96 protein-coding genes, 2 pseudogenes and 2 riboswitches (1 of these 100 cut by a window edge) are annotated in these 115,343 nt (G+C 49.7%); of the genes and pseudogenes, 20 read left to right on the forward strand and 78 right to left on the reverse strand.

The genetic code is table 11. From position 1 onward, the window contains the following. From AC50Y3_RS23000 to AC50Y3_RS23025, 6 genes are all read right to left on the reverse strand, one after another. Positions 1 to 608 carry the 5' portion of an OmpA/MotB family protein gene (locus AC50Y3_RS23000; RefSeq protein WP_494821062.1) on the reverse strand. Its footprint begins 139 nt before the window's first position, so only the first 608 of its 747 coding nucleotides appear in the window; the start codon lies at positions 606 to 608; its stop codon lies beyond the left edge, outside the window. Beyond that, positions 605 to 1,954: a MotA/TolQ/ExbB proton channel family protein gene (locus AC50Y3_RS23005; protein WP_494821063.1), complete on the reverse strand. Its 1,350-nt coding sequence runs from the start codon at positions 1,952 to 1,954 to the stop codon at positions 605 to 607. The genes AC50Y3_RS23000 and AC50Y3_RS23005 overlap by 4 nt, the downstream gene beginning before the upstream one ends. 293 nt (positions 1,955 to 2,247) lie before the next feature. After that, positions 2,248 to 6,612, reverse strand: a complete 4,365-nt coding sequence (locus AC50Y3_RS23010) for a sigma factor-like helix-turn-helix DNA-binding protein (RefSeq protein ID WP_494821064.1) — start codon at positions 6,610 to 6,612, stop codon at positions 2,248 to 2,250. 39 nt (positions 6,613 to 6,651) lie between these two features. Beyond that, positions 6,652 to 8,814 carry a Z1 domain-containing protein gene (locus AC50Y3_RS23015; RefSeq protein WP_494821065.1) on the reverse strand — a complete coding sequence of 721 codons (2,163 nt, stop codon included), beginning with the start codon at positions 8,812 to 8,814 and terminating at the stop codon, positions 6,652 to 6,654. 274 nt (positions 8,815 to 9,088) lie between these two features. Further along, positions 9,089 to 9,952 carry a hypothetical protein gene (locus AC50Y3_RS23020; protein ID WP_494821066.1) on the reverse strand — a complete coding sequence of 288 codons (864 nt, stop codon included), beginning with the start codon at positions 9,950 to 9,952 and terminating at the stop codon, positions 9,089 to 9,091. A 644-nt stretch (positions 9,953 to 10,596) separates the two neighbouring features. Further along, positions 10,597 to 10,923: a helix-turn-helix domain-containing protein gene (locus tag AC50Y3_RS23025; protein WP_494821067.1), complete on the reverse strand. Its 327-nt coding sequence runs from the start codon at positions 10,921 to 10,923 to the stop codon at positions 10,597 to 10,599. Between the two features lie 738 nt (positions 10,924 to 11,661). On the opposite strand from AC50Y3_RS23025, the gene AC50Y3_RS23030 reads away from it, so the two are divergent. From AC50Y3_RS23030 to AC50Y3_RS23050, 5 genes and pseudogenes are all read left to right on the forward strand, one after another. Continuing rightward, positions 11,662 to 12,459 carry a hypothetical protein gene (locus AC50Y3_RS23030; RefSeq protein WP_494821068.1) on the forward strand — a complete coding sequence of 266 codons (798 nt, stop codon included), beginning with the start codon at positions 11,662 to 11,664 and terminating at the stop codon, positions 12,457 to 12,459. Positions 12,460 to 12,574: 115 nt separating this feature from the next. After that, positions 12,575 to 14,071 carry a tyrosine-type recombinase/integrase gene (locus tag AC50Y3_RS23035; RefSeq protein WP_494821069.1) on the forward strand — a complete coding sequence of 499 codons (1,497 nt, stop codon included), beginning with the start codon at positions 12,575 to 12,577 and terminating at the stop codon, positions 14,069 to 14,071. A 14-nt stretch (positions 14,072 to 14,085) separates the two neighbouring features. After that, complete coding sequence (locus AC50Y3_RS23040) at positions 14,086 to 15,186, forward strand: tyrosine-type recombinase/integrase (protein WP_494821070.1); 1,101 nt, start codon at positions 14,086 to 14,088, stop codon at positions 15,184 to 15,186. A 17-nt stretch (positions 15,187 to 15,203) separates the two neighbouring features. After that, a pseudogene (locus tag AC50Y3_RS23045) lies at positions 15,204 to 16,130 on the forward strand (tyrosine-type recombinase/integrase). Positions 16,131 to 16,189: 59 nt separating this feature from the next. Beyond that, positions 16,190 to 16,300 (forward strand): annotated as a pseudogene (locus AC50Y3_RS23050) (excalibur calcium-binding domain-containing protein); the annotation flags it as partial. Between the two features lie 310 nt (positions 16,301 to 16,610). Here AC50Y3_RS23050 and AC50Y3_RS23055 read toward each other — a convergent pair. From AC50Y3_RS23055 to AC50Y3_RS23095, 9 genes are all read right to left on the reverse strand, one after another. After that, on the reverse strand, positions 16,611 to 16,871 hold the full coding sequence (locus AC50Y3_RS23055; RefSeq protein WP_494821071.1) for a hypothetical protein: 261 nt from the start codon (positions 16,869 to 16,871) through the stop codon (positions 16,611 to 16,613). 37 nt (positions 16,872 to 16,908) lie between these two features. Beyond that, the gene (locus AC50Y3_RS23060; protein ID WP_494821072.1) at positions 16,909 to 17,730 is read right to left on the reverse strand and encodes a uracil-DNA glycosylase; all 822 of its coding nucleotides are present in this window, start codon (positions 17,728 to 17,730) and stop codon (positions 16,909 to 16,911) included. A gap of 130 nt (positions 17,731 to 17,860) precedes the next feature. Then, positions 17,861 to 18,316 carry a hypothetical protein gene (locus AC50Y3_RS23065; RefSeq protein ID WP_494821073.1) on the reverse strand — a complete coding sequence of 152 codons (456 nt, stop codon included), beginning with the start codon at positions 18,314 to 18,316 and terminating at the stop codon, positions 17,861 to 17,863. A gap of 121 nt (positions 18,317 to 18,437) precedes the next feature. Next, a complete protein-coding gene (locus tag AC50Y3_RS23070) occupies positions 18,438 to 19,097 on the reverse strand; it encodes a GIY-YIG nuclease family protein (RefSeq protein ID WP_494821074.1) in 660 nt (219 codons plus the stop codon). 348 nt (positions 19,098 to 19,445) lie between these two features. Next, the gene (locus tag AC50Y3_RS23075; protein ID WP_494821075.1) at positions 19,446 to 20,009 is read right to left on the reverse strand and encodes a hypothetical protein; all 564 of its coding nucleotides are present in this window, start codon (positions 20,007 to 20,009) and stop codon (positions 19,446 to 19,448) included. 156 nt (positions 20,010 to 20,165) lie between these two features. Then, complete coding sequence (locus AC50Y3_RS23080; protein ID WP_494821076.1) at positions 20,166 to 23,219, reverse strand: type I restriction endonuclease subunit R; 3,054 nt, start codon at positions 23,217 to 23,219, stop codon at positions 20,166 to 20,168. A gap of 3 nt (positions 23,220 to 23,222) precedes the next feature. After that, positions 23,223 to 24,473 (reverse strand): restriction endonuclease subunit S, encoded by a 1,251-nt coding sequence (locus AC50Y3_RS23085; protein WP_494821077.1) that lies wholly within the window; start codon positions 24,471 to 24,473, stop codon positions 23,223 to 23,225. Continuing rightward, positions 24,470 to 26,245 carry a type I restriction-modification system subunit M gene (locus tag AC50Y3_RS23090; RefSeq protein WP_494821078.1) on the reverse strand — a complete coding sequence of 592 codons (1,776 nt, stop codon included), beginning with the start codon at positions 26,243 to 26,245 and terminating at the stop codon, positions 24,470 to 24,472. The genes AC50Y3_RS23085 and AC50Y3_RS23090 overlap by 4 nt, the downstream gene beginning before the upstream one ends. Positions 26,246 to 26,338: 93 nt before the next feature. Continuing rightward, positions 26,339 to 26,782, reverse strand: coding sequence for a hypothetical protein (locus AC50Y3_RS23095; protein ID WP_494821079.1), 444 nt, complete (start codon positions 26,780 to 26,782; stop codon positions 26,339 to 26,341). Positions 26,783 to 27,478: 696 nt separating this feature from the next. Here AC50Y3_RS23095 and AC50Y3_RS23100 point away from each other — a divergent pair. Further along, complete coding sequence (locus tag AC50Y3_RS23100) at positions 27,479 to 28,654, forward strand: site-specific integrase (protein WP_494821080.1); 1,176 nt, start codon at positions 27,479 to 27,481, stop codon at positions 28,652 to 28,654. A gap of 212 nt (positions 28,655 to 28,866) precedes the next feature. On the opposite strand, the gene rlmD is transcribed toward AC50Y3_RS23100, so the two are convergent. From rlmD to AC50Y3_RS23120, 4 genes are all read right to left on the reverse strand, one after another. After that, positions 28,867 to 30,366: a 23S rRNA (uracil(1939)-C(5))-methyltransferase RlmD gene (rlmD, locus tag AC50Y3_RS23105; protein ID WP_494821081.1), complete on the reverse strand. Its 1,500-nt coding sequence runs from the start codon at positions 30,364 to 30,366 to the stop codon at positions 28,867 to 28,869. Positions 30,367 to 30,439: 73 nt separating this feature from the next. Next, positions 30,440 to 31,348, reverse strand: a complete 909-nt coding sequence (locus tag AC50Y3_RS23110; protein ID WP_494821246.1) for a diacylglycerol kinase — start codon at positions 31,346 to 31,348, stop codon at positions 30,440 to 30,442. A 194-nt stretch (positions 31,349 to 31,542) separates the two neighbouring features. Next, complete coding sequence (locus AC50Y3_RS23115) at positions 31,543 to 32,382, reverse strand: sirohydrochlorin chelatase (protein WP_494821082.1); 840 nt, start codon at positions 32,380 to 32,382, stop codon at positions 31,543 to 31,545. A 4-nt stretch (positions 32,383 to 32,386) separates the two neighbouring features. Then, complete coding sequence (locus AC50Y3_RS23120) at positions 32,387 to 32,677, reverse strand: YerC/YecD family TrpR-related protein (protein WP_090978952.1); 291 nt, start codon at positions 32,675 to 32,677, stop codon at positions 32,387 to 32,389. A 236-nt stretch (positions 32,678 to 32,913) separates the two neighbouring features. Between AC50Y3_RS23120 and AC50Y3_RS23125 the strand changes: the two genes are divergently transcribed. Beyond that, positions 32,914 to 33,537, forward strand: a complete 624-nt coding sequence (locus AC50Y3_RS23125; RefSeq protein ID WP_494821083.1) for a hypothetical protein — start codon at positions 32,914 to 32,916, stop codon at positions 33,535 to 33,537. Positions 33,538 to 33,615: 78 nt separating this feature from the next. On the opposite strand, the gene AC50Y3_RS23130 is transcribed toward AC50Y3_RS23125, so the two are convergent. The 21 genes from AC50Y3_RS23130 to purE form a co-directional block, all read right to left on the reverse strand. Next, positions 33,616 to 34,614, reverse strand: a complete 999-nt coding sequence (locus tag AC50Y3_RS23130; protein WP_494821084.1) for an inorganic phosphate transporter — start codon at positions 34,612 to 34,614, stop codon at positions 33,616 to 33,618. An 18-nt stretch (positions 34,615 to 34,632) separates the two neighbouring features. After that, a complete protein-coding gene (locus AC50Y3_RS23135) occupies positions 34,633 to 35,247 on the reverse strand; it encodes a DUF47 domain-containing protein (protein WP_494821085.1) in 615 nt (204 codons plus the stop codon). 253 nt (positions 35,248 to 35,500) lie between these two features. Next, entirely contained in the window at positions 35,501 to 36,277 is a 777-nt protein-coding gene (locus AC50Y3_RS23140) for a class I SAM-dependent methyltransferase (RefSeq protein ID WP_494821247.1), read from the reverse strand. 54 nt (positions 36,278 to 36,331) lie between these two features. Beyond that, positions 36,332 to 37,438, reverse strand: a complete 1,107-nt coding sequence (locus tag AC50Y3_RS23145) for a DUF3048 domain-containing protein (protein ID WP_494821086.1) — start codon at positions 37,436 to 37,438, stop codon at positions 36,332 to 36,334. Between the two features lie 1,016 nt (positions 37,439 to 38,454). Then, positions 38,455 to 39,897: a sensor histidine kinase gene (locus AC50Y3_RS23150; protein WP_494821087.1), complete on the reverse strand. Its 1,443-nt coding sequence runs from the start codon at positions 39,895 to 39,897 to the stop codon at positions 38,455 to 38,457. After that, positions 39,894 to 40,715 (reverse strand): response regulator transcription factor, encoded by an 822-nt coding sequence (locus tag AC50Y3_RS23155; protein WP_494821088.1) that lies wholly within the window; start codon positions 40,713 to 40,715, stop codon positions 39,894 to 39,896. The genes AC50Y3_RS23150 and AC50Y3_RS23155 overlap by 4 nt, the downstream gene beginning before the upstream one ends. 32 nt (positions 40,716 to 40,747) lie before the next feature. Further along, positions 40,748 to 42,139, reverse strand: coding sequence for a hypothetical protein (locus AC50Y3_RS23160; protein ID WP_494821089.1), 1,392 nt, complete (start codon positions 42,137 to 42,139; stop codon positions 40,748 to 40,750). A gap of 22 nt (positions 42,140 to 42,161) precedes the next feature. Further along, a complete protein-coding gene (locus tag AC50Y3_RS23165; RefSeq protein WP_494821090.1) occupies positions 42,162 to 43,157 on the reverse strand; it encodes a polysaccharide deacetylase family protein in 996 nt (331 codons plus the stop codon). Between the two features lie 386 nt (positions 43,158 to 43,543). Further along, positions 43,544 to 45,910, reverse strand: a complete 2,367-nt coding sequence (galA, locus tag AC50Y3_RS23170) for a beta-galactosidase GalA (RefSeq protein ID WP_494821091.1) — start codon at positions 45,908 to 45,910, stop codon at positions 43,544 to 43,546. A 135-nt stretch (positions 45,911 to 46,045) separates the two neighbouring features. Next, positions 46,046 to 47,314: a phosphoribosylamine--glycine ligase gene (gene purD, locus AC50Y3_RS23175; RefSeq protein WP_494821092.1), complete on the reverse strand. Its 1,269-nt coding sequence runs from the start codon at positions 47,312 to 47,314 to the stop codon at positions 46,046 to 46,048. A 30-nt stretch (positions 47,315 to 47,344) separates the two neighbouring features. Beyond that, entirely contained in the window at positions 47,345 to 48,892 is a 1,548-nt protein-coding gene (purH, locus tag AC50Y3_RS23180) for a bifunctional phosphoribosylaminoimidazolecarboxamide formyltransferase/IMP cyclohydrolase (RefSeq protein ID WP_494821093.1), read from the reverse strand. Positions 48,893 to 49,285: 393 nt separating this feature from the next. Continuing rightward, positions 49,286 to 49,897 carry a phosphoribosylglycinamide formyltransferase gene (gene purN / locus AC50Y3_RS23185; protein WP_494821094.1) on the reverse strand — a complete coding sequence of 204 codons (612 nt, stop codon included), beginning with the start codon at positions 49,895 to 49,897 and terminating at the stop codon, positions 49,286 to 49,288. Then, the gene (gene purM / locus AC50Y3_RS23190) at positions 49,897 to 50,940 is read right to left on the reverse strand and encodes a phosphoribosylformylglycinamidine cyclo-ligase (protein WP_494821095.1); all 1,044 of its coding nucleotides are present in this window, start codon (positions 50,938 to 50,940) and stop codon (positions 49,897 to 49,899) included. Before purM ends, purN begins: the two co-directional genes overlap by 1 nt. 232 nt (positions 50,941 to 51,172) lie before the next feature. Next, a complete protein-coding gene (gene purF, locus AC50Y3_RS23195; protein ID WP_494821096.1) occupies positions 51,173 to 52,651 on the reverse strand; it encodes an amidophosphoribosyltransferase in 1,479 nt (492 codons plus the stop codon). Then, a complete protein-coding gene (gene purL, locus AC50Y3_RS23200) occupies positions 52,636 to 54,879 on the reverse strand; it encodes a phosphoribosylformylglycinamidine synthase subunit PurL (RefSeq protein WP_494821097.1) in 2,244 nt (747 codons plus the stop codon). Before purL ends, purF begins: the two co-directional genes overlap by 16 nt. Next, complete coding sequence (gene purQ, locus AC50Y3_RS23205) at positions 54,857 to 55,552, reverse strand: phosphoribosylformylglycinamidine synthase subunit PurQ (protein WP_494821098.1); 696 nt, start codon at positions 55,550 to 55,552, stop codon at positions 54,857 to 54,859. Before purQ ends, purL begins: the two co-directional genes overlap by 23 nt. Positions 55,553 to 55,555: 3 nt before the next feature. Beyond that, on the reverse strand, positions 55,556 to 55,798 hold the full coding sequence (gene purS, locus AC50Y3_RS23210) for a phosphoribosylformylglycinamidine synthase subunit PurS (RefSeq protein WP_494821099.1): 243 nt from the start codon (positions 55,796 to 55,798) through the stop codon (positions 55,556 to 55,558). Positions 55,799 to 56,117: 319 nt separating this feature from the next. Continuing rightward, positions 56,118 to 57,008, reverse strand: coding sequence for a phosphoribosylaminoimidazolesuccinocarboxamide synthase (locus tag AC50Y3_RS23215; protein ID WP_494821100.1), 891 nt, complete (start codon positions 57,006 to 57,008; stop codon positions 56,118 to 56,120). A gap of 189 nt (positions 57,009 to 57,197) precedes the next feature. Further along, positions 57,198 to 58,493 (reverse strand): adenylosuccinate lyase, encoded by a 1,296-nt coding sequence (purB, locus tag AC50Y3_RS23220; protein WP_494821101.1) that lies wholly within the window; start codon positions 58,491 to 58,493, stop codon positions 57,198 to 57,200. A 6-nt stretch (positions 58,494 to 58,499) separates the two neighbouring features. Continuing rightward, positions 58,500 to 59,672: a 5-(carboxyamino)imidazole ribonucleotide synthase gene (purK, locus tag AC50Y3_RS23225; RefSeq protein ID WP_494821102.1), complete on the reverse strand. Its 1,173-nt coding sequence runs from the start codon at positions 59,670 to 59,672 to the stop codon at positions 58,500 to 58,502. Further along, positions 59,669 to 60,154 (reverse strand): 5-(carboxyamino)imidazole ribonucleotide mutase, encoded by a 486-nt coding sequence (gene purE, locus AC50Y3_RS23230; protein ID WP_090978892.1) that lies wholly within the window; start codon positions 60,152 to 60,154, stop codon positions 59,669 to 59,671. Before purE ends, purK begins: the two co-directional genes overlap by 4 nt. Before the next feature lie 205 nt (positions 60,155 to 60,359). Then, a riboswitch (purine riboswitch) is annotated at positions 60,360 to 60,460 on the reverse strand. Positions 60,461 to 60,829: 369 nt separating this feature from the next. On the opposite strand from purE, the gene AC50Y3_RS23235 reads away from it, so the two are divergent. The 3 genes from AC50Y3_RS23235 to AC50Y3_RS23245 are packed head-to-tail and all read left to right on the forward strand — an operon-like array spanning position 60,830 to position 63,215. Next, positions 60,830 to 61,714, forward strand: coding sequence for an ABC transporter ATP-binding protein (locus tag AC50Y3_RS23235; RefSeq protein ID WP_494821103.1), 885 nt, complete (start codon positions 60,830 to 60,832; stop codon positions 61,712 to 61,714). 12 nt (positions 61,715 to 61,726) lie between these two features. Beyond that, a complete protein-coding gene (locus AC50Y3_RS23240) occupies positions 61,727 to 62,524 on the forward strand; it encodes a DUF2705 family protein (RefSeq protein WP_494821104.1) in 798 nt (265 codons plus the stop codon). A gap of 31 nt (positions 62,525 to 62,555) precedes the next feature. Next, the gene (locus AC50Y3_RS23245; protein WP_494821105.1) at positions 62,556 to 63,215 is read left to right on the forward strand and encodes a TetR/AcrR family transcriptional regulator; all 660 of its coding nucleotides are present in this window, start codon (positions 62,556 to 62,558) and stop codon (positions 63,213 to 63,215) included. A 54-nt stretch (positions 63,216 to 63,269) separates the two neighbouring features. Here the strand turns inward: AC50Y3_RS23245 and AC50Y3_RS23250 are convergent, their stop codons facing one another. From AC50Y3_RS23250 to AC50Y3_RS23270, 5 genes are all read right to left on the reverse strand, one after another. Then, a complete protein-coding gene (locus tag AC50Y3_RS23250) occupies positions 63,270 to 64,664 on the reverse strand; it encodes an NCS2 family permease (RefSeq protein WP_494821106.1) in 1,395 nt (464 codons plus the stop codon). Between the two features lie 133 nt (positions 64,665 to 64,797). Then, positions 64,798 to 64,898: riboswitch (purine riboswitch) on the reverse strand. A gap of 143 nt (positions 64,899 to 65,041) precedes the next feature. Then, positions 65,042 to 65,212 carry a hypothetical protein gene (locus AC50Y3_RS23255; RefSeq protein ID WP_494821107.1) on the reverse strand — a complete coding sequence of 57 codons (171 nt, stop codon included), beginning with the start codon at positions 65,210 to 65,212 and terminating at the stop codon, positions 65,042 to 65,044. Positions 65,213 to 65,242: 30 nt separating this feature from the next. Next, complete coding sequence (locus AC50Y3_RS23260; RefSeq protein ID WP_494821108.1) at positions 65,243 to 65,389, reverse strand: hypothetical protein; 147 nt, start codon at positions 65,387 to 65,389, stop codon at positions 65,243 to 65,245. A gap of 97 nt (positions 65,390 to 65,486) precedes the next feature. Continuing rightward, entirely contained in the window at positions 65,487 to 66,494 is a 1,008-nt protein-coding gene (locus AC50Y3_RS23265; RefSeq protein WP_494821109.1) for a Gfo/Idh/MocA family protein, read from the reverse strand. Beyond that, positions 66,491 to 67,525, reverse strand: a complete 1,035-nt coding sequence (locus AC50Y3_RS23270; protein ID WP_494821110.1) for an alcohol dehydrogenase catalytic domain-containing protein — start codon at positions 67,523 to 67,525, stop codon at positions 66,491 to 66,493. Before AC50Y3_RS23270 ends, AC50Y3_RS23265 begins: the two co-directional genes overlap by 4 nt. 198 nt (positions 67,526 to 67,723) lie before the next feature. Between AC50Y3_RS23270 and AC50Y3_RS23275 the strand changes: the two genes are divergently transcribed. After that, complete coding sequence (locus AC50Y3_RS23275; RefSeq protein WP_494821111.1) at positions 67,724 to 68,608, forward strand: helix-turn-helix domain-containing protein; 885 nt, start codon at positions 67,724 to 67,726, stop codon at positions 68,606 to 68,608. 382 nt (positions 68,609 to 68,990) lie between these two features. Here the strand turns inward: AC50Y3_RS23275 and AC50Y3_RS23280 are convergent, their stop codons facing one another. The 4 genes from AC50Y3_RS23280 to AC50Y3_RS23295 all read right to left on the reverse strand — a co-directional run bounded on the left by AC50Y3_RS23280 (position 68,991) and on the right by AC50Y3_RS23295 (position 73,763). Beyond that, the gene (locus AC50Y3_RS23280; protein WP_494821112.1) at positions 68,991 to 69,605 is read right to left on the reverse strand and encodes a hypothetical protein; all 615 of its coding nucleotides are present in this window, start codon (positions 69,603 to 69,605) and stop codon (positions 68,991 to 68,993) included. Positions 69,606 to 69,661: 56 nt separating this feature from the next. Further along, positions 69,662 to 70,744: a peptidylprolyl isomerase gene (locus AC50Y3_RS23285; protein WP_494821113.1), complete on the reverse strand. Its 1,083-nt coding sequence runs from the start codon at positions 70,742 to 70,744 to the stop codon at positions 69,662 to 69,664. A 180-nt stretch (positions 70,745 to 70,924) separates the two neighbouring features. After that, entirely contained in the window at positions 70,925 to 72,463 is a 1,539-nt protein-coding gene (gene guaA, locus AC50Y3_RS23290) for a glutamine-hydrolyzing GMP synthase (RefSeq protein ID WP_494821114.1), read from the reverse strand. Between the two features lie 172 nt (positions 72,464 to 72,635). Continuing rightward, positions 72,636 to 73,763 carry a ParM/StbA family protein gene (locus AC50Y3_RS23295; protein ID WP_494821115.1) on the reverse strand — a complete coding sequence of 376 codons (1,128 nt, stop codon included), beginning with the start codon at positions 73,761 to 73,763 and terminating at the stop codon, positions 72,636 to 72,638. 214 nt (positions 73,764 to 73,977) lie between these two features. On the opposite strand from AC50Y3_RS23295, the gene AC50Y3_RS23300 reads away from it, so the two are divergent. Continuing rightward, positions 73,978 to 74,982, forward strand: coding sequence for a peptidoglycan DD-metalloendopeptidase family protein (locus AC50Y3_RS23300; protein ID WP_494821116.1), 1,005 nt, complete (start codon positions 73,978 to 73,980; stop codon positions 74,980 to 74,982). Beyond that, positions 74,954 to 76,426: a bactofilin family protein gene (locus AC50Y3_RS23305; protein WP_494821117.1), complete on the forward strand. Its 1,473-nt coding sequence runs from the start codon at positions 74,954 to 74,956 to the stop codon at positions 76,424 to 76,426. The genes AC50Y3_RS23300 and AC50Y3_RS23305 overlap by 29 nt, the downstream gene beginning before the upstream one ends. A 55-nt stretch (positions 76,427 to 76,481) precedes the next feature. Here AC50Y3_RS23305 and AC50Y3_RS23310 read toward each other — a convergent pair whose 3' ends face one another. Genes AC50Y3_RS23310 through AC50Y3_RS23320 form a run of 3 tightly spaced genes read right to left on the reverse strand, consistent with a single transcriptional unit; the run spans position 76,482 to position 81,653 of the window. Further along, positions 76,482 to 79,112 (reverse strand): transglutaminase-like domain-containing protein, encoded by a 2,631-nt coding sequence (locus AC50Y3_RS23310; protein ID WP_494821118.1) that lies wholly within the window; start codon positions 79,110 to 79,112, stop codon positions 76,482 to 76,484. Then, entirely contained in the window at positions 79,090 to 80,607 is a 1,518-nt protein-coding gene (locus tag AC50Y3_RS23315; protein ID WP_494821119.1) for a DUF58 domain-containing protein, read from the reverse strand. The genes AC50Y3_RS23310 and AC50Y3_RS23315 overlap by 23 nt, the downstream gene beginning before the upstream one ends. Further along, positions 80,604 to 81,653 carry an AAA family ATPase gene (locus AC50Y3_RS23320; protein ID WP_494821120.1) on the reverse strand — a complete coding sequence of 350 codons (1,050 nt, stop codon included), beginning with the start codon at positions 81,651 to 81,653 and terminating at the stop codon, positions 80,604 to 80,606. The genes AC50Y3_RS23315 and AC50Y3_RS23320 overlap by 4 nt, the downstream gene beginning before the upstream one ends. A 180-nt stretch (positions 81,654 to 81,833) precedes the next feature. Here AC50Y3_RS23320 and AC50Y3_RS23325 point away from each other — a divergent pair, with 180 nt between their 5' ends. After that, a complete protein-coding gene (locus AC50Y3_RS23325; protein WP_494821121.1) occupies positions 81,834 to 82,394 on the forward strand; it encodes a GNAT family N-acetyltransferase in 561 nt (186 codons plus the stop codon). Between the two features lie 376 nt (positions 82,395 to 82,770). Here AC50Y3_RS23325 and bcp read toward each other — a convergent pair whose 3' ends face one another. The 4 genes from bcp to AC50Y3_RS23345 are packed head-to-tail and all read right to left on the reverse strand — an operon-like array spanning position 82,771 to position 85,978. Beyond that, entirely contained in the window at positions 82,771 to 83,253 is a 483-nt protein-coding gene (gene bcp / locus AC50Y3_RS23330; RefSeq protein WP_494821122.1) for a thioredoxin-dependent thiol peroxidase, read from the reverse strand. 19 nt (positions 83,254 to 83,272) lie between these two features. Beyond that, on the reverse strand, positions 83,273 to 84,064 hold the full coding sequence (locus AC50Y3_RS23335; protein WP_494821123.1) for an ABC transporter permease: 792 nt from the start codon (positions 84,062 to 84,064) through the stop codon (positions 83,273 to 83,275). 4 nt (positions 84,065 to 84,068) lie between these two features. After that, positions 84,069 to 84,863 (reverse strand): ABC transporter permease, encoded by a 795-nt coding sequence (locus AC50Y3_RS23340; protein ID WP_494821124.1) that lies wholly within the window; start codon positions 84,861 to 84,863, stop codon positions 84,069 to 84,071. Then, the gene (locus AC50Y3_RS23345) at positions 84,860 to 85,978 is read right to left on the reverse strand and encodes an ABC transporter ATP-binding protein (protein ID WP_494821125.1); all 1,119 of its coding nucleotides are present in this window, start codon (positions 85,976 to 85,978) and stop codon (positions 84,860 to 84,862) included. Before AC50Y3_RS23345 ends, AC50Y3_RS23340 begins: the two co-directional genes overlap by 4 nt. Before the next feature lie 260 nt (positions 85,979 to 86,238). Between AC50Y3_RS23345 and AC50Y3_RS23350 the strand changes: the two genes are divergently transcribed. Together AC50Y3_RS23350 and AC50Y3_RS23355 are read left to right on the forward strand one after the other, a co-directional pair. Continuing rightward, positions 86,239 to 87,318, forward strand: a complete 1,080-nt coding sequence (locus AC50Y3_RS23350; protein ID WP_494821126.1) for an LCP family protein — start codon at positions 86,239 to 86,241, stop codon at positions 87,316 to 87,318. A gap of 124 nt (positions 87,319 to 87,442) precedes the next feature. Beyond that, entirely contained in the window at positions 87,443 to 88,759 is a 1,317-nt protein-coding gene (locus tag AC50Y3_RS23355; RefSeq protein WP_494821127.1) for a glutamate-1-semialdehyde 2,1-aminomutase, read from the forward strand. A 558-nt stretch (positions 88,760 to 89,317) separates the two neighbouring features. Here the strand turns inward: AC50Y3_RS23355 and AC50Y3_RS23360 are convergent. The 8 genes from AC50Y3_RS23360 to AC50Y3_RS23395 form a co-directional block, all read right to left on the reverse strand. Further along, positions 89,318 to 90,013, reverse strand: a complete 696-nt coding sequence (locus AC50Y3_RS23360; protein ID WP_494821128.1) for a DUF5808 domain-containing protein — start codon at positions 90,011 to 90,013, stop codon at positions 89,318 to 89,320. Then, positions 90,010 to 90,420 carry a GntR family transcriptional regulator gene (locus AC50Y3_RS23365; protein ID WP_494821129.1) on the reverse strand — a complete coding sequence of 137 codons (411 nt, stop codon included), beginning with the start codon at positions 90,418 to 90,420 and terminating at the stop codon, positions 90,010 to 90,012. The genes AC50Y3_RS23360 and AC50Y3_RS23365 overlap by 4 nt, the downstream gene beginning before the upstream one ends. 99 nt (positions 90,421 to 90,519) lie before the next feature. Then, positions 90,520 to 91,362 (reverse strand): inositol monophosphatase family protein, encoded by an 843-nt coding sequence (locus AC50Y3_RS23370; protein WP_494821130.1) that lies wholly within the window; start codon positions 91,360 to 91,362, stop codon positions 90,520 to 90,522. 278 nt (positions 91,363 to 91,640) lie between these two features. Next, positions 91,641 to 92,411 carry an enoyl-ACP reductase FabI gene (gene fabI, locus AC50Y3_RS23375; protein WP_494821131.1) on the reverse strand — a complete coding sequence of 257 codons (771 nt, stop codon included), beginning with the start codon at positions 92,409 to 92,411 and terminating at the stop codon, positions 91,641 to 91,643. A gap of 144 nt (positions 92,412 to 92,555) precedes the next feature. Continuing rightward, positions 92,556 to 93,557, reverse strand: coding sequence for a UV DNA damage repair endonuclease UvsE (gene uvsE, locus AC50Y3_RS23380; RefSeq protein ID WP_494821132.1), 1,002 nt, complete (start codon positions 93,555 to 93,557; stop codon positions 92,556 to 92,558). After that, positions 93,554 to 93,871, reverse strand: a complete 318-nt coding sequence (locus tag AC50Y3_RS23385; RefSeq protein WP_475782587.1) for a hypothetical protein — start codon at positions 93,869 to 93,871, stop codon at positions 93,554 to 93,556. Before AC50Y3_RS23385 ends, uvsE begins: the two co-directional genes overlap by 4 nt. A 90-nt stretch (positions 93,872 to 93,961) precedes the next feature. After that, complete coding sequence (locus tag AC50Y3_RS23390) at positions 93,962 to 95,152, reverse strand: D-alanine--D-alanine ligase (RefSeq protein ID WP_494821133.1); 1,191 nt, start codon at positions 95,150 to 95,152, stop codon at positions 93,962 to 93,964. A gap of 71 nt (positions 95,153 to 95,223) precedes the next feature. Then, entirely contained in the window at positions 95,224 to 96,432 is a 1,209-nt protein-coding gene (locus tag AC50Y3_RS23395) for an amidase domain-containing protein (protein ID WP_494821134.1), read from the reverse strand. 304 nt (positions 96,433 to 96,736) lie between these two features. On the opposite strand from AC50Y3_RS23395, the gene acnA reads away from it, so the two are divergent. Then, complete coding sequence (gene acnA, locus AC50Y3_RS23400; RefSeq protein WP_494821135.1) at positions 96,737 to 99,457, forward strand: aconitate hydratase AcnA; 2,721 nt, start codon at positions 96,737 to 96,739, stop codon at positions 99,455 to 99,457. A 73-nt stretch (positions 99,458 to 99,530) separates the two neighbouring features. On the opposite strand, the gene AC50Y3_RS23405 is transcribed toward acnA, so the two are convergent. From AC50Y3_RS23405 to AC50Y3_RS23415, 3 genes are all read right to left on the reverse strand, one after another. Further along, the gene (locus AC50Y3_RS23405) at positions 99,531 to 100,613 is read right to left on the reverse strand and encodes a glycosyltransferase family 4 protein (protein WP_494821136.1); all 1,083 of its coding nucleotides are present in this window, start codon (positions 100,611 to 100,613) and stop codon (positions 99,531 to 99,533) included. Continuing rightward, a complete protein-coding gene (locus AC50Y3_RS23410) occupies positions 100,610 to 101,836 on the reverse strand; it encodes a glycosyltransferase family 2 protein (RefSeq protein ID WP_494821137.1) in 1,227 nt (408 codons plus the stop codon). Before AC50Y3_RS23410 ends, AC50Y3_RS23405 begins: the two co-directional genes overlap by 4 nt. 154 nt (positions 101,837 to 101,990) lie before the next feature. Further along, positions 101,991 to 102,359: a hypothetical protein gene (locus AC50Y3_RS23415; protein WP_494821138.1), complete on the reverse strand. Its 369-nt coding sequence runs from the start codon at positions 102,357 to 102,359 to the stop codon at positions 101,991 to 101,993. 185 nt (positions 102,360 to 102,544) lie between these two features. Here AC50Y3_RS23415 and AC50Y3_RS23420 point away from each other — a divergent pair, with 185 nt between their 5' ends. Continuing rightward, positions 102,545 to 103,789, forward strand: a complete 1,245-nt coding sequence (locus AC50Y3_RS23420) for a sialidase family protein (protein ID WP_494821139.1) — start codon at positions 102,545 to 102,547, stop codon at positions 103,787 to 103,789. Between the two features lie 64 nt (positions 103,790 to 103,853). Here AC50Y3_RS23420 and AC50Y3_RS23425 read toward each other — a convergent pair whose 3' ends face one another. After that, complete coding sequence (locus AC50Y3_RS23425) at positions 103,854 to 104,600, reverse strand: IclR family transcriptional regulator (RefSeq protein WP_494821140.1); 747 nt, start codon at positions 104,598 to 104,600, stop codon at positions 103,854 to 103,856. 261 nt (positions 104,601 to 104,861) lie between these two features. Between AC50Y3_RS23425 and AC50Y3_RS23430 the strand changes: the two genes are divergently transcribed. Beyond that, the gene (locus AC50Y3_RS23430) at positions 104,862 to 105,929 is read left to right on the forward strand and encodes an alpha/beta hydrolase (protein WP_494821141.1); all 1,068 of its coding nucleotides are present in this window, start codon (positions 104,862 to 104,864) and stop codon (positions 105,927 to 105,929) included. Positions 105,930 to 106,000: 71 nt separating this feature from the next. On the opposite strand, the gene folE is transcribed toward AC50Y3_RS23430, so the two are convergent. The 10 genes from folE to rfbC form a co-directional block, all read right to left on the reverse strand. Beyond that, positions 106,001 to 106,594 carry a GTP cyclohydrolase I FolE gene (gene folE / locus AC50Y3_RS23435; protein ID WP_494821142.1) on the reverse strand — a complete coding sequence of 198 codons (594 nt, stop codon included), beginning with the start codon at positions 106,592 to 106,594 and terminating at the stop codon, positions 106,001 to 106,003. 43 nt (positions 106,595 to 106,637) lie between these two features. Continuing rightward, positions 106,638 to 106,883 carry a YneF family protein gene (locus AC50Y3_RS23440; protein ID WP_494821248.1) on the reverse strand — a complete coding sequence of 82 codons (246 nt, stop codon included), beginning with the start codon at positions 106,881 to 106,883 and terminating at the stop codon, positions 106,638 to 106,640. Positions 106,884 to 107,638: 755 nt separating this feature from the next. Continuing rightward, positions 107,639 to 108,673, reverse strand: a complete 1,035-nt coding sequence (locus AC50Y3_RS23445; RefSeq protein ID WP_494821143.1) for an HD-GYP domain-containing protein — start codon at positions 108,671 to 108,673, stop codon at positions 107,639 to 107,641. Between the two features lie 24 nt (positions 108,674 to 108,697). Continuing rightward, positions 108,698 to 109,846: a tRNA epoxyqueuosine(34) reductase QueG gene (gene queG, locus AC50Y3_RS23450; protein WP_494821249.1), complete on the reverse strand. Its 1,149-nt coding sequence runs from the start codon at positions 109,844 to 109,846 to the stop codon at positions 108,698 to 108,700. Between the two features lie 34 nt (positions 109,847 to 109,880). Further along, entirely contained in the window at positions 109,881 to 110,561 is a 681-nt protein-coding gene (gene lepB, locus AC50Y3_RS23455; protein WP_494821144.1) for a signal peptidase I, read from the reverse strand. Between the two features lie 5 nt (positions 110,562 to 110,566). Next, positions 110,567 to 111,118 (reverse strand): DUF402 domain-containing protein, encoded by a 552-nt coding sequence (locus AC50Y3_RS23460; protein ID WP_494821145.1) that lies wholly within the window; start codon positions 111,116 to 111,118, stop codon positions 110,567 to 110,569. Positions 111,119 to 111,246: 128 nt separating this feature from the next. Beyond that, complete coding sequence (locus AC50Y3_RS23465) at positions 111,247 to 111,669, reverse strand: GNAT family N-acetyltransferase (RefSeq protein WP_494821146.1); 423 nt, start codon at positions 111,667 to 111,669, stop codon at positions 111,247 to 111,249. 279 nt (positions 111,670 to 111,948) lie between these two features. Beyond that, positions 111,949 to 112,794: a dTDP-4-dehydrorhamnose reductase gene (rfbD, locus tag AC50Y3_RS23470; protein ID WP_494821250.1), complete on the reverse strand. Its 846-nt coding sequence runs from the start codon at positions 112,792 to 112,794 to the stop codon at positions 111,949 to 111,951. Positions 112,795 to 112,814: 20 nt separating this feature from the next. Continuing rightward, a complete protein-coding gene (gene rfbB, locus AC50Y3_RS23475) occupies positions 112,815 to 113,804 on the reverse strand; it encodes a dTDP-glucose 4,6-dehydratase (protein ID WP_494821147.1) in 990 nt (329 codons plus the stop codon). Positions 113,805 to 113,813: 9 nt separating this feature from the next. Next, a complete protein-coding gene (gene rfbC / locus AC50Y3_RS23480; RefSeq protein ID WP_494821148.1) occupies positions 113,814 to 114,371 on the reverse strand; it encodes a dTDP-4-dehydrorhamnose 3,5-epimerase in 558 nt (185 codons plus the stop codon). A 293-nt stretch (positions 114,372 to 114,664) separates the two neighbouring features. On the opposite strand from rfbC, the gene AC50Y3_RS23485 reads away from it, so the two are divergent. Then, positions 114,665 to 115,276, forward strand: coding sequence for a superoxide dismutase (locus AC50Y3_RS23485; protein WP_090978782.1), 612 nt, complete (start codon positions 114,665 to 114,667; stop codon positions 115,274 to 115,276). Positions 115,277 to 115,343 lie beyond the last annotated feature (67 nt).

The raw sequence follows: 115,343 nt of genomic DNA on the forward strand, positions 1-115,343 counted from the left end.
TTACATGTAACGAACTTTTGACTGTAGGCTCGCTGCGCGAAGTTAGGGAAATCATCACTATACATGTATTTCAACACTGAAAATGCTCTGTTTTGTGATAGCTCCATATTATACATATAGGTCCCATTGTCATCTGTATGACCTTCAATCATAATCGTAGCGATTTTACTTTTAAATTTATCTTGAAGTAAGATTCCCATGTATTTGGGAACAAAGTCCTTCAAAAATGCTTTACCATTGTCCGAGATCGTATACGACTTGGGCTCAAAGAGAATACTCCCCGGAAATCGAATCGCTCCCGTCTGTTGATCAATCTCAATTTGTAAATTGGACTTCCGGAAGAACGCCATTAATTCCTTAATAATCTCAGTTTTAAGACCAATGGCTTGTTCGATCTCTTTTGTCTTCTGTTCCGCCATTTCCCGCAACTCATTAGCCTGCTCTTGCGACTCTTTAGCCTTTTGCTCTGCAGCTACCCTTTTCTCAGAGCTGTCTTGGACATCTAGAACAACGACAACCATAATAAGTGCAAATACCATAAGCATAACGCTCATTAAATCTGCATAAGACATCCACCAATTTACATTTTCTTTTTTATTACTTTTCATGATGCAGATACCACTTCATCTTTTTGGTTCGTTAGAATCTCTCCAAGTTCCTCAAATACTTCGATCAACTCTTCCTGCAGTTCATGCATTCGGTTAACTGAACCAGCCATACTTTGCATCGCTCTAGTTAATGTATTATCGAAATGATTGTATGTCTTACTCAGTCCACTATCTATATTGTCTGCAAAATCCTTGACAGAAACGTTGAGCACTTCTCTTGTAGCCTTCATATCTTCACTTGCACTCTGCCAATGAGTCTGCATTTGCCCAATCTGATGCTCAACGCGGTTTAAATAGTGCTCAGACTTCTCAAGCGTATCCATGGCAATATCATTTGTTTTCGAACGTAGCTCTGTTAGCTCGGGCAATAGTTTCGTCTGGATACCTTGCATCTCGACTAGCTGATCTTGTATTACTCCAACGTTCAAGGCAATATGGTTAATATTTTCGCTAAATCGTTGTGAATCGTCTACGATTTTACGGAATTGTCCAGACATCTGTGCAAATTGTTCTAGCGATTCAGCATGTTGACGTTCTGTCTCCTTGTATCGATTGACGATGTCATTCATCGTCTCTAGCATATTTGATTGCATTTTTTGAGTCTGCTCAATTAAATCACTAAACGATTGGACAGTTTTATCCGTTCCACCTGTAATCTGGTCAACCAAGTTCTTCGTGATATCTTGTGACTGATGCTGAGAGATATGTACTTGTTGCTGCATAAGATCAGCTATTGGACGCATCGCATTCTCTAATGCATCAGTAAGCAGTGTTTTGAGATGGTCAGCTTGATTTCTTGAAACCTTCTCTAGTCGATTCAAGAATAACTCTTCGTCATCCGCATTAAGCAGAAAGTTTAGACGCTCAGCGTGCCAATCAACCTGGGATTCAAAGCGGGCACTAGTAAAACGATCAATGACTGTCCACAAAATAGAAAGTCCAATACCCATAATTGAAGTGTAGAACGCGGACTCCATGCCGGAGAGGAGCTGACGGATACTCGTTTTCAGTGTATCGGTTGTTCCGAGATCAAGATGCGCCAAACCAAATACGAGACCGATAAAAGTCCCTAGAACGCCGAGACTTACGAAGATACCACCCATTACATCAACCCAAGCGCGATAGCCCATGTGATGATTTAATGTCTCCGCTCCTAGGTAAGGTTCAATTCGAATCCGCTCATCTGCATTCCTTTGGGAGACGCGGTCGAAGTATCTTTTCCATTGCTGTGCGTATTTTATTTTGGAAGCGTCTGCTTCACTAAAAATTCCATTGATCTGCCGATCAAGTTCTGCCGAAGAATCCCCTTTATGTAATGCATCTAAGCTCATTTTGATTTTGCTCATCAATCTCGACTCCCGGAAGATAAATATTCCTAGATGAATGAGAGCCCATAGAAACACCAATATTTGAAGAGAAATCCAAAATTCTTTATAAAGCTCCACTCGCAGCCGCTCCCTCAGAATGTTTCGTATTATTACATTTATGCTCTTCTTCACAACTCATACTATACAAAATAGTACTATACTCCCAGTTTTTTGTCTGTAACAATAACAGTGGTTTACTGTGGTTTGTTGTATATTTTAAAGTAAAAAAACAAGCTGACACCGGTGCAATCGGAAGTCAGCTTGTTTACCATTTAATACTTCTCTACATATGTTGAGTTCGATACAACGTAAGTGGAGTCTAATTTAAATGGAGCAGTTCCATCTTCCAGCCTTGTTACTGTCTCAAATAGAAACCGTCCATCTTTTGAGTATCTGAATTGCATAAGTTTATCTTGGAGCTCTCTAAGATATGCTTTACCATTAAACTCCCTCATCAGAACATGAGCGATCCAATTCGTTTCATTCTGGATACGGGCATCATCAATCCGAACGATAATACAATCTACTGAGCCAAGAAGTCTGAACTTGCCGTTCTTCCTGAGACAATCCAAGAATAGATCCTCTGTCCATTCCAAGCCGTTATCTAAGGCTGGAAAAAGCGCTGGATTCCAGACACTGTCTAAGGTAACAAAATACCGACCGTTTTCTTCCTCGCTGTCTAAATACCTTGTTACATACTCAACAAGAGTTTGCTCCTTATATTCGGTCCAGCCGAAGCGATTCCGATGGATATACTCACCGAATTGCCCGCTTCGATAGTAATAGATATTACGACTATTCGCTAAGGCTATGTCTAGAGTCGCATCCTTAGCCCCTACTTCCTCGGTTACCCAATGATAAACAAGTTCCCGTGGAACCTCAGCATCCTGCTCCTCGATGTACTGTTCCACCATGGAGAGAAGCGTCAAATCTTCTAGCGGATGATCTTCACTAGCAATAAGCGGGTAACGGGCAAAGCGTACCTTGGACAAGTCCAAGCCTTGCAGCAGATCATACAGCAGATAGGATGATGAAATTCCCATTTGCGCGCAATCACTATTGGTAAGTTCAAATAATCTGTTAACATGAATAATACCTGTTTCAGACAGCAGTGCCTGCAGTTGTTTAATAATTAGCGTAAAATCATGCTCAAAGTACGGATAAAATTCTCTGAGCGCAACTACCCCTAAGTCAGCGCTAACGAAGTCACTATCTACGCTAATGGAGAACTCCAAGGTAAACCGCTTCCAACCACGCTTTTGTACGAACTCGTCTCTAAGCTGCTCCAATGTCTGCGGTTCCCGATGCTCACGAATAAAGACTTTGATTTGTTCGGCATTGCTAAGTTGAAAAGCGTCATCCTTATGCCAGATGTGCGGAAACTTATTAGGAGCAAGCTGCTCGGATCCATATTTGCGAAGCATGGTGTATAGTGCATATTCATTCGGGACATTTCCTCGAATGAGCTTCTCTTCGAATAATTGGAACAGTCGCCCCACAGAAATCGGACTTCTACGTTCTAGTAGCTGCAGCGCTTGCTCCGACACTTCCTGAATGAGATCCCGATCTACACTGACGAAAGAATGATGAATATACGTTCCACGTCCCCATAGATATGCAGTTTCACTGAATTCATCCCGTTGGATAACAGAAGTGAAATCTCGATCCCGCGTAAACTCACCAGGTCGAATCCCGTTAGCTCGCTCACACAACTCGCTTGCTCGTTTGTATATCTCCACTCCTTCGGGATAAGTCCGCATGACCATTTCAACAATTTCGTATTTCATTGTCTTGGTTAGAATATATTGGCCATCTGTCGTCTCCACGAGCTCTGGCTTTATTATTTGGAGCCCTAGCTCAGACGGAAGACCCGTATCTACGAGTTCAGCTACGACGGACGTAACTTGATCAAGGGGCTCAATTCTACCTCTCAATGCTGTACGAAACCGCTGACGAAGCTCCTCTGCCTTAAGTTCAAACTCTTCTTGCGATCGAACCGTCCACCAACCGTATTGTTCGAGATAAACTAATCCCTCATATTCCTCCACAACTTGCTCGATTATGCCATGCGTGAAACTTGTAATAATGTCAATGGGATAACAATAATAACTTCCATTCGTTTCACAAGCCTCTTTAAGCGCTTTTTCCAATAACTGCACATCAGGATGAAACTTCTTCAGCATATTGCTAATGATTTGCCTAACTCGCTCACGTGTTAATTCATACCGTTGGCCCAGCCATTCCAGCGTAGCCTTACGCCCTTCTCTTCGCTCCACCCAACGTAAATGTAGAATTTGCAGATTCCTGTTTTGACCAATTTCACTTTCTGAGAGCTTCACCGAAATAACTGATTCCACGTGCTGCATGCTGAATGTAATTCGATCCTCAATCGACATACCTTGCCACTCTTGCGCCTGCTTGCGTGCAATTCGAGTATCACTTAATAGAGAATTAAGATGCCCCGCAAATTTAGTAATAACAGTACTTCCTGCTCCTCGAATATTTAAGAGTGTTTCGAGCCCCGTAGGCAGATCTCCTACTTTCACAATTTGCTGATCTTTTAACTTCTGAATAATTAGGGGTACGGTCGGAAAGTATGCAGGGACTAGCTCAATACCGAAATCTTCCTCCTGCAGCTCTATGACCGTATTGTTCCATACGAGTTTACCGCTCTGATATGCCGATTGATTAACATACTGAAGAGATACAGATTCAGCATCAATCACTGGTTCAACCACTAGTTCTTCTTTATCAGTTGGTCCATGAATATACTCCTTCAACTGATTGAACAACTTCTCAACGTTTCCTACACCGGCACCTTTAATTTCGGCTACCAGATCGTTTAAATCCATCGGGAGCTCTCTTAAACGTATGATATTACGCGGTGATCTCATTTTACCAAGAAGTGCAGTGCATCCATAGATCGGTATACTGCTTATTTCCACATCCAGCATACGATCAGGAATGACTAGATGGCGTCCATGAAAATACAGCGTGAACGCTTCGTTATTTACACTTTCCAGGTGAGGCCGCGTATCATCGTCGATAGATTCAGGTTCAACTGACGTTACCTTAAATTTGTCCAAAGTCTGAATCGCATCCACGTACCGGCCCCTAAGCAGCCACTCTAAGGAAGGAAGAGGAACTCCATCTAACTGATCGGTTACACGAATACCGAAGCGTTCCAACATTCGAGAGATATCAAGGGCCAGAACATCCTGAAGAACAATACCTGGCTTCAGCCCACTCATAATGGATGCGTTTGCTGAACGTTCCAATTTAATGAACCGGCTCAATTCCCCTCGAAATTCAACGCCAAAGAACCATAACTGAACAAGCACATCATGAAGAACTTTCGGCTGCTTACGATAAAGTTCCTTCAGTTTGTCCTCCGTCCAATCTTTAAAACAATCGATGCCAAACTCGGTGGAAATTTCACTTAATCGGCTTGACTCATACACATCAATGCGATTAAATCTAATAGCTGTCGGAACAAACACACCATTCTCTATCTCATCAGATTGATGTAACTCATCGATTCCCGTTACTACGTCAGAATCGGAGTCAGTTTCTTTTTCAAGACTTGACACTGAAACAGCGGATGAAGAAGTAGGACTAACTTCTTCCCCTGACTCCACCTGCTCAACTTCGGTCGCATCTTGTTCACTGTGAAGGTCACCTTCGCTCAATATCTGTGGAACAACCCAGTGCTGTACCGAAGGGTCCTTCCCCATGAGAAACCAAGCTGGCTTACGTTTTGTAGATTGACTACCGTTGCGAGCAAAGCGAAAAGATAGACCATAAAGTTTGAGCGAGAACAAAACATCCTTATGTTCCCATCCACCAATTACCCATAGTGCTCCACCGTTACCTCTCTTATCTAATACTTCTAGTGAGATACTGGCTAGGTAATCCGCGATTTCAATCTCTTGCTGTGTCTCCGTCGTCTCATCCGTTACTGCAACTTCTCGATCTACAGCGTGCTCTGTGTTGTCCTTCAGATCCGTCGAATCCACACTGCGCTCTTTCGCTAACTCATTACTTTTACGTGCCCATTCGTCCATGCCGCCTGCAAACTTATTCAGCATGTTTTGAATTTCGATAAACTTCTCATCAATAGAAGATAGAAGTTTCCCAGAGAGTTGGTCTTCAATAAGTTTTTGGAGCCTCTCGCTAAGCTCATTGGAAGACGAGTTCTCTTGATCCTGTTTATCCACTGCCGCTGGAATAGGCATTGAATATACCGGAATTTCCATGGTTACCGGCCCATAAGTCTCAACATACCAAGCACTCAGCTCAAATAATTGACGGTGCGCGGTTAAGGCGATATCTATTGGAACCTCTCTACTATCATGAGCAGCGGAATTGCCATTCATCCGCAGCCATTCGAAACTGGATCTTACCTCTGGAGAGATAAGATCCTTTCGTTCGAGCAATTGGAGTCGGTCAATTTGCTTAATTGCATATACCGGCTCTACCTTTTCTTGACGAGCTACAATGGTTGCTAGCTGCTCCCCGAACAACCGGCCCTGCATAAGCATCGAACGCGGATTTGTCCAGAGCGAGTTTTCTGCTTCTTTAACAATTGAAGCCAACTCGGGTTGAATGTCTTTCAGCAGTAGATATGAAGAAGACATGTGTCTGCCTCCTGATTAAGTATTTTCGTGTTGCACTAATTAATCTGCGAATAAGTGATTGGCAAACACGACCGTCTGCATTTGTTTTGGAGCTACAAGTACCGGCCAGTAGAAAGGGTTCCCTTGCCAACCTTCTGCGTTACCATTTTGCCTGAGTAGAATAACCGCAGGAATATCGGTAGCTAGATTCTTCGCATGACCTTTCTCTTGATACGAATCCGGCGAGTTCTCAAGACGGCCATCCTGTTTCATTCTTGCAACATCACGATTACGCCTTACAATCACCCAGACCTGACCTCGCCGATCTTCATCCTTACTTATTGCCGTTAGATATTCGAGACTTGATATAAAGGCGTCCTTATTCCAGCTATGACCTTCTTTAAATGTCTCCTCAATATGATGGACGATACGCACTATGTCATCGACATCCATCATAAACTCTGCCGGCGTGTTGCTGCTGTCAGTACAACAAGTTGAAATTAGCTTATCAATTGCTTCAACATGCTTTGTAGTATGAGTTTTAGCCTTCTGTTCGAATCCCACTGGTAGAAGCCTCGATAAAGGTTTCAATGTTGTAGTATCGGCAAGCATGATTTTATTAGGGGAACAAGGAATGATCTGACTTGAAGAATCCTTCTGAACAAAGATAACCCCTTTATCATGGCTTCCCTTCTCGAAAGCATCTCGTAGGGCAGTATCAAACTCGTGAATACGCTGCATAACCGTATAAATATCAGCTGTCGTATAGAAGCGTGTTACGGACAAATCCTCAACTGGTCTAGCTCCGTACATGCGAGAATGCTGCAATACGGTATCTTGTTGGAACGTCTTCGGACGGCGTCCATAATAGAATCCGATTAAGTTGCCAATCGTAATACCGCGGTCTAGAATCTGACCGCCAATAAAGATATTAAGAGGCGTACGCAGCTTTAATTGCCCAGAGGCATCCAGTAGTTCGTTAACATCCTTCTCCGAGTTCACTTTCGTAATCATAATGTGGCCGCCATCGAGAGCCTGCTTCACTTCATCTTGAATCGCTTTAAAACTAGGTAGTTCTGATTCAGAGAGGTCAATAGATAGCTTTAGATTGGCGTATGCCACCTCAAGTAAATGCTTGAACAGTGAAGTGTTATTCCGCGATTCTTCCGTCAACTTCTCCGCAATGGCGTCGATGATGCTTTCCTGCCAACCATGGGCTGCCTTGTTTTGTTCTGTATGAATAATAAAACTGAATTTCTTCGGCGTATTATTCTCTTGCCGATCTTGAATACGTCTGATGCAACCACCAACGATAAAATTAACAATAGCATTTCGCAATGAATTAATTTTACCGCTAATAAGGCACTCTTCGATCTTGAAGACACGGCGATCTTGTTTCTTCAGAACATCGAGTTCAGCTGCCGGTACTTCCTCGTACAGGCGATAAGCGACAGTATCTGCCTCTACACTTTCATGAAAGTAGAAGTCACCGCCAATATACTTATCATGAATAGGAACCAGCTCGGTAAAAGCCGGTTTAATCGGTTTAAATACAGCCGAATCCACAACAACATCTTCTGGCTGCAGATATAATGAATACGGCGTAGCTGTTACCTGCAGGAAGCTGCTGCTCACTGCCTTCTTACGGAATTCATCAATCTTCCCAGCAATCTTCTTAATCTCGAGATTGTCATTATCTTTGGAAGAAGTGAATCCGATGCTTGCGAAGTCTGCCTCATCGTCAATAATCAAAATCTTCTTGTTAGCCAACTCCGGATACTGGTTGAAGAAGGCATCATGTAGCTTAGCCATATTCTTAATTTCTTTCTTCACAACGAAGCAGAGCTTCTGACTAAGCTCATATCTTGTCAGACTTGGCATAACCATAATGTCATAAATTTGAATGTGATCTTGCTCGTTCAGATCAAAGAACTCCGATTTGAGCCTCTCCAATGTTTGCTGCGCGAGCGCTCGTGTCCCTTTGGTTAGTACAATAACAATATCGAAGCTATTATCGTAAGCCATCGACATCACACCAAGAAATGTCCTCGTCTTTCCGGATTGAATCTTCCCAAGGAGCATTCCAGGGCGGTCTAATGTTGTTTGCGTATCTAAAAGCTTCTGGACGGTGCGTTCCATACACGATTGCATTTCCTGGCCATACTGGTTCTTATTATTGAGGTATGTAAAGAATGTGCCATTTAATTGCAATGTTCTAATCACGTGATCACACTCCCTTTTTATCTGAAGTTTAATCAAACATAGCGTCAGCTGTTCGTCAGCAAACAGGTGTTCGAACACAAAAAACATACCCTTACAGCCTACGTCGTGCAGCTGAAAGAGTATGCTTGATATTGCAGCTATAACGGCAATTCTGGCACACAATTGACTGGAACAGGTGACATATTCTGTATGACTAGTACATTCTACATAGTTCTACAGAATCCTTTTTGTTAATTTGTGGATATACTGTTTCATCAGAAAGTGTGAAAATGAATCAGTACTTTCTCAATAAGTTATATGCTACCCTACTTAATTCTAGCGTTTGAGTTATAGTATGACCTACACTAAATTTAGACTTTCTAAAAAGCCTTGATCTCCAATAATGTACCGCTTCACCATAGCCCTTTGGAGTCAAAACTATTACCATCTCTCCAGCTATCCTAACATACTCAATCCATTCATACTCAATCCATTCATTAATATCATAGACGTTCAATTCAGAATAAATCTCATCTAAATTAGAGGATATTTCATACAGTAGCTCCTTCAATTCCTCATTAATTTTTAGAGATTTCATAAAAAGTTCTACATTAGTTTCCTCAAAATCAATAAAACTATTTTTTAATCGATTTCCGGGGGAGACACCGATACTTTGCTTTAAAGAATAGGTTGGGAGTTGGAACGCTAGTGCAATAATTTTCGAAAGTTGAATAGCACATTCGGAAAGAGTATTTAATAACTCTGTTCTATCCATATCCATATTAAACTGAATAAAGCCTAACTTTAGAATACAGCTTTCGAGTTCATGTATAGTAGGATTTAATACTTTCTTATCTCCCTCACTTAAGTATACGCCTGGGTAACGATAATCAATTGGATCATACTCACTAAAATCAAAATCCTCTAGCCATAACTCGATAATCTCTTGCGCATCACCCCACTGTTCCTCAGGAACTTCCAGTGTGGGGTATACCAAAATGGTGCTTGAACCTTCATATTCAACATTAGTTATTCTCCAAATAATGTCCGGAGCAATTTGTCTTAACTCCGTGAGCATTCCATTTAACTTATCTTCTTCGTATGTACTAATATCAACTTCTAACTCATGCCATGTGTAGTACCAGTCTCCGTACACCATATCACCTCTACTCAAAAACGAGTTGTGAAGTCTCTACCCCTAAATGCATCACTCATCTTCTGATCAATAACGCTCATTATATCGTTAATGGTTTCTTTAAGTAGTTCTAAGCTCTCCAACAGCTCTCCAACAATTCGAAAGATATTGTATTAGAAAGTCTTTTTTAACAATTGAATCATTTGCTTAAGCTCTACGCCCCCCCCCCCTCCTAAAATATCACAAAAAAACTGAAGGTATCTGTTCCTTCAGTTCAAGTTCATCCATGATGTAATATCTAGTTTAGTCAGAGCGATGTGCTATCTTCATTATACCTCATACTCAGCATTACCATCAGTAGCAACTTGATAATAGCTTCGATCCGCTGGCGTGCTATAGTAGCTAACTTATTCAAACAAAAAGAATACAAGGAAAGATGTGAACCACCTCTTCTCGCGCTCGTTCCACATAATTTGATTATGTTGGTATAATATTCATCTTATGGATGATTGCTTCAGACCAGAATTTACGATGTATAAGCGGCCATATGCGTAAGAAAAAGCCCAGTCCACATGCAGACTGGGCTTCACTTTCAGAAGGCGTGGGGGTTTAAACCCCTAATTACACATGTGGCGTAATCAGCTCATTTAATTAATTGTTAATAACCATTATTTATGTACTAGATTAACTGGATTCTGAATCCATGATTCAATAGCCTCTCTGTGAAATAATATCCTTCTTCGTATCCTTACATGTGGTACTTGGTTTTCACGTACCATGGCATATATGCAATCCGCAGAGACGCCTAAATAATCAGACAATTCCGCAACAGAAAAAACACCTTTTAGCTGTCCTTGATGAGCAATAACCACTTCCTGGTTTTTACATAGAGAATTTGCCTGGAGTTTTACCTCATCGAAGTCAGCCATTAGCTTCTCTTCTAATTCCAATAATGTTTTCAATAATTGGATTCTGTTTAGAATGTGTTCCCTCATGACAAATCTCCCTTCATTTTTAAGTATATACTTAACTTATAGTTAATTAATTAAAGATAAACTTTTTTCTCGTTCCCGTTCATAAAATGGGCTAAACTTTTAATTGTTCACAGCCAGGTCACAGATGTGCATGTTTCACTGCGATTATCATCACTAACCTGTTTGTAAAACCAAAAGAAACCAAAAGGACACTGCTTTTTCTATTTGCGCCACAATCCGTTCCCTCCTTCTATTGTTCTCTCTAATAAAACGTAGTATAACGAAAAGATGCGAGTCATCCCTGCTCGCGCTCGTTCCTCACGAGTGGAGTTCGACTCCCGGTCAATAGAAACGCATCCCCTATGCGATGTCGGTCATGTCCTCCGTTCATACATGACATTTAGCGATAATGGTCTTACAAACATAAGGACTATTTGTAGCAACGGTGACAAGAGAAGAATTCCTTATAACCTACCCTGAGTATTGTGAATTTCTCAAAAGGGTCTAGGGTTTCTTTGTTATAGAGTTTACCTTGCGTCAGACGTTCAAAGTAAGTGGCCTTGGTAATTGGTATGCGGAATCCGCGAAAAACCAACATACCGGAGGTGTTTACAGTATGAACCCCTTTTTTATTTGGGAATCTCGTTTATCCTTATTTATAACTTTTCCCTATTCTGTTTTTATTAGTTGCTCACTCACTTTCGTGAGTGAACCAGCACGAAATTCACAAAATGATTATGATTTATTTGGTGAATGCAGATGAATGAAAACGAAAAAATTTGGAATCAGCCTATAATAAAATCGCGGGAGTTTTTGAGTGCAATGAATAAAATTAAAAAAGCAGAAAATCGTACTTATCTGCTTAATGCAAACTATCAATTATTGTTCCGTATTCAAATTCACAAATCGCTTTGGGAACAACTGCTTCTATATCCTGATGTCTTCTTTCGAAGACCGCTTTATGCAAATTCATATCATTTAAGTCAGCAAATGATAAGCGAAGGAACTGGAATAGCGTCTGGAACCGCTCATAATCTGCTAAACACGAGTAAGCAACCGCCACTCAGTGCCATTCATTCTTATGCAGTTATGTGCAACGTCCCATGGCAACCACTTGTGGAGCCAATACCAGATGAAAAGTCTTTTTCTGTCCCGTCAGAATATTGGTACAAAGGGGCATCCGAAGAAAAACGTATTGATGAACTAAATGAAGAGAAAAATCGAGTCCGGAGTATTAGAGGATACTGGATCCATGATGCCCTCCCTCTTTTTGAAGGAGAGAATTGTCCGATTTCAGCAAGATGGGTTAGAAGTTATCCAGAAATGGAATACCTCGAATTTCATTTAAATCACGAACCAGCGCTTTACCCTCAAAAGAGGAATATCATACGTAACATGTTTCCATTCGCTACGCATCTTGTGACAACTTACACTCCTTTACGACCACATAAAAGGTCGGTTTGGATTTTAGGACCAAAGCCAAAAAAAGAAGCTGCCTTCAAAGAATTGCTAACAGTCATCGAAATGCGAGATTTTACCCATGTGATTCCCTTATAAAATTTCATCGCAATTGTCCTCCTTCATGGTGGCCTTTTCTCATGTTAATGAGTGTTTAAATACACTTCATCAATCGGGATAGGCTAGAGCTACTTACATTAAGGAGGCTCATACGATGAAGAATCCCCCCTCAGAAGAACAACCCCGCTTGGATAATCGAAACCAACTCGATTTGAACGAATCTTTTCGGCAGAATTTTTTTTTTGCCGAAAAGATTCTTGACCTTTCGGGTATTTTCCCGACGCTCAGTGACGATCATGATATTAGAAAAGTCACGAGGGAGAAGGTCGAAAACATGCTATATGCACAGCAGATTCAGCCTGAGATTCCAAATACCGAGAGTCTCCCTCGCCTGGGACCTCAAGGCATCAATCAGTGGCTCTGGGAAAATAGAGTTGAAAACAAAATGAATCCGAGCCTTATGCTGGACTATTTAATGCAATCCATGTCCAACACCCCCCTTGTTTTCTTCCGAAAAATTGCGTACGTACAAGAGTTGTTGGAAAGTGTTGCAAGATTCTATCAGATTGCGTTGATCCAAGTTCAAAATGAACACCTGCTTAATCCCGAGTCTCTTCGCTATGCAGCAGAGTACGCATCTAAAAGCTCGCATTGCGAACACCTATTTCGTTATATAGTGAGAAAATCGAGTGAAGTAGGCTTGTTAAACCAAAAAATATCCGTTGCTAAAACACCTTCTCAGGAGGGACCTCTCCACCCACGGATTCTTAGTTATCGGGAGCATTTGGAACGGAGTGGTTTTTCTCATGAACATATCCGTCACACTGTCGCTAATATCCAGCAACTTTTCTGCTGGCTTTGCGCCAATATCGGAGTGTTTATGGGAACTTCCGCTGACCAAATTTCCATTCTCCACATTCAAAACGCTCACTTACTTGCGTTTCGATCCTTCAAACTGAAGGAGGTAAAGGAAGGAACTTGCAGTCCAATTACGTTCAGTCACCGCATCTATGCCATCCGATCGTTTTTTTGCTTTTTAAGGGAACGTTTCGGGTATGAACCTCCCCTTCAACGTTTTCGGGCAATACGTGCACCACGTTACAAGCCCAGAGACATACCCACAGATCAGCAGATCGAAACGTTTTTTCAAGTAGTGGATCGTTATGCCGAGAATCCCATCCTTGAACAGATTGGATACCGTCTTCTGTTCCATCTTGGTCTGCGGTTATCCGAAGCGGCTAAAATCAAATGGAACGATATCAACCTTGGGACCAGAACAATTGTAATTCGAAGCAAAGGCAAAAAGAGCCATCCTTTACCTCTTGCGGGGAAACTATATGAACTTTTACTGGATGCTCAAACTATGTCATTACCCTCATGTTACCTTCTTGGAAATCGTCCGCAGTCTATTGCAGCCAGTTTATATCGAAAATATAAATTGTATGCCATGATTGCCGCTTGGCCATTCCCTGGAGGCGTACATTTCTTTCGACATATTTTTATCACGCGCTTAGCTCAAAAGAGTATCTTACCGCAGGCATTGAAAGAATTAGCTCGCGTTGCACGACTAGATACCGTAAGCCTATATATTCATTTAGGACGACAGGATCGATTTATGATGGATCAAATCAATAAGTTGAAATACGAGTAGAGAGGGGAAGAATCATGCCTTTATTTGATGATGCCGTCTCTAAAGAGGTGCAGCTCGAAGAATCAATCGCTCAAATTGCAGATCAGTATGGGCCTGATGCTTTCCAGCGCATGCTGCTTCGATTTATCCCGACGGACAGCCTCAACAACAAGACCAAACAAAGCGAGGTTATGCTGGAAGAAGCTATCACTCATTATTTTGAGAGTGACACTTTTCAAAGTTTAGCTAAGTCCTCGCAGCAAGTATACCGCTATGAAATGAACCTGTTCTTGCAGTATTGCCGCAGCATGAAAGGATCTAATCCAAATATCAAGGAGATAGCAACAGCAGTCTTTTTGACGGAATACTTAGTCCCCGTTCAAAAGCTCAATACGCGTAGCAAAAAGGCAGCCTTCTTACGAAGTTTCCTGGGCGAGGTTTTCACTCACTTTTTTAACAGTAATATCGGGAAACTGAAACGAACCCTCTCCATCCAAATCGATCGCAACCATGAGCCTCGTGCGTTTACCAAAGCGCAGCTTGATGAGCTCCTTTGTAATGTAAGGCTTGGACGTGAAGCACATCGCAATTTCACAATATTATGGACGTTTCTTGGTTCCGGCATTCGATTATCCGAATTGCTGGGTTTGCAGATTAAGGATATTGTGCCCTCCCGGCAGGAAATTCTAGTTCGCGGGAAAGGAAAGAAAGGATATAAACAGCCAAGCAAAATAACTAAATCATCGCTCGAGATCCTTCTCGCATATGTCAAATTTCGCTACGGTTGCGTAATGGAAGCACCGAATTACCCCGAGCTATACATTTTTTCCGATAACAAGGGCCAATCCGCCCTCCATGAAAGCACCGTTCAAAAAATGTTTGCTGCCTTGATTGATGAAGCACAATCGATTCCAACGTGCGACAAAAAACCTTACCAACTCTCCGTTCATTCATTGCGTCATTCGTTTGCCTTGTATCTGCTCCAGTCCGGCGTAAACATTTATACAATCAAAGAGCTAATGCGCCATGCTTGGCTCAGCTCAACGGAAGTCTATTTGAAGCTATTTGACAGCATGCTGGTTAAGGCAATCGATAAGCACCCCCTTGCCCAGCTTAAAGCAAGCGATCTCTTTTGATACTGGAGGATGTCTGTATGGGTTTTCTTTTACAATCCGATTATTTTCAGTTCTGGAATGCTCACTTCACACTGAGTAAGAGCACCAAAGAGAAATATATCACGGCTCTAAAGCGATTCGAAGCCTTCCTGCTGAAGGAAGGCTTCGAAGGTTCGCTTGATTTTGATCACTTTCATGCCAGTCGTGATCATTCGAACAGGTACCTACCTATTCAACGAGAGGTATTTGACCGTTTCGTTATTGATTTAAAGAATAGAGGCCTATTGAATAGATTGATTGCGGAAACTATTACCCCGCTAAAACGTTTTTTTGAGTTTCTTCACGAAATGGAACTCATTGAGCGCAATCCCCTTATAGGTTATCCTCGTCCTAAATTTGAGAGCCCCATTCAGAACACAGCATTATGCAAAGATGAGTGCGACGCCATTCTTAAAGTAGCCTTGTTAAAAAACCCTTTTTATCGGCAAGAATTCGTGTTTATTTGGTTTATGTTGATCACAGGTCTGCGCATTTCTGAGGTCCGTTTCCTTCGACGGAAGCGGCTGAATTTGGAGAAAAGGACTGTACATATATTTGAAGGGCAAAAAACCGATCAACGGCCGGTTGCGATCCCTAAAGCCCTAAGCAAAGAGTTAGAACGATATATATAACATCCAGATTATTTGAAATATGCCCAACAGGGGGATGAATACCTGTTTCATCATAAAGGCAAAAAAATGTCCGAAAACAGAATTAAACGATTGTTGTTTGAATTAGTCCAAGATGCAGGATTGTCCAAGCACATCCGTCCTCATGACCTCAGACGGACAGCAGGATATTTGATGCAAGTAGGCGGCATGAGCATCGTCGATATTATGAATCAGCTTCGACAAAAGGATTTAGCAACGACCTTGCGTTATGTTCCTTCTCTTGCCGATCTGGCCAAAATACTTGAGAATGAGTAGTTAATTCTACAAACTATCTCACATTTCTTTGGTGTTAGAACTGCCGTAAACACGCCGGCATCAAGAACAAGGGCGGCAAGACGAAGTATAAGCCCTTCGTTTCCAAAGCGCTTTATGAAGCCAACAAGAAGAACGACCGGGATATGGACGGAATTTCCTGCGAGCGGTAAGTGGTGCCTCGCAAGGGGCTGACAGCAAGGTGTCCCACACAGTTCTTATTATATTAAGGGGTAATGCTACTCATCGAAAAAGCCGCAAGGGATCTCCCTGCGGCTTTTTTTCATGCTCGTTCCATTTCGAAGGCCAAGTAGCGGAATTCCCCGTTCCGTTCGGCCGGCACCTGGCTGTATGGCTGCCAGCGGACGGTATATTCGCCCTGCAGTCGGATCGGCTCCATCCGGCCTCCGATGAATCCGGGCGAGGCTCCGCTCCCCAAGCCAGTTCCCCGGTCAATTTCCGACCATCGGTCAGCCGGAACGCCTAGAAGATCGTCTCCCGCGCCTGAGTGGGCGAATTCCAATAGGCGTAGTCGTTCGTGAGGCAAACGGCGATACCGACATTCACAAAGCCCTCGCTCACGACCTTCTCAAGCCGCTGTACGTCCTTCAGGATGTCGTAGCGGCCGGTGTCCTGCGCGCCGTCTTCGGAAAGCGAGAAGAACTCTCCTCCCACTTCCACGTCCAGTTTGCGCTTTAAGTATTTCAGTTCGAACGCGGTCCGCTGACCCTTGTGCGTTACCACGAGATCCAGATAGACCCGGGAGCCGGGCGGCTTAACCTCAAACCGAATGATTGCGTCCGGATATGCGAGTTGGATCTGCCAAGCCAAAGCGTGCTGGAAATCGGCTTCGTTGGCAAACACGGGGCGTTCGGTGCAGAGATGCTCTAAGACCGGATATATGTTCATGCGATTCCCATCCTTTTGAGAACAGATCGTCGAATTGCTTTCGGAAAATATCGGCTCTGCGAGGATGATTGAGATGGCCGATTGTTTCGATATTGAGTTTCCGGCAGGCGGCTTCAGCCTCTCTCCCAACGGTTACGACCTTGATTTCCGGAAATAGGTCGATAACAAGCGGCAAGATCGTCATACCCCACTCGATTTCATTAGGCTCCGGAGTACGGTTTTTACCTTCTTCGTTAAAAGGGTGCAAAGGCACAACGTTCCAAGCGACTGCGGGGCGATTTAGTTTTTGAACGCACTCCCAAAAGAAGTGGGCCGAACGTTCCCACTGATTCCCTTCAACATCAAACTGCCCCATGGGGAAGTGTTTCCTCAACCAGCCTTGACGAATAACCCGTTCCGAAGTAAACGGGATGCCTGTAATCACGCAGCCGTCCTTGCCAGCGGCTTCGCCGATAAATAAAACCACCGGTTTGTTCCAGAACAGCAAATTGAAGTAGTGCATGAGATTACGGCGTTTCTCTTTTGATTCTGCGTAGAAATTCCCCAGGTTGGGACATGCTTGCTGGGAAACGATTAAATCTACAATCTTATTCACCTTCGAGGTAAAGGTGGTCTCATCGTCTACCTCGGGATGCAGCCACGCGTCGCCGTTCTCGGAGTATCCTTCGCCGCTTACTATCCGCCCACTGCTCATCTTTATCGCCCCTCTTTCGGTTTCCATTTTGAACCAAGCGAGAGAATCTGACAAACGCCGAATTGGGCCATTTCTCCTATAATGTTCCTATGAACTTGCTAGGACGGTTATAGGACGATCTCCGTTTTTCTTAGTTTTTCGGAATTGGGGGAAAACCCGACGAAAATTTCTGTTCTTCGTCCTTCGTGAGCCGCCGGATCCGGTCCATCACTTTGAGCAGGCTCGTCGGCCCCTCGCCAATCACAAAGGACTGTTCCTCCGTTACGCCGTTGATCGACCAGGTAGGCGTATCCGTCCAACCGTCGCAGACCATACCGGCATCCAGGCGGGGATCCGGTTCTTGTTCCCACGGACGGGAAAGAATGAACTTCGCGAGGTTCTGAAAGACGCGCTTGGAAGCCTGCCATTGATAACCGTTTGGCAATGCAAAGGGCAAGTCTTCTCCATCACAGGCATACTGGACAGAGCCATCTGGCTTGTAAAGCTTGCGTTTCTTTGAAATGGGCGGGGGTAACACATAAGTGGCCTCGGGTATGACCTGAGTGGATGACGATAACAAAATAACATTAATGAGTTTAGTGAGCATTCAAATTACTTCACAAGAAAGTTTGATTTCTTGGGAATACGAAGTGAGGGTTAACCAGGCTTTTGATCGAACAATAGAAAAACCGCCCCCATTAAAGGCAGCGGTTAAAATGATCCCAACGCTATTCATACAAATCTTCATTGTAAAGTTTATTTGCTCCTTCTTCAGTAAATAAATCTGATTGACTTACTACGTGAGTTGCTGGGCTACAGTTTAAGAACCTAACGACATTGGCTTGAATTGAATCTTTGGGATTAAAAGCACTTCCATCCCCAATAACCCCAATATCAATAAACCCTAAATCGGTTCTCCTAATTACTTGATCTAATAGTTTATTCCCTAATTCGAAATCAGAGGTAACCTCTAATGAAACCCTCTCTTGAGTTTGATATATTTTCACAGAAGTTACATTTTCATTTATGTTGTGACTATATTTTTCTTTTAGATCATCAAGAATATCGATTGATTCGTAAAAGTCTTCTTTATTACTTGACTCTTTCATTGAATAAGATTGTGCTAATTCAATGGCTTTATTTAATGGATAATTGAAAAATGCTCTCCTTGGATTAACTCTAAAGTCTTCTAAGCGACTATGTATCTTTCTTTCTATTTCATCGCAATTTTCCACAAAACTCTCATAAGCAACTTTGAACGGTGTAGGAACTGAATCACTGTTTGATAAATTTCTTGCTCTTTCAGTTGGACTTTTAAAAGTAATTCCTATATTTACCAACCCATTCATGCTCCCATTAATAAGTATAAATAAATACCCATTTCTCATTTAAATTATCTCCTTAATTTTTAATCATTCAGGTACTAGTTGGACCTTCATAAATGTGAAAGAAAGGGACTCTTGGGGACACTTTGTTTAGAACACATCTCTATTTTTAATTATATAGTTTTTTTCGAAACTCAACCAATAAAGATAAGGATTTTCTAATAACCAGCCTGTTAGTTGAACGACAGCCTAGAGGGCGCTTCTATTAAGCCTTATCTCATCATTCCAGCCATAAGAAAACCGCCCATGGATTTGAGCGGTTTGTTGAGCTATCGTTCTTCGTTTACGTAATAATCTACGGATATTTTTTATCCAGCGGGGTTCGTAGGCTTCACTTATGCCCTAATAATTTTAGCGTCCAAATCTATTCAAATAATTCTTCATGGGTTGCTCAAATACCTCTACATCTTCTAGAGGTTCAATTGATGAATAAGATGTCTTATCTGGCAAGTGTCCTGCTCCACCTTTACCTGTTGCATCAAGAAAAAACTGAGCTGACTGAATAGTTAATTGGTCTCCATTCTGATATTTCAATAAAAAACCAAGATTGCTATTCTCGTCTAGTCGGATGTTTTCTGTAAATACAAAGTCTTCTGGTGCAGCACCATCATCAAAATATTCTTCCTTATCAATTTCTCCAATAGTTTGATACTCATTTCCATCAATACACGCCACATCTGGGTAATTCATTCCATTATCACTAAAAGTAACAAATAAGTATTTACCGTTCCTAAATTCATCATAAATATTTTCTGCACTAGTATTTTCATACTTTTCATAAAGGTTATCTTCAAATCTTTCAATATTTTCCACCAAAAAAACAGGTGACGTAATAAACTTCTTACCTTCTTCTAAGGATTCCTTTATAAAGTCCAAAAAGTTTAATTTTCCCAATGGTAATATTAGCTTTTTCATTCTCAGCCTCCTAAAAATATCAATATCACTCTTACTTTAGTATAACCAGTTTAAATTGCATCCAGGGACTAGCTACACCCGACCATCCTAACGTGTGTATGCCTGAAGCGAGAATGGATTACACCATTAACTCTCAACAGAAAGTGCCTTTGTATTCTACTTTGCACTTCTCAAATCCTTATAAGACTCCCGCGCAATTTCTTCCATTACAGAATTATAAAACTTCTTATCTTCAAAAAGCTTGGAAAAAGAGGTCATAGAATCAATATAGCATTCTTGTGCTATCTTTTTGAAAATTTCAGGGAAGATACTTCGTTCAAACACTTCTGCATCGTTATTTTTGGCATAGGTTTTAAGCTTCTTGTTGTCTTTTACAATCTTATTGTAAATGGTTTCCACAATAACCTTGTCGCCTTCAGTAAATACACCATTAAAACGATCGTTTATCTTTTTTATAATGTTTTCTAAAAGTTCGTCATCGCTTATGTTAATAGATTCAGGAACTAACCTCTTTGGATTTACAAGTGTTTGGTCTTCTTTTGTAGGATTGAGAGCAATATCACCTTTGAAAGTTTCTTCAAGCTTGTAAAACTCTAAGCGCAGCTTGTCTTCTAAATCAACCTTCTTGTCATTTTCTTTTGGAAGCATATTAGCAAGATAAGAAGTAAAAGCAAATTCCTTTTGAAGGTTTTTGTCATACATTCTAATAATTTGTGCAATATAAGAATACCACTTGTTAAAGTTTCTAATTGTCATACGGTATTCATAACGACTTTCTTCATCTAAATTATTATATCTTTCAACAACAGGTTTCAGGAGAGCTGTCATTTTGCCGAGGTCTTTATCTGTCTGCTGTCCATCCTTATAATAAATCTTAATGAATTTTTCTACGTCAGTATCGTTATATAGCTTAAATTTACGTAATAAGCTCCAGGCCTGATAAATCAGGTTGATATTTATCTCTTCATTTAGAATGGTAGATTCATAAAAACGAGAAAATGATTTTTTCATATCCTCTGCGGAGTTTACAAAGTCCAAAATAAATGTATCATCTTTACCACGGCAAGTGCGATTTAGCCTTGAAAGTGTTTGAACAGCTTTTACGCCATCAAGTTTTTTGTCAACAAACATTGTATGCAGTAAAGGCTCGTCAAACCCTGTCTGATACTTTTCCGCAACAATTAGACAGTTAAAATCGTGATGAAATTCTTCTGGTAATTGCTTCTCTTTGATAGTTGATCCGTCTGCTCGCTTATTCATACCTTCTTCTGTATAGGCTACTGTGTCACCATGATCGTTAAGATCATTTATAACGCCTGAAAAGGCGATTAGAATATCAATGTCATTATACTTATTCTTTTCGATATAACGCTTAAACTCGTGATAATAACGCACAGCATGAAGGCGAGATGCCGTAACTACCATAGCTTTTGCATTACCACCAATTTTATTTTTTGTTATTTCTCTAAACTGCTCCACCATAACCGCTGTCTTTTGTTGCAAATTATGTGGATGCAATTCCTGATAACGGCGAACTGCTTTTACAGCCTTTGTGGTTGGCAATTCTGGGTTATCTGGTGTATTCTTTGCAATTTTGTAGCAAGTCTTGTAAGTCATATAGTTTTTAAGCACATCGAGGATAAATTCTTCTTCAATAGCTTGGCGCATACTGTAAATATGAAATGCACGGAAAGTGCCATCATCTTGCTTTTGGCCAAACATTTCAAGGGTTTTCTCTTTTGGTGTTGCAGTAAAAGCAAAGAACGATAAATTCTTGTGTCGTCCGTGGGTGATTAACTCTTTTACAAGGTTATCTTCTGCATCTTCCACTTCGGATTCTGCGGAGTTTTCAATCTCAGCATATTCTTTTAAGGCTTCTTCCACATCTGCCAAAGCAGCCTTTAATTTTTTAGCACTATTACCAGTTTGAGAAGAATGTGCTTCGTCAACGATGATTGCAAATCTTCTACCTTTGTTATCGTCTATTTCCTCATAGATCACTGGAAACTTTTGAAGTGTTGTGATAATAATTTTCTTGCCATCGTTTATAGCATCACGCAAATCTTTGGAGGTTTTCTTATCGTCAATAGTTTCAACAATACCTTCTATATGGTCAAATCCTGAAATTGTGTTTTGAAGCTGATTATCAAGCACACGGCGATCTGTTACAACGATTACAGAAGTAAATACGCTGTTATTGTTCTTATCATGTAGGGTAGATAAGCGATAAGCAAGCCATGCGATAGAGTTACTCTTACCAGAACCTGCTGAGTGTTGAATCAAATAATTTTTTCCGCTACCATTTACTTTAACATCTGATAAAAGCTTTGTTACAACATCAAGCTGATGATAACGAGGGAAGATTATTTTCTTGCTTGATTTTGTCTTACGTTTGCCATTTACTTTTTCGGTTGATTCAGAAATATCTAAATGTATATATCTTTGTAGTATGTCAAGCAAGGTGTCTTTTTGCAAAACCTTTTCCCATAAATAAGAGGTAACATATCCTTCACCATCGCCTGCTGGGTTACCTGCACCACCAACTTCACCAGCACCATTAGAGCCTTGATTAAACGGTAAAAAGTAAGTATCCTTACCCTTTAGCTCAGTTGTCATCGCAACTTCATAAAGGTCAACAGCAAAGTATACAAGAAGCCTGTTATTAAAACCAAAAATAAACTCTTTTGAATCACGGTCATACATAAACTGCCTTTTGGCATTGTCAACCGATTGTCCTTTAAGTTGATTTTTCAACTCTATTGCAACAACTGGGATTCCATTTAGGGATAACACCATATCAATAGAATTTTCATTTTGTGTCGAATATTTAAACTGGCGTGTGCTGGTTAATATATTATCGCTATACTGCTTTATAATAACATCATTAAGGCTTGTTTCTGGTCTAAAAAAGGCAAGCTTAAACTTGGTGCCGCGGTCAATGATACCATGTCTTAATACATGTATTAAACCTTCACTATCAATATTAGTTTGTAAACAACGATAAAGTCGAACCTCTGCATCTGCTCCATCACGCTTAACTTGTCGTTCCCACTCTTTTGGCTGTGAAGTGGATAGAAAGGTAACAAGCTTATCCATGTCAATTGCTTTTTCACGGTTATATGTTTTAAGATCACCTTTGATGTAACCGCCCCTAGGTGATAACAGAAAACTTTCTATATCTTGTTCAAATCTTTTTTCATTATCCTGCATTTGCTACACCTCCTTTTTACCTGTTACACATTCGTAAATTAAGGATTTTTTATATGTCTCAAGTTCTGATATTATCTGTTGCTTTTGGGAAATTAGGTTATCAATTTCGATACATCTTTTATCAATAAATTCTGTAATAGCTACCTGTTCATAGTAATTCGGCAAAGCAATTTCAATATTAAATAAATCGCTTGTATAAAGGCGACTTAAACCTGCACCTACTCCTCTAATATATTTTTTAAATTGTTGAATACTTTTTGGTGTTTTAAAAAGATATTCAAGAAATTTAACGCAAGTATCCTCTTTCCCAACATATACAGCATAATCAGGACTGACAACTCCGTCATAAGTTGATACTGCAAAAACACCTAAATGTGCTTTCAATTTATTAAAAACCAAAAAGTCTTTATATACTAATTTTCCTCCAACATAACTAGAAGTAGCGTTTGGAATATCAAGTTCGGACGATTTTATTACCCCGAATTGTTGGCTCATTGATAGCGGTTCTTCGTTACCTTCGATTGATCTTTCCTTACTTTCATCAAGCAGATATTTAACCCTCGATACCGTCCAATGATCTGGTATCTCTCCTATCCAATCTACACCGCTAACTTTCATTTGAACATCTGATTTTAAACCCTTAGTAACTGCTTCACTGATAACCGCTATTTTATACGCCTTATATTCATCAATTGATTCCCTCGTATTATCCATTATGCTATCAATCTCTGTACACTTTATATCGAGATAGTCTGCAATGCGTTGTTGTTCGTTTAAATGTGGACATAACACAGGAATTTCTTTAAATAAGTCTGCATTTATTGTATTTCTAAGACTTTGTGCATAGTGCATATAACTTCTATCTTTACCAATCATTCTAAACCAGTATTCTACATATCTCGGTAACAATTTTTCTGTACAGCTTACAATTTTGTAAGCAGGGGAAATCATACCATTGAATGGCGATATTCCCGAAAAAACAGCAGAAACATCAAGGTCAAACAAGCATAGGATAATATCATTTTTTCCAACTATTTGATATGTAGCAAAACTTTCTGGCAATTTTCCAGCAGGTGCATTAATATCTTTTTCTTTAACTCCTCGCGTAGTTAATGAAAGTAACTGAAACTTTTCAAAATCCTCTCCTACAATAGTTTTATTAATGTTGAAAACATATTTATTTTTAATGACACTCCAGTCCATTGGTATAAACCCTACAAATTCAATCCCACTCTCTTTCATCTCTCGATTCATTTTGTTTCACCGCCATTTAAAAACAATCTTTCAAGAGAAGCAGTAATGTTTTGTTCAAGTTCGCTTATTCTCTTTGCTATATCCTCGCTTTTCTCGGGGGATACATATTTATAAAAATATCTTGAAAATGGAATTTCATATCCAACGGTAGTTTTACTTTTATCTATCCATGCATCAGGATTATAAGGTTTTACTTCTCTTTCAAAGTAAATATCAATATCTTCAGTTAGTGGTACATTTTCCGTATCTCGTTTTGAAGTGTCTGATACTATCTTTTTAGCTTTCATAACTGGCTTGCCGTTTTCGTCAAGAAGTGGGCTTTCAACGGTTATCTTGTTAAACCCAAACTCTATATTTTCTATAATCTTAGACTCGCAAGTTTTATCACCCATTGTGTAGGTCTTATTTTGATATTCGCCATAAGCCTGTACGATGATATCTCTGCAAGCATCTGTTATATCATTTCTCTTATTACCAATTGATTTTCTTCTTTGTTCATACATGTTAGAAGCATCAATAAGTTGAACTTTTCCTTCTCTGTGGGAAGGTTTGTTTTTTGTAACTATCCAAACGTAAGTTGTAATACCAGTATTGTAAAATGAATCGCTTGGAAGTTGAATAATGGCATCAAGCCAGTCATTTTCAATTAAATATCTTCTAATTTCGCTTTCACCGGAGCCAGCAGCACCAGAAAATAGTGGTGAGCCGTTTTGGATAATCGCCATTTTACCTGTGTCTTTTAGTTTGCTTACGCCATTTAGCATAAACAACATCTGCCCATCTGATATTTTGGGTAGTCCTGCACCAAATCTGCCCTTGTCTCCAAGCTTGTGTTCTGCTTTAACTGCGGTTTCTTCACGTTTCCAGTCAATACCGAAAGGTGGATTTGAAATGCAGTAGTCGTAGGTATAACCAGTGAATTTATCATCAGAAAGTGTATCGCCAAACTTCATATTGTCAGCGTTACCGCCCTTGATAATCATGTCTGCCTTTGCAATAGCATATGTCTCAGGGTTAAACTCTTGTCCAAAACAACGAATTTCTGCATCAGCATCTAAAGCACGAAGGCGTTCTTCCATACATCCAAGCATCTGGGAAGTACCCATTGTTTGGTCATAAATAGTTTTAACAACGCCATCTTGAATTAGAGCATCTTTTTCATCACAGATTAAAAGGTCTGTCATTAGATAGATAATATCACGGCTTGTAAAATGCGCTCCTGCTTCTTCGTTGTAGGACTCTGAAAAGGTTTTTATCAAATCTTCAAAAATGTAACCCATGTCAACTGCGGTGATAAGGTCTGCACCAAGGTAGCTTGATTTTTTGTTAAATTCCTGAATTATATAGAAAAGAATATTGTTATTCGCAAGCTTAGTGATTTCCTTATCAAACTCAAAGTGTGCAAGCACATCTTGGACATTGTCAGAAAAACCATTGATGTATGCACGAAAATTATCTTCAATATGAGATGAGTCTGCCAATAGTGACTCAAAGTTAAAAGGACTTGTATTATAAAAACTTAACCCAGAAGCAGATTCTAAAAACCCGTCTTTAACTTCAAAGTTTTTAACCTTCTCATAGGTTTCAAGCACTTTTTCTCTTGTTGGTAAAAGAGTATCATGAAACCGCTTGATAACCGTCATGGGGAGAATAACTTTACCATATTCATGTGGTTTATATAGTCCAACTAAATGGTTTGCATTATTCCAAATCATATTTGACTTCTCTGATATGTTCACTGTAGTTTGAATGCTTGAATAAATATCTGACATTTTGTTATCATCCTTTGTAATATAGAATGGCCTTCTTGACTTGTATTAATAAGATATACATAGTAATTTCCAACTGAACATATCCTATCTAACTTATGTGTATGGCTTTATAGTAAGCAATTTTTCTTTGTGCTTGTTTATCTTATTTTCTAGTTCCTCAATAAACCAGATAAAACCATTACTCTTCAAATGCAAGCCATGTCCATTAAAAAAGCCCGTATGTTCATACCATTCAATGTTACCTTTGTTATCCAATCTAACTGAGTAGTATCCGAAGTGATATCTATTAATGGTTAATTCTACCATTTCAAGTTTATTGGCTTTGACCTGGTATGTTCTGTTTGTTTTAAATTTTTCTGCATCAGGTAAGTTCCAATAGGGACTTAAGTCTATACTAATGCCTATTCGTTCATAAATCTTTCTTATTGCTGGGCGAAACTCGTTATTAATATGATTTAGAATAGATGCTTCTATTTCAGTCGATTTAATTTGTGTCAGCCCCTCTTTTGAACATATCATTAAATTATGCTGTATCATCTTCTCGGAATCTGAAATACTACCTCAGCCTTAGTTCGATAGACACAATTGTTATTGTATCACAATTAAGAAATTTATTGTTTACAATACAGAACAAGCCTCCAGTTTCACTCATGTGCTGTGGATGTTATTCATAAATTACGTCGACTATCACCACCTATCCATTTTCGCATCCTCACCTTTCGTCGAACTTTAATGGTCATGATTACACACACACTTATTTGCGTTGAGGGTCTACAAAAAAGCGTTTGCGTTTAACTTTTCTTTTTGGATGTTTAAGCACCTTACTATTTCTTGGATTCTACTTCTTCCATATATATTCATTCCTCTATTATCTCTGTCATGATTATTCTGACTCACTCTTTCGTATAATGACTCCCCCTAGCCACACCACCAAACCGCTCAGAACGTTATTCGAACAGAGTGTTTCCCCTCACTAACTGCGTCACATGCATATTTCACTCGTGGTCAAATTACCGACAAAGTGCGCTTCAAATCGTATGACTTTTGATACTGCCGAGAAAATTCTTCTACGAATAAAAACATTATGTACATACTGTCTTATCCGTATCCATTCTGTCATAACAAAATGACAGCTAAGTGTCAGCGAACATTTGTTTCTTAGATATCCTGGTGGGTATTCACACACACTTTCACGGAAACAATTGATACTAAAATTACAGTGGGGGTATGTTAGTGGCAAGTTTAGAGAAAAGAGGAAAGAATTCCTGGAGACTAACCGTTAGCGTTGGCAGAAATGCATCGGGTAAGTATGTTCGTTACGGGAAAACTGTTCATTGCCGTACAAAAAAAGAAGCTGAGCTCGAACTAGCTAAATTCGAGATTGAAGTTAAAGCAGGAGCTTACATCTCACCTGAAAAATTAACATTGAGCGCTTTCGTCGATGAATGGAAGGATAAGTATGCCTTACAAGAACTTGAACTAAAAACTTTATCTATTTATCTGCGCATCCTAAACACCCGGATCCTCCCATACATTGGGCATTTGCGCTTAGATCAAGTAAAACCATTGCATATTGCTTCATTAATTAGCGATCTAGGCAAAGAAGGAAGCAGACAGGACGGAAAAGATGGGAAGCTCTCTTCCGGGACTATTCAGTACGTATACCGAGTATTAAGAAACATTTTCACCCGAGCAGTTGAATGGAGACTAATTCAAACTAATCCTGTTGGGGACGTAAAGTCTCCCAAGGTCGTATATAAGGAAAGCCAAGTGTATGATGAAGATGAAATTCAATTATTGTTTGAAGCTTTAGAAAAAGAAGCTTATCACTGGCGAATGATGATCACCCTCGCATTAACAACCGGTCTTCGTCGCGGCGAGTTAGTTGGACTTGAATGGAAAAATGTCGATTTGGAACAAGGTACAATAAATGTAAAACAAAGCATCTCTGACTTCATCAACGGAAATCCCGTCATTAAAGAACCAAAAACAAAAAAATCCACACGTAAAATCAATCTGTCTGATGCAGTGTGCGAGGAACTAAAACAGTATTATAAACACTGCAAACAACAATGGGACGAGTTAGTGACAACAAGAGATAACGATCATTTCTTTGTATTCTTTAATCAGTACGGCAGAGCGTTCTACCCGGAGAGCCCCTATTTATGGTTCCGTGGCTTTTTAAAGAAGCATAATTTAAAATACATCAAATTCCATGATTTAAGGCATACCTCAGCTACACTACTCATTAACCAAGGTGTCCACGCTAAAATTATTTCCGAGCGCCTTGGCCATGCCAACATCACAACAACCATGAACATTTATGGTCATGTTTTATCAAAGGCAGATAAAGAAGCAGCAAACAAGTTCGATCAGATCATTCCATTTAAAAAACGGCAAGAAGCGTAAGAACCCGAACGATTAAATCAATCGTTCGGGTTCTTTTCTTAATGACTATAACAGTTCATTGAATCTGCGTCTCGTTTATTGCTCTTTTCTGATGCTTGCCGCTAATTTAGGCTGATTTATGATGAGTTTTTACATCAATTTTGCACCAAGTACCAAAAACCTCATCTGTATTAATAATTTTTTGATACTGTTACATTCACTAAAATGTAGTATTAACAAGGCTTTTCAGTGCCTGTTTCACTCCGTGTAAGCAATGCGACCGACTCTACATGCACCGTATGCGGAAACATATCCACCGGCTGCACCTCAACCGTCCGATACCCTCCATCCTCCAACACACGCAGGTCGCGTGCCAACGTCGAAGGATTACACGACACATATACGACCCGCTCCGGTCGCATCGCCAAGATCGTCTCGAGCAGTGCCTCGTCGCAACCTTTGCGCGGCGGGTCGACGACGATCACGTCAGGCACGATGCCATCCTTACGCCAGCGCGGGATCACTACCTCGGCTGGGCCAGCCTCGAACGAGGCATTTTCGATCCCGTTCAGTTTCGCATTACGCTCTGCGTCCGCAATCGCCTCCGGCACGATCTCAACGCCATATACATGGCCGGCTTGCCGAGCCAAGAACAGAGAAATCGTACCGATGCCGCAATAGGCATCGATAACCCGCTCTTTACCCGTCAGCGCTGCATACTCAACTGCTTTGCGGTACAACTCCACCGTTTGAGTAGGGTTCACTTGGTAGAACGACCTAGCCGAGATAGCAAAACGTATGCCATCTAGCTCGTCGTAGATAACCTCGCTGCCCCATAACACGCGGGTCTCATCGCCGAAGATCACATTCGTATCACGCTTGTTCACGTTCTGCACGATACTCTTCACGTTAGGAACAGCCTCACGGATCATCTTAATCCAGCTCTCCGCTTGAGGGATGTGCTGGCCTTTCGTTATCAACACGATCATCGCCTCACCAGAGACGAAACCAACGCGCGTCATCACATGGCGCAGCAGTCCGCGGCCAGTCTCTTCGTTGTAGGCCGATACACCAAGCTCGCGGCCGATCGCTTTCACCCGAGCCACAATATCATCATTGTGCGAGTGCTGAATCATGCACTCGTCCATATCAATAATGCGGTGACTGCCACGCGCATAGAAGCCACCGATCAGGCGCTCCTCCGAGAAGAGTCCATCGCCGTCGCCACCCATCGCGACAGCGGCCATGCCCATCGGCACGGAAGCCTTATTCCGATAGCGCCATGGCTCGTCCATACCGATAGTAGGATGCACAATCACAGCAGGCCCTGAATCGGCGGAAGGAGTGGTTGTGTCGAGAGTAGGGGTCACAGCAACCCGCAGCTTCCCAATTCGCTCCAGATTGTCGACCACATGCTGCCGCTTCCAAACCAGCTGCGCCTCGTAGCTCAAATGCTGCAGCTGGCAGCCGCCGCACTGCTTATAGATCGGGCATGGCGCGTCTACGCGGTCCGCGCTCTTAACAAGCAACTCCTGCAGCTTCGCGTAGCCGTACGTCTTCTTCACCTTCAGCACCTTCGCGCGGACGCGTTCGCCGGGAAGGGCTCCCTGTATAAAAAGGGTAAAGCCGTCTGCACGGCCTACCCCTTCGCCCTCATGCGTCAAGCCGACAATGTCGACGACGACTTCATCATTTTTGCTCACTGTCGGTACTTTAACCTTGTTGTTGCTCATTGTTCTTAACCCGCTCCGTTTTCCTCAGTCAGTTGTCTCGCCTAGACTTATCCATCTATCTGCTTCGTTCCGTTTATTTATAAGTAGAATTGCCCGCTTCATCTACGATAATGTTCAAATGCGACGGCAGCACCGTAAACGTACATGGAAGCGTGCCGCCATACTCGCCGTCCAGGTTCAGCTGTACATAATCCGGTGTCGTGACGATCAGCTCGCGCGTCTGAAAATGCACCACATGCGGATCATGCAAATGCTCGCCGCGCAGCGCGAGTGATGCCAACCGGATGAACTCGCCGAGGTTGCATTTCTTCAGCACGACTACGTCGAACAGACCATCGCTCAAGCTCGCTTCAGGTGCCAGCTTCTCGAAGCCGCCGACCGAATTGCTATTACAAATGAGGAACATCATAATCTCCTCATGGATCTCGCCGATCTCCTTCGCCTGAAGCCGCAGCTCGGTTGGCCGCAGGCGGGTCATTTTCTCAAGACCCTTCATATAATAGGCCAGCTGCCCGATCATCGTCTTCAGCTTGCTCGGCACCTCGTAGGTCAGCTCCGTCAAGGAGCCCCCACCCGCGATGTTGATAAAATACCGCTGATTCGCCCGTCCCAGGTCAATCGATTTCGTAAACTGCTGAATGATGAGATCGCACGCGTACTCCCAATGCTTCGGAATGCCAAGCGCCCGGGCAAAATCATTCGTGGTGCCCAGCGGCAAAATCCCAAGCGGCGGTCGGACATCCTTCTCCGCCAAGCCGTTGATCACTTCATACAGCGTCCCGTCCCCGCCGGCCGCGATGATCATATCGAAGCCGCGGTCCGCAGCTTCGGATGCCGCGATCGTCGCATCACCTTCACTCACGGTGGCGTGACAGCTCGTCTCGATGCCGCCGCGCTCCAGCCGCTGCAGGATATCCGGCAGCCGTTTCTTAATTTCTTCCCGTCCAGACGTCGGGTTATAGATCAGTCTGGCCCTCTTAATCGTCGTCACCTAGTCCACCTCCGGCACATTCACTCCGGACCGTGTGCGGCAGCGCCTCCCGCGCATCCGCAAACACGGCAACCGGTAAGCATCCTGCTGCCCGTATCGTCTCATGTTCTCTATTCTCTACTATACACTGAAATGGCGAACTTCCCAAACGGCCCTCGCCAGCTATTCCCAGCAACCCAAAGCCGTTATCTCGCCTCATTCAGCTCACGCAGCCAGCTCTCGATCTGACGCTCCATCCAGCGCACAATACACGGATGCGGCAGCAGCGCGCGGCCATTGTACCGATAATCCAGCTCATCAAGCCGACCCGGAATCACCGTTCTTGTAAAATAACCCTCGCTCAGAAAAAGAGGCACGACGAGGAACGAGTCGCCGGGGTACCGCCGCTGCAGCGCGCGCAGCTTGCAGGCCGCCTGATTCGGCAGCAGCATCGCAATGTCTGCGCCGCCAAATCCGCCAAGCTCGCGGACACGCGCCGCGAGCTGCCGCATGCCGCTTCGCCAGCGGCCGTGAAAGACCGCCTCGCGCGAACCATGCGCGACGAGCAGCAATCGCTCCCGCGCGGGCTCCGCCGATAGCTTCGCGATATTGCCGAGCAGCAGCTCGGCAATATCCGCGTCGTCGTCGATCGGCAGGCCGAAGCGGACGCTCATGCCCGCGCCAACCCGAAACGGCGCCAGCTCGCCGCGGCGCCCCGCCGATACCGGCGCAACGCCGAACGCCTGTGCAATGTCATCCACATGCGTACTGCCAGACGACACAAAAAGCGGAAGGACGTAGAGCTCCGTCACGCCTTCCGCTTCTAGCTGATCTATGCCGTCTTGAATCAGACGTCCTTCTACAATTTCCAGAAAAGCCGAGACAACCGGCACTTCGGCGCCACTAAGGTTACCATGGTTCTGCTCGTCACCGCGACCAGCGCCACTCTCTCGCCCTACTGTAACCGCCGCTACCGCCTCATCAACAAGCTTCACCCAGCCCGCTTCGCGCGAGCCGTGACTAATCACTAACACACCAACCTTCATCGGGTTAGCGCCCTGCGCGCTCCAGCGCCATCTTGTAACCGTCGTTGCCGTAGTTCAGGCACCGCTTCACGCGCGAAATCGTCGCCGTGCTTGCGCCGGTTTCAGCTTCAATCTGATTATATGTCGCACCCTTGCCAAGCATGCGTGCCACTTCAAGCCGCTGGGACAGCGACTGGATCTCGTTAACCGTACACAAATCATCAAAGAACACATAGCATTCTTCTACCGTCTCCAGCGTCAGAATCGCCTCAAACAGCTGGTCGAACGTCTTATCATTCAGCTTCTTCAATTGCATCGTCCGCACACTCCTACTTGAACTAGTAAGCTAATTGTATTCGTTTCTCTATCATTATTCAAGCATCACCGTTGTAGCGCTTCACAGAACAGAAGGACATCTCGGCCCACGACGATCGCCGAATGTCACCCCGCACCTGCGGAAATTTATTACGAAAATACGGGCATTCGTCCAGTCCGTATGTTCGCCTATCCCATAGACTACTATATAAAAAGCCAAAAAAGGTTGTGATCTGCGTGAAATACCGCTACGATCCACCCGCCGGCAGCTACGAGCAGCAGAGCCAGAGCGGCGGGCAAGGTCAAAGCCTGCATAATGGGCGGCAGCAAAGTCCTTTTCCGGGAATATCCGATCCATTTCAAGGTCTGAATAACAAAAGCGTCGGGCTAGGCAAAACCCCTGTCCCGTTCTCATCCTCCTCCTCCGAGTTCTCGACCGGCGTACCATCGATTACCATTCAACCGGCGGCAGGCCAGCAAATTATACCTCTTCCGGAGTCCGACGGCAATCTCCCTACGCTTATTGAGCAAACCAAAGTCGAAGAGAAGACCGACACCAAGTCCGGCTTTAACCTCGCCAACAGTCTCAATGACCTCAAGGGCGTAGTTGACCGTATGGGCGGCATCGACGGTATCGTGACCACGATGGGCAAGGTGCAGAAGGTCGTCGGCAGCATCACCCAGATGGCGCCGCTGATCAAAGTACTCGCGACCTCCTTCGGGAAGAAGGGTGCTTCCGTGACCAGCACAGACGACGACGATGACGCACCGCCGAAGCGCCGCAAGAAAAAGCGTCGGCGTACCGCAGGCAAGACCGGCGTAACACCGGGCGGCCCCCGCCGCAGACGTCCGCGTAGATAACCGCCCACCGAAAAAGGCTGAACATCTCAACCAAGCGCACCTAAGCAGCGCTTGCGAGACGTTCAGCCTTTTAACCTTTTAGATAAACAATGCAATAATTTGATAAATCAATGCCGCAAGAATCATCGTAATTGGAATCGTAATGATCCAGGAGATGATAATCTTGCCTGCCAAGTCCCATTTGACAGCGGAGAAGCGCTTCGCACTGCCCACGCCGAGAATGGAGGATGTGATGACATGCGTCGTACTAACCGGCAAGTGAATCATCGTAGCCGTCAAGATAACACTTGCCGATGTAATATCTGCCGCGAAGCCGTTGATCGGCTCGATTTTGAAAATTTTCGTGCCCATCGTCTTGATAATCTTCCAGCCGCCAATGGAGGTGCCGAGCGCCATTGCCGTTGCTGCAGAAATCTTGACCCACAGCGGAATATGATCCGTGGTGTCTTGGATGCCTGCTGTAACCAGCGCGAACGTGATAATCCCCATCGCCTTCTGCGCATCATTCGTTCCGTGTGTGAACGATTGGAACGCCGCCGTCAGAATCTGGCCGGAACGGAACCCTTTGTTGATTAGATGCGGACTTGCCTTGGCAAATATCTGCTTCAGGATCCACATCACGATGAAGCCTCCGGTAAACGCGATAAGCGGTGACAAAATAAGTGCCTTCAAAATATCGATAAAGCCTTTGCCATTAATGGCGTCAAGCCCCGCAGAGCTCACAACCGCACCTGTCAATGCTCCGATCAACGCATGCGATGACGAGGACGGGATCCCGAACCACCATGTAAGCAAGTTCCACGCGATCGCCCCGATCAAGGTCGCGACTACAACCTGCACGCCATGGTCGAGCGTAGCCGGATCCGCGATTTTGCCCCCGATTGTTTTCGCCACGCCCGTAAACATAATCGCCCCGATAAAGTTCATGCATGACGCAAGGATAATCGCCATTCGCGGCGACAATGCCCGCGTAGACACGGTCGTCGCGATGGCGTTGGCTGTATCGTGAAATCCGTTAATAAAGTCAAATCCGAGTGCTAGAAAAATAACAATGCCGACCCAAATGTAAATGTCCATACCTGCTCGTCCCGCTCCTTAGCTGTTGCGCATAATGATGGTTTCGAGTGTGTTTGCGACATCCTCACAATAGTCGGTCGTTTGCTCCAGACGCTCATAAACCTCTTTGCGCTTGATCAGCTCAATCGGATCCTTCACGTTCGCAAACAAACTCTTTACGCTGATGCGAAGCAGGTCATCGGCTTGGTTCTCAAGCTCGTTGATATGAATGGCCGGCTCGCGCATGGCAAGCAGCTTCTTCTCGGATAGCAGGTAGATCGCTTTTTTGATTTGCTGCGCGCAGCGAAGGATGTTCTCTGCGAATAGGGTGACATACTCGTCCGGCTCCGTAATGTTGTACATTTCGAAACGGGAAGCACAGGCTTCAATGCCATCGAGCACATCATCGAGCGATGTGGTAAGTTTCATAATATCTTCACGCTCAATTGGCGTAATGAACGTTTTGTTAAGCTCAGTCAGAATCGTATGTACATGACGGTCGCATTTGCTTTCATACTCTTTCATCGTTTTCGCAAACTGTCCGACATCTTTGATTTTAGAAACGTTCTGCCCAAAGTAGAGCACGCCTTCCAGAATCGTATCGGCCATCGCTTCCAGTGTCGTAAAGAACACATCGTTCTTTTTCTTAAACATAACTATCCCCTTCGCTATCGCGCTAATTTGGTTGCCGGTAAATTTCAACAATTGCCATGTGAAACCGACAATATCTTAACACAGTTTACAACCCAATTGTTAAGGGAATGTAAAGGTTTTATGACTATTTTCAAAAATCGTACATTATTTTCATTTGAAGCTTCCGTGCACTTCTATTGTTTTCCGGCACATCCGATTTTAACCGTCTGCAGCGCAAAAAAAAGAAACCGGATCCCCTCCGGCTTCTCTTGCTTTACAGCTTCTCGGCTGCGATTGTAAATGTCTTCGGTATCCCTTTGTCGAACACATCGGACGAGGCGTTAGGCAGCTCTTCGAGCAGCTTGATGCACAAGCCTCCGGAGGCAACCGCCGTCACGATCTCCCCGAGCGTCCAGTTGCGCAGCAACACCTTGGGCACTTCCGCTGCCCCTTCCTGATCCTCCGACATAAACTTGGAGAAAGCGACTTCCTTCTCCTCCAGCTCCGTACTGAAATAATCGCCGTCCACCTTGTGCTTGCGAATGTTCGCCGTCGTGCCGCGCGAGGAGATCAGCTTGGTTGAGACCGGATGGAAATCCTGCAGCACCAGCGTCCCACCTTGGCGTAGCAAGCCACGAACAACCTCAAACAATGGGAGCAGATCTAGAAAATAATGCAGAATCCCAAACTCCATGTACACGATATCGTAGCTGCCGTTCAGTTCGGATTCAGGAAGCTTCAACACGTCTGCCACGATGTAGGTGAGCGGAACCCCTGCTGCAGCGGCCAGCTCGGTTGCATAACGTTCGTTCTCCGCCGAGAAATCGATGACGGTAGCATCTGCGCCAAGCAGCGCAAGCGCAACGGCTTTATTCCCGTTCGAGCCAAGCAGGTTGACGATTCGCTTCCCGCTCACATTCCCCATATGCTCAAGTGCTGAACCGACGCGTTTCTCGGGTGCCGATTTAATTTTGTCCGCCGCCTCGGCCGGTGTGCCGAAACGCTTCAGCCACGCCCCGTATGCGCCGGTATTCCAGGACTGTTCATTCATCTTCGTAGTCGATTCCAATCTCTGTTCCTCCACGTTACACGTCTAATCTTCTCATTATATGCCGAGCTTCACATGCCCCGCAAACGTCGGCGTCATCGGAACGATGTGATAATACGTATGTCCCGGTATGAATGGCAGCTCCTGCCCGTCCTTCATAAGGCGAATGACGCCGTCACTGCTGCGTTCCCAGGTGCAATCGACTTCCTTGCCCTTCTGGATCAGCATCGCCGGACCGCCGCTCTCGAGATCAATCTCCAGCCTGCCGTAATCGTCGTAAGTCTTATGCTTCGCGCCGATGATCACTAGATTCGTGGCCGTCAGCTGGTTGTTCGTCGTGAGATCGGTATGCGGCTTGCCGTTTACCGAGCGTTCATAGAGGCCTGTAGCCTCGTTATACCGGTAAGACAGCTTATAATCCTTCAGCAGAAAATGAATCTCGACCGTCGCAGCTGCTGTGCCATCTGAGGTTGCTCCTTGCTCTGACCATGTAAACGTCGGGATCTCGACGGTTTCGGCATATTTCTTCTTCGCGGCTCCGGCACGCAGCTTCTCCAAATTGGAGTACAGATTGTGCGGCGGTTTGCGGAACGATTCACGGTAGAAGTACGCCCCCGCATTGGAGATCTCGTCTAAATAATCCTTGTTATGATGCTGCAGCAGGTCATAGCCTTCGGTGCTCGCACCGGCATGGGCCAGTACGGCATGATAGGCTTCGCCGATCCGGATTAGATAAGGGCGATTGCTGCGAATCGGGCCGATCGGATTCGTTGAGGTGTCGCTTTGGAAGACGGCTACAAGCCGCGTAATGCCGCCCTCGGCAAGCACTTCCCAGACGACATCGGCATTGGGCAGTCCCGATTGCGGACGTGCCGCAGCGAAATTGTTGACCATTACGGCGATCGGACGAAGCGTGGCTTCGCTATCGAGCGGCAAGCCGGTCAGCGGCGCAATATATTGAGGCGGATCGACAGCGGGCGGATCAACCGGCGCCGTCTCTATTGGCGCTTCCGCTGGTTCCGTCGTTTCTTCGGCGACCGGTGGCGTATCATTGGTGTTCAGCTTCTTCTCGTTGCAGCCTGAGAGCATTATGCCTGCCACTAGCAGCATGACTACGCCAAGCACGAGTGTAAAGCGAAAGGATGACCGTTTAGCATGCTTCATCTGCGAGCCCACCTTATGGAAGAGTTTGAGTTTGGATATTTCTTATTAAACCACAAGAACGGTGGAATTGTCTTCCGCAGTTGCTAAGAATGAACATCTAATTGCTATTTCCCCCTTAGAATCTCGAAGCTCGGCAATCAGGCGAAATATCCCCCCTAGATTCGTTAGTTTATCGCAAGCCGGACGCAGCGGGATGCCAGGTGTGAGGTGGGGTGCGGGATACCTGGTGCGAGATGCGCGAGTTGAGTTGTGTGATCGCTCTAACGAATCACACAGGTCTTATTTGCCCGAAAACAGCTCCAAAAAAATGCTAACGAATCGTACAGGCCCTTTTTGACCGTATGTGTGTATATAGGAGTCGATTTTCCCATATTAAGCCCCCTACGATTCGTTAGAATCTCGAAGCCCCGAATTTCGGCGAAATAAGACCTCTACGATTCGTTAGATTTTCGCAGCTGGAGGACTGCGGTATGCAGGTGCGGGATGCCGAGTGTCGGATAACGAGGGGCCGGGTGTGAAGGGCTGGGGTCCGGGATTCCGAGTGTCGGATAACGAAGAGCGAGGTGTAAGGCGGGGTGCGGGATGCCGAGTGTCGGATAACGAGGGGCCGGGTGTGAAGGCTGGATACCTGCTGCTGCGAGATGCGGGATTTGAGTCGCGTGATACCTGGATTCCGCGTATGCGAACATTCAGCTCTGTGATAAATGGGCCAAATGGGCGTATTCTTCGTGCACATAGAATGCAAAAACGCCGTGCGACGAACACTGCACGAGGCAGCGCTGCCTCGCAAGACGCATAGCTCGCCTAATAATTGGCATACTACCTCTATCTCGCTTAATCGAGGGGGCTGCGTATGCCAGCTTTTATCGACTGGATCACCGCACATTGGTTCTCCAGCCTAGTTATCCTATTGGCGATCCTTGCGATTGCCTATGTAACCAAGAATCACAAGTCGCTGTTCTACAAAGAATAGATGCAAGCTCCAAAATAACCCGGTCGGGCCGCTGCCGATCGGGTTATTTGAGGTTTGCAGCGTCGGGCGGCTGTTGTGGTTGCTGTTGTGGTTGCTGCGTGCGGATTAATGGCAGTGCGATTGTCACCGTTGTGCCTTCGCCGACTGTGCTATCCAGACGGAAGCTGCCGCCATGCAGCTCGACGATCTCCTTGCAGATAGCCAGGCCAAGTCCGCTTCCGGAGCGCTGGCTTGTCCCTTTGTAGAACTTCTCGGTCACATGGGGCAAATCTTCAGGCGGAATCCCGCTTCCCGTATCTTGGATCCGAATTCGCGCCATCCCTTCGTCTTGATCCGCCGTTACCGTAATCGTCCCGTTCCGCGGCGTAAACTTCAGCGCATTGTCGAGTACATTGATGAACACCTGCTTGAGCCGATTGGCATCCACTTCCGCAACGAGCGGCTTATCTCCGCCGGTTCCCGTAATGGCGATCGATTCGCGCTGCCCGCGCGCTTCGAACTGGCGGAGCGTTTCTTCGATCGTCCTCCGAATGTCGAGCGCCTCGGGATGAAGCACAATGCTCTTCGCATACAGCTTCGAGAAGTCGAGCAGATCCTCGACGAGTCCCGCCAACCGTTCCGTCTCCCGGTCGATGATCGCGAGCCCCATATTGAGCTCTTCCACATCGCTAAGGTCGCCGGAGGCTAGCGTCTCGCTCCAGCCTTTGATCGAGGTGAGCGGTGTCCGCAGCTCGTGGGAGATGGAAGAGATGAAGTCCTCCTTCAGCTTCTCGCGCCGCGTCAGCTCCGAGGCCATCGTGTTCAGCGTTTCCGCCAACCTTCCTATCTCATCCCGATCATGCGGTGCGGCGCGGCGGGTCCAATCTCCTTCCGCCATCTTCTCCGCGACTCGCGTCAAATTGCGGATCGGTCTGGCGATACGGTTCGCGATCAGCACGCTCATCGCAAAGAACAGCAGCACGACAACCGAACCGACAAGCAGCGTTATCCACAGGACGTTTCGGACGGTGGTGTCCACTTCTTTCAGCGAAGCGGTATAGCGAAACATGGCGACCACGCGCTGGCCTTGCTTAACCGGCAGCGTAACAGCGGCGATCCGCTCGTTCGTCAGCGGGTCTGTGCCGCGCCATACCCCTTTGCCACCGTAGATCGCCCGCCGGACATCCGGCGTTTCCGCGAGCTTGCCCTCGCCGCCAAGCCCATCGCTGTCGACGACGATTACGCCGGAGCCGGTAAGCAGCTGGAGATGGGCCGTGCCTTCGGACATATTTTGCAGCATGTATCTGGCTTTCTCTCTCATCGATTCATACGCGATCATCCGATTATGTAAGGCCGCCTCCGTCTCTGCACGCTGCAGAACAGAGCCGACAGCACTGCTGTAATAGTAGTTCCAGACGAGTGTCACGAACATCGAACCGAGCATTACAACTACGAGCACGATCAAGATGCCATAGCTCCATACGATGCGTGTACGCAGACTCCTCATTGATCGTCGCTCCGTTTCCAGCGGTAGCCATACCCCCACAGCGTCTCGATATGGTGCGGATCCGATGGCTGAATCTCGATCTTCTGGCGGATGCGGCGAATGTTCACATCGACAATCTTCAGATCGCCGACATAATGGCGTCCCCACACCGCATTCAGAATATCATCGCGGCTAAGCCCTTCGCCCTCCCGCTCCATAAGCAGCTTCACAAGCGTCCATTCCGTCGGCGTCAGAACAATCTCGACGCCATCCTTCCACAGTCGGCGCTCCGCCGAAGACAGGCGGAACGGCCCCGAGCTCAGCTCGCCGGCCCGCTGCGGCTGCGCGCTCGGCGTTCCGCCCCCAGCCGCGGCGCCAGAGCCTTGCTGCGCTTGCGCCGCCGGTCCAGGCATGGCTGCTGCCTCGGCAGCGGAAGCTCCTGCAGCCTCGCTCGCCGGCTCCTCGCCAAGCGGCTGCATGCGCCGCTTAAGCGCGTTCAGCCGGGCGACAAGCTCGCCCGGGCTGAACGGCTTCTGCACATAATCATCCGCGCCTAGCTCTAGCCCGCGGATCTTGTCTTCCTCCTGCGACTTCGCCGTCAGCATAATGATGCCCATACGGGGAAATTGCTGTCTCAGCTGCTCACACACTTCAAATCCGCTTATCCCCGGCAGCATCAGATCAAGCAGCGCCACATCGAAAGGCGGGGAAGCCGCCAGCGCAAGCGCCAAAGCGGTTTCCCCATCCTCGGCCTCCGTCACTTCCATGCCGCCTCGTTTTAAATTAATGCGGACAAACCCGCGAATCGCTTCTTCATCCTCAACAATCAATATTTTCAAAGCAGCCGTTCCCCTCTTTTCTGATCCAAGATCTATTCCTCCGGCAGGAGCTTGAAGAGCTTGCGAAGCGTCGCCTCATCCGGCGGGAAAATGACACCCGGCTTCTCCGCGGCATCCTTCACAAGAGGCGCATGCCAAATCGCTACATAGACAAGCCCGCTTCCGCTGCCAAGCTGCACGAAGCGGCTTCCTTCCTCTTGCAGCTGCTGCTCTTTCTCATTCCAATCCGCGATCGGAATGACGCGCAGTGCCAGGATCTCCTCGCGCCGATTCATTTCCTCATCATATTGGTCAAGCGCAACATCGTTGCTGCTGCCATCCGTTAGTCTTCGGAACGTGTAATGGTTCCATTCCATGGGCAGAGACAGCGCATAAGATCGATTCGTATCCACATATTGCTCGCCAACTACGTTAAACCCATCTACGCCATTCCACTGCTTATACTGCTGAATCCACAAGAGATCGCTGTAGGCCACACCCTCAGATTGACCGGGAGCTTCACGCAGCTCGATCACATCCAGAATGCCGTCCCCATTGCCATCGTCACTCAGCTGCATGGTCGCATTGATCTGTACATTCTCATCGCCGGATTGCTTAGGCGGGTAGATCGGAATCAGCTTCCCTGCTTTCCAGGCATACATCGTCGTCATCGACGAGTTGGCGCCAATAGCCGCATCTGCGAGCACGCCATATTGATCCTGTGCAATTTTGCCAAGCTTCACCTGCAAATATTCGTTCACCGAACCATCCAGCGTGGCGGAAGCCATCTTCGATGCACGGTCTCCTGCAAAATGATAAATGCCGATCGAAGCCGTCAGCTTCTGACGCTGCAATTGAATTAACGCAAGCTCATCATGACCGTCACCCTCCGCATCGCCGACTCCGAGTGTATCGTAGGGAAGTTCCGCAATCGGCTTCGGTGCTACAATCCCGCTAGTCGGCGGCACATGATAAAGGGTCAGAATATGCTGCGGCTCTCCATACTGATTCCACCCGATAAGCACCTCAGGCTCTCCGTCCCGGTCCAAATCAATCGTGCGCAGTACATCGATCCCGTAGCTGGATGTCTCCTCGAACGTAAACCATTGCTGCCAGCCGATATCCACCGTCTTCTTCAGCACCATCACATGCTCTGTCCCGCTCTCATCCGAATAGATGACAAAAGCCTCCTGTTTCCCATCCCCATCCGCATCCATTTTGACCACGGCCGAATTCGACCGCTCCTGCATGGCAAGCGACAGCTTGGCTCTCGCCGGGAGATGATCGCGAATGGCCGAAGCCAGCTCGGCGTTCTCTGGCGTAGACCTCGGGTTAAGCAGGAGATCAGCCGGAGTCGCGGTATACTGACAGCCGGTTACAGCCAAGAAGCAGAGCAAGGCCCCGGCCAGAACAACGGTTTGTTTCATCCAATGCGATACGTTCATCCCTTGTGCTCCTTCCGCACCGTCAGCCGTTCTTCGTCTTAGCATGATTGCGATGTGCTTTTGCAGCCAGCAGCTCACTCACGGTAACGAAGGTATAGCCTTTGTTTTGCAGGTCTTTGATGATGAGCGGCAGAAGTTCTACCGTGTTGTTGATATGTTTACTTCCAAAAGAATGCATCAAAATAATGCCGCCGGGATGCGTGTTCTTATTCACATTGGCCCGCATGGCTGCAACCGAGCTGCCCGCCCAATCGCGCGTATCGACGGTCCAGCCGATCAGCTCACGCCCATTATCCTTCACAATCTGCTTCAGCAGCGGCGAGGTAGCGCCATACGGCGCTCTTACTAAACGTGGCACGTATCCGATCTGCTTATTAATTAAAGCGTCCGTCCATTTAATTTGATTCAAAATAGGGTTGCTGTCAAGCTTTGACAAATCTTTATGCGCATAGCTGTGATTGCCGATCTCGCTGCCCTCATCGCGAATGCGTTTCATCACTTTGCCGTTCTTCTTCACTTGGATGCCTACCGTAAAGAAAGTGGCATGGATCTTCTTCGCTTTCAAAATATCGAGTATGGCCGGCGTGAAATGACTGTCCGGTCCGTCATCAAAGGTTAAGGCAACCAGTTTCCCGCCATTGTTCGTTAGAAAATCGGTATCCGGCTCGGTCGGATTGTCCAGTGTTACAGGTGGCTCAATCGTAACCTCCGGCGGCTTTGGATGAAGCAATGGTTTTCCGGGTATCGCTACTACGAGCTCATTATCCTTGTCGCCGCCGCTGCCGCCCGATTGATTCCAATCTGCATGTGATGCAGACTCCGAATCTCCTGTGTCGCCGCTACCGGTATGCGTGCCCATATTGCTGTCACTTTGCCCCGGAGGAAGCGGCGGATAAGCGGTGTCCGCCAATTCATCCTTGCGCAGCCCGCAGCTGGTCGACAATAGACCTATCATTAGCGTAACCACAATCAATGAGGCTAATCTTCTCTGTTGTCGCAATCCTCGCTGCTGTCGCATTCTACCAATCCTCTCGCACTTCTTCTACTACCTCCTATGCTAGTAGATTTAGGCGACTTAGTAGTTACAAAGAAGTAACACCTGGCCTACCAAACTATGGACCTCCTCGAAAACAATGGTAGGAAGGTTGCAAATATGCAAAAAGACCACCATAAAAGCTGTGTGACTTTTGAGAAGGTCTTTTCTGTGTGCTCGGTTGGCAGGTAGAGCACCGCTGTCATTCATGTGCAGCACCTGTTACTGCATTTAGGTGCGAATCCAGCTCCATGGCCCCATGTACGGTACCAGTTACCGCTCATAGGTGCAAAAAAGGCCAAGTTACTCTATGAGCAACTTGGCCGCAGCTGTTTTGTTCGCTTTTCTTCTAGCATGTGTTGCCCACAGAGCTACTCTACCGAAAGTATCGTTTGTGCATCCAGCAGTCCCGTTGAATGAGCTCGCAGTTCCAGCTCTCCAATCTCTGTTCCCGCTTGCAGGATTAGGAGGCAGTAACCGTTAAAAGCTCTGCGTTTGCTGGCTTTATCCGCTTCATGGGAGATGGGATCCCCATTGCCTACTCCAATAATCCGTCCGCGCCCGTTAACCGTGAAATGCACGAGGTTGTCCGCAGTCGGAACGACCCGCCCCTGCTCATCGCAGATGGAGACACGTACGGCAACAGCATCTGTATCGTTCGCTTGCAGCGTTTGATGATGAGGCTCCAGACGAATATGATGAGCTGCACCCGTCGTTTCCACGGTTACTTTCGATACGACTTCTCCGTCTCTTCTTCCCACGGCTAGCAGCTTACCCGGCACATAAGGAACCTTCCATTCCACATGCCCGTTTGGCGGACGCTTCTGCTCACCGGCAGAAACGCCGTTGAGGAACAATTCGATCGTATCCAGGTTACTGTACGCCCATACGTCAATCTCTTGTCCTTCCTTGCCTGCCCAGTTCCAATGCGGGAACAGATGAATCATCGGCTTTTCCGTCCATGCTGACTTGTAATAGTAGTAGTTGTCTTTTGGAAATCCGCATGTATCCATCGTGCCATATTGCGAATTGATATTCGGCCACTTGAATGGCGATGGCTCACCCCGGTAATCGAAGCCTGCCCAGATAAACATCCCTGCGAGAAAAGCATTGTCCGCCACTGCACCCCATGATTGCTCGGGAGATGTCGTCCAGCTGTTCAGCCATTCATTATCCCGCCAGCTTGTCCCGTATTCCGAGCAGTAGCCCTTGGATTCGTCATGCTCGTAGATGCCCCGTGTTACCGCGTAAGCGGACACTTCGCTTCCGTATATGATGCGCTCCGGATGTTTGGCGTGGTCATTTAGGAACGAGCCCCATTTATGCCCGTAATTATAGCCGACAATATCAAGCTCATCGGTATATCCGCCACCATTAAAGCCATGGTTTAGCGCTGCCGTCGTAGGCCGAGTAGGGTCGAGCTTCTTCGTAGTTTGTACGAGCGTAGCTAAGATGCGCGCGCCCATGACAGTGCCTTCCAGCTGCTCCTCGTTCTCCAGCGACCATGCGATGATGCTCGGATGGTTACGATCACGATAAAGCATATGCTTCAGGTTCTTGATCCCCTCCGGAGAGCTGTCCAGACGCCGATTCTCATCGATGACCATGATGCCCATCCGGTCGCACATCTCCAGCAATTCCTTCGTTGGCGGATGATGCGCGGAGCGGTAGGCGTTAGCGCCCATCTCTAGGAGCAGCTGCAGTTTATATTCAATAATGGAATCCGGCAGTGCTACCCCGACACCTGCAAAATCTTGATGAACGCAAAGTCCTTTAATAACAGTCCGTTTTCCATTCAGGAAGAACCCGTTGTCGTTCGTAAATTCGATCGTGCGAATACCGAATACCGTTTCATAGCGATCGGTTTCCGTGCCGTTCTCTCTAACCGTTGCGATGGCTTTATATAGATGTGGAGCTTCGAGCGACCATAGGAGCGGATCGGATACGACGACCTGCTGCACAATGGTATGTGCTTCTCCGTTCGGAATGGTGGCAGCTGAACTTGCAGACGCTACAATCGCACCGTTCGCATCATGAATCTCGATGGTTAACTCACAATGCTTCGCGATCCGGTACTCATTGTTTACAGTCGTCTCTACCCGCACCGTTGATGCTTCTTCTGATACCGTTGGCGTTGTAACGTAGGTCCCCCATTGACCGACATGCAGCCGATCCGTTGTGGTCAGCCACACATGGCGGTAAATGCCTGCTCCGTCATACCACCAGCCTTCGAAATCTCTCGCATCCACTTTGACGAATATAACGTTGCTTCCCTCGTCCCCATAACGCACGATATCCGTAATATCGTAGAAGAAAGGAACACTGCCGCTAGGATGCGTGCCGACAAAATGCCCGTTCACCCATACGCTGCTGTGACGCATAACGCCATCAAACTCGATGATGATCTTTTTGCCTACGTCGGCGGCTGGAATATCGAACATTTTGCGGTAGCAGCCGACGCCGGATTTTTTGTATCCACGCTCCATCGGGCCGTCCTTCGAGAACTCCTCTTCCACGAGCCAGTCGTGGGGCAGGTTAACCTTCTCCCATTCATCCGGTGCTACCGAAACGCCTGTTTTCTTATCTGCGAATGCAATCTGCTGCCACTGGCCCTCTTCGCCTTTCTCGCAATCGGTTAGGCTGCCGACTCCCCCTGCCTTCACCACATGCGGAATCTCTAGATTTCCTCTGTAAAACAACCAGTCCCTGTCAAAATTCGTTTTCGTCCGTCTCCCCATCTCTGGACACCTCCGGAAAAATTACCCTCATTTCGAATCATACCTGAATCTGGGTGTGGATGGTGTGAGAAATTGTGTGGACAAGAAAAAAAGAGTTGTCCAGATGTGGACAACTCTCTTCATATATAGCTTCCGCTATTTCAGCGCTTTCGCCGCAATATCGGTACGGCAGTGCATACCGTCAAAATGAATCGCTGCCGCCGCTTCATACGCTTTCGCGCGCGCTACCGCAATATCGCTGCCACGGCCGACGATGCCGAGCACGCGTCCGCCGTTCGTTACGATCTCGCCTTCGGCAGAAAGAGCCGTACCGGCGTGGAACACGAGCGCGCCTTGTGCTTTTGCAGCATCCAGACCCGAGATAGGCAGGCCTTTCGGATATGCCGCCGGGTAACCTTCGGATGCGGCAATGACGCATACCGCAGCTTCGTCGCTCCACTCGATCTCAAGCTGATCGAGACGTCCGTTCATGGAAGCAAGCACGATATCGAGCAGGTCGGTTTTGAGACGCGGCAAGACCACCTGTGTCTCGGGATCGCCCATCCGTGCGTTGAACTCAATCGTCTTAGGGCCGTCCTTCGTCATCATCAACCCCGCGAATAGGACGCCGCGGAACGGACGGCCTTCGCTGACCATAGCTCGCGCCGTCGGCTTGATGATGTTCTCGATGGACTCTTCCACGATTGCCGGATCGATGTGCGGCAGCGGTGAATACGTGCCCATACCGCCCGTATTCGGGCCTTTGTCGTTGTCGTAGACTGGCTTGTGATCTTGAGCCGGCACCATTGCGCGTACCGTTTCTCCATCGACGAATGCCAGGATCGACATCTCTTCGCCTGAAAGGAACTCCTCAATTACGACGCGCCCGCCGGATTCGCCGAACACTTTACCCACCATCATGCCGTGGAGCGCTTCTTCTGCTTCTTCCAACGTTGCCGCAACCGTAACGCCTTTACCTGCCGCGAGACCGTCTGCTTTCACGACGATCGGCAGCTCTTGCTCGCGCAAGTAAGCCAGTGCCGTCTCGTATTCGGTGAACGTCTCGTATTTGGCTGTCGGGATCTCGTACTTCTTCAGCAGATCCTTCATGAAGATCTTGCTGCCTTCGATTTCAGCCGCTTTCTTGCTAGGTCCGTAGATTGGAATGTTGCGCGCTTCGAAAGCGTCGACGATTCCGTCCGCAAGCGGATCGTCCGGTCCTACGAAGACCAGATCTACTGCATTATCGCATGCAAATTGAATGAGATCGTCAAACCGGTTGACCGGAATTGGCGCAATTTCTGCCAGCTCCGCAATGCCTGCATTGCCCGGCGCACAGAAAATTTTGCTTACTTTATCGCTCTTATTCAGCGCCCAGACGATCGCGTGCTCACGCCCGCCGCCGCCGATGACCATAATCCGCAAAGGAAACCCTCCTTTTTATCCAAGCCTGTACTAGTGTTTAAAATGACGAACGCCTGTCAGCACCATCGCAATGTTATGCGCATTGGCTACTGCGATCGATTCCTCGTCTTTGATCGAACCGCCTGGTTGGATAACGGCCGTGATGCCGGCTTTCGCTGCCAGCTCCAGCGTGTCGCCCATTGGGAAGAATGCGTCAGAAGCGAGAACTGCGCCTTTTGCTTTGTCGCCTGCTTGCTCGATCGCGATGCGAGCTGCGCCGACACGGTTCATTTGACCAGCGCCTACGCCTACCGTCATATCGTCCGATGCGAGAAGGATCGCGTTCGACTTCACATGCTTCACAACTTTCCAACCGAACAGCAGCTGTTTCAGCTCTTCTTCTGTTGGCTTGCGGTTAGTGACGATTTGAATGTCCGCTTCAGTCAGGCTGTGCACATCGCTCTCTTGTACGAGCATGCCGCCGTCTACGCTCGTTACGAGCCATTCCGGTTTGCGTTCGCCTGCTGCTTGGATTTCGCCTAGCTTCATCAAGCGGATGTTTTTCTTCTTCGTCAGCACTTCAAGCGCCTCAGGCGTGAAGTCCGGAGCAATAACGATCTCAAGGAAAATCTCGCTCAGCAGCTTCGCTGTCTCTACGCCGATTGTACGGTTAGCCGCCACAATGCCGCCGAAGATCGAAGTTGGATCTGCTGCGTAGGCTTTCTGGTAAGCTTCGTGAATGTCGCTGCCGATACCCACGCCGCATGGATTCATATGTTTTACCGCTACGACAGCCGGTTCGTTGAATTCTTTGACAATAGCAAGCGCCGCGTTAGCGTCGTTGATATTGTTATAGGACAGCTCTTTGCCGTGCAGCTGCTCAGCCGTTGTGATGTTGCCTGCGGATGCCAGCGGCTTGCGGTAGAACGCTGCTTTCTGATGCGGGTTCTCGCCATAACGCAGATCCTGCACTTTCTCGTACGTAACGGTGTAGCTCTCCGGAAGCGGATTGCCTTGCAGCTTCGAGAGGTAGTCCGAGATGAGCGCATCGTAAGCGCCGGTGTGGCGGAATACTTTCGCTGCGAGGCTCTTACGAGTCTCAAGCGTAGTGTCGCCTTGCGCTTTCACTTCGTCGAGAACTGTTTGGTAGTCTGCCGCGTCTACGACAACCGTTACGAAAGCATGGTTCTTCGCTGCCGAACGAAGCATCGTCGGGCCGCCGATATCGATGTTCTCGATTGCATCCTCGTAGGATACATCCGGTTTCGCAATCGTCGCTGCAAAAGGATACAGGTTCACGACAACGAGGTCGATGTAGTCGAGGCCAAGCTCTTCCATCGCTTTCTGATGCTCTTCGTCATCGCGAACAGCAAGCAGACCGCTGTGTACGGCAGGGTGCAGCGTCTTCACGCGGCCATCCAAAATCTCCGGGAAGCCCGTTACATCGGAGATCCCGATAACCGGAACGCCTTCCTTCTCCAGCAGGCTCGCCGTACCGCCTGTCGAAATAATTTGCACACCAAGTCCAGCCAACGCCCGCGAAAACTCCACAATCCCCGTCTTATCCGATACGCTAATAAGTGCTCTGCGAATGGTCAAAATAGAACCTCCTAAAAAGTTTTTGCGCCGCTCCGATGGAGCACGCATTCTGTAAGTAAAACTTGCATCTCTATGTTCAAACTAGCTCATGCTACTCAATGTGTTTAGCCTAAGTGTCGGTTACTAGCCAATGTGTTGCTCTGAGAGCTACTCATGAGCTTGATTCGTCGGTTTCTAGCCAATGTGTTGCCCTGAGAGCTACTCTTGTGCTTGATTCGTTGGTTTCCAGCCCATGTGTTGCTCTGGGTGCTACTCTGGTGCTCGATTCGTCGGTTTCTAGCCAATGTGTTGCTCTGGGTGCTACTCATGGGCTTGATTCGTCGGTTTCTAGCCAATGTGTCGCTCAGGTTCTCGCCAAGTAGTAGCTCTCTTGATAACCTTCACCAACTCGATCTACTTCACGCTCACGTGTCGGCCATCGATCGCGACCGCCCCGGCGGCGATGCGCGAGACGACCCACGGAAGCAGCGCCTGCTCCGCCGCGTGGATCCGCGGCGCGAGTGTCTCCAGCGTGTCACCGTCGGCGACTTCGACTGTGCGCTGCGCGATGATCGGGCCGCTGTCCAGGCCGCCATCCACGAAGTGAACGGTGACCCCCGTCACCTTCACGCCGTAGGCCAGCGCCTGGCCGATCCCGTTCACGCCCGGGAATGCGGGCAGCAGCGACGGATGCACATTGATCATCCGTCCCAAAAACGGCTCAACGAGCACCGACGTCAGAATTCGCATATAGCCTGCCAGTACGATCAGCTCGATTCCGCGTCGCATCAGCTCCGCCAGAATCTCCGTTTCATACGCTTCACGCGAAGCGTACTCCTTCGGCTTGAACAATAACACATCAATGCCAGCTTCTCGCGCGCGCGCAACTACAGGCGCCTCCGGCTTATCACAAACAAGAAGCTCGAGGCTTGCGCCCTCGAGCCTTTGTTGTTTTGCCGCATCCACGAGCGCCCCGAAGTTCGAGCCGAAGCCCGAAGCAAACACGGCGACGCGCAAGCCGGCCATTAAACGTCAGCTCCCGTAAAGGTAACTACACGGCTGCCTTCCGTTACTTTACCGATGATATAAGCATCTTCGCCAAGCTCGCGCGCAATGCGCAGCGCTTCTTCGGCTTGTTCAGCAGGAACGACAACGACCATACCCACACCCATGTTGAACGTTGTGAACATATCGCGGTTTGTGATCGAGCCTTTCTCTTGCATCAGCCCGAAGATTGGTTGAATCGGCCATGAACCGTATGCAATCTCAACGTTGACGCCATCAGGCAGAACCCGCGGAATGTTCTCAATGAATCCGCCGCCTGTAATATGGGCCATCCCTTTAACTTGTACTTGTTTGATCAGCTCAAGAACGGATTTCACATAAATCCGAGTCGGCTCGATGATGACTTCGCCAAGCGTTTTGCCGCCAAGCTCAGGCAGTGTATCGCCAAGACCATATCCAGCTGTGTCAAGCAGCAATCGACGAACGAGCGAGAAGCCATTGCTGTGGATACCGCTCGAAGCGAGACCCAGCACAACATCGCCAGGTGCGATCGTTTTGCCGTCGATGATGTTTTTCTTGTCTACGATTCCGACTGTAAAACCAGCGATATCGTACTCGTCGCCTTGGTACATACCGGGCATTTCCGCGGTTTCGCCGCCGATTAGAGCGCAGCCGGACTGCACGCAGCCGTCGGAAATTCCTTTTACGATCGCTTCGATCTTCGCAGGCTCTACTTTGCCGCAAGCGAGGTAATCGAGGAAGAACAGCGGCTCTGCGCCTTGAACGATAATATCGTTCACGCACATCGCAACCGCATCAATACCGATCGTGTCATGCTTGTCCATCGCAAAAGCAACCTTCAGCTTCGTACCCACACCGTCCGTACCCGAAACCAATACCGGCTCCTCGTACTTGTCTTTATTAAGACCGAACAGACCGCCGAAGCCGCCAAGATCCGTCAATACTTCCGGACGGAACGTCTTCTTCACGTGTTTCTTCATCCGTTCGACTGCTTCGTTACCAGCCGCGATATCAACGCCGGCTTCTTTATAAGCTTCTGCCACGATAGTCACTCCTTAGAATTATTTCATCAAACCTTAGGTGATCAAGGTTTGTCTTTCGGATCATACCCCAAGGTGAAAAAGCGGCCGGAGGCCGATATGGAGTCGGAACAGCGTTAGCGGTCGCCTTTGTAGATGGATTTCCAACCCATACAGGTTAGAAAATTCAAAGAAATCCATCTACAACAGCGAGTGGAGACCCGTATCGGCCGCAGGCAGCTGCCTTCACCATACTCTAACAGCTGCAGCTTTTCTCCGAAGTCGGATCCACCGGTGTCGGATAATCATTATCGAAGCAAGCCAAGCACATCCCGCGATTGTATTCGCCGTCGTTGCCGCCAACAGCCTCGATAAAACCTTCATGGCTTAGAAAATATAACGAATCCGCGTTGATCGCCTGGCGAATTTCTTCAACCGTCTTCTGCGAGGCAATCAGTTCCTTGCGGTCAGGCGTATCGATGCCGTAGTAGCAAGGGTTCTTGAACGGAGGTGAAGTAATGCACACATGAACCTCAGTCGCGCCTGCTTCACGAAGCAGGTTGACGATACGTAGGCTCGTAGTACCGCGCACGATCGAGTCATCGATCATGACAACGCGCTTGCCTTCCACCACTTTGCGAACCGCAGACAACTTCATTTTGACACCTTTTTCACGAAGCTCTTGCGAAGGTTGGATGAACGTACGGCCCGTGTACTTGTTCTTGATCAGACCAAGTTCATAAGGAATCCCCGTTTGCTCCGCATATCCGATGGCTGCCGAAATACTGGAATCCGGTACGCCGGTTACGAGATCGGCATCGAAGAAGGCTTCAAGTGCCAGCTTCTGCCCCATGCGCTTGCGCGCCGAGTGCAGGTTGATTCCGTTAATATCGCTATCCGGTCTTGCAAAATAAATATATTCCATCGCACAAGTCGCGCGGCGCTCCAGCTTCTCGAAACGATCCTCACGCAGACCGTTCTTATCCAGCACAAGCAGCTCGCCCGGCTGCACGTCGCGTACATACTCAGCGCCGCAAGTTTCAAGCGCGCACGTCTCCGAAGCGAATACATAACCGCCGTCCAGCTTACCCATTACGAGTGGACGAAGGCCATGGCCGTCAGAGGCAACAAGCAGCTTGTCATTCGTCATAATGAGAAAAGCAAAACCGCCAATAATCCGCTGCAGCGCATCTTTTGCCGCACTTACGAAGTCTTTGTTCGAGCGTGCAATCAGATGGGCAATAACTTCCGTATCGCTTGTCGTTTGGAAAATCGAGCCTTGGCTCTCCAGTTCCTTGCGGATCGAAGGCGCGTTCACGATATTTCCGTTCGTTGCGACAGCCAAATCGCCGTCACGATATTTGAAGACAAGCGGCTGCGCATTCGCGAGCTTGCTTTCCCCTGCAGTCGAATACCGAACATGGCCGATGACACAGTTGCCCGGAAGGCCTTCCAGCGTTGCTTGGTCGAACACTTCCTTTACAAGCCCCATGCCACGGTGATACGTAAACTTGCCGGTTGTTGATTCCACCGCAGCCATGCCGGAGCTCTCTTCGCCGCGATGCTGCAGCGCGTGCAGCCCGTAGTAGCCAAGGGAGCAGGCATCCGGGATGCCGTACACCCCGAATACTCCGCACTCTTCGCGCAATTTATCAAAAATATCATCCCGGCCAATGCCTTCGTTATAGTGATCGCCTGTCCACAGCTTCGGCAGCTGTTTTATTTCATCAGACATGGAATCGCATCCTTCCAAACCTTCTCCAGTTGATCAACCGGTGCATGGATGCCCGGTTTGCCATTAACAGTAACAACAAGTCCGCTTGGGCGTACGACGCCGAGTGCCGCGTTCGGTACGCCTTTATCTGTCAGGTACTTCTGCAGCGCTTGTGCTTGCTCCGGTTTAGCCGAAAGCAATATACGGGATTGTGATTCGCTGAACAAAGCAGCATCCGGACGCAGGTCTGTCGTAATGTCCACTTCAGCGCCAAGCTTACCGCTGATCGCCGATTCCGCAAGCGCAACCGCTAGGCCGCCCTCGGACAAGTCATGCGCCGAAGCAACAAGACCTTCGCGGATCGCGCCAAGCACGCCATCAAGCAGCTTTTTCTCTGTAGCCAGGTCAATTTGCGGAGGACGTCCTTCGCTCTTGCCTTGCAGCACGTATTGCAATTCACTTCCGCCAAGCTCATGCTTCGTTTCGCCGGCAAGGAAAATGACATCGCCTTCCGCCTTGAAGCCTTGCGTCGTAATATGGTCAACGTCGTGCACGAGTCCAACCATCCCGATAACCGGTGTTGGGTAAATCGCGCCTTTCGCATTTTCGTTGTACAAGCTGACATTACCGCCGATAACCGGCGTTTCCAGCGTACGGCAAGCTTCGGAAATGCCGTCTGCCGCTTTCTCAAGCTGCCAGAACACTTCCGGCTTCTCCGGGCTGCCGAAGTTCAGGTTATCCGTGATCGCGAGCGGCTCCGCACCGGAACATACGATGTTACGCGCTGCTTCCGCTACTGCGATACGTCCGCCTACTTCTGGATCAAGGTATACATAGCGGCCGTTGCAGTCCGTTGTCATCGCAAGCGCTTTGCGCGTTCCGCGAATCGTTACAACCGCAGCATCGGAGCCTGGTTGAACCGCAGTGCTTGTGCGCACCATGTAATCATATTGGTTGTAAACCCACTCTTTGCTCGCCACTGTCGGCGAAGCCAACACCTTTTTCAATGCATCCGTCAGATCCGTTACTTCCGCATAAGCAGTCGTATCGATTGCAGCATTTGCCGCGTAGTAAGCAGGCTCTTTGGAAGGTTTGTCGTACATTGGGCACTCGTCAACGAGCGCTGTAACCGGCATATTCGCCACTTCTTCGCCTTGGTGGAACAGACGCAGGCGGCCATCATCCGTAACTTTACCAACCTTCACGCAGATAATGCCCCAACGGTCAAAAATTTCCTGCGCTTGTGCTTCGTGCTGCGGTTCAACTACGAACAACATACGCTCTTGCGACTCGGAAAGCATCATTTCGTAAGGCGTCATGCCTTCTTCGCGCTGAGGCACCTCATCGAGGTACAGCTCCAAGCCGTTGCCCGCTTTGGACGCCATCTCCGCGCTGGAGCAAGTCAGACCCGCTGCTCCCATATCTTGAATACCGACTACGATGCCGGCATTGATTAGCTCAAGCGTTGCTTCCATAACAAGCTTCTCCATGAATGGATCGCCTACTTGGACAGCCGTACGTTTCTCTTCGGACTCTTCGGACAATTCGACCGATGCGAATGTCGCACCGTGAATACCGTCACGGCCCGTAGCAGGACCCACGTAGAATACCGGGTTGCCTACACCCTTAGCGACGCCACGCTGGATTTTATCATGATCGATCAGACCCACGCACATTGCGTTTACAAGCGGATTGCCTTCGTAGCTTTCATCGAACATGACTTCGCCGGCAACTGTCGGAATCCCGATACAGTTACCATAGCCTGCGATACCGCCAACTACGTGCTCGAACAAATATTTAACGCGTTGGTTCTCCAGATTACCGAAACGCAAGCTGTTCAGCAGCGCAACCGGACGAGCACCCATGGAGAAAATGTCGCGGATGATGCCGCCTACGCCTGTTGCCGCGCCTTGGTATGGCTCAACTGCGGAAGGATGGTTATGCGATTCGATTTTGAACACAACCGCTTGGTTGTCGCCGATATCGACGATACCTGCGCCCTCGCCCGGACCCATCAATACTTTTGGTCCAGTGATCGGGAACTTCTTCAGGATTTTCTTCGAGTTCTTGTAGGAGCAGTGCTCCGACCACATAACACTGAAAACGCCGATTTCCGTATAGTTCGGCTTACGGCCCAGAAAACCGCAAACCAGTTCATATTCATGATCCGTCACACCGAATTGCGTATAAATGCGTTGCTCCGCAATTTGTTCCGCTGTCGGTTCCTTAGCTGTTAACTGCTGCGCCATTTTGTTCCCTCCAAGCATTCAAAATCGATGTAAACATCCGTTTGCCGTCTTCCGAGCCAAGCAGTTGATCCACCGCGCGCTCCGGATGCGGCATCATGCCAACCACGTTGCCACGCTCATTGCTAATCCCTGCGATATTGTCGATGGAACCGTTCGGGTTCGTATCACCCGCATAACGGAACACAATTTGGTTGTTTGCTTTGAGCTGCGCGAGCGTTTCGTCGTCGCAGTAGTAGTTGCCTTCGCCATGCGCGATCGGAATATCGATAATTTCACCGGCGCTGTATTGGCTAGTGAATGCTGTCGCGTTGTTCACGACTTCCAGCTGTGTTTGCTGGCAGATGAATTTCATGCCGCTGTTGCGGCGCAGTGCGCCTGGCAGCAGGCCTGCCTCGGTAAGGATTTGGAAGCCATTGCAGATGCCGAGAATGAACTTGCCCGCCTCAGCTGCTTTTACAACTTCGTTCATTACCGGTGCAAAACGAGCGATTGCGCCACAGCGCAGGTAGTCTCCATAGGAGAAGCCGCCCGGCACGAGAATCGCATCATATGCGGAAAGATCCGTAGCCGTATGCCATACGTATTCGACTTGCTGGCCGATTGTATCTTCTACTGCTTTGAAGCAGTCAATATCACAGTTGGAGCCTGGAAAAACGATAACCGCAAACTTCATCGTTTAGCCCTCCAATTCAAAACGGTAGTCTTCCACTACTGTGTTCGCCAGCAGCTTCTCACACATCGCTTTCAGACGAACTTCCGCTTCTGCACGATCCGTAGTATCTAGGTTCAGTTCCAAATATTTGCCGATGCGGACTTTGCCAACTTCCTCGAAGCCCATTGTGTGCAACGCGCCTTGTACAGCGCTGCCTTGCGGGTCAAGCACGTTTTGTTTGATCGTTACGTAAACTTTAGCCTTCATTTGGGGGGTCGCCTCCTGGAAAATGGGGTTTTTGGGATGGGAGAGCTGCGCAAAACGTGGATAAGTCGGCCTTCGTCGCTGTTGAACTTTGGGAAACTTGAACAATATCCTAGCGGATGTTTCCAAAGTTCAAAGGCGAGCGCTTGCGCTCTACGGCTCGACATACCACTTATTTGCTTCGCCCATCCTGGGAAAACACTTATTTTGCAGGATGCTCTGGGAGCATCCTGGGCTCGCTTCGCGGGGCTATCCGCCGCCGCTTGCGTCGCCTGATTTATATAGTGCGAGCCATCTGTGCTTGGCCCGCGGGTTTTGATTACTAAACCAATGCTTCGCCGGTTAGCGCTTTGTAGATGGCTAGGTAGCGGTTGGTTGTTTCTTCTACGACGGCTTGCGGGAGCGGAGCCGGTTTGCTGTCGCGGTCCCAGTCGGAGCCGAGCAAGTAAGTGCGTACCGGTTCTTTGTCCATGCTGTCGATTTCGATGTCGTAGGCATAGTTGTCTTTCGCCCAGAAACGGGAGGAATCCGGGGTGAAGATTTCGTCGATGAGAATGACTTTACCATCTATAAGGCCGAACTCGAATTTGCAATCCGCCAAAATGATGCCGCGCTCTTCGCAGAAGCCGCGCGCATATTCGTACAGGGCAATGCTCTTGTCGCGAAGCTCTTCCGCCAGCTCGGCGCCGACCATCTCTTGCATCCGCTCAAACGGGATGTCTTCGTCGTGGCCAACGTCGTTCTTCGCAGCCGGCGTGAACAACGGTGCTGCAAAACGCTCGTTCTTGCGCAGACCTTCCGGCAGCTCAATGCCGTTAATTGCCGATGTTTTCACATATTGTCTCCAACCGCCGCCGGTGATATAGCCGCGAACGACACATTCGATATCGATGCGCTCTGCTTTCTTTGAAACCATAATGCGGTTTATCAGAAGTTCAGGCTCCGTTACGAGATCGCCAAGCTTGTACACGTCCGTGTGAACGATATGATTCGGCATCATAGCCGCCGTTTGATCGAACCAGAAGGCCGACAACCGATTCAGTACGTTGCCCTTCTCCGGTACAGCCGGATCAAGCACATAGTCGAACGCGCTGATGCGGTCCGTGACCACAATGAGATAATGCTCGCCTAGATCATAAAGCTCGCGCACCTTGCCCTTATACAGCAGCGGCGCCTTCACATAATCCACAGCCGTGGACAACGCTTGTGTCATTTCTCTCTCTCCTTTTATTCAGTGGTTTGTCTTGATCTATACGAAGTGTGACGGAGCAGGCATGAACAGTCCGAAGAAGCGTAAGCGTTCGCCTTTGTACTTGAATTTCTACCTCTAATCTCCTAAAGTTCAAAGAAATTCAAAGTACAACAGCGATCGTAGGACGTTCATGCATGCGCAGTCATGCTCTTAAATCAATTCCAAACGTCTGAAAATTGTATCCACGTGCTTAAGATGCCAAGCCGGGTTAAACGCATCCGCGATTTCATCAGCGGACAAATGAGCCGTAATCTCAGGCGTCGACTCGATGATATCGCGGAATTGGCGTTGCTCTTCCCATGCTTGCATCGCGCGCGGCTGTACTGTGTCGTACGCTTGCTCGCGGCTCATGCCTTTATCGATCAGCTTCGTCATGACGCGGCCGGAGAAAGGCACGCCGAACGTACGCTGCATATTGCGTTTCATGTTCTCAGGGAAAACCTGAAGGTTCTTGATGATGTTGCCCAGACGGTTCAACATGTAGTTGAGCAGCATCGTGGAATCCGGCAAAATGACGCGCTCAGCCGACGAATGGCTGATGTCACGCTCATGCCACAGCACGACATTCTCGTAAGCTGTCAGCATATGGCCGCGGATAACACGGGATAGACCGGAGATGTTCTCGCAGCCGATCGGGTTACGTTTGTGCGGCATTGCGGATGAACCCTTTTGACCTTTGGCGAACGGCTCTTCCACTTCACGGAACTCGCTCTTCTGAAGAGCGCGGATTTCCGTAGCGAATTTATCGAGCGAAGTCGCGATCAGTGCCAATGTGCCAATGTACTCCGCATGACGGTCACGCTGCAGCGTTTGCGTGGAGATCGGAGCAGGCGTAATGCCGAGCTTCTTACATGTGAATTCTTCTACAAAAGGATCGATGTTCGCGTAAGTGCCTACTGCGCCGGAGATTTTGCCGAATTGCACGCCGTTAGCCGCATGGCGGAAACGTTCCAGGTTACGCTTCATTTCTTCGTACCAAAGGGCAAGCTTCAAACCGAACGTTGTCGGCTCCGCGTGTACGCCATGCGTACGGCCCATCATCGCTGTATCTTTATAAGCAACCGCTTGGCCGCGTAAAATTTCAATAAAGTTCGTAATGTCTTTCTCCAAGATCGTGTTCGCTTGAAGAAGGAGGTAACCCATCGCCGTATCCACAACGTCCGTGGAAGTCAGGCCGTAATGAACCCATTTGCGCTCGGGACCAACGGTCTCGGATACCGCACGCGTGAACGCGATAACGTCATGGCGTGTTTCAAGCTCGATCTCGTTGATGCGGTCGATATTGAAGGTTGCGCCTTTGCGAAGGGCTTCAACATCCTCGCGCGGGATTACGCCAAGCTCTACCCAAGCCTCGCATGCGCAAAGCTCAACCTCTAACCATGCCTTGAATTTGTTCTCTTCCGTCCAAATCGCTCTCATTTCCGGTCTGCTGTAACGTTCTAACATCGTGAATTAAACCCTCCAAATGTTGGTTTCGGAAATCCATGCCAGCGCTTGCTCCACATCCGATGCAAGCACGTTGACATGACCCATTTTCCGTTTATGTTTGGCTTCATGTTTCCCATATAAATGAATTTTAGGCGCTACGCCTAAACGTTCCGCATGCTCATCTTGCTTCGCGATCAGTTCCAGCAGCGGCTCCACATGCTCGCCGAGCACGTTCACCATAACAACCGGCGTAAGAAGCGCCGTGTCGCCAAGCGGCAAACCGCATACAGCGCGCACATGCTGCTCGAACTGCGATGTCCGGCAAGCTTCCATCGTATAATGGCCGCTGTTATGCGGACGCGGCGCAAGCTCGTTGACGAACAATTCGCCGTCCTCCGTCAAGAACAGCTCCACCGCGATCAAGCCAACCGCTCCGAGCCCTTCAGCGATTCGAGCAGCAAGCCGCTCCGCTTCCCGCTGAAGTTCTTCATCGATCCGTGCAGGCACGATCGACAGATGCAATATGTTATCGACGTGGATGTTCTCCGCTGCCGGGAAGGTACGAATCTCGCCCTGCGGGCTTCTTGCCGCAATGACCGAAAGCTCCTTCTGGAAGCGAATGAACTGCTCCAGAACAAGCTCCGTACCGGCACGATTGAGCGTCTCGAACGCCTCATCGATTTCAGCTTCGCTGCGGATGACCCATTGGCCTTTGCCGTCATAGCCGCCCATAGCGGTCTTCAGCACGCAAGGCAGGCCGAAACGGCTAACTGCTTCGCGAAGCTCATCTGCGCTTCGAACTTCGGCATAAGGCGCAACCTTCACGCCCGCCGCTTCAATCGCCCGTTTCTCACGCAGCCGATGCTGCGTCGTATAGAGCAGCTCGCTGCCTTGCGGCACGTACGATTCCTCCATCAGCATGGCCGCAACGCCGGCATCGACGTTCTCGAACTCATACGTGATGACATCGGAGCGCTCCGCCAGCTCGCGAGCCGCATCGCGATTGTCATACGCGGCTACGATTTGACCGGCAACTTGTCCGGTGGGCGCATCCGGCGTAGGATCCAGTGCCACGAACCGGTATCCCATGGCGCTGCCTGCATTCGCCATCATCCGGCCAAGTTGACCGCCGCCAAGGATCCCGACTGTGGAGCCGGGCAAAATCACCTTCACTTCTTTACCCGTGCCGCTGCTCATAGCGTCTCACTGCTTTCGAGCACTTCCTGCTCAATTCGTTCGCGGCGCGCAAGCACGCGGGCTTGTACATCCGGATCGAACGCGCCGAGCATCTGTGCTGCAAGCAATCCCGCGTTTGTGCCGCCGGCGTTGCCGATCGCAACCGTTGCAACCGGAATGCCGCCGGGCATCTGAACGATGGACAGCAGCGAGTCAAGTCCGTTCAAATTCGAAGACTTCACAGGCACGCCAATAACCGGCAAGATCGTCTTCGCAGCGACCATGCCGGGCAAATGTGCAGCTCCGCCAGCACCCGCGATAATAACCTTCAAGCCGCGTTCTACTGCTGTTTCTGCGTATTGGAACATAAGGTCCGGTGTCCGGTGAGCCGAAACAACCTTCTTCTCGTAGGGGATTTGTAACTCGTCCAGAACGTCACAGGCTAGCTTCATAGTCTCCCAGTCTGACTTACTGCCCATGATGACGCCGACTTTTGCTGACATCTGCTTATAACCACCTTTGTTTGATGAAGGAATCGGATTACAGTACAAGCCACAAAAAAAGTCCCTCAGCACAGACTCCACAATCTGGATGGCTTCGGGACTTACAAGTCCAGCAATGAAGATCAAGCTCTATCGCCGCCCTGCTAACCAGTAGACAGGAGGCAATAGACAACATCAGGCTGCCCCGTCAAGGCGGCAACCTGGTTCTTCAACTGCATGGGCTCGTAGTCCGAAAATTAAGGTTCTCGGGTAGATACTCTCGGGCCTAATCCCCAAGGATATACGAGTCTTGCATGGTAAGTATATGATTCGTTTTTCGCTATCCCTAGTTTATCAATCCTGACGCAGAATGTCAACGAAAAAACACGAACATTAAATTCAAATAAACTTATTAAAGTTCGTGTTTTACCTAGTTTTTGCAATTTTCACGAATTATTTTGAACAATCTGTGATTTTGTTGGGTATTCGGACCATTGCTGACACTACCTTCTAATCCCGCCCTCCTACAAAAACCGACAAAATACGCACGCTGTTCAAGTCGATCAGAGCACCAAATCCCTATTCGCGAGCACACAAAAAACGTATTGACTCATCAGTCAATATAGGATTACAATCACATTGACTCACGAGTCAACATCCTTAATTAACCCTCTAAAACGATAGGAGGCTCCAAGCGTGAAACCAATCGTCGAACTTCGTCAGTTGACGAAAACGTACGGCAAGAGCCGTGGCATATCCGATGTATCCTTTATGATCGGAGAAGGCGAGGTATTCGGGTTCATTGGACCGAACGGCGCCGGCAAGAGTACAACAATCCGAACGCTGCTCAATTTTGTCTTTCCTACCTCGGGCAGCGCTTCGATTCTAGGCATGGACATCGTGAAGGATGCCAAGGCCATCCGCCGCCAAGTCGGTTATCTGCCTTCAGAAGTATTTTATTATGATGACATGAAGGTTATGGATCTGCTTAAGTATTCGGCGGCTTTCTATGATCAAACGGATTCCAATCGCATCACAGAGCTGGCCGAGCGCCTCGACCTGGATCTCTCCCGTAAAATCGAGGACCTCTCCTTCGGCAACCGCAAGAAAGTCGGCATCGTTCAAGCGCTGCTGCACAGGCCGAAGCTGCTTATACTCGATGAGCCCACCGGCGGCCTTGATCCGCTTATGCAGAATACGTTCTTCGAGCTGCTTACCGAAGAGCGCAGGAAGGGTACAACGATCTTCTTCTCCTCCCACATTCTGAGCGAGGTACAGAAGATGTGCGACCGGGTCGCCATTATTAAAGAAGGTGCACTTATTAAAGTCGAATCCGTCGAGCAGCTGCTCAAGAACAACCTCAAGAATATTACCCTGACAGCTAGCAATCCCGAGGCCATTGGACTCCCGCAATTGAAGGGCATCTTAAAGCAAGAAACGACCGGTTCCCATGTGAAGCTGCTATATGGGGGCGATATGAAAGCACTCATTCAAGGATTGGCGGACTGCGCCTTCACGGATATTTTGATCGAAGAGCCTTCGCTTGAGGAAGTATTCATTCATTATTATGAGAAAAAATAAGGAGGCTGTACGATGCTTCTAAGAAGAGAATTTAAACGAAATCTTCGGGGATTGATCATCTGGAGTATTATTATGGCCGGGATCATCCTCTTATATTTAAGCATTTACCCGGAATTCGCCAAGCAGCAGCAAGGGCTGGACGATATGATGAGCACCCTTCCCGAGGGGATGAAGAAAGCTTTCGGCATGGATCGGCTGAGCATGAGCACCCTGCTCGGATTTTACGGCATCGAGATCCACTTGATGACGACCTTGCTCGGCAGCATTTTCGCATCCTTATTGGCTTCTAATATTGTAGCGAAGGAGCAGCATGAGAAGACGATCGAATTCCTGCTCTCCAGACCGATTACGAGAACCCAGATCATCAGCCAGAAGCTAGCCGCCGTAGTCATCAATATTGTGCTGTTCAACCTAGTCATTGTGGCCGCCAGTCTAATCGGGTTTCAATTCTCAAAGGATAACGATGTATCGCTGTCTACTTTCTTCCTGCTGGAATCGGCCGTCCTGCTCATGCATCTGACCTTCGCAAGCCTCTCGTTCTTGTTCTCGGCGATCCTGAGAAGAACCCGGTCCGTCGTATCCATGTCGCTCGGCCTTGTGTTCATCACTTATTTCTTCAGCATTATTTCGGGCGTCTCCGACCATTTCACATGGTTCAAATATATCAGTCCCTTTAAGTATGCCGAAGCGGCAGCCATCATAACCGACCGGTATTTCGATCCGCTGTACATCACCATTATGGCCGTCGTTATCGTCTGTTGCGTGCTGTCTGCTTACTGGTATTATAGTAGAAAAGACATCACCGTTTAGTCGTCTTTAACAGAACTGAGGTGTTTCAACCGTGTACCCCGCATTCGCGAAGCTTCCTGAGGAGAAACAGGAGCTCATCATGACGATTTGTATCGAGGAGTTTGCCAAGAACGGCTACACAAACACCTCTACGGATACGATAACGGCGAGAGCCGGTATTTCTAAAGGCATTTTGTTTCATTATTTTAAAAGCAAAAAGAACCTCTATCTCGCCGTTGTCCAGCATGCGATGGACTTGCTTGTTGAGAAAACGATTACTGCGGTGGAAGCGATCGGCGCGGCCGATTTCTTCGAGCATATCAAGGAGATCGTGCTGGCGAAGCAGCGCGTGACTTTGCATTATTTTCAAGAGACAGAGCTTGTGCAGCGTGTCATCAGCCATCCGCCGAAGGCCGTCCAAGCCGAGATCGAGAAGTTGATCGAAGCGTATCAGAAGACATTCACGACGCCGGCTATGCTGCGGTCCATCTATAAAGCCGAGCTTCTGGACGCCGCCCCGCTGCGGGATGGGCTGGATGCCGAGGCGGTTTTCAACCATGTCACCTTCGTCTTGAATGCATTGTCGAACAAGTATCTACAGCTTCACAAGTCACACGCTCTCGCTCCCCCCATTATCGAGCAGAAGCTGATCCAAGAGATCGATACCTTTATCGATATGATCAAATACGGGGTCTACAAGCAGCACAGCTAAAGGCAAAAAAAGAGGACGGCGCAGATTCTGCGCCGTCCTCTTCTTTGGTCACTATTAGCCTTGGCTTCCGATAAACGCGTAACGCGCGACGATTAGAATCGCAAGCACCCACATGAGCCAGTGCACTTTGTAGCCGCCTTTTTTGCCGGCAAGATTAGCTGTTGTAGCCAGCACTACATACGAAACGATACCGAAGGAAACACCGTTTGCGATGTTGTAAGTGAACGGCATAAGCGCAACCGTCAAGAACGACGGGATTGCATACACCATGTCTTGGAAGTCGATTTCTTTGATCGATTGTACCATGAGCACGCCAACAATGATCAGCGCAGCTGCAGTAGCAGAGCCCGGAATCAATGCGATGACCGGCCATAGGAACAATGCTGCCAAGAACGCAACGCCGGTTGTTACGGCAGTCAGACCTGTACGTCCGCCTTGCGCGATACCCGCAGAGCTTTCAACGAATGCCGTTACTGTGCTTGTACCGAGCATTGCGCCGCCGCTGACGCCGATAGCATCAACCAGCATCGCTTTACCAACCAGCTTCTTGCCTTTTGCAGGGTCTTTCATGTAGCCGGCACGGTTCGCCGTACCTACCAGTGTACCGAATGTATCGAACAATTCAACGAATGTGAAAGTCGCAATGATGGAAATCAAGCCGGTGTCCATAACACCTTTGAAGTCGAAGTCCCAGAAGTTGCCTTTGCTGAAATCAGGGCTCCACGATTGACCTTTCAACGCTTCGCTCACGTTCACGTCGCCGGTCAAGATCGCAATGATCGTCACGCCAAGAATACCGAACAGAATCGCGCCCGGTACGCGCATTACCATCAGAATCGCAATCAGCAGTACGCCGATCAGCGTCAGGTACACGCTGGAGTTCTCCAGGCTGCCCATGTGGAACACGGACTCGAAGCCCAGTACATCCGTGAAGACGCCTTTTGGAATATCCGTAACCGTATTCTCAACGCCGACTGTCATAATACCGCTGTTTTTCAAGCCGATGATGGTGATGAAAAGACCGATACCTACTGTAATGGCATGCTTCAAGCTGTCAGGAACAGCTGTAATCAGCAGCTGACGAATTTGCGTAATCGTCAGGATCAAGAAGATGATACCGGAGATAAATACGGCCGTCAGCGCCATTGAAGGCGAGATCGGTGTATCTGTTGCCTTAGAAGCAAGTACCGTTGCCGCGAAGTAAGCGTTCAGACCCATACCCGGCGCGAGCGCAACCGGGAAGTTCGCGAACAACCCCATCGCAATCGTGAAGATACCGCCGGCTAATGCCGTTGCCAAAAACACTGAATACCCATCAAGTCCTGCAGTTCCGAGAATACCCGGATTGACGGCCAAAATATAAGCCATCGTCATAAAAGTCGTAAGGCCCGCCATAATCTCTGTCCTTACATTTGTTCCGTGTTCCTTCAAACGAAAGAAACTACCCATTTTTCAAAAACCCTCCCCAAAAAATGTTTCAGAACAAACAAGAACCCAGAAAAAAAATGCCGATGTTGTCGGCATTTCTCCCTAGGTTCCACGCAAAACAAGACAAGAAGGCGCGATATGACCGATCGCAGCCTTACTTAGTCTTGCTTCTCGTAGACAGGTCATTTACGGTGACCTCGTAGAGACTCTCAAGCCGATTCTTGAGATTATACGAAAAGATATGCTGTTTCTGTTTGTATTGATCTGTGAACATTTTAGCGAGGAACTCCCGAGCCTGTCAATGGGAAACGTTTGCAAATTAGGTAATTGTCCTTATAAAGCGGAAAAGCATCCTTCCATTCTGCTTTCTCGCATGGTTCTGCTCGTCCACTACGAGGTTAATGGAATCGTTTCATCAGGTGATGGATTGCTGCCGATATCTTCTCTTTGCTTCGTTTTTCCGATTCGGCTTTTTCAAGCGCAAGCAGCCCTATGCTGTATCCCAGGATGGCTAGAGAAGCGGAAATTTTCGCAAGATCGTCTGCTGTAATCTGCTTTTGTTCCGGCATTAACGCAACGCTCCTTCTTTCATCATACTCTTATAATTCCTCTTTCTCTGTTCTGGCTTTCAGTACTGCAAGCAACCCAAATAGATCCCCGACAACTAAAATGATCGCCGCCCACAAAGCAAGGTCATCAGCAGATAATTCACTCAACTCATCTTTGGTCGTTGTTGCTCTCGCCATTTGGATTACCCCTTGTTCTTTAACTGATAGTAGCCTATGCACTACGGGCATTAGCCGCGTAGGCTACTGCCTTGAAGGGTAAAATTTAATCCGGCGATTAGTATCCAGATCCACGCGCGGTATCCATCTTAACTCGTCTTCCGCTCTCGAACGAGCGAATCGCCGCATCCGCAATTGCCAAGGCGCGATACCCGGCAGCGGCATGAATCGGAGGCTGCTGCCCAGCCATAAATGCTGCCAGCATAGCATCGACATGCTTGTCCATTGTGAGATGGAATTGGCGATCCGCATCATTGAAGTATCCTGCTTCCCAGGTCTCGCCCAGCTCACTCCCGGACGGATGGAACGTATACCTCTTGACGGTATCGTGAATCACGACCCGTCCCTTCGTACCGTCCAGTTCAACACGATGCGTGTCCGGATACGCATAAGAGGAATCATACGTTCCGATTAGACTGCCGACCGCGCCGCTGCTGAATTTCAGAGAAAGCGCGATGGTTCTGAAGCCTGCTTGAATCAAGTCGGACATCTCGGCAGACACCGCTTCAATCGGTCCGCATAGATGTTCCAGCATATCGAAACCGTGACACTGCGTCTCAATGAGGTTGGCATGCGGATGCGTGCTAGAACCTTCTCCTCCGAAACGCCAGGATGCAAAAGTCAGCTGCCCGAGTCTCCCCGCTTCGATCGCTTCGCGCGCCAATTGAACCGGTTTGGCGTATCGATGGTTGAAGTTAATCGCAAAAAACAACCCCCGTTTGTCCGCTTCGTTCAACAGAATATCCGCCTCTCTCAGGGAGAACACAAGCGGCTTTTCCACAAATAGCGGCACACCTGCCTGAATCACTTGAAGCGTCGTTTCAAAATGCCCCTGATTCGGTAAGCACAAACTGACCAGATCTGGCTGCTCCTTCTCCAGCATTACGGCAAGATCCGTATACGCCGCGGTATGAAATTGCTCGGCAGCCTTCATGGTCTTCTCCGGATTGCGTCCCACCAGTGCGCAGAACTGCACCTTCTCGTGGGCATCGAATATTCTGGCATGCTGTTTTCCCCAGCCGCCTGTACCGACAAGCGCTATTTTGACCCGTCTCGTCCCGCTCATTGTTCGATGATCACCTTCCCGGTATCGCCCCGGAAAAACAGCTCATACGCTTCTTGGAGTTGACTCAGCGGGAATCGGTGCGTAATGATTTGCTTCAGGTAAGGTAGATTCGCTAAGAGCCTTAGATGATTATCCTGCAAATCCTTGTACTGGAAATACTCGCTGCCAAGCACCGTCCGCTCCGTCGCGATCAAATCACCGGAAACCTGCAAATGCAGTTCCTCCCCATGCCCCACGCATACAAGCGCGCCGGGTTTGTTCAAACAATGAAGTGCGGCTTGTCGCGCAACCGTTCTGCCGCTGGTATCCACAGCCAGATCGACACCCTCAACCTGCATGGCATCCATTCGCTCGCGAATACGCTCACGGCCAAGATTAACCGGGATCGCCCCCATCTTCTCTGCCAATTGAAGGCGGTATTCATTGAAATCCATGATGAATACAGGCGTTTCCTCGCCAAGCAGCAAATTGATCATCGCCAGAACGCCAAGCCCAATTGGGCCGGCTCCCGCTATAACGGCAGAGCCGATGTTCGGAAGCACCTGAAGGCCGCGTTTGATCGCATGCCCGCCGGTTCCCATAATATCCAGAAGCATCGTCGCTTCCGCCATTGGGATCGATGGATCAATTTCAAAAAACACCTGTTCACTAATCAACATATAAGGCGCATAGCCGCCGTCATGCGAGAACCCGTAATCTGCGGATTTGCTCAGACACAGGTTGGTAAAGCCCGACTTGCAATTCCGGCATGAGCCGCAAAATCCCATTAGAAACACAACGCCGTGCGCTCCTTCGCGTACGGCAGTGCCCGCTCCCGCTGCAATGACAATGCCTGCAGCCTCATGGCCTGGCACGATATCGGTTCCATGCTGGAACTGCCCGCGATCCGAACCGCACAAGGCATTCGCCTTTACCTTCAGGAGCAGCTGCCCTGGACCGGGCACCGGAATTTCCTTTTCCCCGTATTCAATTCGTCCTCCCCCTGCAAAAATCGGAACCGTCATGGACCTCATTACACTCGTGTTCTCCATTGGCAGACAACCACTCCTTCGTTTGAAGTACGTCCCTTATGCTTGCGTAACCACTAACACATCTTTATTATTTTCGGGTGGCAGAAACACTCGTAATACGAATAATGATATAATATGGAACGAGATTTTCCTTGTAGGATTCGATGATCTTCTTGTCAAAAACACTTATTATAGCAAGCAATAGAAAGGACTTTGGGAATGGCAGTAAAGGATAATCCGCTGAGCTATCACGTCTCTCCCCATGTTCGGCTCTGTTACACTTTCGAGCGTTCCGACTTTGTACAAGGCCCGAGGAGGCTACTTGATTATCTGTTTCTTTATCTGGAGAAAGGGCGTTATGTGCTTACGATCGAGGGGAAGGAGCATGAGCTGCTGGAGGGAGAATTTGCACTCATTCAACCCGGATTGCTGTTTACGACACACGGATTCGGCGATTGCGTCGTCCCCAATGCGCATCTGGATTTCTTCTACAATCCGCTGCGTGAACAAAGCTTTGTCACCACGCCTGGGATGACGATTCTAACCAAATATTCCGAGCTGATGCAGCCTCGGCTTGATGAGCTGGGTCTGGCGCAGCTCCCGCCGATCATCGTTCCCGAGAATGCGAAGAAGCTGAAATATACCCTTATGCAAATGGTCGATAATTTCAAAAATCACGATGTGGTCAGCATGATTAAGGTGCAGCAATCAGCGTTGGAGCTGCTGGTACAGCTCATTGGCAGCAGCGGCCGCCAAAGTCCGGCGAGTGATTATTACGAGCATCGGTTCCGAGCACGCATGGAGGCTTATTTATCCTCCAATCTATCGGCGCCGCTCAATATCGCTGACATGGCCCAGCATATCGGCTACTCGGAATCCCATTTCTGCCTCATTTTTAAACAAGTTTTCGGCGAACCGCCGCACAGCTACCTCACCCGGATGAGAGTCGGTAAAGCCAAGGAGCTGCTGCGCACCACCGAGCTCCATCTGGAGCTGATCGCCGAATATTGCGGCTTCGCCAACGCCTCCCATTTCTCCAAAACCTTCAAACAGATCACGTCGATCACCCCAAGCGGTTATCGGCAAAGCTCGGAGGAGGAGTAGGATGGGGGAGTGATTCGCGCTCAACGAAAAACCAGCTAATACTTGTCAAGCATCCGAATGCCAACCGCTTATCAATCTCCGCACTACTCTAACGAATCGTAGAGGCCTTATTGAGGAGAAAAGGACTCCGCAATTATTCTAACGAACCGTAGAGACCTTATTGAGTCAAAATAGGTTGAAATGCATGGATTTTGGAGCAAATAAGACCTGAAGGATTTGTTAGAATTTCAAATGGCTGCTTTTTGTTTAAATAAGACCTGTACGATTCGTTAAAGTTATTGGGTAAGCCCTCGATGACGCCCGCTTGCCTCGAGTAATACGAAAAAACCCTCAATCCCCGCTTTAGGCGGAAATTGAGGGTTATACACATGTGATTGACCAGCTATTCCCCGTTTACATAGAGCTCTTGCCTTAGAAGAATGTTAAGCTTCTCCGGGGGGTTACAATGCGGATGATTCATGAAAATCTCTTGGGTTCTTCCTTTTATTTGATGCCCTTCTTCAGCGATTCCATCCACTAAAGCTTGTACCGAAGATTCGATCTGATCATAGCTTCCGGTATGTAATAATTGCGCGCAATAGCGCTTGGGGGCTGCCGTCAAAGAAAGATCGAAATCGAATCGATCAAGCCTATTCTTCAGCTCATGGACGGTGACGTGAAATAAATCATAGCTGATGTAATCCGGAACCCACATCATTGCCGTAAACTCCGTTTCCTCTTCACGCTCTGTTGTCCACGCCATTTCGATCGGCATTCTACTGAAATTTTTCCCTAGCTCCCGCACCGTGTGATACTTGACTCGATTGATGAACCGGCCCATTGTCCAAACCTCTTTATACTCATGCATCCTGTAAATATCCCGATCACCGGATCCCGAAGCAACCAAGTATTGCATCTGAGGGAGTTGATAATAATTGATGGTCTTGTCCCTCAAAGAATAGTACGTTTTGTTTGATCTTCTGACATCTTCTCTTACCACTTCAGATCTGGGAATCATGCTAGTTGGCCCCTTTACATGTAGTTGCAATCGAATCGTACAGGTTATATCCGCTATTACTTTCCTTTAAGCGTATTCGTAATTTGCGCCTTGGATTTTAGCTCAGCCAGCAATACAGGGGAAAGTTCGGCAACCTGCTGGCTAACGAGCTGTTCGCGGATTTCAGCTTTCTTCTCATCAAGCGTCGCTGCTTTCGCTGCCTTATGGTCGGTTACTTTGATGATGTGATACCCATACTCCGACTTGATCGGCCCACCAAGCTCCCCAACCTTAAGCGAGAATGCTGCTTGCTCAAACTCAGGGACCATTGCCCCTTTGCCGAAGAAACCAAGATCACCGCCGGCATTGGCACTGCCTGTGTCTGTTGATTTTTCCTTCGCCAGCTTCGCAAAATCCGCGCCTGCCTTCGACTGCTTCATAATTTCGTCCGCTTCTGCTTTCGTGGAGACCAAAATATGCGATGCTTTCACCTGCTCCGGCTCATCGAACTCTGCTTTATTTGCCTCGAAGAATTGTTTCACATCTGCGTCAGTCACCTTTACGCGCGGCTCTACAAGCTTGCGAATGCGAAGCTGCATCGGCGTTTGCCTCTTCAAATCGTCGAGCGTCATGCCTGCTTGCTGCAGCGCAGTCTGAAAATCCGATTCAGACGGGAAGCGCTTCTTGATCTTCGCGATTTCCGCATCCACATCTTGCTCACTGATCGTGATCCCTTCCTTCTTCGCCTCTTGATTAACCAGCTCTTCCTGAATCAGGTTGTCCAACGTCTGCGCCCCGCCAATCGTAGCCATTGCATCGTACAGTTTGTTTTTGGTAATGGCCACTCCATTAACTGAACCGACCGCTTCATTGCCAGCATCGCCTAACGGAGACTTATCGGGCTTGCTCGTAATCATGACTGAATTCGAAGCCGCATTGTAGTTCACATTTGCACCGAGCATCTCCGCCGCGGAACGGATCGGAACGTAAGTAACCCCCTTGATAGATACTGGCTCAACCGTTGATTTTTTACCATTTACGATCAAGCTCATTTTCGTTGCGGCATACGCTCCAGCACCTGCCGCGAGCGTCATCCCCACTACAATCAATGCCGTTATTCCCACTCTTCGAGATAGGATGCTGCCTTTAGCTTTTCTCACAAAAATAAACCCCCCGCCAGAATTATCCTCGATAATCTAAATGATTCCTACTAGGATTCTATATCATCGCTTTGGATATATAAACCATTCGATTAGAAGATTGATTTTGCGGGCATAAAAAATACCCCCTTCATTTGCTGAACTACGCAAATAAAAGAGGGTACTTTTACTAATTCCAGCCTATTCCCACTCGATTGTAGCAGGCGGCTTCGATGTTACGTCATAAACGATACGGTTGACGTTATCCACTTCGTTAACGATACGTACCGAGATTTTCTCTAGTACGTTCCATGGAATACGCGCCCAGTCTGCTGTCATGCCGTCGATGGAAGTAACGGCGCGGATACCGACCGTGTACGAATACGTACGCGCATCGCCCATTACGCCAACGCTCTTCATGTTCGGCAGCGCTGTGAAGTACTGCCAAATTTCGCGGTCAAGACCTGCTTTGGCAATCTCATCGCGCAGAATCGCATCGGAATCGCGAACGATCTTCAGCTTGTCTTCCGTAACTTCGCCAAGCACGCGGATTGCAAGACCCGGACCCGGGAAAGGCTGGCGCCATACGATCGCTTCAGGCAGACCGCATTCTTCGCCGACTTTACGAACCTCATCCTTGAACAACGTTTTAAGCGGTTCAACGAGCTTGAATTTAATATCTTCAGGCAAGCCGCCGACATTGTGATGCGACTTGATCGTTTGTGCTGTAGCCGTACCGCTCTCAACGATATCGGTGTAAAGCGTGCCTTGTGCCAAGAATTCGAAATCGTCGAATTTCGCAGACTCCTCTTGGAACACGTAAATGAACTCGTTGCCGATGATTTTGCGCTTCTGCTCCGGATCGTCTACGCCTTTCAGCTTGCCCATGAAGCGCTCTTTGGCATCGATCTTGACAACCTTCATATCGAACTTGCCTACGAACGTTTCCATAACGCCTTCTGCTTCGTCTTTACGCAGCAAGCCGTGGTCGATGAACATACAAGTCAGCTGGTCGCCGATTGCTTTGTGCAGCAGGATCGCTACAACAGAGGAATCCACGCCGCCGGACAGGGCGCAAAGCACTTTGCCATTGCCCACTTGCGCACGGATATCGCGGATCGTGTCCTCAATAAACGTGGTCATGCTCCAGTTGCCTTCGCAGCCGCACACGTTGTAGAGGAAGTTGCGAATCATTTCGTTCCCTTGTACGGAGTGGCGTACTTCCGGGTGGAATTGTACGGCGAAAATTTTGCGATCCGGGTTACTCATCGCCGCGATTGGCGCATGGTCCGTGCTCGCATCAACGCGGAAGCCTGTTGGCAATTCCACAACGTGGTCGCCGTGGCTCATCCATACGGTTTGGCTGCTGCCCAGATCTTTCACGAGCTCGCTGCCCGCGATGAACTCGACATCAGCTTTACCGTATTCGCGTTTGCCTGCGCGCTCAACTTTACCGTCGAGCTGGTGCGCGATCAACTGCATGCCGTAGCAAATGCCGAAAATTGGCAAACCCAGATCATAAATCGCAGGATCTACAAGCGGCGATTTCTCCTCATACACACTTGCGGGTCCACCCGAGAACACGATGCCTTTCGGCTGCAGCTCGCGGATCCGTTCCACCGAAGTATTGTATGGCAGCAATTCGCTGTACACGCCTAAATCCCGGATACGTCTTGCAATTAACTGGTTGTACTGTCCGCCGAAATCGAGGACGACGATCATTTCATTTGGCTTGTCCACTTTTTTAAAGCCTCCCTCAAATCATTGTGTCAATTATATATAGGCGCTAAGGGACAGTCAAGGCGAATGGGGTGAATGCGATGAGGATATGGTGAACAGTTGAGCCGTCGCCTCTAAAATAAAAAACCGAGCCGCCTTCGACAGGCGGCTCGGCTCTATTCAAGCGAAATAGCTACTCTTGCTCGGTTGTTGCTGCAACTGCTGTTGTAGCTGCGATTGCTTGGTTCGTTTTGTTTTTGGCCAGCTTCAGGTAGCCGTATACGTTCTGGAATTCGCTGTCGTTCACGAAACGAAGGCGAACGGAACCAGCCTCTTCGTTAATGTACTCGCGCAGTGCGGACGCTCCGCCGCCAAGTACATAGAAGCACTGAATATCAGGGTTCTTCTTCCAACGCTTCAGAATCAGATCCAGCACTTTATTGGCAGCGCGGTTGAAGTAGTTGTCCACAATCGGACGGATATCCGCCTGACCTTCGCCAATCCGCTGAATGATATAGTCGCGGTTCTTGATCCGTTGGATTAGCTTCGTGCGGCTCGGGAAACGGTGGCCGAACTGATCTTCCACGTCACGGATGATATTGTCCAGGTAGCCGGCAAGGCCGAATTGCTCGCCCGTGCTGAACTGGTTGTCGATGCTCATCCGTTTAATGACCGGGAAATCCGTCGTGAGCGCGCCCATTTCGCAAATCCCGATGCAGCCGTAGTACAGCTCCTCGTTCTTCACGGTCAGGTTGTCGTGTGTTGCCATATGGAACAGCGCCGCTGCGCCTTCAATGGAAACAACCGCGCGTTTGATAATGACGCGAATGGAGCGACCGCGCAGCTTCGGCGTGGAAAGGAAGGTCACCTCATGCTCGCCTACAAGGCGCTCCTCGAAAGTTTTGTGAAACCCTGCATATGTACGTACCGGCAAACCCGTTCCCACAATATACTCTACCGCTTGCGTCGTTTGTCCTTCTACCGGCTCATAGGTTTGACTAGTCAGCCCCGCATAAGCAAGCGCTGTCAGCGCCACGATCAACGCTTGATCACTGGTCCCTTTGTTATCCGTCTCTTCGAGCTCCGAAATATCCTGGTCTTCCATCGCCAGCAAGCCTACGAAGTAGCGCTGGTTGTTCTTTTTCAATTTAGGGCTGTATACGCGCACGTCCAGTGCTTTTAGCGGTGAATCCTCATCTTGAAAAATATGACGCTCATAGCCCGGGGAGAGGATGCTCGGGACAACAATCGGCTCCGATGCTCCATCAACCACCAGCTTTACACTATCATTTCCTACGTCAATGCCTGCAATTTTAATCACAAGAGTGCCTCCGTTCAATGTCTTAGCCTTTTTCCGCTGATAAGGAGTTTCAATTCGCTATATTGCGACAAAATCCTTTTTTATCATTCTTTTTTCCCTACGTCTAAGTTTTTGCTGTCGATCTGCCGAAATAGTTCGGTGTGTATGTTTTTTTGCTCCGCCTTTAGTCGCATGAAAACGTTCGTTCAAAGCAAACAACTTCGAGGAGGTAAGCATGAAACTTTTACCGCGCAACACCCATTTCACCTTTCTTGTCTTACCAGACGGCAGCAAGCCAGCGCTGCGGTTTCGGGTTTCCACCGCCCTGTTGCTGGTGATTCCCATCCTAGTTTCCTTGCTGATTGTGATAGCATCAACGCTATACCTACTTCATGAACGCAGCAGTCGTCAGCTGGAACAGCTTCATCTGCAGCTCGTTTCCGAATCCCAAGCCCATCAAGATCAGCTGGCAGTCAAAGAAGCGCGTATTATGAAGCTCCAAACCGATCTGGTTCAACTGGCCCAGCAGGCGGATGCCGTAGACGCCCGCATGGAAGAGCTGAGCAAGCTGGAATCCGATATGAAATCACTCGTCGGCCTCTCTCCCGACAAATCAACGAAGGAAGCAGACGGCGATGGCGTCGGGGGCGAGCAGCTGGACGCAACCGATGAGGATATCCAAGGACTCATAGACCAGACCAAATCGTTCTATTCTTCTATCGGCGGCGAAATCAGCGAATTGAAGAACAGACTGACCTCCACTACTAAAGAGGTGCAAAAAAAGAAGCAAGTGCTTCGGCTCACGCCTACCTATTGGCCTACGGAATCGGAGCGCATTACCTCTTTGTTCGGGGTTCGTATTGACCCTTTCACGAACCATCCCGGCGTACATAAAGGCATGGACATAGCCGGCAAAACAGGCGACTCCGTATTTGCAGCGGCAGATGGCATCGTACAAGAAACCGGATATATGTCGGAACGCGGGAATTACATTGTCGTCTCTCACAAGAACGGCATTGCTACGAAATATATGCATTTGAACAAGGTACTGGCGCAAGAAGGCGACCGCGTAGATCAAGGGGATCTGATCGGTTTGCTTGGTTCAACGGGCCGCAGCACGGGACCGCATCTTCATTTTGAAGTGATGAAGTACGGGGTGTCTGTCGATCCAAAACCATATTTGAAAATGGGGATAAAGGGGATGCCAACTGATGTTCAATTGGAAGAAAGACAAGATTAGCTCCAAGCTGACCGACACGTTCATCGGGGAAGGTACGATTGTTGAAGGCAGTATCCGTTCTGCGGGCGGCGTTCGCTTGGAAGGACAGCTGCGCGGAGATATATCCTGTGACGGCGATGTCGTCGTGGGAGAAAGCGGTTTTGCCGTATCGAATATTACCGCGCGCAATGTCATTCTTGCAGGACAAGTCACGGGCAATGTCCATATCACAGGTAAATTGACCATCTCCTCCACAGGCAAACTATATGGCGACATGACTGCGGCTACGCTGACGATCGAAGACGGCGGCCTGTTCCAAGGAAAAAGCACTATGGATCAGGACGAGCCTGCAGTTAACCCTGCCGAGCGCAGAAGCGGAATTGAACGACGCAGCGGGAACAGCGGAAACTATACAGGTGTCGAGCGACGCAGCGGATACGACCGCAGAGATATGGTGGTTGGCGCCGACGGGGCAGTTGTGTGGGCCGCTCCTAAAAAAATCAGCTACCGCGCTATTGAGAAGCCGAATGCAGCAGATGAAGCAGCCGGTAACGAGGGCGGTGCAACTGAGAGTAAAGAAGGCAATGAGTCGTCGAATCGTGATCCGCTCCGGGAAAGCGGTAAAGCATTCATATCCAGCATCAGCGGGAGCAGTAAGACGGTAAGTGCTTCTGATGATGCGTTGCTGGTTGATCAGGATGCGGGTAGAGGGCAAGACCGGACCGTTCAGGCTGAAAGCATTCATGAAGACCAAACGCGGAATCGATCAGGGCAAAATGAGTCATTCAGCCCAGTGAACACGAGAATTAACGAAGGTGTTAACGAGGCGGAGCGCGCTGCTTTGAGCGGGATGATTTTGGCCGATGTCACTGCCGCCGCTCAGGGGCAAAGCGAGGCAGCTGCCGGGTCGGAGTTTGTGAGTGAGCACTCAGAGCTGATGGATGAGGACTCCGTAAGTGCGGTGGACTTGGTGTTGGATGCCGGGAGCTTCGTGAGCGATAGTCGGAGTGCGGAGAGCTTAGCGGATGAGAGGGCAATTGCGGAGTTCAGCGATAACGCGAGCGTGGTTGTAAACGAGGTCAGCACTGAAGTTGGTGTTGATGAGGTATTCGCTCAAGCGGAAGCCGTGGTTGAAACAGCGCCTGATGAAGCAGTTGTTGAAGCGGTAAGTGAAGAAGAAGCGGTTGTTGAAGCGGTAATTAAAGAAGATAGCGTTTTAACGGACTCCACAGTTGAAGCGAACTCAGCTTTTGCCACTGCAACTAACGATGTAACGGCTGTGAACGCTAATAAAGGTTCGGAACCGTTAAATCCTGCTGGCAACGTGTATAGCTATGGCTTCGAGGAACGCGCGAATGGTAACACTTCGACTAATGAACCTGCGCAAGCGGAACGTGATTCTTATCAAAATCAATCCAGCAGTCGCAGTGCTGCGGAAGCCGCGGCGCTGCTCAAAAACTGGTAAGCAGCCGCATAGATACAGAAAAACCCGCCAAGGCAATTGGCGGGTATTTGTATGTCTACGTTTGGCGCGCTTGCAAACCCGCGACAAGCACGGTCATTTGCTGAAGCGTTGGCTGATTGTGCCAATGAGCGTCATAACGCGCCGCTTCATCCCAGCGCACAAATTCAGCGACCAGCTTCGCGGTTTCCGGCGGGAGGCCGGGCAGCGCCTCCGCCGCGAATTCGCGCGTGGTGCGGTGAAGCGGCTTCGCACCGCACCTGTTGTACAGCTCGCGCCAGCAGGCATCCGCGAGCTGAAGGAAGTGTCCGCGGGCCGCGGTATGCCGGCCCGCTTGAAGCGCGCTGCCATAGCGGCGCAGCGCGCTTCCGAACGCGAAGCGTTCGCTCTTGCGCCGCCGCGCAGCCGCCAGGGCGAGCCCGGCGGCGCCGGTGGCGCTCGCGGCTAGCGCGGCCATGGCCCACGGCTTCGCCGCCATGGCGCCTTGCGCCGCTTGCGCGAGGGCATGCGCCCCGCGCTGCGCGGCATCGGAGGCATGCTGCGCCGCCGCCTGCAGCTGCGCTGCCAAGCGCACCGCCAGCGCGCGGGCGGCGCTGGTTGCGGCTTCGCCGCCAGCCGCAGCCCCGGCGGCGCCACCCGCGCCTGCGGCTGTTCCCGGCTGCGCCCCATTGCCTGCCCCGGCAGGCGTCAATGAGGCTTCGCCGGCGGCACCGCTGCCCGGTGCCGCAAAACCCGGCGTCGGCTCAAACGGCAGCCAGCCGACGCCCGGGAAAAAGACCTCCACCCAAACGTGTGCATCACTTGCACGCACGGTGTACAAGCCCGCTGGACCGCCGGCTGTAGTCTCGACGGCCTCGCCTGGGGCAAAGCCTTTGACGTACCGCGCGGGAATCCCTTGCGTCCGCAGCATAACGGTCATCGCCGATGCAAAATGAACACAATACCCTTGCTGCTGGCGGAACAGAAAGTCGTCGACAAAGTCAGCCCCATCAGCGGGAACCGACGACTGCAGCGAGTATGCATAGTGGCTGCGCAAGTACGCTGCGATAGCCTCCACCTGATCGTAGCGATTCGCCGGATTCCCGGCATCCGCAACAATCTGCGAAGCCAGCTCGCCGACTCGCGCAGGCAATTCCTTAGGAAGCTGCGTATACGCATCCTCAAGCGCTACCGTCTCAATAAAAGCGCGCGACCCCGCTGCCTCCGTCCTTTTTCCTGTGTTCTCGCTCCCCGAATTACTCGAACCTGCCCTTGAATCAGCCCCGCTTCCCGCACTCCCCTCAGCTCCACCAGCCACAGGCTCCACATTCGCAGAAAGCTTCCTCAGCTCATCCAGTCCCAGCTTCGGCAGCTCCGCGGCTACCGTGTAACTGACGACCCGATCGTTCTCGTCGATCGGATAGAGCGCTCCTGTCGCCGCATCGCGCCGATAGCCGGCCGTTTCGCCGTCCAGCATCCGAATCGCGCTAATTTTCGCCTCCGCACCGCCTGCCAGAAGAGGCCATCCTGCCGTCGGATGAACAGCCGTTATCGTTTGCACCAACAAACGCGCGTCTTCTTCCGCTTCGTAGGTGGATACATTCAGCGTGAGCCAATCATGAACATTTTGCACCCAGCCTTTGCCGGTATAGTCGGATTTGCTTTCGCCGCGCAAGTAGGTCGCTTCCTTCGAAGCCACGGTGAATAGAACCGAACGATCCTGTGTTAGCGGCCCACCCAGCACCCGGTCATCAAGCCCATAGCCGGTTATGCCGGAGTCACCGAATCCTGCAGCAGCCATCGCTTCCTCCGCAGTTGTAACGCGATCACCGCGCCCCGCTCCTCCACTCTGATGGTCGAGCAGCTTCTGCTGTCCCCAATCTACAGCTTCCGCAGCCCAGGGCGCAGGTTCATTCGGTGTCTGTCTCGCTAAACTCCATACAGCGCCAATGCCGACTGCCAGTATAAGAACAACCAGCCACGCTGAGCCGTTCCACCAAGGGAGCGACCAACCTGCCATTTGATGGTTGCCATCATTTTTCGCTCGAACAAACAGATTGGACCCCATTAAACGCTCCATCCGAGGCACTGTTACCAGCGCACTGAGCAGGAGCCCTTCCGCAAGCGCGCGCATTAGATTCGGAAACACCTGCAGACCCAGAAAACCATACAGCATCAGCAGATACACCGCCGTCAGCGCAGCAAGCCCCAGCCCCCACTGCCTAAGCCACACGAGGGATTGCAGCGCCAGCGCCATCATGCCAAGTCCACTGACAAGGAGCACGGTTCGCATTTCTCCGCTCAGCACGATTTTTCCCTGAAGCAATTGGCCAAAATCATGCGTGAACGCATGCACAAACCCGATCAGCGCATCGTACCCCGAAGCATATTGACCTTGAAACAGAACAAGGACCGTTCCCGCAGTAATCACGCTATTGAGCACAATCGATAACCACGTCGGAGGCACAAACAGACCGACAGCGAGAAACAGGCCGACCGTCGCCAGCAGCGGCTCAACCTGATACAGCTCCGTGTATTCCTTCAGCTGCGCAAGCGGGAGAAGCCATTCGATGATCAGCCCAAACAGCAGCAAGCTCGTTACGAGCCGGCGCGATCCCATTTGAAAAAAATCCAGTCCCGTCCGTTCTCTCTGCCGCCTCGATAGCTGCGCGCCGCTGTCATCGTTGTTAGCTGCTTGCTGTGCTGACATCCATGACGCCTCCTTCCCTATTCGTGGTCATACTGAGTTCCGCCATAACCGGTATTTGCTTGCGGTAGGACAGAGGAACAGGCAGCGCCTTTACGCTGCAGTCCGTGCCTTGAAGCCGCGCACGCCAGTTCATTTCCGCCGGAGCCGCCTCGGTCTCTGCAAAAGAAAGCAGCAGCACCAGCTTCACGCCCCGTACAGCCGCGAGTTTAGCGCCGTAGAATACATTTTCCGAAGCACTGGATTCCCTTGCAACAGCGCCGGCCCCCTTCGTACCCGCAGTCAAACAAATTAGCGCCGAGCCGCGAGGCATTCCCGCCACAGCGTCAGAGAGACACTGGGACAGCGGCTTCCGAGACGAAAGCCCCCATTGCAAGCGGGCCAGCTTCTCCTCCGCAGCCAGAAGTGTACTTCTCTCCCCAGTGCGCACGATAAGCTCCAATTCCTCTGTAGTCAGCAAAACAACGCTTTTCCCTTCTCTGACCGCCTGCCTCATCACGAGCACCGCACGTCCGACATGGGCATCGAACAACCGCATGTCACCGCCATAAGCGGATTTTGACGTGTCCAGCAGCACAATGAGCTGCCCCGCCTCTTCCGCATTGCTGATCCGCGTCTGCATGCCGAGCCCTCTGGCCATCGCACGCCAATCGACTCGCCTTGGCGAATCGCCGGGGATATAGCTTCGCACATCCGGACCCGCTCCGCCTCGGCTTGCACGCGCAGCAGCCGTTATCATCTGGCCGCCAAGCGACGCGATTGGCTGACGTTCACCGCTCTTCGCACTAGGACGGAAACCCGGCAAGTCTGCAAAAGCTTCCCCAGCCGGCGCCATCGCATGAACAAGCAGTCCACCCGGACACGCCACTCCGAATTTACGAACCGTCAAACCCAGCATATCCCCTGCCGAAACTAGCATCGGGCTGAATTTGAACTCACCGCGCCGCAGTCCCCGAACCGAATAACGAATATGGAATACACGCTTAAATCCAGGCAGAAAAGCATACTCCACCTTTAATCCCTTCCCAGACTGCGCGGTATCGGGCACGATGACTTCGCTCATCCCCAGCCACATGAAAGGCACGGGTCTGCTAAGCCGCAGCGTTAGCATCACCTGCATATCCCCGCCGTCGAACAGTCCGTCAGCATCCGCTATCGACCGCTCAACCGTAATTTTCCCTACCGCCATGTATGGCAAAATAATGCAGCAAAACGCCACCGCCGCCGTCACCGTAGCTAGCAGCCACTCCACTGCGCCCCCTCGCGCATGCAGCGCCGCCATGCTGGCGCCAAGCAGCAGAATCAGCACGGCGCGCGCCACAAACCGGCTGCGCAGCCTTACCCCTTCGCCCCACTCTACAGGTGCTGCCTTTTCCAGCCCTGCCTGGCCAGGTCCTGTCTGTCCTGTCTGTCCCGCCAGTCCTCGTCCTTGCCCTGTCTGACTTTGCCCCTTGCCTTGCCCTGTCTCGCCCGGCCCCGATTGCTCCGCCCGTTTCATCGCCGCCGCCCGCCATCGCCGGACGGAATCGGAATCGGCTGCGCCGACATAATCGCTCCCAGCACCGCTGCGGCGGTTTTCCCGCGCACCAGCGCTTCGTCGCGCACGAGCAATCGATGTGCAAGCACATGCTCCGCCGTTTGCTTCAGGTCATCCGGCACGACAAAACGCCGCCCGCCGATATACGCCGTTGCCTGAGCTGCGCGCACCCAGTCCAGCGTTGCCCGCGGACTCGCGCCAAGCAGCAGCTCCTGCGAGGTTCTGGTCGCGCCGACAATGTGAACCGCATAGGCCATTAGCGCCGGATGAACATGGACGGACAGCGCATCCCGCTGCATCCGCAGCCATTCCTCCGGTATGATAACCGGACGCAGCGATTCCGGATGCAGACGTTGTTCGGTTTTCCCTTCCAGCATCGCAATCTCATCCTCCGCTGCCGGATAGCCGATCGACAGCCGCATCATAAACCGGTCAAGCTGCGCCTCGGGGAGCGGATACGTGCCGTCGTCGCGCAGCGGGTTTTGCGTCGCGAGCAGCATGAACGGCTGCGGCAGCAGTCTCGTTTCCCCATCTGCCGAAACACTCCGCTCTTCCATCGCTTCAAGCAGCGCGGACTGCGTACGCGGAGGCGTCCGGTTGATTTCGTCCGCTAGCACGACATTCGCCATCAGCGGCCCTTGCCGGAATACGAGCTCGCCTCGTTTGCCATCCCAAATCATGCCGCCGACCACATCGGCAGGCTGCATATCCGAAGTAAACTGAATGCGGCGGAACTCGCCTCCCATTACGCGGGCAATGGCCCGTACGAGAAGGGTTTTGCCGACGCCCGGTACATCCTCAAGCAGCACATGCCCGCCGGCAAGCAACGCGCTGAACACCTGCGTGACAACTTCTTTCTTGCCTAGCAGTACGCTATTGACTCTAGCCATCATGAGCTGCAAGGATTGCTGCGCAGCCTCCGGCCATGCATCCTGCTGCAGAACCTTACCCTCGGACTCCGCCACCCTGCTGCCATACGGCTGCTCCGACATTTGTTTCGGTATCATTTGAGCTTCATCTCCTACTCTTTCAACCTATGAATTCCTCTAGTTGATAGTTTCGCCAGACTACGCTCTCTTTACACCTTCCCCGCGGCCACGTTTCTATTTACAACGAAGAGGGCAGGCTGTAGGATGATTTTTACATACGTGACGCTTTCCGTAAGACGATAGGATGGAGGGTTTGCCGTGGATCCCATAATGATTGATTTTCCCAGTGAATTTATAACGGAACGTTTGCTCATTCGTATGCCATTGCCGGGCGACGGCAAAGCCGTGCTTGAAGCACTCAATGCCTCGCTTAACGAGCTGAAGCCATGGATGAAATGGGCACAGGAAGAGCATTCGGAGTATGAGGCAGAACGAGGTATTCGCGAGGCTCACGTGAAGTTCTTGCAGCGGGAGAATCTTCGTCTGCATGTGTTCCTTAAGGATCGTGGGACCTTCATCGCATCGGCGAGCTTGCATGGCTTGGACTGGGATGTGCGCAAATTCGAAATCGGGTATTGGATCGATAGTCGGTACAGCGGGCAGGGTTATATGATTGAAGCCGTTGACGGCATCTGTAATTTTGCTTTCGAGCAGCTGCAAGCCCGTCGATTGGAAATTCGCTGCGACACGCTCAACACCAGGAGCATGCTGATTCCGCAGCGCCTCGGATTTGAGCTTGAAGGCATTATTCGAAACGAGGACCTATCGGCTGATGGCAGCGAGTGGCGTGATACGTGTATTTTTGCGAGGCTTAATTAAGCCAGTCACAATTCGACCAGGCAGTCCGCGAAAAGCTAACGAATCGTAGAGGTCTTATTCGGACGGATTTCTCCCCTCCGAGATTCTAACGAATCGTAGGAGTCTTATTTTGTCAAAATCGACCCCAAGTCGCACATAAATCGTCAAATAAAGCCTCCACGATTCGTTAGAATTTTACGAGAGCTATTTTGAGGCAAATAAGCCCTGTACGATTCGTTAGAGCTGTCCACGAAATCCATACGAATCGTATGGTTCCTTAGATTCGATTAGTGGTTAATTGCGAGCAAATTAGAGACCATCATGCCATCTCTCGACATACAAAAAAGGGTTGTCCAAAAAGCCAATCGGCTTCCGGACAACCCTATTCTACTTCAAGCTACAGCGCCTGCGCTGCTTCGAGCACCTCTTGCACATGCCCCTTCACACGCAGATTGCGCCACTCGCGTACAAGCTTGCCTTTCTCATTGATGAGAAAGGTCGAGCGAACAAGTCCCATATACTCTCTGCCGTACAGCTTCTTCATTTGCCACACGCCGTACAGCTCGCACACGCGATGCTCCGGGTCGGCCAGCAGCTCGTAAGGCAGCTCATATTTCTCTGCAAACCGCTCATGTGTCTGCACATCGTCGATGCTAATGCCGAGCACAACCGTATTGCACTCGCCAAAGGCAGCGTACGAATCCCGATAATCGCAGGACTCCTGCGTACAAGCCGGCGTCAAATCCTTCGGATAGAAGAATAGGACAACCTTCTTGCCCGCAAATTGACTTAAGCTGACCTCACGGCCGCCCATGGCAGGCAGCGTAAAGTCGGGTGCCTTCTTCCCTACAAATGCTTTTGCTTTAATCGCTCTCGCCATCTGACTTCTCCCCCACTACTTAAGATCCCGCACCCCTGTAGCGCTTCACGCCATGATTCCAGATCGTCAGGCCAATCGCGAATACGACGATCCCCACAACCGGAGTAAGCAGCGCAAGCGACGATAAGCCTTCGTGGTCCTTCTCCAGGAAATAAGAAGCCGGGATGACGCCGACGAATGCAAAAGGAAGCAGCCACGTCAGCAGGAATCGAATGATTTTGTTATAAATGTTAACCGGGTAACGGCCATAGTTCGAAATATTGTACATCAGCGGCAGTATACCCGTCGGTGCATCCGAATAGAATGAGATGGCCGTCAGCGATGTGAACAGTCCTGCGTAAATCATCACGGAGCCAATCGTAAACACGGCAAGCATCAGGATATCGGTGAACGAGAACGCGAGCCCCAAATCTCCCCAGCTAAGCACCATAATTATAAGGCCGACAAGCGAACCGAACAAGGACGGCGGATCGAGATTTTCCAGCAGCACCTGATACAGGTTATAGGCAGGCCGCGTCAGTACGCGGTCCATTTCCCCTTTTACAATATATCGTTCGCTGAAATTCCAGATGTTGAAGACGGCACCGAAGATGCCTGCCGGCACCATGAAATAGCCGTAGACGAAAATCACTTCCGCCTCCGACCAGCCTCCAAGGGAAGGCGTATGTTGAAACACGATCAGGATAAAGATCAGATTGACCCCTTGGAACAGCAGGTCGGATAAGAGCTCGATCCAGAAGTCCATCCGGTAGGTAAGCTTTGTTTTGGCATAATTCTTAATATACTCCATTGCAAGCGACCAATAAAACATGTCCTCAACCTCCCTGCACGAACAATCGGGTCCTCGCCTGACGCCACACCCATGCGATGGGAATGATTAAGACAACGAACCAGATCAATTGAATTCCGAACACTCGCAGCACATCATCGCCCGCCGTACGGCCGGTGAAGACGGAGCTTGGCAGGTAGGTGATCGCTTGGAAGGGCAGCCACTTCATCGTGACGGCAAGCCAACCCGGGAAGAAGGAAATCGGCACGATAACGCCCGAGAACAAGTCGACGACGACGCGCTTCATCCGCAGCATCCCCTCGTTATTCTCAACGAAGAAGGCGAACAAACCCACGAGCATATTGATTTGGGTATTGATTAAGAAGCTGAACAGCAGCATCAAGAGATAGATGCCCCATACTCCGGGATCGGTCGGCAGCTTCACCGGGAAAATAAGACAAACAATCGCCAGTCCCGGTCCCATGAACAGCAGCAAGCGGAACAACCCTTCGCCGAAGCCCTGCATCAGCTTCACGAACAAATAATTGTAGGGCCGAATGAATTGAACCGCCACGCTGCCATCACGGATTTCATTGGCGATTTCACGGTCAAGGTTATTGAAGTAGAACGCCCTCGCCATCCAAGAAACCGCTACATAGGTCGTCATCTGAGCCAATGTGAATCCGGCCAGCACTTTCTGATCGCCGAAGATCGCTTCCCATAAGAAGTAGTAAGCACCAATATTGATTGTGTAGATGACAATACCGCTGTAGTAGTTGACGCGATACGCCAGCATCATGAGAAACCGAATGCGGATAAGATCTAGGTAGGCGCTATTCATGATTGCGGCTCCTTCTCCCTATCGGAGGCAGCGGCAACCGGTACCTTGCTAGCTTCGTTGGCGGCTTCCGCCGTTACCGAGCTTTGACTCAGTTTCTCCGTCGCTTCGGTCGAAGCCGAGCCGGATTGGTAAATCTCACGAACGATATCGTCCGTGTTCGTCTCCGTAATCTTAATATCGCGGATATCCGCTCTGCTTCCCACTACGCGGGCAAGAGCGTCCGATACATTCACCTCATGCGGCAGCCACATTGTAGCAGTCAGCTCATTATCGATCGTCCAGTGCACGCCTTCCAAGCCTTCAGTCAGCTGCATCAGCACATCATGCGGCGGCAGCTCCCCGAATTGGAATTGCAGCTCGCGGCCCTTGCTCCATCTCGACTTCAGCTCATCCAAGCTGCCGTCATAAATGATCCGGCCATCGTCAAGCATAATAACGCGTGAGCACAAGGCTTCGATGTCTTGCAGGTCATGCGTGGTAAGCAGAATGGTGGTGCCGTGCTCGCGGTTGATTTTTCTCAAAAACTCCCGGATTTCCGTCTTCACCACAATATCGAGTCCGATCGTCGGCTCATCAAGGAACACAATCGACGGGTTGTGCAGCAAGGAAGCAACAAGCTCACAGCGCATCCGCTGACCAAGGCTCAGCTTCCGTACAGGACGATTGAGCAGGTCGCCAAGGTGCAGCCGTTCCACGAGCTCATCAAGCCGCTTACGGAACTCCGTTTCCGGTACGCGATACACCTTGCGAAGCAGCTGGAACGACTCGATAACGCCGATATCCCACCAGAGCTGGCTGCGCTGACCGAAAACGACCCCGATCTCGCGAACGAATTTTTCCCGCTCCTTATATGGGACGTACCCGTTTACTTGCAGATGACCCGAGGTCGGCACAAGAATGCCTGTCAGCATCTTGATCGTTGTTGATTTGCCTGCCCCGTTCTCACCTATGTAACCGCAAATCTCTCCTTGAGGGATTTGGAAGGTGATGTCTTTGACAGCCGTAATGTCGTTGTATTCCCGCTTAAACAGATCCTTCAGCGCGCCGCCGAGCCCTTCGCGGTTCTTCTGAACCTGGAACTGTTTCCGCAAATCTCTTACATCTATTGCCAGCATAGGATGCTTAGCTCCTCTCTTCCTCGCCTTCGACATTTCCTGGGAAATATCTGGCTTTTTCGATTCTATCAGATAAAACTTGCTTCTCTACGACAAACCATTTTATAATTTTATGATATGTAATGCTATAGTGAATTTATCGGCACCGGACATTCAACCCTAAATTATAGCTATTAACTAGGCCTCATTACCCCTGCTCCGCGTCGGCTTCGGATTCTCCATCCGCACACGGACCTATTACAAGGAGGAACAGAACTTTAATGTCACGCTCCCAGAAGACGATTAAGAAGAAGAAGCCGTGGAAATGGGCACTGTTTGGCGGACTGGTCGCCATTGCGGCTGTAATCGCATATTTCGTTTACCAAGGTGTCGGCGTCTATAACGGACTCGAGGGCTTCAGCAAGCCTAAGGAAGAATCGCGTTTCGGTCAATTTGAAGAGGTTGCCGAAGAGAAGCCACCTGAATGGGAAGGCACGGAACGCGTCAACATTCTCATAATGGGCGGCGACAACCGCGGCTTGAAGAAAAGCGAAACCGCTCGTTCCGACTCCATGATGGTTGTCTCGGTCGACCCTGTGACGAAGAAAGCGCATTTGTTCTCCGTACTCCGCGATACGTACGTGGAAATCGAAGGTCATGAAGATGGCCGGATTAATACGGCATTGGCACTTGGCGGTCCTAACCTGGCTATGAAGACCATTGGCGGCTTGCTTGGTCTTAATATTCAATATTATGTGTATACGGACTTCGAAGGATTCAAATCTCTGATCGATGCGATCGGCGGCATTCAAAACTTCGAGGTTGAGAAGAATATGAACTACGTCGATAATGCCGACGGCAACCGATATGACATTCACCTGAAGAAAGGCATTCAGGATCTGGACGGTACGACGGCACTGCAATATGTGCGTTTCCGTCATGATGCGATGAGTGATTTCACCCGTACCGAACGCCAGCGCAAGCTGCTGAACGCCGTTGCGGACAAGATGAAGAACGGCTGGAACCTGCTGAAGATGAAGAAAATCGTGGACAGCATTCAGCCTTATGTAGAATCCAATATTCAAGTGTCCGACATGATCAAGCTGGCTCAGCTTGGCGTTGAAACGCATATCGCAGGTCAAGCACAGGTTCCTCCAATGGAACTTATCGGCGATAAGAAAGTCGGCGGCGCATCCGTACTGTCTGTGCGCGATGACGATGAGCTTCTACAGTTCGTGCAAGACGAGCTGACGAAGGATTCAACCGTTACTGCACCGGCAGTTGCAGGCAGCGGCAATGCGACAGATACGAACGGAACGAACTCCGGCACGAACGGCAATACGGCAAACGGAAGCAAATAATAGGTAGGACAAAGAGGGTGAGTAGACCGATGGCGGTCTGTTCACCCTCTCTTTGGTTGTACTGCCGCAGTTTCTGGGGTTACAATAAGGTATTGTAGTCGGAAAATATTTAGGAGGTTTCACCATGTCCATTCAACGACCGCGCTCGGAGCAGCTTTATGCCGAAGCGCTTGAGCATATTGTCGGCGGCGTCAACAGTCCGTCCCGCTCGTTTAAAGCGGTAGGCGGCGGTGCGCCTGTCTTCATGAAACGTGCGCAAGGCGCGCATTTCTGGGATGTCGACGGTCATCGCTATATCGATTATTTGTGTGCCTACGGGCCGATTATTACCGGTCATGCCCACCCGCATATCACAGAAGCCATTACTACCGCAGCTACTAACGGAACACTTTACGGTACGCCGACGGAGCTGGAGATTCAGCTCGCTCGTATGCTGAAGGAAGCGATCCCTTCCATGGATAAAGTGAGGTTCGTCAACTCCGGCACCGAGGCCGTGATGACGACCATTCGCGTTGCGCGTGCCTACACGAAGCGCAGCAAAATCATTAAGTTCGCCGGCTGCTACCATGGCCATTCGGACTTGGTGCTCGTTGCAGCAGGCTCCGGTCCTTCCACGCTCGGCATTCCCGACAGCGCCGGTGTACCAACAAGCATTGCCAGCGAAGTCATCACAGTGCCGTTCAATGATCTGGACGGCCTTCGCGTTGCACTCGATACCTTCGGCGACGAGGTCGCAGCTGTTATGGTCGAGCCGATTGTCGGAAACTTCGGCATGGTAATGCCACATCCGGGCTTCCTTGAGGGACTGTGCAAAATGACCCGCGAAGCCGGCGCGCTCGTTATCTATGACGAAGTCATCAGCGCCTTCCGCTTCCACTACGGCAGCGCGCAAACGTTCAGCGCATTCCCGGATCATGCTGCCATCGAGCCAGACCTGACGGCGCTTGGCAAAATCATCGGCGGCGGCTTGCCAATCGGCGCCTACGGCGGCCGCAAGCATGTCATGGAGCAGGTCGCCCCGCTTGGACCTGCTTATCAAGCAGGTACGATGGCCGGCAACCCGGCGTCCATCTCTGCGGGGATTGCCTGCTTGGAAGTGCTGCAGCAGCCCGGGGCTTATGAGCGCATGGATGCGCAGGCAGCTGAACTTGCCGCTGCCCTGCAGCAATCGGCGGACAAGCATGGCATCGCGCTTACGATTAACCGTATTCGCGGCTCGTTCTCCGCTCACTTCTGCGATCACCCCGTTACCAATTACGAGGAGGCGCAGGATACGGACGGCGAGAAGTTCGCGGAATTCTTCCGCCTCATGCTGGATCAAGGCATCTGCCTCGCACCGTCCAAGTATGAAGCGTGGTTCCTGACTACCGCCCATTCGGACGAAGATATTGCAGCGACGATTGCCGCTGCTGAGCGAGCTTTTGCCGCGATGGCGAAGTAAATGAAAAAGGCTGAACGGGAGTAGGTATCCTGTTCAGCCTTTTTGTATGAATAGTTCCATGGCCTTCTTCCCGTATCCTATCCGATAGAGCCCTTTCAGCTCAGACACAGATTGCGGTTTGCGGAAGCGAAGCTTCGCTTCGTGGCAAACGGTCTGATGCGATAGCGCGCTTTCACTTTACGAGCCCTAGAATTCTAACGAATCGTACGGGCCTTATTTGATCAAAAAGCAGCGTTTTGAAATTCTAACGAACCCTACAGGTCTTATTCGCTCGAAAACGCGTGCATTTCTGCCTATGTCGGCCAAATAAGGCCTCTGTGGTTCGTTAGAATTTTTGAATTGTTAATTTCACCAGAATAAGACCTCCACGGTTCGTTAGAAATCTCATTGGAACTTTTCTCTCAAAAAAGCCTCTGCGGTTCGTTAGAATAGCGACGGAGGTGAGTGACTGCCGAGAAGTTGGCGAAGGGATGGCTTGCGTGAACAAGCTTCCTCCATCACGTTCATACATCCTCAGTATTAACGCTTCACCCAATACCCATCGCGCTAATGAACCCGCTATTCCATCAGCGCAACCACGCCGGCTATAAGGAACGGAATCGCGAACAAGGTCGCGATAACCAGCCACCCCATCGGTCTCCCGAAATTCAACGTCCAACCGATCCCATATTTCTTGGGTACGAAGACAGACGGATCCTGCGGATTATAGTAGATGCCACCTGCCAACCAGCGGCCTTCCTCACTCAGATCGCCATCTCCGTGCTGCGATAACCGCAGCCTCCTGACGTACATAATCAGAAATGCTAAACCTCCGATAATGAGCAGAAATAACGCTATCGTTCCAATGAGAAGAAGCGGCCTCGACCAGCCGTAAAGCGTAGTTGCTTGTACATAACTAAAGTACAAGACGAGCAAGAGCGACAATCCGTATAGAAAAACGCTGTTCGCATACCGGTATTGCCGGCTTTTCTCATTCGTCATCTCCGGCCCTCCTGGCTGCGTAGCACGCTTAACAACGTAGTCGGCACCCATCATGATGGCGAGTAGAAAGAGCTGTACGACGTTAAAGAGAAAAACCGGGCCAAACCCCTTCGCAGCATAGCGGTCAGGTTGAAAAGTAATATCATAATGCACGGCGAGTTTTGCGGGAATCTGATCCCACAGTAATACTGCGGATATTGCCGATACCGCTATAAGTACCACTTGCAGCAAATACCAGCCGGGTGCAACCGACTGTTTGTGATCCGTATTCATTCCAGTGAATCTCCCATCGTCGTCAAATCGCTTCGATATATGTTTAGACAAGCTTTGCTGAATTCAGCTTCCGTCATTCCTCTGGCCCGGCCTTCTGCCGCTAATGCACGCAGCTGCTTCGCGAGCCGATCCCTATAACTATCCGTAACGCGCGGCATTTCGTTTAGTGCAGGGATGAGTACGCCTAATTTGCCATCATAACGCTCCTGTAGAAATCCTTCCGACAGCAGCGTCTGATACGCTTTATGAACAACCGTTGATTTGACCCGCAGATCCGAAGCAAGCCGCCGCGCCGAAGGCAAGGTTTTACCAGGCTTCAACGATCCGGAGGCAATCCCTGCTATGATTTGGTGCGCAATTTGCTCCTGAAGCGGCACGTCTCCATGCACATCGAGCTCAATAAACATTCTGCCCGCCTCCCCCCATGAAAGCTTCCTACGCTATCATATGCAAAAGAACGCCTCTTCTCCCGTCATTCTTGACGGTTGCAGAGACGTTCTCTTTCCTTAGCTGCCTGATTCCGCTTGCTGGAGCGCTTGCACAAACTCGTCGTGAATATGTCCGTTTGAAGCTGCCACATGACGCACACCCAAATCATATGGACTGCCTTTTACATCGGTTACCCGTCCGCCGGATTCTGTAATCAGCAGCGCGCCTGCCGCCAAGTCCCATGAATTGAGGCCGATCTCCCAGAAGCCGCTCAATCGTCCCGCTGCAACATAAGCCATATGTAGCGCGGCCGAGCCGCCGGAACGAATATTGCGCACTTGCGGTACCAGCGCTTGAAGCCCCTTCATATTGAGCGGAAGCGCATACTGTTGATCCGCCGGGAAGCCTGTCGCGATTAAGCTGTCACGCAGCGTTTCCTCTGCGGAAACGCCCATGCGGCGTCCGCGCACGTAAGCGCCTTTGCCTTTCTCCGCCACGAACAGTTCGTCTCGAATCGGATCATACACCACGCCAACGATAACTTCGCCTTTATGTGCAAGCGCTATCGATACCGAGAAGAACGGGAAGCTGTGTACGAAGTTCGTCGTTCCGTCCAGTGGATCTACGATCCACAGGTACTCCGCATCTCGTACGCTCTGCAGCGCTTTGGTCGAAGCCTCCGGTCCCGGCTGTACGCCTTCCTCACCAAGGAAAGAATGCTGAGGGAAATGCGTCATCACCAGGTTGCGAATCATCATCTCCGCGCCTTTGTCCACTTCCGTAACCAAGTCTTGTGCGGAATATTTTAGCGAAAGGCTTGTATGGTTGCCAAGCTTCGTCTTTATCCATTCTCCGGCTTTCGCTGCACAATTAATCGCAACAGCGGTAAAGCTCTTTCCTCCGATAATCTGCTCACTCATGGTTAAACCACGCTACTTTCCTATGAGTTCATAAATGTCTTACTACTATACGTTGGCGCTCGGACGAAGTTTCTCCATAATTAAGTATAAATCGTTAACGCATACACGCCAGTATTGCGGTGATTATTATTTTTTAGTAAACATCTTGAAAAGTTTATCATTTTCCAGATGTATACACAAACCGTACGAAAACAAAAACTGACTGGGGCGTCGACTTCCGACAGCCAGTCAGCTTATTGTAATGGTTTTATATTCTAAAACAGAACCCTGCTCCTATGTTACACCCCGACAATATTGTATCCATTATCCACATAAATGATTTCGCCTGTAATTCCGCGGGACAGATGGCTGAGCAGGAACATCGCCGTATCGCCGACTTCTGCTGCCTCCGTAGTTTTGCGAAGCGGTGATTTCTCTTCCACTTGGCGCAGGATCGAGTTGAAATCCTTGATGCCTTTGGCAGCCAGCGTCCGGATTGGACCTGCCGAAACCGCGTTTACCCGAATGTTGTGCGGGCCCAGATCTGCAGCCAGGTAGCGAACGGAAGCTTCCAGTGCAGCCTTCGCCACGCCCATGACGTTGTAGTTACGAAGCGCACGCTCGGCACCGAGGTACGTCATCGTCATGATGCTGCCGCCTTCCGTCATCAGCGGATATACGCGCTGTGCCACAGCCGCAAGCGAGTAAGCACTGATATCATGCGCCAGCGCGAAGCCGGCACGCGAAGTGTCGACGTACATGCCGTCAAGCTCCTCTGTCTTCGCAAAAGCGATGCTGTGCACAAGGCCATGCAGCACACCGAACGAGTCTTTCAACTGAACTGCGAGCGACTCGATTTCTTCATCCACCGTGACATTGCATTGGAGGAATAAGGAGCCCGGAATGGTCTCCGCCAGCTTGCGTACCCGTTCCTCTACGCGCTCATTCTCGTATGTAAAAGCTAGGCGAGCCCCCTGTGCAGCAAGCGACTGAGCAATTGCCCAGGCAATACTGCGGTCATTCGCCACACCCATAACAAGCACATTTTTCCCTGCTAATAATCCATTCATCGTTTCACAATCCTCTCGAGAATATTTGTGAGCTTATGATGATTGACCAGGGTGTGATTGCACCGTAGAAAACCCAAAAAATGATAGCGCTTCCTTAACCAAAAATAACCTAAGGGACGGAAAAGATCAAGCTTTTCCTGTCCCTTAGGTTATCTCGATGCTTCCGCCGTTGATCACGCGAATGCCTGCTCCTTCGGCTTCCAGCTGGCGCATATCCGCCATGAGCTGCAGCAGCGCCGCATCCTTCTGCTTGGCTTCGATCATGACGTCCAGCTGATCCACCGAGCCGGCCGTTTCACGCAGAAAGCGCAGCAGCGGCAGGGCGTCGACATTGTCGGCATGACCGCGCGGATCGCGCTCGCTCTTCGGGCTCGATACATGCAGCTTCGGCGGCAATGCAAGCGGCTGCCCGTCCGGCCCCGTCCATGTTCGCAGAATGCGTGGCCATAGCTCGCCATACAGCGTACTGTCCGTCTCGCCCCCATCATTGACCGCATGATGATGGATATCCAGCACCATCGGCGTTCCGACTGCCTCGGCAGCGCCGAGCGTTTCGCGGACGGTGAACGTTTTATCGTCATTTTCAAGTGTGACTCGGTTACGGATTCGGTTGTCCAGCTGACCAAACTGCTGTACAAACCGATCAGCAGACGCAGGCTTGTCCCCATAGGCACCGCCTACATGGATGTTGCATTTAGCCGACTCATCGAGTCCCATATGCTCCAGCATCCGGACGTGGTACTCCAGATCCTCCTTGGACTTCGCCAGCACCTCCGGCCTTGGCGTGCTGAATACGCAGAAGTGGTCGGGATGAAACGAAAGCCGCATCCCCTTCTCCTTCGCGTACTGCCCAATCTCGGCAAAAGCTTGCTCCAGCGGCGGATACGGGTCCCAATCCTTCAGCGCGTCATGGGTAGCAAGCGGAATAATCTTCGAGGTCATGCGATACACAAACACATCATGACCCACGCAGTGCCGCATTAAGCGAAGCGTGGTGCGGAGATTATCCTCCGCAATCCGCTCCAGTCTGCGAAGTGCAGCCTCACGATCATCCAGCTTGGAAAATGTCGCATACGTCATCGTCCGTGAGGGCGAAGCGTTATCGAGCAATACGCTCATGGCAACGAAGCCGAAGCGGACAATCATGCTTGATCTCCGAAGAACATTTCATAAGCCAGCGCCGTCTGAACACGCGCTTCTTCCTCCGTTAGCTTACGAACCAGATCCATCTCCACTTCGGTTACTTCCTCGCCTTGGAAGTTAATTTCCGCGATGGAAACGCGAATTTTCACGATTGCGATGGCTTCATTCTCCGGTGTGTAGGCGATGACTTTCTGCCCGGTTGGGTAGACACGGAAGCCGCTCTTGACCATTTTGCCGCGGCCGTATTCCAACAGCTCGTACAGCTCTTGCTTGGATTTGAATTTGCATACAGAGTTAAACTCGGTTTGGAATCCCATGAACAACCCTCCAATAGTCGTTAGTATATGTATGTAACTTGCCTTAAAGCCGGCCTCGCCAACCTACAAAAAAACGGGGAAAACCGGCCCTTAAGCCGGCGTTCCTCCGCTATAATCGATAAGCTGTTTTTCTGCGTGACGCTCAATCGCAAGCGCGATCAATGTATCGAGAAGTTCCGTATACGGAACGCCGCTTTCCTTCCACATCAGCGGATACATGCTGTACGGCGTGAAGCCCGGCATCGTATTCACTTCATTGATAAACAGCTGGCCATCTTCCTTGCGCATGAAGAAGTCGACACGCGACAATCCGGAGCCGTCAATCGCAAGGAACGCGCGAATCGCCATTTCGCGAACGGAATCCGATACTTCGGCCGGAATGTTGGCCGGAATATGCATCATCGATTTGCCATCGATGTATTTTGCTTTATAATCGTAGAACTCGCTTGAGGACGTAATTTCGCCGACAACAGAAGCGCGCGGCTCATCGTTGCCAAGCACACTCACTTCGATCTCACGCGCATCGACGAACTCTTCGACGATGACTTTACGGTCAAAGCGAAGCGCGTAGTCTACAGCAGCGATCAGTTCCTCACGGTTGCGAGCTTTGGAGATCCCAACGCTTGAACCCAAGTTCGCCGGCTTCACGAAGCAAGGGTACCCGAGCGCAACTTCAATTTCCATAATGTAAAAGTCCGAATCCTTCTGCCACTGCGTGCGATTAAAGAAGCGGAATACGCACTGGGGCAAACCTTCTTGCGCGAAAACTTTCTTCATCGTGATTTTGTCCATGCCGACTGCGGAAGCCAGAACGCCTGCTCCGACATACGGAATGTTCGCCATCTCGAACAAACCTTGAATGGTGCCGTCTTCACCGAATGTACCGTGCAGCAAAGGGAATACGACGTCAATCTGACCATCATCAGCCGCTTCAACCGCATCTACCTGCTGTTGACCTAAGGAAGATATGGTTACCGCGCCCGGCACCGAAGAAATTGCGATGGACGCATCATTCTCCGATTGCCCACCGAATACCGGCATTAGCGCTCCGGTACCGATGATCGCATCGCCGCCGGCAAGACGCAGCTGCTCCAGACCGCTTGGCGCGGCCAGCAGCGTGTCGCCTGCCCGCCACTCGCCATCTTTGCCAATATAGAAAGGTTTAATTTCGTATTTGCTGTAATCAAAAGCTTTCATGACCGCAAGAGCGGTTTGTAGAGAGACCTCGTGCTCGCCTGAGCGCCCTCCGTAAACAAGTCCTACGCGCACTTTCTCCCCCATGATTCATCCTCCGGTTATGTTAAAATTCCCATACGAATGGGTTGTCATACTCTCCTGGGTTAAAGCGCCGTTTAAAACTCATCCGCGATATGAAAAAAACGGTATTTCGTCTGCTCCGTCCATGCATAGGAATCCTGATAATCCCAATATCGGTGACGGCTTGCAACCGTGTTGGCATTCACAAGCGGCATGCCGGCTGCATCGAATGCAGTCACAATCGTACTGTGCTGGAAACGGTTATCACCGCTCCAGTCATACGTGATAATATCGCCAAGGGCAAGCTGATCGGCGGAATCGACAACAGTTGCTTGCATCGCAGAGCTGTGCGGAGCCGACAAATAAGTCTTTAACGCGTTGGATACAGCCCAGCTGTAGCTCCAATTTTCTCGGCCGCCGCTGAAGCCGCGGTACCACCAGCCGGAATCCCTTTTACCAGTATAGTTCATAGGCGAGCTGCCTGCAAAGAGGCACTGAGACACGTAATTCGTGCAATTTACCTCGAAATTCTCGTATGCGGGATTAGGTTCGTTCCACCAGCGATCCGCATAAGCGGCCGCCAAATCCCTCCTATATCTGACACCTGCACGAGTATGTTTGAAAAACGGCAAAACATCATAATTTATATAAGGTATGGATTGCTGCTGACTGCCGGCAGAAGACTCCCGCTCCTGCATCTGCTCCGTGGCAAGGATGGCATCGGACGAGCTGTAGCGCGGCCGCCGCTCCGAGACGATCGGCTCGATACGGGAGATGAAATATTCGTCTTGCTCGGCGCTCAGCCACAGCCGTTCACGATCACAGCGTTCCTCCTGATACGTACGTCCATTATGATCAATCGTTCGTTTGATGCGCAGCTCAATAAGCACCACCACCTCCGACCGCGAGCTGGACTCGCTGATCCGGATAAGCTCGGCGCTCGTCTCGCTGCGTGACGGAAGAACGCCGCGAAGCAGCTCCTGCTCACGCAGCCGGTCCAGCCGCTGTGTAAACCGATACAAGTGATCCTCATCTCGAATGATCTCTTCAAACGGCGGCGCATAGCGGTCAATTTCAGCCTGATTGTACAGCTTCACGTAGCGATGAACAGCAGCCTTCCAGCCTTGAAGCTGAGACTGCGATAATGAAGCCTGCGACGGTGACGCCGGCTCTGCTTCGCGGCGGCGGCTCGGCTTGCCGCCGCTGCGCGGTTCCGCTCCCAGCAGAGTCGAACGGCTCTGCACCGTGCTTTTTTTCGGAGCTGCAGGTTTATTGGTTCCGACCCATATTCGCGTTCGCGGCACGCTGGTTCCCCTCCTTGTTTCTGCCATAAGGACAGCACGGAACCGAACGCCTGATGCATGCGTAAGCGATTCGTGCATAACATTAGCCTTGTTTTTTCTTGGACCGATAAAGTTGGTTCATTATATGTGCAGGCAGACGAATTCATGTAAAAACGGGCGAAACATCTTCCCTCGAAGGTGATATTTGGACTTTCTAAATGGAATAAAAAACGCTATACTTAGGGTATCAAATGTTTTTTGAAATTGTGTTTCACACAGTGAAACCACAAAATGATTATGGATGCCAAGGAGGCGCGAATTGCAAATGACACATCAAAACGAATACTCCGTTCGCGAATCGCTTGAAGTCGGCGGTAAGCCCTATGCTTACTACCGCTTGGGCGGTCTGGAAGAGCAAGGCCTGGGGAAAATCTCGAAGCTCCCTTTCTCCATCAAGGTGCTTCTTGAAGCAGCTGTCCGTCAATTCGACGGACGTGCGATCACGAAAGAACATGTCAAGCAGCTTGCAACTTGGGCTGATGGCCGCGAAGACAAAGAAATTCCTTTCATCCCTGCACGTATCGTCCTGCAGGACTTCACCGGCGTACCGGTTGTAGTCGATCTGGCAGCAATGCGCGATACCGTGAAGAAATCGGGCGGCGACCCGAAACAAATCAACCCGCTCGTTCCGGTTGACCTTGTAATCGACCACTCGGTTATGGTTGATGCTTTCGGTACTCCTGAAGCACTTGAGTACAACACGGACATCGAGTTCAAACGCAACGGAGAGCGTTACCGCTTCCTGCGCTGGGCGCAAACGGCATTCGAGAACTTCCGCGCAGTACCGCCGGGAACGGGTATCGTTCACCAAGTTAACCTGGAGTACTTGGCTTCCGTTGCAGCAACGAAATCCATTGGCGGCGAAACTGTCGTTTACCCGGATTCCCTTGTAGGTACGGATTCCCATACAACGATGATCAACGGTCTTGGCGTGGTCGGCTGGGGCGTTGGCGGTATCGAGGCAGAAGCTGGTATGCTTGGCCAACCGCTTTACTTCGTAACACCGGAAGTTATCGGCTTCCGTCTGACAGGCAGCTTGGCAGAAGGCGCTACAGCGACTGACCTTGCCCTGACGGTTACACAAATCCTTCGTAAAAAAGGCGTAGTCGGCAAATTCGTCGAGTTCTTCGGCCCTGGTTTGTCCAACATCAGCCTTGCTGACCGTGCAACGGTTGCCAACATGGCTCCTGAGTATGGCGCTACAGTCGGTTTCTTCCCGGTTGACAGTGAAACGCTTAACTTCCTGCGTGCAACTGGCCGCGAAGAAGAACAAATCGCACTTGTTGAAGCTTACTACAAAGCACAAGGCATGTTCCGTACAGACGATACGCCGGAGCCGGCTTTCTCCGATATCGTTGAGCTTGACCTGTCCACAATCGTACCTTCCCTTGCAGGTCCGAAGCGTCCGCAAGACCGCGTTGAGCTGACGAACATGAAAGAAGCGTTCAACAGCATCATCCGCACACCGATCGACAAAGGCGGCTACGGTCTGAGCGACAACAAGATCGAAGAGTTCGTTGAAGTCAAACACACGAACGGCCAAGTTAGCAAAATGGGTACCGGCGCAGTCGTAATCGCAGCTATCACAAGCTGTACGAATACGTCCAACCCAAGCGTTATGCTCGGCGCTGCGCTCGTAGCGAAGAAAGCCGTTGAGCGTGGTTTGAAGAAACCGGCTTACGTGAAGAGCTCCCTAACGCCGGGTTCCCTGGTTGTTACGGAATACCTGAAGAGAGCGAACCTGCTTGAGTCCCTTGAAGCACTGGGCTTCCACGTTGCAGGCTACGGCTGCGCAACTTGTATCGGTAACTCCGGTCCGCTTCCGGATGAAGTAAGCAAAGCCATTGCAGATAACGATATGACGGTTGCAGCTGTTCTTTCCGGTAACCGTAACTTTGAAGGCCGCGTTCACGCGCAAGTGAAAGCCAACTACCTGGCATCTCCGCCGCTGGTTGTTGCTTACGCACTTGCAGGTACGGTGAACATCGACCTGTCCTCCGATCCAATCGGTTATGACAGCAAAAACGAGCCTGTGTACTTGAAAGATATCTGGCCAACATCCAAAGAAATCGCGGATACAATTGCTGCGGCAATGAGCCCTGACATGTTCCGCGACAAATACGCTAACGTATTTACGCAGAACGAGCGTTGGAACGCCATCGATGTACCGACTGGCGAAAGCTATGAGTGGGATGATAAATCCACTTATATCCAAAACCCGCCATTCTTCGAAGGCCTTGGCGCTGACATCGGCGACATCGAAGATATCAAAGGTTCGAGCGTACTCGCGCTTCTGGGCGATTCCGTTACGACCGACCATATTTCGCCGGCTGGTAACATTAAAGCAGACAGCCCTGCAGGCGAATACCTGATCAAACACGGCGTAGACAGAGTCGATTTCAACTCCTACGGTTCCCGTCGCGGTAACCATGAAGTTATGATGCGCGGCACATTCGCCAACATTCGTATTCGTAACCAAGTGGCTCCGGGCACAGAGGGCGGCGTAACGACTTACCTGCCAACCGAAGAAGTCATGTCGATCTACGATGCTTCCATGCTGTACCAAAAGAACAACAAGAACCTTGTCGTTATCGCTGGTAAAGAGTACGGAACAGGCAGCTCCCGTGACTGGGCGGCAAAAGGTACGTTCCTGCTCGGCGTGAAAGCCGTTATCGCAGAAAGCTTCGAGCGTATTCACCGCTCCAACTTGGTAGGCATGGGCGTACTGCCACTGCAATTCCAAGCAGGAACAAGCTGGAAGACGCTGAACATTACAGGCCGCGAAACATTCGATATCGTGGGACTGAGCAACGATGTTCTGCCAAGTCAAACGGTTCAAGTCATCGCAACGCGCGAAGACGGAACAACGTTCGAATTCCCGGCAATCGTTCGTCTCGACTCCATGGTTGATGTCGATTACTACCGGAACAGCGGTATTCTTCAAACCGTTCTCCGTCAAATGATCGCAGCAAACAACAGCAAATAATTCAACGACACAAATAAGCGGGTCCGCTCCTCATGGAGCGGACCCGCTTTTGTATATCGATCTATTTATAATGCTAAAACCCCGGCTTTCGCTGCGATAAGCTCTTTAGCATATTCATAAAGTTAGTGGTGTATTTCTCGGAAGAGAAATGCTGTTTAATATGCTTCTCGGCATTTTTACGTATCGTATTGCGAAGTGTAGTGTCCTTCATTAGCGATTCGCCTTGGATGACTGCTTGATTGACGTTGCCGCGCGCATACAGCTTCCCTGTTACATCATGAATCAGAAATCTACGGATTCCATCAGAGTCCGTTGTCAGCACCGGACAACGGCAGAGCATCGCTTCCGCTACCGCATAGCCGAAGCCTTCCAGAATGGAGGTCGAGCAGAGAAATCCCCCCGAATCCCCAATGACCGAGAAATAGTCTGCAATTTGTTCATGCGGAATGTTGGAATAGGCAATGAGTTTATGTTGTAATTGCAGGCCATTAACCCATCTGTCATAATGCTCCTTCTCCACCGGTTCGCCCAGTGTCGTATCGCCGAAGATCCACAGATACCCTTCAGGATGTTTTTGCAGCATGCGGGAACCGATGAGTAGAAACTCTCGCCAGTTCTTATTCGCCTCAATTCGGCCAACCCAGCCAATGATCGGAAACGGCTTCGGCGGGTAAGAGCTGTAGCCGAACCCCTCCGTATCGAGCGGGTCGTCGAAGCAGAAATGAGGGATGCCTTGCAGGTGTGCCGTCATCAGCTCCTGCAGATGACTCGTCTGCGGGTATAAGACGCCGTCTGCCGCCTGCAGCACGCGGGCCGATATATCGGTGAGCACCGCGCTGGCGGTTTGCAGCGTCCCTAAACCTTGAATTTCAAAGATAAGATGCCCTTTAAAGCCGGCCTTCTTGATCGTCAGCAGCATCGTCACATCTGTGCATACGACGATCGCATCGTAGTTTTGCCTCTGGATTAGCCTGCCGATGGAAGCCTCGTCATTCATCACGAACGTCGGAATGTCTTTAATATTTTTGCGCCCTTCGCCATCTAAGGAATAGAGCAGGTGGCATTCCACGTCCATTTTCATGAAGGCATGACAGCGGATCCGATTGAGTGTTTCCATGCCGCCGCTGGGATTAAAGAAGGTAAATAATAGTTTCATCCCAGATCACTCATTTGGGCAAAATTTGCTTTCACGTAATCAACCAGACTTTGCCTGCGGAACAGCTCATCGTACATCCCATCTTTGGCACAATAGGTGCTTGAATGTCTGTAGCCGACTGCATTGTGTTCCTCGTTATAGTAGTTGGACATGACAGCGGGAGCCGCTTTCTCCATCTCGTTGTACAACACAGTCAGATCCATCAAATCCTTGAATAGATGCGGTCCCAGGATGTAGCTGTATGGCGTTTGGATCATCTGAGAAGCGTGAAGCAAAGCTGTTGCCATGTTGGCATTCGGGAACCATTTGAAATCCGTCGTCGGATGGGAAATGAGCGACAGATCCGCCGTAACCCGCATGTCCGGAGAGAGATCCAGAATATAGCATGTATAGTTACTGAAGGTTTGCTCGTAGAGGTTCTCGATTCGCGCGATGGCCTCAGGGCTGGACTCCTTCACCGGAAATAGTATCGTCAAGTAGGGGGTAATCCCCCTGCGCATCCTGGCACGATGCCTCGCCAAGTGATACGCGTACCGCCATATGCGGTGCTGGGCAGTCGATTGCAGCGTTGCTGATACACTAAACGTAGAGTTCACGCGATAATCGAGAAGCTCCACAGGAATATACTTGATTTGGCAATGCTCGGTGATGCGCAGCCAGTAATCATAATCTTCTACCGGCACAAGCTCGTAGCCGTCAATCTGTTTGGCATAGATCGATTTATACATAAAAGAGACACCGATGAGCGAGGAATCCAGCAGCTTATCAATCGGCTGCGATTGATATTGGCGTTGAACTGCAAGCGTCTGCTCATCGTAGATCGGTTTGCCTTCGTTATCGACCGATTGGAACGAGCTATAAACAAGGCCAAGCTCCTGCGGTCCTTTCACTAAGGCATTACGAAGCGTCTCCAGAAATCTCGGATAGTAAATGTTGTCGCTGGACACCCAGGTTAAATAGGCAATATTGGGCATGTCGTGCAGAAGTTGAAAACCGGTGTTCAGCGCTTTGGCGACCCCCTGATTATAAACATGGGAAACGACTTGCACTCGCTTATCGCCTTGAATGAGCATGCGGACGAGAGGCTCCATTTCGGGCGCTCCATCAATGACAATAATTAGCTTAAACTGTTGGAACGTTTGCTTCAGCACAGATTCCAGCGCCGCTGCAAGAAACGCCGGTTTCTGCTTGTATAGTGGCATGACAACCCCTAAGTCGATCATACTGTCACTCCTTCCAATGCACCATCCTGTACTATTGTATTTATATGGCATCCGTTTGCTTGTGCGGCTATCCCTTGAGGCGTTCGCCTTTTATAAAAAAATGGGAATTCAGCGATAATCGCTAAACTCCCATCTTTGTCTATGGCACATTACACTAAGGCGTCGTTGAGAAAGCGGAAATTTCCTGCCAATCCATGGCAAGCATCTGTTGGCCATCAACGGGTAAACCAAATTCGTCAACCCCGAAAGCCGTAAAGGCAACCTCTGAAAGTACCCCCGATGCATTTACCTGTATTTCATAGGCAATGTCGCCTGAAATATTAAACTGACGTGAATCACTCGATTTTCCAGGCAAAATGTAGCCGGTTAGATAGATTAGCGTGAGCGTATTCGTCGTTGGAGGTACAACATAGACCTCGATCAACACCAGAGCCGTCGTGCTGGTGATGTTCCGTGCGTTTATAACAACACCTGAGGCAGGTGTCGGTAAATCGTTATGAATCAATCCGGATGAAAACGGCATGTCCTCACCTCCTATATGTCAATTAATTACATTTTATTCCTTTCATGTGATGTATGATTGGGAACTAATCCGCCTCCATACGCACATTTTTCAATCATTTCGTGATATTCAAACAAGCATTATTCGACAAACTTCGTACAATGCATTATGAGTTTATTAATGGATTCGTTTTAGAAGGAGGAAACATGACTAACTTCAACTTTCAAGTCACGCCGGTAGGACCGCCTAAGTTTGAACCGAGCGTTGCCGTGAATCTTCTCATTCCCGGCATCATGATTTCGGTTGCCGTCGATAACACATCAGGTTCCCCTCTGATTGGTTTGTATCGTTCCTTAGACGGCGGGTTCAGTTGGGCCAATAGCCTGCTTCCTTTGCCTCCGGGTTTTAATGGTGCAGAAGCTCCTGTTGTGTCGTATGGATTCCCGAATATTTTTCTCGTCTCCGCGCACGTTTTCCCGGGCGAAGAGTATGGGACAACGGTTGTCTACAAATCCTTCGACAATGGCGCGACATTTAGCGCTCCGCAAATCGTAGGTCCGGGCTTTGGTTCGTATATTAACAACGATGAAACGAACTGCACGGTTGATGCCTCGCAAGCAAGTCCGTTTATCGGCAATATGTATGTCACCTATAACCGTCAGTTCAATGTTGATAATGGCGGTAACTCCGTTGCCTTCTTCAATCGCTCCAGAGATAACGGCACCACCTGGGATCAACCTTTGCTGCTCTCGAACGAAGCCGATCAAGTGGAACGGCCCGACATCACAGTCGATCTGGTCGGCGTTATCGATGTTGCTTATATCACAGTGGACCCCAGCTTTAACTTCATCGTTCGTCAGTCGACTGACGGCGGCGCTTCCTTTCCAAACGCAGTCATCGTCTCTCAAGTTATCCCTGTTCCTTCACCTCTGCCTGTTCCGGGATGGGACTTCCGCGTACTCACCTTTGCCAATATTTCGACTGACCGTTCGGTTGGCCCCTTCACAAACCAAGCATATGCCGTATGGCAGGATAACCGCCTTGGCTATGCCGATATCTTTATGTCTAAGCGAGCACCTGACTCGAATAACTGGACGATACCGGTCAGCATTACGGGTGCTCCGGCAGGCACACAGAACTTCTTCCCCGCTATTGATGTCGATCCATTGACAGGGGTCGTCAATGTCATTTATTACAGCAACCAGGTCAGCCCAACAAATCTGGACGTCTTTGTAGCACGTTCGATTAACGGCGGTCAAACCTTCACGAATACCCGGATTACCAACGTTTCGTTCAACCCTAATGCCAGCAGCCCTACACCGGTACCGCTCATCGGCGATTATATCGACATCGTCAGCGTTCCCCCGGGCGGCTACATTGGCGTATGGATGGATACGAGTCCCGGTACATTCTGTATCTTCGCGGGTTATTCGGATACCATCATTCCATAGGTTCTTTGTACGCAAAAAGAGTCGAGCTCAAAGGCGGTAGCCCTCAGCTCGACTCTTATTTGGTTTATTTCAGCATGACGCCAAGTCGGCGGGCTGCTTCAATAACAGCAGGCGCCTGACTGCGCATGATTTCGGTCGTCAGCCGATTCGCCGGGCCGGACACCGACAATGCTGCGACCAGCTTGCCTGTGCGAGAGAAGACGGGCGCCGCTACAGCTGCCGCACCTTGCTCGCGCTCCTCCACGCTCATCGCGTAGCCGAGCTTCTGCCACTCAGCTATCTGCTCCCGAAACTGCTGCCTGTCGAAGGAAGCCGGCCACGAGGCGTCAGCAAGCAGCTCCTCGCGTTTAACCGGCTCCTCGAAGGCGATAAGCACCTTGCTTGAGGCGCCGACATACAGCGGCAATCTGGCTCCGATCGGAGCCACCCTGCGTATGGCCTGGATGCTCTGCACAGCTTGAATCCGGATCCGCTCATTGCCGTCACGCAGATACAAGCTGACGGTTTCCCCCAGCATATCGCGAAGCCGTTCCATCTCCGGCAGTCCGATAACCGCAGGGTCATCCGCGCCAGACATATTCGCCGACAGCTCCCAGATGCGAAGCCCGAGCTTATAGCGGTCCGATGCCGCATCGCGGGCTACGAAGCCACGCTCCTCAAGCGTAGCGAGCATGCGATGAACGGTGCTTTTGTGAAGCCCTACGCTATCGGCAAGCTCCGTCATGGCCCATTCTTTCTTTATCGTAAAGCAAAGCAATATATCCAGTGCACGTTCGACAGCACGAACCGTTGATTTTCCATCCTCAGCCATAGTAAGTCGGCTCCTCGCTATAGTTTCACTCAGTGAAACTTGGTTACAGTCAGTATAACGTAAGGATGGCGGCCCGGTAAAGCTTTGGCTTCCGATGCGGCTTATTTTACAGCCATGTTACAGGAGGTTAACATTACGTCGACACGCATTGACAGGCTACGGCTGCGCGCCATACCATAGGAATATAGCACTAGTTAAGCGCTTCCAAAAATATCATCGGCAATCGTGATCATAATCATTCTTCTTGAGGGGGCCTCCACCATGAGCACAACGACTTTGAGACCTGCACTCCCCGCAGCCGGCGGATTCCCGCCCGGACTGCTCCCCCCGCTGCTGCCTTCGCCGCAGGTGCCTGAACGGGCATTTGCAGGAACCCGCACTCGCCGCAAACATGCTGCGCTTGCTGTCCTGTCGGCCTTGGCAGCTCTGCTGCTGTTCACTGCGCTCGCCTTCCACGGCTATGTCGCATGGGTAATCGCGCATCCTTATGTACCTGCGTTATACTCTAACCCGAAGATGGCTCAAGGGCTGGATTACAGCGATGTTTCCTTCCCGAGCAAGAGCGGGCGAACTACCGTTCACGGCTGGTATATTCCTGCGGTCGGAACGGAAACACATTCCGACAGAACGGTGGTATTCAGCCACGGCTACGGCGCGAACCGTGAGGAAACATGGGTACCGATGTACGAGCTCGCTGCCCTGCTGAATCGGCTGCACTATAATGTATTCATGTTTGATTATGGCTACGCCTCTTCCGGACAGCGTTCGCCGGCTACCGGCGGCAAGGAAGAGTCCCAGCAGCTACTTGCGGCAGTCAACTATGCCCGCTCGCAAGGCGCGGACGAGGTTGTCGTCTGGGGCTTCTCGATGGGGGCAGGCACCGCATTGCAAGCAGCGCTGCAAACCGATTCGACGGACAGTATTGATGCGATGATTCTCGATAGTACGTTTCTCCCAAGCTCTGATTCCTTATATAATAATGTACGCCAGTATATGGATCTGCCTAAGTATCCATCTATCCCGATTATCGAATGGATGCTGCCTTTCTTTACAGGCGTAAACTTTAAACAACTGCCTGTTGAACAGGTGCTGCAAACGACCTATACTATGCCGCTCTTCATCATGCATGGCACCGCTGATGCGATAGCACCGGTGGCGACCGCAGAGCGGGTTTCCGCAGGCCAGTACAACTCGCTCTCACGCGAGTGGATCGTGGAAGGCGGCATGCACGAGATGCTGTTCCGCACGCATCCGAAGGAATACATTCAACGCGCGGCTCTGTTCCTCAGTCAGGTAGATGCAGCTCGTAAATCCACCACCGCCGCTTAAGTCCAAAATAAAAGGCTCTTCCTTGCAAGGCCGCCGATCGGGCAGTCTGCAAGAAAGAGCCTTTATTGTGGTTACTGCTTAAGCAGCGATAGAAACTCCGAACGGAGCGCTGCGCTTGTACGGAAATCACCGCGGACTGCCGACGTCACCGTCTTGCTGCCCGGCTTCTTCACGCCCCGCGCGCACATGCACAAATGCTCGCCTTCAACGACGACCATTACGCCATGAGGCTGCAGCACTTCATCCATGATATTCGCGATTTGCGATGTGATGCGCTCTTGCACTTGAAGACGGCGCGTTACTGCTTCAACCAGGCGTGCAAGCTTGCTTAAGCCTGCGATCTTGCCGCTTGGAATATAGCCGATATGCGCTTTGCCGAAGAACGGCGCCATGTGGTGCTCGCACTGGCTGTAGTACACAATGTCACGTACGATGACCAGCTCTTCATGCTGCTCGTCGAAAGTAACGCCCAGCACTTCGCGCGGGTCCACCTCATAACCTGCGAAAATCTCCTCGTACATCCGTGTTACGCGTGCCGGTGTTTCCAGCAAACCTTCGCGCTCCACATCTTCTCCGATGAGCTTCAATATTTCACGAACATGATGCTCTATTTGATCCTTATTCGATGAAACGGCTGAATTGACGTAATCTTTCCTGCCCGCCATATCTGCAACGTCTCCTTTCCTGTGAACCAATCCCCGGTACTTCTTATCTCCGTCCGCCCGGCCGATTGTTCCCCTTCGTAAATTGCTGGTTCTGGTTCTTCATCATTTGCTGCGCTTTTTGCATTTGTTGGTTATTCATATTGTAGCCCATTTGCTTTGCCATCTTTTTCAGCATTTCCGGATCGTTTTGCATCTTCTCCAGCTGCTTGCGCAAGTAGTATACGCCCGCGAAAAAGCCGCCAACAGCGCCGACTATGAGCGTAATGATCGAAATAATGACCGTCCACATTGTCATCTCACCTTGTCCTTATCTGTAAGTATATTGCAACTTATAATAGCATGTAGGACCATGCGTTCGCAAACAATCTGTAAATGAAAACAGGACCTCGTCCGACAGACTGAATCCTCCTTCATGTTGATAGGCATCCCAGAACCGTATCCGCAATCTGCAGCTCGGATATTGCTGCCCGCTTATTCTTGCCATACCGCGAAAATCTAACGAACCGTAGGAGTCTTATTCGGCCGAATCTCCGAGCTACGAAAATCTAACGAATCGTGGGGGCCTTATTTGTGCAAAACACCCGCAAACCGTCAAATAAGACCTCTACGGTTCGTTAGAGTTTTTTTGGAGGTGTTTTGGGGCAAATAAGCCCTGTACGATTCGTTAGATCATTCCTCATTCGAACTCGCACCGATATTCCCCACTTCGCTCGTAACCGATACTCTCACCCCCATATTCCACACCTCACTCGCATACACATTCGATACTCACACCCACATTCCTACCTCACTTGCTTGCAATCAATATTCGCCCTTCTTTCCGCACCTCACTCGCTCTTCGATACTCGCCTCCACATTCTGCACCTCACTCGCATCGCGCATTCGCCCCCATGCACTCGCCCCCCGCACTCAACGCGTGTAACAACGGTCGCCAGGCCTGTTCGATCCCATAAACACAAAAAAACCTGACCATCAAACAAGGTCAGGTTCACTCAACCAATCAATTCCTCTATTCAGCTGCCTTACCCAGCTAAGCTCCCGAGCTTAGCCCAGCACCTGCTCGATAAATACCGTCGTATGCTTCGCCATATCGATCTCACGGCTCTCGACGCTGTCATTTGACTCACGCTGGAGCACACGTACTATTGGCCGGCCCGGCAGTCCGCGGTGCTGCCCGACGACAATGCCCGTTTCCTTCGTCGTGAGCCGAACCGATACGCCGTTCGGATAGATCGAGACGATCCGCATGAAATGAACCAGGATCTCGTGATCCAGGCGCGTTCCCGACATCGCCATCATCCGCTCGCAGGCTTCATGCGGAAGCAGCCTTCCGGCGTCTCCGCCGCCGCTCGTGAGCAGGTTATCGAAGGTGTTGGCCACGGCTACAATACGGGAATACAGGTGAATTTGATCCCCAATCAGCCCGCGCGGCTCGCCGGTTCCATCGACATGCTCGTGGTGCTGAAACGCAACATGAGCGATGAGCAGACTGAACTCGCGTTTGGCCTTCAGCAGCTCGAAGCCTCGCCACGCATGGCGTTTAGGCTCCTCAATCTCTCCCTCTGCCTCAAGGTCCGACTTCCCGAGATCATGCAGCAGCGCACCGATTGCCAATTCCTTCAGCTGCACTTGATTCAGCTGCAAGCTGACGCCAAGCAGGGAAGAGATCATGCAGACATTCATCGCATGAATATACTCGGCATTATCACGCGTAAGGATGTCGTTCAATTGAACGAGCACATCCTTATTGCGAATGACATCGAAGAGCAAATCTTCAATCGTTAAGCTGATCGCGCGGGAGTTCAAATCTTTGCCGGAGCGAATCGAATCCATCGTCTCGGACATCTGCTTGATGATGCCGACTTTGGTGTCCTCCGACAGAATCTCCTCTTGCTCATCCATATCCTGCATGCCGGCATCTTTAATATAGACATTCGTGACGCCGATGCGCCTTAATGTGCTGATCATAAAGACGGTCAGCTGCACATTCGAGGAAAGCAGCACCGCCCCGTTGACGGCATAGATCGTCTTGCCAAGAATATCGCCTGGTTCAACCGCTTCGATATCGACATATTTCATGATGTCTACCTCTTCCCCATATCTTTACATCGAAGCTGTCGTGCTCTTAAGCGCGTCCTTGATTGCTTGCTGAACCGTTTCATCCTGCTCGCGCAGCGCCGCTGCCTTGAGCACTTCTGCCGCGTCCTCTCCGCCGATACGGCCAAGCGACCATGCAGCGGTTGCCCGCAGTTCAAAACGCGTATCGCTGCGCAGCACATCCGCAAGCGCAGGAACAGCGCTTGCATCCTTGAAATTGCCAAGCGCGATAACAGCGTTACGCTGGATCGGTTTCCTCCCGCGCCAAGCCGAGGAGCTATTGCCATACTGCTCCTTGAACGCCCGATTCCCCATCGTAAGCAGCGGTACCAGCAGCGGCTTCACTTTATCATGATCGGGAATAAGCTCCGGATGGTGAGTGGCGTTCTTCCCCTTGTTCTCGGGGCATACGACCTGGCAGGTGTCGCAGCCATATAACCGATTGCCGATCTTACGCATCAGCTCGTCCGTCACCACACCCTTCGTCTGCGTAACGAAGGAGATGCAGCGCTGTGAATTCAGCTGTCCCGGAGCTACTAGCGCGTCCGTTGGGCAAGCATCAATACAGGCTGTGCAGCTGCCACAGCTCTCCGTGACAGGCGCATCCGGTGGGAGCGGCAAATTCGTAATCATTTCGCCGAGGTACACATAGGAGCCCCACTCCGGCGTAATAATCGAGCAGTTGCTGCCAATCCAGCCGATACCGGCCCGCTCCGCTACTGCACGATCTGACAGCGCTCCCGTGTCCACCATGCTTAAGAAGCGTCCTTCAGGCACGCGTTCCAGCAGCCAAGCTTCCAGCCGCCGCAGCCGCTCGCGCAGGACGCCGTGATAGTCGTCTCCCCAAGAGGATCTTGAAAACAACCCCCGCCTTGCTCCCGGCTCCGACTTCGGTGGATCCACGAGCTTAGATGGATAGGCGACCGCAATCGCAATAATGGATTTCGGATCTTCGAAGAGCAGCGAAGGCTCCGTCCGTTTATCAAGGTCCGGCTCTTCGAAGCCAGACTCATAGCCAAGCTCCCGGTGCCGAACCAGCCGCTCTTTCAGCGCTGTGAACGGCTCCGCGGAAGCGATTCCGATTTTATCAATGCCAAGACTCGCCGCAGCGTCCTTCATCTCGGCTTTTAACTGTTGCCAGTTGATCGTGTTCATACTGCTCCCGTCCAACTCGGAGTCTCCTTTAAGCTTACAAATGGTTCAATTTAGAGATCGGCCACAGAATGAAATCCGCGCGGCCAAGAATCATATCGCGCGGCACAGCCTGAAACGACCGGCTGTCGCGGCTCGCCTTATTATGGCGGTTATCGCCCATAACAAAATAATGATCGGCTGTGACCGTTTCCGGCCCATAATCCGAATCTTCAATTTCCGTGTCCGTATACGACTCTACAACGAGCTTCCCATTGCGATACAGCTGACCCTGGCGAATCTCGATGGAGTCACCGGGCATCCCAATAATCCGTTTAACCAAATACTCTTTATGTTCGATTCCGTTCGAAGGGTCCTTCAGGATGACCACATCGCTTTGCTTCGGATCGCCCATTAAGTAAGAAGCCTTATTCACAAACAGCCATTCCTTCTCATACAAGGTCGGCTCCATGGACTGCCCCTTAACCGTTGAGAGGTTAAACACGAATACATTTAAGCAAAGAACGACCGCGGCGGCAATCGCCAGCGTGATAAACCAGCTGCGCAGCTCAGCAACCCAGGGCGACAGTGGCTTCGACTCCCTACGAGAAGAGGAAATAGAAGAAGAAGCCCCTGCTGCCTTTGCTTTCACCTTGACCTTCGGGGAGCTCGATCGTTTGCGCGGCCCGAATCCTGCTTGCTCCGAAGACTCCGTATCCGAACCGGGATTGACGTTCATAGCTGTTACACCTCGCCCATATGTTTGTTCCACGCCTCAAAATAACCGAGAATAAGGTCATCATTGAAAGGGGCTTGTCCGTTCTCGATCCGCTTCAGCAGCGCACCGAGCCCCTCCATTACTTTTCGGTTAACTTCTTCCGAATAGTGATAGGCAATCTTATGGAGCTCATATTCTTCTTGATCGACGACTTGCGCTTTCCCTCCGCGGGGCACGATAACATCAAGGTCATAATCAATGTAGGTAAGAACATCATGTTTGAAGAAGAGAGGGGAGGCTACATTGCAATAGTAGCGAACGCCATGATCCTCGAGCAGGCCAACTACATTGAACCACTCGCCGGGGATAAAGAAGGATACTGCAGGCACTCGGCTAATCCACTGCTTGCCGTCTGCCTCTTGAATCGGTGTCTGCCTGTTGATGAACACATGCATCGATTCCGCCGCATGCTCGCTTGCCAGCTGCTCTGTCGGAACCTGCCAATTCTCCAGCCACATCCGGTGCAAATGGCCGTTGTTCTTGAAACTCTTGATAACACAAGGACGGTACGTAGTCATAAGCGTAATACTCCTAGTGAGGTACTTTCTTACTATAAGAAAAGCATATCTGTACGCCAAAATCAATGACGCACTAGATATGCTTGTCCATAATTGCTTATTTATAAGTGCTTGAGTCGACTTGCTGCCTAACCGGCAACAATACTTAGTTTCTGAAAGGAACGGAAAAAGTCCGTTGTGGCATAACCCAATGATTCATAAAGCGAAAGAATCGGCTCGTTATGTTCGTCAGCCGTCACCATGATTTTCGTTACATTCCGTTGCTCAAATCGTCCGCGCAGGCAGCGAATCAGCTCTTTACCCAAACCTTGACGTTGATAATTCGGATGTACGGCAATACGGTAATAGTACCCTCTGCCCTTGTCTATCGTCCCGATAATGATACCTGCGATTTCATTTTCAACCGCGGCAACGAGCACCAGCTCACTGTCCCATGATAGTTGGCGGCCGAAAGCCTCCATCGTTTGTTCATAGCACTCTTCTGACAGCACAGTCTCCAGCAGTTCCGTAACGGGCCGATAATCAGCTAATTGGAAGGATCGAACGTCCATAACTTTAAGCTCCTCTTCAAACGCAGTATGGAAATAACGGCATTGCTAGGGAAGAAATGAACTTCGCTTCACGCAAACAGCGACAGCCCTTCTTCTTTAGGTAAAATTAATAATACGACAAATTAGCTCGAATTCCTTCTAATATCTTTAAAAAACCTTAAAAAATATAATAAATCTACATATTCCTAGTGAAAACGCTTTAAATTAAGCGTTTTCATAACATTAACCCTATCAATCGTCCCAATAGCAAGTAAAAAAGTGCCGCATGGGCACTTTTTCTCACGAATGCTTCATATAATGCGCTAATGCTTCCCGCCATGGTCTTAGGTCTTGCAAGCCAGCTCGCTTGATGGCGGCATGGCTCATGACGGAATATGCCGGCCTGGCTGCAGGTCTCGGGAAATCCGCTGTCGAACAAGGTTCGATTACGACCGAATTGGCCATCCCCCTGCTCTGCAAGATCTCCTGCGCAAATTCAAACCATGAGCAGCTTCCAGTATTTGAAGCGTGATAGATGCCATACTTGTCGGTCTGGACAAGCTCGATCAGGAATGCGGCCAGATCGAGCGTATAGGTGGGCGAACCGATTTGATCGCTGACAACCTTCAGCCGGTCTCGTTCACTGGCCAGCTTAAGAATAGTCCGGACAAAGTTGCTGCCGTATTTTCCATAAACCCATGAGGTGCGCACGATGTAAAACCGATCGAGCAGCGATGCTGCTTCCAACTCACCGGCGAGCTTCGTTTGCCCATAAACCGTTTGCGGATTGGTCGGCTCCTCGATCTCGTAAGGTTCACTGCCTTTGCCGTCAAAAACATAGTCCGTGCTGATGTAACAAAGCTTGGCGCCGCATGCCTTCGCTGCCCCAGCAACGTTATGTGTGCCCAGTGCATTAATCCGGTAGGCTTCCTCCACGTCGGTTTCCGCCTTATCCACCGCCGTGTAGGCTGCGCAATGGATAATCACATCCGGGCAGTAGGCACTCACGACGTCGGCGCATTGCTCCGAATTTGTTATATCCAGCTGCTCTCGTCCATAGCCCAGGATATGAATTCCCGGCCGGACCTTTAGTTGCACGAGCTCTTTTCCCAACTGACCGTTGGCGCCTGTGACGAGAATCCTCAGTTCATTCAGATTGGCAGCTGTCATGAGCGGCCAGCCAAGTAAGCACCTGATCGAATTTGCTCGACCCAGGCTTGATTGTTCAAATACCATTGGATCGTGGATTTGATACCGGATTGGTAATCATATCGAGGCACCCATCCCAGTTCATTACGAATCTTGTCCGCATCGATGGCATAACGGCGGTCATGTCCTAAGCGATCTTGGACAAACGTAATAAGTGAATCCGGCTTGCCAAGCTCCGACAGGATCGTAGAAACCACTTGGAGATTGCTGCGCTCGTTGTTTCCGCCCACGTTATACACCTCACCGGGACGTCCTGCGTGAAGGACGCAGTCAATCGCACTGCAGTGATCCTCGACATACAGCCAATCGCGCACATTAAGTCCATCTCCATAGACAGGCAGCGGTTGATCGGCGAGCGCACGCTGAATCATGAGTGGAATCAGCTTTTCCGGAAATTGATAAGGCCCGTAATTGTTGGAGCAGCGCGTAATATTCACGTTCATGCCGTACGTTTCATGATAGGCACGGACTAGCAGATCGCTTCCCGCTTTACTGGCTGAATACGGACTGTTCGGCGCAAGCGGCGTCGACTCCGTGAACAACCCTGTGTCGCCGAGTGTCCCATACACTTCGTCGGTGGATATATGGACGAACTTTGCCACATGATAGTGTTTGGCCAGATCAAGCAGCGTCTGCGTGCCAAGCACATTCGTTCGGATGAAAATATCCGGCTGCGCTATACTGCGGTCGACATGGGATTCAGCGGCAAAATGAATGACAGCATCCATGCCCTCCGCGAAAATCGGCTCCATAGCAGCGCGATCCGCGATGTCCGCCCGCACGAACCGGTAGTTGGGAAGATTCGCAATCGCCGTTAAATTAGCCGGATTGCCTGCATAGGTCAGTGCATCGACATTTATGAAGGTGTAGCCGGGATATTTTGCTATCATATACTGAAGATAATTGCTGCCGATAAATCCGGCTCCGCCAGTTACAAGCAGTTTCACAGGCCTACCTCACCCTCCGTAATAGAAATTTTTCTCCGCAGTGGACAGAGGGGGATGACCCCGATCTTTATCCGACAATATCGGATTCGTTACCGGCCAATCAATCGCAAGCAGCGGATCGTTCCACGCAATGCCGCGGTCATGCTCCGGTGAATATTGCTCATCTACTTTATATTGCACCTCGCAGTTTGGGACAAGCGTACAGAACCCATGGGCAAAGCCCTGCGGAACGAGCAGCTGTCTTTTGTTCGAAGCGCTTAGAATGAATCCTTGCCAATGGCCGTATGTCGGCGACCCTGCGCGAATATCCAGAACAACATCATAAATCGCTCCCGCCGTAACGCGGACGAGCTTCGTCTGCGCTTTCGGATTCAATTGATAATGGAGCCCGCGAAGCACGCCTGCTTCAGCTGACAACGAATGATTATCTTGCACGAAGGCATGGGCAGTACCATGCTTTGCGAATAACGCCTGATTGTAGCTCTCTGTAAAAAAACCGCGATGATCGCCATGTACCGCAGCTTCGATCAGTTTGACGTCTTTTAGCTTTGTTTCGTATATTTTCATCGTTGCTCCCCATTTGAACGACATTCCACTCGGACTATATCAAGAAGTTCTACTATATATAGATATATACAAAATAAGTTGGTATTGCCTTTAGGCGTCTGTGGTTTTTCATGAAAATAGACAGCTTTATTTCATTTTCCATGAATTGCAAAGTTCAAATTTGATCATGCTAGAAGGTGTTCCAAGGGAGTTGTCAGCAGGTCGTACTTTACAAACATTTATGTTGATTTATTGCCCGAGAACGAGCATAATGGAAATGAAAAACGATACATATTATAGGAGGTTTTTGAACAATGGCACACCAATTGCCCGCTTTGCCTTATGCAAACAATGCGCTTGAGCCGCATATCGATGAAACAACGATGATGATTCACCACGACCGTCATCATAACGCTTATGTAACTAACCTTAACGCTGCTCTTGAGTCCGCTCCTGAGCTTGCAAGCAAATCCATCGAGGATTTGATCGCTGATCTGAACAGCGTACCGGAAGCTATCCGCACTGCTGTTCGCAACAACGGCGGCGGCCACGCTAACCACTCCCTCTTCTGGGAAACAATCGGACCAAACGCTGGCGGCGCACCAACAGGCGCGATCGCTGATGCTATCGCAAGCGAGCTGGGCGGCTTCGATCAATTTAAAGCTGACTTCGCGAAAGCGGCAGCAACTCGTTTCGGCAGCGGCTGGGCTTGGCTTGCACTTAGCCAAGACGGCAAGCTGAAAGTTTACAGCCTTCCGAACCAAGACAGCCCGATCATGGAAGGCGACACGCCTCTTCTTGGTCTGGACGTTTGGGAGCACGCTTACTACCTGAACTACCAAAACAAACGCCCTGACTACATTGCAGCGTTCTGGAACGTTGTAAACTGGTCAGAAGTTGGCAAACGTTACGACGCAGCGAAATAAGTTTCATTCGCATCCGGAGACCTTCGTGCTATATGCACGGAGGTCTTTTTGCTTTCATTTCGCGAAA

This window comes from Paenibacillus sp. J22R98 (assembly GCF_059383835.1).

Bases quoted from the DNA above. Each gene is read 5' to 3' on its own strand.
- AC50Y3_RS23485 (WP_090978782.1), top strand. From the start codon at position 114,665: ATGGCACACCAATTGCCCGCTTTGCCTTATGCAAACAATGCGCTTGAG.
- AC50Y3_RS23115 (WP_494821082.1), bottom strand. From the start codon at position 32,382: ATGAAGGTTGGTGTGTTAGTGATTAGTCACGGCTCGCGCGAAGCGGGC.
- rfbC (WP_494821148.1), bottom strand. From the start codon at position 114,371: ATGAAAATATACGAAACAAAGCTAAAAGACGTCAAACTGATCGAAGCT.
- AC50Y3_RS23370 (WP_494821130.1), bottom strand. From the start codon at position 91,362: ATGAGTGAGCAGATTATCGGAGGAAAGAGCTTTACCGCTGTTGCGATT.
- AC50Y3_RS23335 (WP_494821123.1), bottom strand. From the start codon at position 84,064: ATGTTTTATTGGTCGCTTGCAATGGAGTATATTAAGAATTATGCCAAA.
- acnA (WP_494821135.1), top strand. From the start codon at position 96,737: ATGACACATCAAAACGAATACTCCGTTCGCGAATCGCTTGAAGTCGGC.
- AC50Y3_RS23350 (WP_494821126.1), top strand. From the start codon at position 86,239: ATGTCACGCTCCCAGAAGACGATTAAGAAGAAGAAGCCGTGGAAATGG.
- uvsE (WP_494821132.1), bottom strand. From the start codon at position 93,557: ATGATTGTCCGCTTCGGCTTCGTTGCCATGAGCGTATTGCTCGATAAC.
- purS (WP_494821099.1), bottom strand. From the start codon at position 55,798: ATGAAGGCTAAAGTTTACGTAACGATCAAACAAAACGTGCTTGACCCG.
- folE (WP_494821142.1), bottom strand. From the start codon at position 106,594: ATGGCGGGCAGGAAAGATTACGTCAATTCAGCCGTTTCATCGAATAAG.
- AC50Y3_RS23280 (WP_494821112.1), bottom strand. From the start codon at position 69,605: ATGATTCCCAGATCTGAAGTGGTAAGAGAAGATGTCAGAAGATCAAAC.
- AC50Y3_RS23140 (WP_494821247.1), bottom strand. From the start codon at position 36,277: ATGAATGAACAGTCCTGGAATACCGGCGCATACGGGGCGTGGCTGAAG.
- AC50Y3_RS23090 (WP_494821078.1), bottom strand. From the start codon at position 26,245: ATGTCAGATATTTATTCAAGCATTCAAACTACAGTGAACATATCAGAG.
- AC50Y3_RS23345 (WP_494821125.1), bottom strand. From the start codon at position 85,978: ATGCTGGCAATAGATGTAAGAGATTTGCGGAAACAGTTCCAGGTTCAG.
- AC50Y3_RS23060 (WP_494821072.1), bottom strand. From the start codon at position 17,730: ATGAGCAGTGGGCGGATAGTAAGCGGCGAAGGATACTCCGAGAACGGC.
- AC50Y3_RS23260 (WP_494821108.1), bottom strand. From the start codon at position 65,389: ATGGCGAGAGCAACAACGACCAAAGATGAGTTGAGTGAATTATCTGCT.
- AC50Y3_RS23070 (WP_494821074.1), bottom strand. From the start codon at position 19,097: ATGAGAAATGGGTATTTATTTATACTTATTAATGGGAGCATGAATGGG.
- AC50Y3_RS23320 (WP_494821120.1), bottom strand. From the start codon at position 81,653: ATGATACCGAAACAAATGTCGGAGCAGCCGTATGGCAGCAGGGTGGCG.
- AC50Y3_RS23160 (WP_494821089.1), bottom strand. From the start codon at position 42,139: ATGAACGTATCGCATTGGATGAAACAAACCGTTGTTCTGGCCGGGGCC.
- AC50Y3_RS23445 (WP_494821143.1), bottom strand. From the start codon at position 108,673: ATGAAATATGTCGATATCGAAGCGGTTGAACCAGGCGATATTCTTGGC.
- AC50Y3_RS23215 (WP_494821100.1), bottom strand. From the start codon at position 57,008: ATGACACAAGCGTTGTCCACGGCTGTGGATTATGTGAAGGCGCCGCTG.
- AC50Y3_RS23005 (WP_494821063.1), bottom strand. From the start codon at position 1,954: ATGAGCAAAATCAAAATGAGCTTAGATGCATTACATAAAGGGGATTCT.
- AC50Y3_RS23420 (WP_494821139.1), top strand. From the start codon at position 102,545: ATGACTAACTTCAACTTTCAAGTCACGCCGGTAGGACCGCCTAAGTTT.
- purB (WP_494821101.1), bottom strand. From the start codon at position 58,493: ATGTTAGAACGTTACAGCAGACCGGAAATGAGAGCGATTTGGACGGAA.
- AC50Y3_RS23085 (WP_494821077.1), bottom strand. From the start codon at position 24,473: ATGAATCGAGAGATGAAAGAGAGTGGGATTGAATTTGTAGGGTTTATA.
- queG (WP_494821249.1), bottom strand. From the start codon at position 109,846: ATGAACACGATCAACTGGCAACAGTTAAAAGCCGAGATGAAGGACGCT.
- bcp (WP_494821122.1), bottom strand. From the start codon at position 83,253: ATGGCGAGAGCGATTAAAGCAAAAGCATTTGTAGGGAAGAAGGCACCC.
- AC50Y3_RS23075 (WP_494821075.1), bottom strand. From the start codon at position 20,009: ATGAAAAAGCTAATATTACCATTGGGAAAATTAAACTTTTTGGACTTT.
- AC50Y3_RS23275 (WP_494821111.1), top strand. From the start codon at position 67,724: ATGGCAGTAAAGGATAATCCGCTGAGCTATCACGTCTCTCCCCATGTT.
- purN (WP_494821094.1), bottom strand. From the start codon at position 49,897: ATGGCCGGCTTGCGCGTCGCCGTGTTTGCTTCGGGCTTCGGCTCGAAC.
- AC50Y3_RS23095 (WP_494821079.1), bottom strand. From the start codon at position 26,782: ATGATACAGCATAATTTAATGATATGTTCAAAAGAGGGGCTGACACAA.
- AC50Y3_RS23365 (WP_494821129.1), bottom strand. From the start codon at position 90,420: ATGTTTATTGAGCTCGATGTGCATGGAGACGTGCCGCTTCAGGAGCAA.
- AC50Y3_RS23415 (WP_494821138.1), bottom strand. From the start codon at position 102,359: ATGCCGTTTTCATCCGGATTGATTCATAACGATTTACCGACACCTGCC.
- AC50Y3_RS23385 (WP_475782587.1), bottom strand. From the start codon at position 93,871: ATGGGATTCCAAACCGAGTTTAACTCTGTATGCAAATTCAAATCCAAG.
- AC50Y3_RS23305 (WP_494821117.1), top strand. From the start codon at position 74,954: ATGTTCAATTGGAAGAAAGACAAGATTAGCTCCAAGCTGACCGACACG.
- AC50Y3_RS23315 (WP_494821119.1), bottom strand. From the start codon at position 80,607: ATGAAACGGGCGGAGCAATCGGGGCCGGGCGAGACAGGGCAAGGCAAG.
- purF (WP_494821096.1), bottom strand. From the start codon at position 52,651: ATGTCTGATGAAATAAAACAGCTGCCGAAGCTGTGGACAGGCGATCAC.
- purK (WP_494821102.1), bottom strand. From the start codon at position 59,672: ATGAGCAGCGGCACGGGTAAAGAAGTGAAGGTGATTTTGCCCGGCTCC.
- AC50Y3_RS23250 (WP_494821106.1), bottom strand. From the start codon at position 64,664: ATGGGTAGTTTCTTTCGTTTGAAGGAACACGGAACAAATGTAAGGACA.
- AC50Y3_RS23030 (WP_494821068.1), top strand. From the start codon at position 11,662: ATGAATGAAAACGAAAAAATTTGGAATCAGCCTATAATAAAATCGCGG.
- purE (WP_090978892.1), bottom strand. From the start codon at position 60,154: ATGTCAGCAAAAGTCGGCGTCATCATGGGCAGTAAGTCAGACTGGGAG.
- AC50Y3_RS23390 (WP_494821133.1), bottom strand. From the start codon at position 95,152: ATGGGGGAGAAAGTGCGCGTAGGACTTGTTTACGGAGGGCGCTCAGGC.
- AC50Y3_RS23430 (WP_494821141.1), top strand. From the start codon at position 104,862: ATGAGCACAACGACTTTGAGACCTGCACTCCCCGCAGCCGGCGGATTC.
- AC50Y3_RS23150 (WP_494821087.1), bottom strand. From the start codon at position 39,897: ATGAGGAGTCTGCGTACACGCATCGTATGGAGCTATGGCATCTTGATC.
- AC50Y3_RS23120 (WP_090978952.1), bottom strand. From the start codon at position 32,677: ATGCAATTGAAGAAGCTGAATGATAAGACGTTCGACCAGCTGTTTGAG.
- AC50Y3_RS23425 (WP_494821140.1), bottom strand. From the start codon at position 104,600: ATGGCTGAGGATGGAAAATCAACGGTTCGTGCTGTCGAACGTGCACTG.
- AC50Y3_RS23270 (WP_494821110.1), bottom strand. From the start codon at position 67,525: ATGGAGAACACGAGTGTAATGAGGTCCATGACGGTTCCGATTTTTGCA.
- AC50Y3_RS23355 (WP_494821127.1), top strand. From the start codon at position 87,443: ATGTCCATTCAACGACCGCGCTCGGAGCAGCTTTATGCCGAAGCGCTT.
- AC50Y3_RS23040 (WP_494821070.1), top strand. From the start codon at position 14,086: ATGCCTTTATTTGATGATGCCGTCTCTAAAGAGGTGCAGCTCGAAGAA.
- rlmD (WP_494821081.1), bottom strand. From the start codon at position 30,366: ATGAGCAACAACAAGGTTAAAGTACCGACAGTGAGCAAAAATGATGAA.
- AC50Y3_RS23460 (WP_494821145.1), bottom strand. From the start codon at position 111,118: ATGACTACGTACCGTCCTTGTGTTATCAAGAGTTTCAAGAACAACGGC.
- AC50Y3_RS23065 (WP_494821073.1), bottom strand. From the start codon at position 18,316: ATGCTCACTAAACTCATTAATGTTATTTTGTTATCGTCATCCACTCAG.
- lepB (WP_494821144.1), bottom strand. From the start codon at position 110,561: ATGAACGTCAATCCCGGTTCGGATACGGAGTCTTCGGAGCAAGCAGGA.
- AC50Y3_RS23300 (WP_494821116.1), top strand. From the start codon at position 73,978: ATGAAACTTTTACCGCGCAACACCCATTTCACCTTTCTTGTCTTACCA.
- AC50Y3_RS23265 (WP_494821109.1), bottom strand. From the start codon at position 66,494: ATGAGCGGGACGAGACGGGTCAAAATAGCGCTTGTCGGTACAGGCGGC.
- AC50Y3_RS23310 (WP_494821118.1), bottom strand. From the start codon at position 79,112: ATGTCAGCACAGCAAGCAGCTAACAACGATGACAGCGGCGCGCAGCTA.
- AC50Y3_RS23165 (WP_494821090.1), bottom strand. From the start codon at position 43,157: ATGCGACAGCAGCGAGGATTGCGACAACAGAGAAGATTAGCCTCATTG.
- AC50Y3_RS23020 (WP_494821066.1), bottom strand. From the start codon at position 9,952: ATGGTGTACGGAGACTGGTACTACACATGGCATGAGTTAGAAGTTGAT.
- AC50Y3_RS23145 (WP_494821086.1), bottom strand. From the start codon at position 37,438: ATGAAGCATGCTAAACGGTCATCCTTTCGCTTTACACTCGTGCTTGGC.
- AC50Y3_RS23360 (WP_494821128.1), bottom strand. From the start codon at position 90,013: ATGAATACGGATCACAAACAGTCGGTTGCACCCGGCTGGTATTTGCTG.
- AC50Y3_RS23130 (WP_494821084.1), bottom strand. From the start codon at position 34,614: ATGGACATTTACATTTGGGTCGGCATTGTTATTTTTCTAGCACTCGGA.
- purL (WP_494821097.1), bottom strand. From the start codon at position 54,879: ATGGCGCAGCAGTTAACAGCTAAGGAACCGACAGCGGAACAAATTGCG.
- purQ (WP_494821098.1), bottom strand. From the start codon at position 55,552: ATGAAGTTTGCGGTTATCGTTTTTCCAGGCTCCAACTGTGATATTGAC.
- AC50Y3_RS23080 (WP_494821076.1), bottom strand. From the start codon at position 23,219: ATGCAGGATAATGAAAAAAGATTTGAACAAGATATAGAAAGTTTTCTG.
- AC50Y3_RS23340 (WP_494821124.1), bottom strand. From the start codon at position 84,863: ATGAATAGCGCCTACCTAGATCTTATCCGCATTCGGTTTCTCATGATG.
- AC50Y3_RS23410 (WP_494821137.1), bottom strand. From the start codon at position 101,836: ATGATCGACTTAGGGGTTGTCATGCCACTATACAAGCAGAAACCGGCG.
- AC50Y3_RS23010 (WP_494821064.1), bottom strand. From the start codon at position 6,612: ATGTCTTCTTCATATCTACTGCTGAAAGACATTCAACCCGAGTTGGCT.
- AC50Y3_RS23255 (WP_494821107.1), bottom strand. From the start codon at position 65,212: ATGCCGGAACAAAAGCAGATTACAGCAGACGATCTTGCGAAAATTTCC.
- AC50Y3_RS23405 (WP_494821136.1), bottom strand. From the start codon at position 100,613: ATGAAACTATTATTTACCTTCTTTAATCCCAGCGGCGGCATGGAAACA.
- AC50Y3_RS23025 (WP_494821067.1), bottom strand. From the start codon at position 10,923: ATGAGGGAACACATTCTAAACAGAATCCAATTATTGAAAACATTATTG.
- fabI (WP_494821131.1), bottom strand. From the start codon at position 92,411: ATGAATGGATTATTAGCAGGGAAAAATGTGCTTGTTATGGGTGTGGCG.
- AC50Y3_RS23440 (WP_494821248.1), bottom strand. From the start codon at position 106,883: ATGTGGACGGTCATTATTTCGATCATTACGCTCATAGTCGGCGCTGTT.
- AC50Y3_RS23240 (WP_494821104.1), top strand. From the start codon at position 61,727: ATGCTTCTAAGAAGAGAATTTAAACGAAATCTTCGGGGATTGATCATC.
- AC50Y3_RS23135 (WP_494821085.1), bottom strand. From the start codon at position 35,247: ATGTTTAAGAAAAAGAACGATGTGTTCTTTACGACACTGGAAGCGATG.
- AC50Y3_RS23035 (WP_494821069.1), top strand. From the start codon at position 12,575: ATGAAGAATCCCCCCTCAGAAGAACAACCCCGCTTGGATAATCGAAAC.
- galA (WP_494821091.1), bottom strand. From the start codon at position 45,910: ATGGGGAGACGGACGAAAACGAATTTTGACAGGGACTGGTTGTTTTAC.
- AC50Y3_RS23465 (WP_494821146.1), bottom strand. From the start codon at position 111,669: ATGGACGTTCGATCCTTCCAATTAGCTGATTATCGGCCCGTTACGGAA.